Raw genomic sequence first — 115,343 nt, 5'->3', positions numbered from 1 at the left:
AGCATGAAGTAGTTGGAAGTCACGTAAAAATCGAATTTGAAACCTCCAAAGGACTTTGTACCGGTTATTATTTTGTCAATGAGCTTGGTCATGAGGAGTTGAATATGGAGCCGGATTCTGTGATCATTCTCACGAATTTATTCCCGGATTATTTTGGAGCCTACATCAATTCGCTCAACAGAGATTGGGTTGATATTGATCTGTCGGTGAAATATAATGGCTGTCCTGAATATAAAATATATAACCGGCACGTGGTTTTGTAATTCCATCGAAACATTACTTCTTTCTTCTGGAATTTCTGTTATTTTTGGTTTATCCTCAACGTTAAAATTGATAAGCCATGAAACGGATTCTGCTGTTCCTTCTTTTGATTTTAATTATCAGTAATTGTAAAAAAGATAATGAAAAAGAAGTCTTGAACCCTTGTGATTGTCCAAAAGAACGGAATTGTACTTTAGAACTTGATTTTGTCGTAATAAATATTAAAAATCAAAATAGCCAACCAATAAGTCTGGATGAATATTATACAATCCGTATATCAAACGGAGAAAAAATAATTTCAAAGGATTTTGGATTAGATAGCCTAAGGCGTGCCTGGGGAGCCTACCCCGTAATATCAGATCGTGAAAAAGAAACGATTGAAAAATGCGGTACAGATTTTGAGTTTACAGGAATTAAAAATGGCATAGAAATTGTAAAGCAACGGTACACAATCGGCCATGATTGCTGTCATGTCAAGATTTTAAGTGGCAAACCTGATATAATAGTTCAAGATTAGAGTTCGCTGAGATCCTCATTCAAAATTACTGTCTCAGCAAAACGAAAAATACAATGTTTGAAACAGATTTTGAAAAGATACTTCATCAGGTTGAAAACATACAGCCCACAGCATACGGCAGCACCCGCAACTATCAGGATGGTGCGGTAACCCGTTTGTCGCCTTACATTTCACGAGGCGTCATTTCGACAAAACATGTTTTTAAAAGTTTATTAGACCGCGGATTTAATCCATACGAAATTGAACGTTTGATTCAGGAATTGGCATGGCGGGATTATTGGCAGCAGATCTGGATTGAAAAAGGAAATCTTATTGATGAAGATTTTAAATCCACTCAAACCGATGTTGAAAATCATCAAATTCCAAAAGCGATTATTGAAGGAAAAACCGGGATTGAGGTTATTGATAAAGCTATTTCGGATTTTTACGAAACCGGATATTTGCATAATCATCTGCGCTTATACATAGCCAGCATTATTTGTAACGTCGCCAAAAGCCATTGGAAACTTCCGGCAAAATGGCTGTATTATCATTTGCTTGATGCTGACTGGGCAAGTAATGCGTTGAGCTGGCAATGGGTTGCCGGCTCAAACAGCAATAACAAGTATTTTGCGAATCAGGAGAATATGAATAAGTTTTTCTACTCCGATCAAAAAGATACATTTATGGATGTGGAATATAGTAAATTCCCTCTTCCAGAGATTCCTGGAATTTTGCACGAATTGACGACTCCAAATTTATTGACCATTCTGCCTGAAAAACAATCCTTGAAAATAGATTCTAAACAACCAACGCTGATTTATAATTTCTATAATCTCGATCCGCTTTGGAAAAAAGAGGTCGCCGCAAACCGGATTTTACTAATTGAACCATCCCATTTTCAAAAGTATCCGGTTTCAGAAAAGTCCATCGATTTCATTTTAGCACTCGGTCAAAATATTGAAAATTTACAGATTTACACCGGTGCGTTTGATGATTTGGTAAAAGAATATCAGCCTGAAAATATTTACTTTAAAGAACATCCGACTACGGCTCATTACAAAGGAACTGAGGAAAGCCGCGACTGGATGTTTTCTGTCAAAGGCTATCATTCCTCATTTTTCAAGTTTTGGAAACTATGTAAAAAAGAACTTTCTACCCTATATAACGCTCAGTAAATGCACCTTACAAAAGAAGATATTCAAAATACCGAAAGAATCAAACGTCTAAATATCATCAATTCGATCACCGGTATTAAACCTGCAAATTTAATCGGTACGATATCAAATGATGGAAAAACAAATCTGGCCATTTTCAGTTCTGTTATTCATTTGGGAAGTAATCCGGCACTGATCGGTTTTATATTACGACCGGATCGTGAAGCGGGCCAGCACACTTTTGACAACATTAAGGAAAATGGATCCTATACTATTAACCATATTCACGAGTCCTTCATCGAACAGGCGCATTATACGTCGGCGAAGTTTGCGCGGGATGAATCGGAGTTTGAAAAATGTGCTTTAACGGAAGAATTTATTGGTGATCACAAAGCTCCGTTTGTCAAAGAAAGTAAATTGAAGCTGGGAATGAAAATTGTACAAACGATTCCGATCGAACTTAATGGAACGGTGCTGATTATTGGTGAAGTTGAACATTTGATTATTCCGGATGCCGCCGTGGATGATCAGGGACAAATTGACCTGAGCCAACCAAATGACGTTGGAATTTCCGGATTGAATACCTACTACAAACTGGAAAAAATTGCACAGTTCCCTTATGCACGACCGAATGCATTGCCTGACTTTTCAAAATAAAACGTTTAAATGAAAAAAGAGCACTTGCCGGAAAAGATATGCGTCGTTTGCGGCAGGCCTTTTTCCTGGCGGAAGAAGTGGGAAAAAGTTTGGGATGAGGTAAAATACTGCAGCGACAAATGCCGGGGAAATAAAAATAAAGCACATGAAATCAGCTAGTATCATTTTTCCACATCAGCTATTTGAGAAAAATCCGGTTGCAGAAAACGGCTGTCCGGTTTATTTGGTTGAAGAAACGCTGTATTTCAAACAATTCAAATTTCATAAACAGAAGATTGCCTTTCACCGTGCAACGATGAAATGTTATGCTGATTATCTGGCATCGAAAAATGTGGAAGTGCACTATATTGATTCTGTTGATCCGCTTTCTGATGTACGGAAACTGATTGCTGCGCTGGCTTCTCAGGCTATTAAAAAGCTGCATTATATCGATCCGACAGACAACTGGCTTGAACAGCGATTAGCCTCTGCTTCTGCCAAAGCAAACATAGAATTAATTCAATACAGAAATCCTTTATTCTTGAATAGTAGAGAAGAATTAGGTGTCTTTTTTCATGATAAAAAGAAAAAGTTTTTTCAGACTGAGTTTTACATTCAGGAACGCAAAAAACGAGAAATTTTAGTCGATAAAAACAATGAGCCGATTGGCGGTTCGTGGAGTTATGATGTGGATAATCGTAAAAAATATCCACGAAAAAAAGAGCCGCCGCATATCACTTATCCTGAAACCACTTCGTATTATGAAGAAGCGAAGACCTATGTTCAGGAACATTTTAAAGATAATCTTGGGCATTTGACTAAATACCCGTTTTATCCCCAAGACTTCAAATCGACCAAATCCTGGCTCAAACAATTTTTGGATGACCGATTTAAGGAATTCGGGCCTTATGAAGATGCGATTGTGAAAGAAGAAAGTATTTTGCATCACAGTGTGCTTACGCCAATGCTGAATGTCGGCTTGATTACGCCTGACAAGATTATTAAAGCCGCGCTTGATTATTCAGAAGAACACGATATTCCATTAAATACCACCGAAGGTTTTATCCGGCAATTAATTGGCTGGCGTGAGTTTATGCGTGGATATTATGAAATAAAAGGCTCTGTTGCACGGACGAAAAATTATTGGAATTTCACCCGAAAAATACCGAAATCTTTCTATGACGGAAGCACCGGAATTGAACCCATTGACCAAACAATCAGGAAAGTTCTGGATCGCGGTTATTGCCACCACATTGAGCGATTGATGGTGTTAGGCAATTTCATGCTGCTTTGTGAATTTGACCCGGACGATGTTTATCAATGGTTCATGGAACTGTTTATCGACGCTTATGATTGGGTGATGGTGCCGAATGTTTACGCCATGAGCCAGTTTGCAGATGGCGGGATGTTATCAACCAAACCTTACATTGCCGGCAGCAACTACATCATGAAAATGAGCAATTTTGAAAAAGGTCCCTGGCAGGAAATCTGGGACGCACTTTTCTGGCGTTTTATGCACGTACACCGCGACTTCTTTCAGAAAAATCCGCGTCTGGGCATGTTGATCGGCAGTTTTGATAAAATGGAAACTGAGGAGCAGAAAGGCTTGTTAAATACGGCTCATCAATTTTTGAAGTCGCTCGATTAATCTTCTTATTTTAAGATTGTAAACGATGCCGTAACAGCAATACACGAAAAATTCGGTAGTCTCTCTACACCAAAAATAGCACGGGTATGTTTTCCCGCGTCGCCCATAATTTCCAGAAATAGATCAGAAGCGCCATCCGCTGCTTTCGGAGCATCGTTCCAGTCGCCGCTGGCTGTATAATAAATATCAATATGATTTAGTCCTTCGATTTGTTCAAAACCAAGGTGTTTGTCGATTTGCCCCAGCACATTCATCGCTGCAATCCGCGCTGCCTGATAACCTTCGATTGTCGAGACTTCCGCTCCAAGCTTTCCCGCAAAATGTAAGTCTCCCTTATCAATCGGGAATTGAATGGCGACGTAGGCCGTAATTCCTCTAACGTTAACCGCCACATAAGAACCGCCAGGATTTGGCACACTCCGTTGAGAGATTCCACTTGAAAGAAGTTTTGATTTTAATTTCTCTAATGACATCACCGTGTCTTATTTGTAAGTATATTATATCAGCCGACCTTGTCAGAGCCGTTGGTTACACCCGGTGAATTGGGAAATAAATATTTCGTAACCAGAATAAAGAATGCGACAACATTGGCCGTGGTGGTCGTTAATAAAGTGACGATAACAGTATCGGAAAGTTCAAAAGAAAATTCAAAATGGTCAGGCCCTTTAAAAATCCCGCCGTGAAAAGGATTTATTAAATAAAAACTTCCTACGCCGTGCAACCAGATTATCAGGACAACAATAAACAGAAATGTAGCCACCAATTGAAAAATGCGGGCGGCATATTTTTTCCTTTCACTGATATCCTGAATAATACCCTGCAACTGGGCGATCTGCATTTGAAGCGATATATCCTTTTCTTTATCCAAATGCCGAACTTCCTGCAGATTACGAATTTCCTGAAGCAGCATTTCCGTTGTTACCGAATTCGGCTCTTTAACAACATTCTCATTTCCCGCCTCCTGAACCATTTGGATCCCATGCGCAACGATCTGCTCAGGACTGGGCGCGGATGGATTGTCTGATGAGATTTTGCTCAAAATATTCCTTAATAATGTCGTTGGAAATTATTGTGTTTTCCCCTTTGGCATAGGCCTGGGCCCAGGGCGAATTAGCGGCATGCGACCAGTTGGAAAGCGTTACGCCGTCAAGGTTTTTTGTTATCTCCCAGGTATATTCAATAGCCTCGGTCTCTGTTGAAGATAACGTGTAACTTTCAGAAATTCCGGTAGCTTCAGAAGGTTTAAAAGCGGTGGGCGGAGCAATAATCGGGCTGCTTCCCCACTTTTTATAAAGCTGATAGATTGAAGGAATCACAGGGCCGAATTTCCAGGCAAAAAAAGGCTCACTGCATAATGGCGTGTCGTAAAGAGCCAAATGTAATCCATGTGCAAAAAAGACCATTTTCTGCAACTTCATCTGCGTAACCGGACTTTCTGACGAAGAACCCATCCGCACAAATTCCTTTGCTACAATCTCTGCTGATATCATAAAGGACAACGATTAAATGCGGGCTAAAATATTCATTGTATAACGTAAATCAATTTCAGAAATTATTCTGCAATCTAAACACAATAACAAATATTAAAAAGGGAAAGTGCGGGAAATTTATATGATTTCCTAATCGTATTTAGCTTATTTTTAATGATTTAGGATTTCAAAAGAGGCTATCAATCAACTATCACATAATGTTTTTTTTGACGTGGTCAATAACGAAAAAAGCACTTAACGATTTCTCGTTAAGTGCTTCTCATTCAGGGCTCCCGAAGTTGGGCTCGAACCAACGACCCTCTGATTAACAGTCAGATGCTCTAACCGGCTGAGCTATTCAGGAATTTTAAATCCGATTGTTTATCTGAATTATGGTGCAAATATAGCGGTTCGATAAATATGACGCAAGTCTCGGATAAAAATATTTTTCAACTTTGAACCTTTGAAAGTATTAACTCCTTGACTTTCTTGGCATCTGCCTTTGAAAAATTATTTATAATTATTTCCGGCCGCATGCGAGGAATCACCCGAATGGTCGAAAAGAACATACTGTTTTCGATTTCCACACCAGAGATATCAGAATAGAAAACGAAATTATCTGTGCTTCTGAAAAGCTTTTTCACTGTAAAAGTTACACCCTTCTCTCCAAATGATACTTCATCAGGAAACATTGGGTTCATTAGCCCGCTGGCTTTAAAACGATCATTCATATGTATTGTCTTTGGAAAAAGTTTACGCTGTTCAAAATGGTCACAAAGGTACGTATACTACCTTTTTTGTTTCAAAAAATTCTTCAGTAAAATAGTCGGAAAGATCGTACGTGCGGGTTTTCATATTCAACTCCGCCAGCTCCTCCACAAGATCTCCTCCTTTTAGGTATAAAATACCGTTCCTCAGCGAATGAAAGGAATTACGGCTGATATTTTTTCGGACCCACCCCACAAACGGCGTGATACGCGTAACCGCACGACTAACTACAAATTCGTAAGTATCGTCAAGTTTTTCCGCTCTGATTTGTTCTGCTTTCACATTTTTCAAATCAAGCGCACCTGCAATCTCCTGCACCACTCTGATTTTTTTTCCTATACTATCGACCAAATGAAACTGCGTATCCGGAAACATTATAGCAAGAGGAATTCCGGGGAAACCTCCACCCGTTCCCACATCCAGTACCGAAGTCCCGGATTTAAACTGCATCACTTTCGCTATGCCCAAGGAATGCAGAACGTGGCGCTCGTATAAAGTGTCGATATCCTGACGTGAAATTACATTCACTTTTGAATTCCAATCCTTATATAATTCTTCTAACCGGGTAAATTTCTCAATCTGAGTTTCTGTCAGATCAGGAAAATATTTCAATATTAATTCCATGTGTTTCGAGGTTTTCTTCTTGTCATCACAAAAAATCCGAAGAAGACGTAATAAATAAAAAATGCAAAATCCATCAACAGAAAACTAAACCATTCCACCGTCCGGTCAAGTCTTCTGTTAATTATAAAAAACAAAATCCACTGAATAATCCAGCGAACTCCTACTACAACTCCAAGTTCCTGAAGCAGCAAAATATCTTTGTTAATCAAAGCCAACCCCAGCGTCAATAAAGCGAGAACCCAGACAGCCACGTGCGAAGCCGAGAGAAGTCCCAACATCATTTTATTACGCTTTCTATAAAACTGGCTTACTGCCAAATGCCTCCTCTTTTGCCTCAACCAGCCCGACCAGGTGGTTTTTGGTTTGGAATAAACAAACGATTCCGGCTCAATTGAAATCGCAGTATTTGTACTGGTTGACACTTCATTTAAAAAAATATCATCGTCACCGCCCATTATGTGGCGGTGTCTGTAAAATCCTTTATTGGCAAAGAACACCTGCGTTTTGTACATAATATTTCTTCCGACTCCCATGTAAGTAAGCCCGGCGAGAGAGAAAGAAAGATACTGAACTGCCGTGTAAAATGTCTCAGAGCGGATAAACCAGTTCAATAAACCGGGCTCCTTCTCATAAGGGGAAAATCCTATTACGATACTTTTTTCTTCACTGATCTGAGAAGTCATAGCAGTTATCCAGTGCACCGAATTTGGTCGGCAATCGGCGTCAGTCATTAATGCGATCGGATATTTTGCCTGCTTCATACCAACCGTCAATGCATATTTTTTAGGTGTAACGTGACTAAACTCGTCGTTGATTCTGATATAGCGGATGTGCTTCCAGCTGTGAATATTTCCACGCATAAAATCCTCGCTGCCATCATCCGATCTGTCGTCTAAAAGAATTACCTCAAACTCTGGATACTCCTGCGCATCCAGAAGAGGCAGTAATTCCATCAGGTTTTCCTTTTCGTTCAATGCACATACCAATACTGTTACACCAGGTGAATCACTTCCATAGTTCGTACTCTTTCCGTAAAAGGCCAGACGCGTGAAAATAAATAGATAATAAAACAGCTGAATCAGAACAAATGCGCAAAGCGCATAAAGTAGAGAATCCGTCACGATAAAGAGGGGTTGTAAAATTTTTCCATATGTAATTCTACAAATATACAGTCATTGTCAGGATTGTTTGTTCCCTTCCACCTATTTTTGCAGACTCATATTTTACAATACATTAATGAAGTTCACGCTACAAACTCAGGATCCACAATCAAAAGCACGTGCGGGTGTTGTGGAAACAGACCATGGGACAATCCAGACGCCTATTTTTATGCCGGTCGGTACCGCAGGAACTGTAAAGGCCGTTCACCAGCGCGAGCTGAAAGAAGATATAAAAGCACAAATTATATTAGGTAATACTTACCACTTGTACCTTCGTCCGGGACTTGATATTCTACAGAAGGCAGGCGGGTTACATAAATTTAACGGATGGGACAGACCTATCCTGACCGACAGCGGCGGATATCAGGTTTATTCGCTTGCAGGCACGGGGAGAAAAATCAACGAGCAAGGTGTGGTATTTAAGTCACACATTGACGGTGGGATACACACATTCACACCGGAAGGTGTTATGGACATACAACGTACGATCGGCGCCGATATTATTATGGCTTTCGACGAATGTACACCCTATCCGTGCGATTTTACTTATGCGCGGAACTCGATGGAAATGACACACCGTTGGCTGGGCAGATGCTGCACACGGTTTGATGAGACTCAACCATTATATGGACATAGTCAAACATTGTTCCCGATTGTACAAGGGAGTGTGTATAAAGATCTTAGAAAACAATCCGCAGAGGTTATCGCATCCTATGAACGGGAAGGAAACGCAATCGGAGGATTGTCAGTTGGCGAGCCTGCTGAAATAATGTATGAACTTACCGAGGTAGTTTGTGATATTTTACCAAAAGATAAACCAAGGTATCTTATGGGTGTCGGTACACCTGCCAATATCCTCGAATGCATCGCTCTGGGCGTAGATATGTTCGATTGTGTGATGCCTACCCGCAACGCGCGCAATGGCATGATTTTTACTACCGAAGGCATAATAAACATTAAAAATGAAAAGTGGAAAGATGACTTATCAGCGATAGACAAAAATCTCGGAGGTTATGTTAGTACATTCTATTCTAAAGCGTACCTTCGTCATCTGGTGAAATCGGAGGAGATGCTCGGAGCTCAGATTGCGAGTGTCCATAATCTGACTTTTTACTTATGGCTTGTAAATACTGCCAGAGAGAAAATAATCGAAGGTACTTTCACAATTTGGAAGAAAGAAATTGAAAAAAAATTGATGCAACGCCTTTGAAAGTTAGAAAAAGAACATTTCTTTCGGGAAGAATTTGTTTTAATTACAGTTTTATTGCTGTATTTCGAAAATTGAGGTTGGTAAAATGACATTGTTAACCTAATTTTGTGCCCACTAGGCATTTTGATAAGGGAATATCTGGCCACGAAAAAATATTGTTTTTATTATAAATTGATTATTAACGATCAATCCTAGTTAATCTTAATAACGCTAACTTGAATAGTATGAAAAAAGTATCCCAGTTGATTTGTTCGCTTGCCTTGGGGTCATTGATGGCTTTGCCTTCAGTTGCACAGCCCTTAGAGCAACCGAATTCTCCGGATTACAATCCAAAAGCTACCTATGACGGACCCTACAAAATGAACACATGGTCGATTGCGATCCATGGAGGGCCATCAATGTTTTTCGGTGATTTGAGAGAATATGATTTCTGGCCTGTTAACAAAAACAGCGACGACAGCCGCAAAGAATCAGGATCTTTTCAAGGAGGTATTACGATTAACAAACAACTTTCTTACTGGTTCGGAGCTCGTTTAGACGGATCTATCGGTAGCTTGAAAGGTATGAAACGCCGTAACTACAACCGTTACTTCAAAGGTGATTACCAGGATGTCTCTCTTTCTGGAACAATTAACCTTAAAGGTCTTTTAATGGGACCTAATAAAATGAAGCGTTGGAAAGTTGATGCTTATGCTGGGTTTGGTCAAATTTTCTATGATTCGAAAGCATATGATTTGTCAGGAACTCGTCCATTAGTTCGCGAAACGGGCAAGAAAAATGACTGGATTATCCCAACAGGTCTTAACGTAAACTACGAATTGACTTCTCGTTTGGATCTTGGTCTTGACTTCCGTCTTAACTACACAAATTCTGACTATCTTGATGCTACCTGGGGTGGTGACTACGACAGAAATGCCGACTTGAATTCCATCAAAGATGCAAAAACTTCTCGCAGAGGAAACTCTGAACTAGATAGCTACGGATACGGTTCTATTGTTCTTACTTACAAACTTGGTAAAAAACCACTTAAAGTTAAGAAAGAAGATGGAAAATGGGCTTATAAGCCAGAGGATGGATACTACCATCTTCGTTATACAGACCCAAAAGTATTGTTGAAACCTGTTAAGATCCTTACACTTGAAGAAATGGATTCAGTTGCAAAGGCAAACCGTCCAAAAGATATCGATCCAAGATTACTTCTTGATACAGATGGTGACGGTGTTTCTGACTTTTTCGATAAAGAGCCAAATTCACCAGCTGGAAGTATCGTAGATGGTAGCGGTCGTGTTCTTGACTTTGATACATACGTGAAAAATGCATTGGCAACAGGAGCGGCATGTAGCGAAATCTTTGCAAACGTTCAATTCGACACTGATAAAAACGTTCTGAAACCTGAATTCCAGGAAATGTTGAAAAACGTTGCAATGTTAATGAACAAAAACGGATGCCGTCTGCAATTGGCTGGTCACGCTGACCGTCGTGCAACTGACCGTTACAACATGGCACTTTCTCGCCGTCGTGTAGATGCAGTTAAAAACTACCTTGTCAACGAAGCTGGCTTGAAAGATCCTAGCAAAGTAATCGTAGACTACTTCGGTTCATTCAAACCAATCGCTGAAAGCTCAACTCGCGATGGTCTGTTGAAAAACCGTCGTGTAGAATTGAAACTTCTTCCATAAGCAAAAATATAATTCGAAAAATGAGAAAGGCTCCCGGTTGGGAGCCTTTCTCATTTCAAATCACTAGATTTGAAATTCCATATCACACCATTAAATAGTTCACACAAAATTACACATGGCTCAATACGATTATTTAATAGTAGGTGCAGGACTTTGGGGTTCTGTTTTTGCACATGAGGCAACAAAAAGAGGTAAAAAGTGCTTAGTAATCGACCGACGCAAGCATACCGGCGGTAACACTTATTGTGAAAATATGGAAGGCATCAACGTGCATAAATATGGTGCTCATATCTTCCATACCAACGATAAAGATATTTGGGATTATGTAAACTCTTTTGTCGAATTCAACCGCTACACCAATTCTCCTGTAGCCAATTACAACGGAGAACTGTATAATCTTCCTTTCAATATGAATACCTTCTACCAACTTTGGAAGGTGCGTACACCCGAAGAGGCAAAAGCAAAAATTCAGGAGCAGGTTAAAGAAGCGGGAATTACAGACCCAAAAAACCTGGAAGAACAGGCAATTTCACTAGTCGGTATCGACATCTATGAAAAACTGATTAAAGGTTACACCGAAAAACAATGGGGAAGAAAAGCAACCGAGCTTCCGGACTTTATTATCAAAAGACTTCCGGTTCGTTTTACTTACGACAATAACTATTTCAACGACAAATATCAGGGTATCCCGATCGGGGGTTATAATAAATTGACCGAAGGATTACTGGAAGGAATTGAAGTAAGACTGGATACTGACTTTTTTGCCAATCGTGAAGAATTAAGTGCGTTGGCTGAAACAGTTGTGTATACCGGACAGATTGACGAATATTTCAATTTCAGCCACGGCTCATTGGAATACCGTAGTTTACGATTTGATAATCAATTACTGGATCAGGAAAACTATCAGGGAAATGCGGTTATCAACTATACTGATGCAGAAACGCCTTTCACCCGCATCATCGAGCACAAACATTTTGAATTCGGTACTCAGCCGAAAACGGTCATTACGCACGAATATCCGTCCGAATGGACAACAGGCGCAGAACCTTATTATCCGGTAAATGACGATAAGAATACAGCTGTTTTTAGTCAGTACAAAGAGTTGGCAGCAAACGAAAACAACGTAATTTTTGGTGGCCGTCTTGCTGAATACCGTTACTACGATATGCACCAGGTTATCGGTTCCGCTTTGAAAAAAGTACGCGTTCATTTTGGTGAATAAAGCGTAAACACAATACACACACTATACGGCCTTCCGGCTATTATTTATGAAAGTTTTATATATCGCCATCGCAGCTCTGCTGCTGCTGGTAATTGTGTTCGGGTGCAGCTCTAACCGGAATTCTCCACGCATCCTATCCGAAAATTTTACCGATAATCCAGGTTATCAGAATAAAGCTGCTTACCTGATAAAACCTGGTGATATGTTGCGGATAAGCAACCTGAACTGGTTTTCATCATTATTCCCCGACCCTGTAAAAACGCAGCATTCGCAAAGCTCTGAAAGTGGATACCACGCCAGTGTAAATCAGGATGGCACAATTAAATTACCTGAAATCGGATTGCTTCGTGTTGCAGGACTTACGCGTCTGAAGCTGGCAGATTCCTTATCGTTCCGATATCGAGACATTATCCGTGACCCCATTTTCGAAGTGGAAATAACGAATTTACGGGTCAAAGTTCTTGGCGCGTGTAACATTCAGGGGGTTGTGGTTTTGGATAAGGAAACACAATCCCTGGGGGAAGTTTTGGCGAAAGCTGGCGGAATTAAATTTAACGAGGCAGGAGAAAAAATTCAGATAATCCGGGGCGACGGGCAGGAGCAAAAAATAATCGAATACGATTTTCAGCAGCTTGGAGAACCCAGAATCATGAATCTTGTCGTTTATAACAATGATATTATTTATATTCCACCTTCGCGGGAAGGCATACGATCAGTAAAATTATCCCGCAAATTGATACTCATTCAACCCATACTGATAGCACTCAACCTGGCTATTCTGGTTATAAATCTTACAAAATGATGATTCCTGCTATTATTGATTCTGATGGTTCCCAAATCTTGCAGACTCTTGGACTGGATTTGCATATGCATGTCTTGCCTGGAATTGACGATGGAGCCCAAAATCTTAATGATAGCCTTGCGCTGATCGACGCACATTACCGCGCCGGAATCAGGAAAATTATTGCGACGCCTCACATACGCATGGATTTTTTTGTAAACACACGGGATTCTATTTATCAGGCCTGGACCGAATTAACAAAAATAACTAATGAACAGTATCCGGATTTGACGATCCAGTACGCCGCTGAATACTTTGCAGACGATTATTTTTTATCACTTTTAGATAAAGGTGAAATACTCCCTCTGGCAGAAAATTATGTTCTCGTAGAAACATCATTGCGGCATGATCTGGTATACTTTCCCGACATTTTAAAGGAAATGATTTTAAAGGGATATAAACCTGTCGTTGCACATCCTGAAAGGTATCGCGCATGGCATGATAAGCCTGAACGTTACGACGAAATTCACGAGCTGGACATAATTTTTCAGATTAATATTCTTTCTATCGGTGGCGCATATGGGCCAACAGAACAATTTATGGCCGAAAAATTGATTCAACAAGGCTGGATCGGTGCCTTGGGAAGTGACCTTCATCGGATTGGGCAGTATAAGTATATAAAACAGGCCGTGGAAAATCCCTACTTCGAAAGTTTGAAGGATATAAAACTGCTGAACCATACCTTACGAACCGATTAATCCCATGGATAAAGGGAACGACAGTGCTTATTTTGAAAAGTTTCTAAATCACTCTGATTCCCTCGATGTTCAAAAGGTTTTCAAAGTGATTCGTAGCCGCTGGTATTGGTTGGCCGGATCGCTTTTCTTTTTTGGTATGTTATGCTTTTTGTATCTAAGGCTGATTACACCTCGATATGTTGCCAGCATAAATCTTAAATATTTAAATAAACAATCTGAACTTGATGAGATCGCGAGTTCGACACCAACATTGCTACTCAACGATGGCAGCAGTGATTACCTCATTGAAAAATATAATGTAAGATCACAGGAATTTGTTGAAACTGCTCTGACCAAACTTAACAACCCGGTTACATTTTACCGGTTAAAAGACTTGAGAAAAATCGATCTGTACCCCGTAAAACCCCTGTCACTAAAAGTTATCGATTTTGAACCTTCCAAATTCACCAATTGAACATTTCTGCTCGATCAGGAAAATGAACTCTCCTACGAAGGTTCCTTTCACAAAAAGCTGATCGCCGGTATGGTTTATACTATTCCAGGTTTGAGTTTTCAGATCGAAAAAATTAATAATCAAAATGGTTATGAAGTCATCTTTGTATTTAATATTCCATCCAGCCTTGCTCGGAAATTTATCAAACAGATCGATCTGCTTGAAGAAGAAGAAATGCCCGTATTAACACTGGCATTTGAACACCATAACAAGCCGTTCGCAAAAGACTTTTTAGAGAAACTCTTAGAATCATATAAAGAATATGATATAGGTCAAAAGCAACGTTCCTCCGATCTCACACTTCATTTTATACATCAAGAACAATTGCCTTGCTGTGTCCAGAAATTATTATCCGGTAAGTCCCGAAAGTTTGCCAGCATGGATTGGTAAGATGAACCATGCTTCATACGGAAAACGGTTTAGAGTTTACATCTGGCTTCTTTACAAATTAACTAAAAATTCACAGTCCGATCAGCTCATTTATGTATATGGATTTGATCTGGCTGCGGTTGCGTTGATTTTCAAACACTTTTCACGAAGAAAAATCTTTGTCATTTACGAAATTCCGGACATTCGGGAGATATTTTTTTCCAGGGGTATTGGGCCAGCCTTGATACGGTTCTTCGAAAAACTGACAATACCAAAAATCGATTTGCTGATAGCCACTTCACCCGAATTTATTTCCGAGTATTTTACAAAAATTCGAAAAATAGACATCCCGGATTACCAAATAATTGAAAATAAAGTTCATCAAGCTCAATTGTCAGAAACTTCAAACCCTCAGAAGTGCAAGATTCCGGATAAAATAAAAATTGGATATTTTGGCGTTCTAAGATGTGCAGCGTCGCTAAGTTGCCTTATTCTTCTGGCAGATAAAAATCGGTTTGAGATAATTTTACGAGGTATTTTTATGCCTGCAACCAGTCATTTTGAAGCTCAAATTTCAAACTTAGAAAACATCAAATATTTTGGCCCGTACAAAGTGCCGGAAGATTTATCGGGTATCTACAACGAAGTAGATATTGTTTGGGCCGCTTATCCTTTTTCAAATAATAATATTGGAAACCACCTATGGGCAAGAACAAACCGGTTTTATGAAAGCTTGTTTTTCCATAAACCGATTATTCTCTAGAAAGGCAGCGCCTACGCTGAACGAGCCGAGGCACTGGGTAATATTGCTGTCACCATAGATTTAGATAAAATAGATCAGGTTGTTTCACACTTATGTTCAGCCTTGACGTATGCTTATTTGTCTGCCGTCGAACATTCCATGAAAAGAATCCCCGAGCATCAATACCTGATTACCTCAGAATATAAAAACCTCATGATGTGCCTGCAACGAAACAAATTGTCGCCCCAAGAATCCATACCAATGTAGTCTTGCCAATTGTCCTTTTCTTCTTTCTAACGATTGGAAACTATTCATTTTTCAGATATTCAATTCATGGAATTGAGAATGCACCGTTATATTTAAAACTTGCGCCATACATCAGACTCCTTATACCGGTATGGATTATCGGCTATTGCCTGTGGATGAATCATAAACTCACCTGCAGAATTTTTGCCGATCACTTTGACATCTTATTGCTTGGTTTTAGCTGGATGATTTCCGGTCTGATTAGCCTTGATATCGCCAGTTACCTTTTTTACGGAATCTGGTCATTATTTTCGATGCTTTCCATTTTGCTATACATTTCATTCTCATCCATTACTTCCCGGACAAAATCAGAATTTTTGCTTACGACACTTCATGTTTTATGGATTGGAAATTTTGTAATTCTCGTGCTTGACGGTGCGACAATGGTATCTATGAAACCGCACGGTGGCATGTATCAGATGTTTTTCTCTTGTAATACTTTCTGGGCATATCCAACTATGATCATGGGTATACTGGCAATTATCAAAATGCGATTTACGGCACCAAAACTTGGCAAGAAAATATATTATTTCAGCATCTTTCTGATTTGCCTGGCAGCAGTATATTTTTCAGCGCGCCGCAGCCCGCTGTTTTCGCTCACCTTTGCAACGATTTTAATTTTCATTCCCCCAAGAACTCCACACATCCTGGCTATTACTATCCTGATTCTTTTCTTCTGCATATTATTCAATTCCATAACGGGAGAACACATGATAAAATCTCTACCGGAATCTTATATGAAATACAGGATTGAGAGAATGTCGGGGCTGATCAAAGGACGGAAAGAAACCTCATAAACAGAAAGACAAAAGATCTGGAAAATATATCTGGACAGGTTTTACGAAAAACCCGTTTTTGGCGAGGGTCTGGCTGCTGTGAAGTGCATAAAAAGCAATCTTAAAAACAACCCGGAAGGCGTTTCGGCACATAACACTTTTGTAGGGTTATTGGCTGAAACGGGCTTAGCAGGGGCGCTTTTGATGTTGATTGTTTTAGCGAGGAGCTTTAATTTTTTATTTAAATATGCGAATGCAAACTGGATAAAAATCTACTTAATCCTGTTCTTTCCAACACTGGTTATCAATTGGGTGGAATACAATCTGATTCCGGGTCAGATATTTTTTCTTTACACCATGATCATATGGATTATGCCGCGCGGGTTACAATATTTATCCAAGTAATTCAGGAAACCCCAGAAAAAAACAAAGACATGAAAAAATTTTCATGCCCTGTTTCACACTATACACACACTATATTTTTGATATCTTCTATATCAAATTTGATTTGATTGAATTTCTATTTCGAAAACACAAAATAACACATTAAAGTTATCAGAAAAAAACTTTCGATTATGATTTTATATATATCACTCTGAAAACAACTAAATTATTAAAGAAAAGCTTAACGAGAAACAAAAATACTTTATTGCCGCGAAAAAATGTACTTCAACAACTGGTTACATTTCAGAGTCAGGAAGACATCTGATGAATCAATACATAAGAAGACTAATAACCTTTCATTATTTCATCATGTCTGAGTTCCATAACATTACTTTTGATAATATAGTTGCAGGAAAATTTTTCAATCGCGCGACAAATGGAAAATTTTTAAGAAGACATTTATATCGATTTTTTGCTACTTTTAATTCGATTGGTTTCTATCTTAAAATGAACATCTGCCAAAAATAATTAGCTAGCCGATAAAATTTTAGCGCGCTCTTTGTTGTTCATAATTGAGAGATCGCTAGTTACCGACATTTAAGATTAAATTTGACAGCCTGCGAAATTATCTGAGCAGGTTGAATATAAACATTTACCGATACTAAAAAGAATGCGCATCAATCCCGAAACGGTCGAGAGGATCAAACAAACTGCTGACATTGTGGAAGTGGTTGGGGATTTCGTGTCTCTAAAAAAGAAAGGGGCCAATTATTCTGCTTGCTGTCCTTTTCATAATGAAAAATCTCCTTCATTCAACGTAAATCCTGTCCGCCAGATCTTCAAATGTTTTGGCTGCGGCGCTGCTGGTGATGCTATCAAATTCGTAATGGATATTGATGGAATCGGTTATGGAGAAGCGCTTCGGTATCTGGCTAATAAATACCAGATCGAGGTTCAGGAAGAAGAAGTTACGGATGAAGAAGCTTTGCGCCAGAATGCCCGTGAAAGTTTATATTTGGTCCTGAATTTTGCGAAAAATTTTTACCAGCAACAACTTACCCAAACCGATGAAGGGCAGTCGGTCGGTGTCAGCTATTTTCGTGAAAGAGGCTTTACCAGTGACATTCAGAAGAAATTTGAACTCGGTTACAGCACAGATACCTGGGACGCGCTGACAAAAGAGGCGTTAAGCAAAGGCTACACTGCCGATATTCTTTTGAAAGCGGGATTGTTAATTCATAAGGAGGGAAGTCAAACGGCGGGTTACGACCGTTTCCGGGGCCGGGTAATTTTCCCGATTCATAATGTCGCGGGGAAAGTAATTGCCTTTGGCGCAAGAATTCTCAAAACAGATAAGTCGCAACCAAAATATCTGAATTCTCCGGAAACAGAAGTTTACCATAAAAGTGATATTCTTTATGGTATTTTTCAGGCAAAAAATGCCATCAGGCAGCAAGAGGCTTGTTATCTCGTTGAAGGCTATACTGATGTTGTTTCTCTGCATCAGGCAGGAATTGAGAATGTGGTCGCCTCTTCAGGAACATCACTTACCACAGAACAAATCAGACTGATCGGTAGATTTACCCCAAATATTACCATTTTATATGATGGAGATATGGCCGGGATTAAAGCCGCTCTGCGTGGACTGGATCTGGTTCTTGAAGAAGGCCTGAATGTCAGTATTGTTCTTTTTCCCGATGGCGAAGATCCCGATAGCTACGTCCGAAGAGTAGGTGCAGAAGCTTTCAAAGATTATTTAAAGAAGGCATCTCGTGACTTCATCACATTTAAAACGGAAACTTTGCTGCAAGATGCCGGCAATGATCCGTTCAGGCTTGCGGCTGTAATCGGTGAAGTTGTAAACAGCATTATCAAAATTCCGGATGCGATAAAGCGCCAAGTATTTTTTCACCGGACATCAGAAATGATGAAAGTCGATGAGCAAATGCTTATCTCCGAGGGAAACAAATTGCTGAGAAAACTTCATACACAGCCTAAGCCACAAGACCGGGGAAACAGCAGGCCACCAAATTTTACACCACAAGGTCCGCAGGATATTCCATTTGCTGATGATGGACCACCAGCTGATTTTTTTGCCGGAGATTCTCCATTAGAGCCAGCTGAGGTCGAAGAACCATCTCAGCGGACAAAGTTATATTATCAAGAGGAAGCATTTATCCGTCTTTTGGTATTATATGGGGCCAATGAGCTTGAACCGACGATTTCTGTTTGTGCATATGTATTGGGAGAAATCCAAGGGATTGATTTCAAGGATCCGGTTTTTCATCACCTGTTGACTTTGTTCCGTGAAAATTATAGCCGGGAAAAAGTCCTTACAACCGACTATTTTCAAAATCACCATGAGCCTGAAATACGGGACCTGACGATTAGCTGGTTGACGAGCAAGTATGAATTGAGCTCGCTATGGACAGAAAAGTTCGAGATTTATGTTCCTTCTGAGCTTGACGTTCTTGATAAAAGCAGTTTCATTAATATTCTGCGGCTGAAAAAAGCGTTCATCGAAGAGAAAATGAAAATCTGCATGGAAGATTTGAAAAAAGCGACCACAGAGGACCAGGAAAATGCAATCATGAACGAATATATATTTTATAAAGGCATCAGCATGGCCGCTGCAAAAGAACTTGGTAGCGTAATCGGATAAATTTTATTGGTGATTATGCTCGATTTTCGACTAAAAGTTTTTTACACGGTTGCTCAAACTCTGAATTTTAACAGGGCAGCAGCGCAGTTAAATATCAGTCAGCCTGCGGTTACCAAACATATCAAAGAATTAGAGCAACAGTATAATACTACCCTTTTTGACAGAGCGAAGAAGAGGATTATCCTCACACGGTCAGGGGAAATACTGTTGCAGCATGCACATTTAATTTTTGAGCAATATCAAAAACTCGATTTTGATATTAATCTGCTGCAAAATAAAACCGAAGGGGTTTTACACATCGGCGCGAGCACTACGATTGCGCAATATGTCCTTCCCTCCTATCTCGCCCGCTTTCACCAGCGATTTCCGGAAATAAAAATCGAGCTTACAATGGCGAATTCGCTGGTTATCGAGCAAATGCTGGTAGAGAAAAAAATTGAATTAGGCCTGGTTGAAGGAACAGCACATAACTCTGATCTTAAATATTCACCCTTTGTAAAAGACGAGATTGTCCTGGTAAGCAGACCCAAAAACAGTTTGTTAAAAAAAAGAGCTATCTCGCTAAAAGACTTAACAAAACTTCCATTGCTGACGCGTGAAACAGGTTCAGGGACTTCCGAGATCATCGAAGATTATCTGCAAAAGTTCGGAATTAAGATGAGAGATTTGAATATTCATATGCAACTGGGAAGCACAGAAAGCATTAAAAATTACTTGCTCTTTTCGGATACATTCGCTTTTCTCTCAGTTTATAGTGTGAAGCAAGATTTAACTGACGACAGACTCTGCATTATAGACATCGACGAATTGGAGATGACTCGTACATTTTCTTTCGTTACTCGCCAGGGACAGCCTTCGCCTCTTTCCAGGCTTTTCGTTCGTTTTTGCTCGCTCAAACGATAACTATAAGTTATTAAACCACACCTTTTTTGATTTACTTTTGGGAAATTCTCATGGTATTTTTGTCTAAAATCAGACAGGAAATCATGGAAGCTGCTCATAAACATTCTCAGGTAACTGCTCAACATATTCTTTTCATACTTGTTTTCCTGTTGTGCCTTTCCCCGTGGGCAGACGCTCCAATCGCTCTATTATCGGGATTTATTCTGACGCCGGCTATCGGAAATCCCTTTGCGCATTTAACTCATAAAGCGGCACAGATACTTTTGAAGATCTCCGTAGTTGGTTTGGGTTTCGGAATGAATCTGAATCAGGCACTTGAAGCAGGAAGGGAAGGTTTTCTGTTTACGTTATTTTCTATCGCTCTTACCTTATCCGCAGGACTTTGGCTTGGACGAAAACTTGGTATTGAATTTAAAAGCTCATTTTTAATTTCTACCGGTACCGCTATTTGCGGCGGAAGTGCCGTAGCTGCTTTATCTCCGCTGATTAAGGCAAATGAAAAACAGATCAGCTCTGCGCTGGGCGTTGTTTTTGTTCTAAATTCCGCAGCTCTGTTTATTTTTCCAATTTTTGGAAATTGGATTCACATGTCTCAGCATGATTTCGGATTATGGTGTGCGATTGCTATCCATGACACGAGTTCAGTTGTTGGTGCCTCTGCGAAATTTGGTGCCGAAGCATTACAAACGGCAACAACAGTAAAACTGGAAAGAGCTCTTTGGATCATTCCTTTATCTGTTGTTACGATGCTTTTTAATCGTAAACATGGCGGAAAAATCAGTTTCCCATATTTTATCGGGTTTTTTATTTTAGCCGTTTTATTCAGTAACTATTTCAGGGAGTATCAATTTTTTTACATAAACCTGCTCGGCTTATCAAAAAAGTTACTGGTATTGACAATGTTTCTGATTGGCGCGGGCTTAAATCTGGAAACCATAAAATCCGTTGGTATAAGACCCTTTTTGCAAGGAACAATTCTCTGGATTTCTATTTCTGTTACGTCACTTTTGGTTATCCTGTTACTGAATTAAAAAATGGGCTCGTTTTGTTGAAAAAGGCCAGTTTAAATGCTAACTTTTGATAATCTGAAAACTTAGACTTATCAGCTATGAAAACTTCAATTTTAATAATTCTGCTTACCTCCACACTATTTGGCTGCGCCCCATCCCATAAAATTTTGAAACCCGAAAAGGAAGAAAATTTCCGTCTCACAGATTATTCTACCTTTGGTTTCTTCGATGTTGAAGCAAAAGGTGACACTTCGCCCGTAACATTTGAGAAAAATATCGCGATAATTAAAGATGCAATTTCAAAAAATCTGGAAGCAAAAGGATTGAACCAAGCACAGGATCCGGCGTTAAAAGTAAATATTGCAATATCTGTCAAAGAAGAAATTCAAACCAGACAAACTAATTTTCAGAATGACGGACGGCCGCTTTACATGGGACAGCGTAGATATTCCTGGAAAAGTAAGGAAGTGGAAACGGGAAGATATAAGGAAGGTACTCTGCTGATCGATCTTGTAGATGCTTCGTCTAATAAAATGGTATGGAAGGGCGGCGGCGAAGGAATTTTGCCCGGGAAAGAGGAAAATTTTGTGAAGGGAATCAATGAAGTTGTTACCGAAATTTTTAAATCAATAACTCCATAAAACAATAAAAGCCGGTTCTGATCAGAACCGGCCTACTATATTTCAGAAAAAACTATGCGTTGTTTACAACACTTCTAACTTTCTCATTTACGTTATCTGCTACTGATTCAGCTTTCGATTTCGCTGAGTTCACATTTTTAAAAAATCCTTCTTTCAACTTGTCTGCTAATACAGCCAGTTCTTCAAGACTTTTTTCATAGGTATCTTTGGCTGTCCCACCTATATCACCAGCTTTGGTTTTAACAGTACCACCAAAATCATTTGCTTTACTTTTAATCAGCTTACGTGTATCTTTCCCTTTTTTAGGAGCAACTAACAAACCAATGGCAACACCTGTAAGCAAAGCACCTACCGTTCCGATCAGAAATTTTTGATTCTTGTTCATACCAAATTCTTATTTTGTGTGATGTAAAAATAGATAGTCAACCAAATTTAACAAATACCGTGCCAAATCCATTCTTTAACGCCTTTTTTGCTGCTCCCCGTACTTTTTTACTAAATTTTATTACGGTTTTATTATTTTCTTCGACTTCCGCATTCAGTCAATGGGACATTATTGACGCAAAAACAAAAGTCAGTATGCGTGGCGTTCACACAGTTACGCCTACAATTTGTTGGATCGGAGGCTCCTCGGGCACAGTTTTACGCACAAACAATGGTGGTAAAAGCTGGTCTGCATTTAAGATTCCAGGAGCTGATTCGCTTGATTTTCGTGACATACATGCGTTCAGTAAAGAGACAGCCATCGCCATGAGCGCAGGGCCAGCCGAATTAAACAAAGGAAAAATCTATCGTACTGAAAATGGAGGAGATACATGGAATCTTGTGTACCAAACTACACAAACCGGGGTATTTTTGGATGGCATCGACTTCTGGAATAAAAACCAGGGAATCTGCCTTGGAGATCCGATTAACGGTAGATTATTTGTCCTGACGACGGAAGATGGCGGAAAAAGCTGGCAAGAATTACCTATGGAAAACCGCCCTGAAGCACAGGCCGGCGAAGCTTGTTTTGCAGCAAGCGGTACTTCAATTCTGGCTGTTGGAAAAGATAAAGCTTTTATAGGAACAGGCGGAGGGAAAATGGCAAGGGTTTTCCGTTCAGACGATATGGGTCGCCATTGGCAAGTATCAGAAACGCCAATGCCTGCCGGACCGACAAGTGGAATTTTTGGGCTGCACTTTTGGTCTAAAAAACATGGAATCGCTGTAGGCGGTGATTATAAAAATACAAGTGATACCACAAGGAATGTTCTGCTAACCGAAGATGGAGGTGTAACCTGGAAATTTGGCGCAACAACAAAACCATTTGGGTTGAAAGAAGCTGTTGCATTATATCATAAGCGGCACTCGACGTGGAACGGAGATGGGCAGATTCGATCAGATGATTTTGCACTGGTGGCAGTCGGCCCGTCAGGAAGCAGTTCTTCTACCAAACAAGGAAAATCATGGCAATCAGTCGGAAACGAACCCTTCCATGCAGTAAGTTTTGCCGGAAATGTTGGTTATGCTGTTGGCGGCAGCGGCCTCATCGCTAAAATTGAAAAGGTTTCAATGAAGAAGAAGAGGAAGAAACTTGTGTTTGTTCGGGAAGAATGAAATAGTAAAGGATGCAGGAAATTTGATTCTGCATCCTTTAATATTAAATCCGATCAATCAACTCCTTCACTTTCCTTACTTCTCTTCCCATCAGATGATCGGCTATTGCAGCTGCATGCTCCCGACCATTTTCAATAAATATTTTTTCAGTAAATACACCCGCCATAACCGTCCCGCACAAATACAGGCCTGGAATATTGGTCTCGAATGTATCAGGATCAAAAGTTGGTACTTTGGTCAATGGGTCCAGTGTAATTCCGCAACGGAAAAGCAAATGTTCATCGGGAAGATAACCTACGAGCAGGAAGACAAAATCTGCTGGCATCCATTCTGTTTCACCCGTTTCCAGATTCTCGATTTGAATTCTTCCCGGCTCAATAGCCTTCGTAATGCTATTGAAACGTGTGTGAATTTTGCCTTCTTTCACCCGGTTTTTAACATCCGGAACAAGCCAGTATTTTACTTTAGTACGAAAATCCGCTTCCTTATGAACAATCGTTACGTGCGCATCGTGACGATATAGTTCAAGCGCCGCTTCGACCGAAGAATTTGAACCGCCAACCAATACAACATTTGTGTAGGAATACCTGAAAGGTTCATCGTAATAGTGCGAAACATGTGGTAAATCTTCTCCTGGTACATTGAGCATGCGCGGAACATCAAAATAACCTGTGGCAAGCACAACGCTGCGTGACTGGAAAACCTGACCGTCGGTTGCATAGACAAAAAATGTCCCGTCTTCCTGCTTTTCTGTGCGAGCCACGTCGACAAAAAGCTTAAAATTCAGATCGTAATAGCCGGCAACCTTTCTATAATATTGCAAGGCTTCGTTCCGATTAGCCTTCACTTCCGAAATGGCGAAAGGTATCCCTCCGATTTCAATATTTTCGGCCGTTGAAAAGAAACGCATTCTTCTCGGATAACGACGAATTGATTCTGTGATATTTCCTTTTTCTAGAATCAGATGATCAAGACCATTTTTTGTCGCCTCAATAGCCATTGCCAGGCCACAGGGCCCTCCACCGATAATTATAACGTCATGTATATGCATAAATCTTTACGAAATCTTATTGAACGAACGCGCTTGCCCGGATTTTTACAGGTCAAAATTAAGACAGACTTCAGGTAAGCCTATACCTGTCCTCCTGTTGTTGGCTCCATAATATTAACTCTTTATTTAGAACATTGGTTTCTGAACTTTGTAAATTGCGCGACTGTTAGAAATACCTGTTGTAATTATTTCAAAAATCGTTGAAAGACATCGATCACAATTTCGTAAAAAGCCTCAATGACTGTGGAAAACGGAAAATTCCGTTTGTCTTTCTTATTGACTTTTTAGCTCAAAAACCAGTTGTCTGGCGCCTGGAGGAAATTAATCCGATGGAAGTTTTATATGATTTCAACGGTTTCACTAACAGTAAAAAGGCCATCGATCCGGGGTACGGAGAAGATTTTCACTTTCGGAAAAGTCCTGTTTCTTTTGAAGTGTATCAACAGAAATTTGATCATGTTGTAATTAATCTGCGAGCGGGAAATTCTTTTCTAGTCAATCTTTCTGTTCCAACGCCGATAGAGACCAGTCTTTCGTTAAAAGATATTTTTCACTATAGCAAAGCGCCATATCGCTTTTGGCTGAAAGATCAGTTTGTCTGTTTTTCACCAGAGATTTTTATAAAGATTCATGGTAAGCGGATTTCTTCATTTCCTATGAAAGGAACCATCGACGCGTCTTTTCCAAATGCTGAAAACGTGATCCTTTCAGATCCAAAAGAAGCAGCTGAACATGCAACGATTGTCGATCTGATTAGAAATGATATCAGTATTATTGCTGAAAAAGTGTGGGTTGAACGTTATCGGTATATTGAACCGGTTCATACATATCAAAAAACACTTTTACAGGTAAGTTCTGAGATTGCCGGAATTTTACCCGATAATTTTGACGGAGAATTTGGTGATTTACTGATGAAATTACTTCCTGCCGGCTCTATAAGCGGAGCTCCGAAGCCAAGTACTTTGCAAATAATTAAAGATGCAGAAGGATACGACCGCGGATACTATACCGGCGTCATGGGTTACTTTGACGGAGAAAATTTTGAGAGTGCCGTGATGATTCGTTACATAGAAAACCAAAACGGCAAACTTGTTTTCAAAAGCGGTGGAGGAATTACTGCAAAAAGTGATGCCCGAAGCGAATATCAGGAAATAATTGATAAAGTTTATTTACCATTTGCCCATGTCCCATCCGCTGTGCTTTGAAACGATTTGTGTCAAAAATCGCCAATTTCAAAATCTTGATTATCATGAAGCGCGGTTGAATAAAACCAGATCCGAGCTGTTCGGTTTACGCGACCAATGGGAGCTTTCAAAATTAATACGCATTCCAGAGTTTGTTAGTGCAGAACCGCATAAGTGCAGATTGGCATATGCTGGTAAGGTTGATAATATAAAATGGGAGCTTTATATTCCCAGAACCATAAGGAAAATCAAGAAGGTTTACGACGATGCGATCGATTACTCCTATAAATACAATGATAGAAACGATCTGAATTTTCTTTACGAACAACGCGAAGACTCGGACGAAATTCTGATCATAAAAAATGGGAAGGTCTCGGATACTAACTTTTGTAATGTCGCTTTTCTGGAAAATGGAAAATGGTATACGCCAAGTACACCTCTGTTGCCGGGAACACAAAGGGCATATCTCTTAGATTCAGGAGTTATTGAAGAGACGGATATTTCGGAAAATGATATAACTTCATTCAGTCACATAAGATTGTTCAACGCGATGGTCAACTGGGAAAATGCCCCGGAATTGTTGGTTGAAAATATTTTCTAACTTGTTACATATTTCACATTTTGACAGGTAATTTCAGATGTAAAAATATCTAAGGAACGAATTGAAAATGGGGAAGGTATTAGCCATTCCAAAGCCAGAGAAACATTTAAAAAAAGGCCTTGAATACCATCTGGTCTCTGAAAGCGTTGGAAAACTTTCATGAAACAAATCTCAAATCGAAATTCAGTGCGAGATGCAATGATTACAAAACACAACTTTAATAATATAAAATTTACAGAAAACAGATTGTACTGCTTGTAATCTTTGACACTCGTCAACGTCCTAAGAAAAAGCAAAATCGATAATTGTCGCTTTCAAAGCAATTTCTTTGAGACACTTTAAGCCAATAAAATCGTAACTTGCGCCTTCTTAATAATTAATAAAATTTTTGTCTGCACAGCCAATGACCTCCCTTTTTGAGGACGAAATCACCCTTTTTGCCGATTTGATCCTTCCGGTTCCAGTTCCAAGACTCTTTACGTACCGAGTCCCAAGAAATATGTCGGAAATGATTAAGGTTGGTGCGCGGGTAATTGTTCAGTTTGGCAAAAAACGTGTTATTACAGCCGTTGTAGCCAATATCCATTCAAATCCGCCAGCGCAGTATCAGGCAAAATATATTCTCGAATTACTGGACGACGAGCCGATTATCACCACGCATCAGCTTGAACTTTTCAAATGGGTATCAGAATATTATTTGTGCAATATCGGAGAGGTTTTGAATGTTGCTATGCCAGCCGGTCTGAAAATTACCAGCCAGTCGCGCATTCAGCATAATCCTGAATTTGACTACGAAGAATTGTTGACAGATCAGGAAAGATATATTCTTGATGAGATAAAAAAACATACTACCCTTTCTTATGAGGAAGTGGCGCGTCTAGTCAATCAGACCAATATTACTGCCATCATAAAATCTTTGGTTGGAAAACATGCTGTGATCCTTTTTGAAGAAGTGAAGGAAAGATACCAGCCAAAGATTGTAAAAAAAGTACGTCTTACATCGGCTTTTACTTCGGAAAATTCTCTGATGGACCTGACCGCTTCGCTCGACAAAACGCCAAAGCAGCAGGATATTCTGATGCGTTATCTGAGCCATGTCCCTGTGCATAACAATGCAGAATTGAATCAAAAAGGACTTGACAAAACAATATTCTCGAAGGATAACGGCGTCTCTGATTCGGCTCTGAAAACGCTGGTAAAAAAAGGTGTTTTTGAAGAATTTGAAATAGTCGTTTCGCGCTTTTCTGATATTCCGGGAGGAACATCACCTGAAATTAATTTAACGGAAAGTCAAAAAACTGCTTTTGAACAAATTCATGAATCGTTTTCGGAAAAAGAAGTGGTATTACTCCACGGAATCACGGGAAGCGGTAAGACGGAAGTATACATTGAACTCATCAAACAAGCGCTGGAAGGTGGAACTCAGGTTCTTTTTTTACTTCCTGAAATTGCATTAACGACCCAGATCGTTGTTCGGCTAAGGAAAGTTTTTGGTGATCAAATGGGAATTTATCACTCTAAATTCTCAGATAACGAGCGCGTTGAAGTATGGAAGGGCATTCTGGATGGAAAATTCCAGTTTGTTGTGGGCGTTCGGTCTGCCATATTTTTGCCTTTTGATAATTTAGGACTGATCATTGTTGACGAAGAACATGAAACATCCTACAAGCAGCATGACCCGGCGCCGCGATATCACGCGCGTGATGTTGCAGTTATCATGGCTTATATGCACAAAGCAAAAACTTTATTGGGTTCAGCAACACCGTCGCTGGAAAGTTATTTTCATGCAAGAAGCGGGAGATATGGCCTGGTAGAAATGTCTCAAAGGTTTGGAAATGCCGCGTTGCCCACTTTTCTTTTGGTTGATACTAAAAAGGAAAAAAAGCAGCGGACAATGAAAAATGAATTTTCATCCGTTCTGCTTCAGCACCTTGAATCGAATCTGACCAATAAAGAACAAACTATTTTATTCCAGAACCGGCGGGGATATTCGCCTTATATGCAATGCGAGGAATGCAGCTGGATTTCAGAATGCAACAATTGCGATGTAAGCCTTACTTATCACATGAAAGCGCGTGAGCTGCGCTGCCATTATTGCGGTCATAAGGAAGAGGTGCCGAGAACTTGTCCTGCGTGCGGTTCAACCCGTGTAAAAACGATAGGTTACGGAACTGAAAAAATTGAAGATGAACTTCATCTGCTCTTGCCGGCTGCACGTGTGCAACGAATGGATTTGGATACAACGCGTGCAAAAAATGCTTACCAGCAAATTATTCAGGAATTCGAACAAGGCGGGACTGACATCTTAGTAGGTACGCAAATGGTGAGTAAAGGGCTCGATTTCGATAATGTGAGTATGGTAGGTATTTTTGACGCCGACCGAATTATTCATTTTCCCGAATTTCGGGCTTCCGAACGAGCGTTTCAAATGCTTACACAAGTAAGCGGGCGCGCTGGAAGGAGAGCCGACAAACCTGGAAAAGTTTTGATCCAAACAGCAAATCCGGCCCAGAAAATTCTGGAAAGAATTATTCAGAATGATTACGTCGGGATGTATGAGACGGAAATCGTTGAGCGAGAACAGTTTCACTATCCTCCGTTTACCCGGTTAATAAAAATTACAACAAAACATATTGATGAGGCAACTTCGAAACGCGCTTCGACAGTTCTGGCTGAAAAATTGACGGCGAATTTAGGCAAAAGCAGAGTGCTTGGACCAGAGCCTCCGTTGGTTGAAAGAGTAAGAAATCAGTTTTTGTTCGACATTCTCATTAAACTTGAACGAGAAAAGATTAATTTTAAGGCGGCAAAGTCGTTTATACAAGAAAAGGTCATCGATATTCTAACCGATAAAACCATAAAAGGCGTCCAGATCATCATTGATGTGGATTGTGTTTAGTAAATTCATATAATACTGCAATTAACTCTATGTCTTCCAAGAAAACCAAAATTGTTGCTACCGTAGGCCCAACATCAGAAACAAAAGAAATGCTTCACTCATTGGCAACAGCCGGAGTAAATGTATTTCGTCTAAATTTTTCTCATGGTACACATGCAGACCACCTGGCCAGGCTTACTACCATTCGTGAAATCAATGAAGAATTCGGATTGAACCTTGCTATTTTACAAGATTTACAAGGCCCAAAAATCCGTATCGGACTCGTAGCTGAAAAAGATGGTGTATTGATCGAGGCTGGAAATAAACTTATCCTTTCCAATACAGAAGTTCTGGGTACTGCTGAAAAAGTAAGCACACCATATGACGGGATGTATAACGACGTTAAAATCGGCGATCGTATTTTGATGGATGACGGAAAGCTTGAAGTACTTGTAACAGGAATTGAAGGAAGTGACGTAATCACACAGGTGGTTTACGGAGGTTTGCTTAAATCTAAAAAAGGCGTTAACCTTCCAAATACGCGCGTTTCAATGCCTTCTGTAACGACCAAAGATTATGAAGATCTGGATTTCGGTCTTGAACATAATGTGGAATGGGTAGCACTTTCATTCGTACGTACTGCATCAGAAGTAATTAAAGTAAAAGAATATATCGCCAATAAAGGCAAATTTGCCCGTCTGGTTGCGAAAATCGAAAAACCTGAGGCTATTGCGAACATCGACGAAATCATCGAAGCAGCTGATGCTATCATGGTTGCACGTGGTGATTTGGGAGTTGAACTTCCGGCAGAAGAGGTTCCGATGATCCAGAAAATGATCGTTGAAAAATGTAACAAAGCTGGCAAACCGGTTATCGTTGCAACTCAAATGCTTGAAAGTATGATCGAAAGCCCCCGCGCAACACGTGCGGAACTTAACGACGTTGCAAACTCTGTTCTTGATGGTGCTGACGCAGTAATGCTAAGTGCAGAAACTGCTTCCGGAAAATATCCTTTGTTAGCGGTTGAAAGCATGAGCCGTACAATCGAAAAAGTGGAAGAAAATACAAATGACGTATATTTTAAATACCACGCCTTTGTAAACGAAAAGCCAGGCCAGGACAAATTGAATGACAACGTCGTGATGAGTGCCTGTCGTTTAGCTCGTGACACGAATGCTGCTGCTATTATCGGTATCACGCGTTCAGGTTATACTTCCTTCCGTTTGTCTCACCACCGTCCCAAAGCAGGTCTTTTGATCTTCACGTCAAACAAAGTTTTGATGAATACTTTGGCTCTTTACTGGGGAACAAAGGTATTTTATTACGATAAAGACCAGGACGTTTCGACGGATGACTTGATTGAGGACATCAAACTTTTCCTGATCGAGAAAGGTGAATTGAAAAAAGGCGATGTATTTATCAATACATTAAGCATGCCTGTTTCGAAACAACGCAAAACGAACACAGTTAAGTTGAGCGTAGTAGAATAAGCATATATATACCATTTTTTGAGAAGCAGCAGAATATTTTTCTGCTGCTTTTTTTGGTTATTTATTTTAGGAAACAACAATGATATAATACTCAAAAATCGCGTATAAGTCAGGATGTCAGCAAACTAATCGTTCCAATTTTTTATATTGAATAAAGCAAAAGTAACGACCATGATAGCTTCGACAGGTCCCTCCCGATTTTTGACCGCGTTTTCTGAGAAGGATATTCCCAACGTTTTGATCCATGAAATAATTGACGGAAAACCTTTTTACCGAAAAGGTTACCCTGAGGTTGGTTTTTAACTGCTTCCAAGAAAGTCGTCATAGCTACCAAATTTCACAAATGGCAGGTTTTCGACTGGAATAAGGAAATTGAAATACTCGACGGGATTACTTTTTATGTTGGCGGATATCTAAAAGAAAAGGATCAGAATTTGCTTAACCACGATATTTAGAGATTATAAAACGACGAGTCGAATCATTGTCGTTTTATTTTTTTTCTTAATAACTAATAAAATAGTTGTAAAACTATTTTATTAGTATTACCTTTGAACATCATCATTTAAACTCCTATAAATACAACTCTTACAGCTATATGGAAATTCGAACATTAACCCGGGCAGAAGAGGAAATCATGCGAATTCTCTGGCAACTGAAAAAGGCATTCGTAAAAGATATATTAACAGAAATGCCTGAACCAAAGCCTGCATACAATACAGTATCAACAATTATCCGGATCCTGGAAAGAAAGGAAGTTGTTGGTTATACAGCTTATGGAAAAACGCATGAATATTATCCTCTAATTACGGAAGAAGAATATAAGCGTCATGAAATGAAGCAATTAATGACTAATTATTTTGACAATTCTCTTCCAAATCTTGTCTCGTTTTTCGTGAAGGATAATGATTTAAAGACAAAAGATCTGGACGAGATCATGAAGCTGATCAACGATCATAAAGGCGAGTAAATTCGCTTCCTTAGCCATGAAATCTCATGAACAACGTAAATCCTCCTGAATCTGTCTGATTAAATTAAGTGATGATCATAAAACGGTGAAACATTAAAATGAACTAACAGAAAAAATGTAACCTAACCTTCAAACATCCGTTAGCCATGGAACTCCTGATTTATATTGGAAAAGTCAGTTTGTATTGGACACTTTTCTATACTTGTTACCGGTTATTTCTTCGTCAACACACATTCTTTACATGGAGCCGGTTTTACCTCCTCGGTTCACTGATCGTCTCACTAATCCTCCCGTTTTTAATTTATCCCGAAGCGGCACCTAAGATTTCTGTTCTTTATGAAGTAAATGCTACCTCATTTACTATATCAGAAAATAGGGAGGAGCCGCCAGGTCTATTCAAATGGAAGAATATCCTCGGACTTCTATATCTGGCGGGAGCTTCATTCATGATTTTCAAGCTACACCAAAATATCCGTCAGCTCTCCGGTTTCTTGAAGCAGGGTGAAAAAATTGAACTCGACGATTGTACCGTCGTGCTGATCAATTCCAATCACATCGGGTCATTCTCTTTTCTTAAATGGATTGTCGTAAACCGGAACGATTACGAAAATCATTTTGATGCAATTCTTCGTCATGAAATGGTTCATATGCAGCAGCGTCACAGCCTGGACATTTTGTTGGTCGAATTTATGAAAATCGTTTTCTGGTTCAATCCGATACTGATTATTTACAAAAAATCATTGCAGGAAATTCACGAGTTTTTAGCTGACGCTGAGGCTCCTAACAGAGAAAATTATGCTACATTTTTGGTTTCCTATGCACTAAATGCACCTGTAGCGTCGCTTACAAATCATTTTTTCAAACCATCTCAAATTAAAACCCGAATTCAAATGATCTATAAAAATCGCACTTCGAAATGGATGCTTGGCTCCTATGTATTCGCATTCGCCACCATCGGTATGGTTGCACTATTTGTAGCTGGCTGTGAGCAAAAAGAAAATAATGAGCTTTCTGAGACGATGGAAAAACTGACCGAAAGTAAAAAGCATGTCAATCTGGAAGGGAAGAAAATCTATACCGTAGTTGAGCAGCAGCCGATGTTTCCGGGCGGTATCGAAGAGATGTATAAATTTCTTGGTCAAAATATAAGGTATCCGAAAGCAGCTGTTGACGCAGGTGCCACAGGACGTGTTTTTCTTTCATTTGTTGTTACAGAAACAGGCGAAATCGGGGAGATCAAGGTGCTAAAAGGTATTGGATATGGTTGTGACGAGGAAGCAGTCAGAGTACTTTCCTTATTTCCGACATGGGAACCAGCGAAGCAAGATGGCGTACCAGTGAATGTTCGCTACAACTTGCCGATAAATTTTCAAATGGAGGAATCAGAATCGAATGAAAACAAACGAACCTCTCTGATCGACAAGCAGTTTGACAATAAAGACGGCTCTAAAACAACGCTGACCAAATCTGGAAGTGTAGAACAGGAACCCGGAAAAAATAGTACCGAAAAAGTACGTATCACGGAAGCTAAGGTTGTTTACATCGTTGATGGCAAAATTGAAAGAGATGCTGATATTTTAAAGAAAATTGATCCGGCGCAAATCGAGTCGGTAAATATTTTAAAAGATCAAAAGGCATTGGATGCTTATGGCGAAGATGGCCGTCATGGGGTGATTTCTATTATTACTAAAAAGATGTAGAAAATGGAGGCTCTGATTTATCTGGGAAAAGTAAATATTTACTGGATCTTGTTTTACGCCTGTTACTGGTTTCTGTTCCGTAAACATACTTTTTTTGTCTGGAACCGATTCTACCTTATCGGCGCCTTGCTCGTATCCTTTTTATTACCGTTTATTCATTTCCCTGATAACGCACGTGTAATGCCAACCGCGGTTTATGCAGTGGCAGCTATTCCAGTCTATATATCAACACAAGAAACTGAAAAATTTGCACTGCACTGGTCACAGTTTGTCTGGGCAATTCAGATTATCGGCGCCTCTCTGATGTTTATTAAACTGCTTGAAAGTTTTCGCGATCTGTTGCGGCTTATCCGGGAGGGCGAATCAATTCCGATGGAAGAACACACGCTGGTTTTACTGCCACATAATGAAATCGGATCGTTTTCTTTCTTCAAATGGCTCGTCATTAATCACGAAGATTACGACAAACATTTCGACCCGATACTCAGACATGAATCCGTACATATCCGGCAAATGCACACGCTGGACGTTCTTTTAGTTGAGTTTTTAAAAGTCGCCTTCTGGTTTAATCCAGTATTATGGTTTTATAAAAATTCTTTGCAGGAAGTCCATGAATTTCTGGCAGACGAAGAAGCGCCAAATCGTGATCAGTACGCAAGTTTCTTGGTTTCGTATGCATTGTCGGCACCGATTGCTTCCCTGACAAATCATTTTTTCAACACCTCCATGCTTAAAAGTCGAATCATTATGATCTATAAAAACCGGAACTCGCAATGGGTGCTCGGAAAATACTTTCTGATTTTTCCACTTATCGGTATTATTCTGATGTTGACCGCGGCGAGAGAAAGATTGTTGAATGCGGTGGAGCGAAAAGATTACCAGCTCATTTCTTCCAAGAATATCACGGTCGAAGGTACGGTAAAAGATGAAGATGGAAAAGCGATCAAGGCTGCGACTGTCATCGTAAAGGGTACTAACGAAGGCACATCCACTGATCGGAATGGGAGATTCAAACTTGAAAATATTTCAGTCGGTAGTACGCTGGTAGTTTCTCATATCAATTATGAATCTTTCACAATTGATATGAATGGAAGCGATGCGTTGAATGAAATTATTTTACGTAAAAGAGCTAATGTACATTCGGAAGTAACGGTAAAATCAGAAAACACAGGTGATCAAACCAAGCCGTCGCCGAAATCAAATCAGGCTGAAAAGTTTACCGTCGTTGAACAGCAGCCTCAATTTCCAGGAGGTATGGATGCACTCATGCAATATCTGTCCTCCGCAATTGTATATCCGGAAAAGGCTGCCAGGCAGAGGATCGAAGGAAGAGTGATTGTCTCTTTCACTGTGAGTGAAAACGGAGATGTCAGTAATCCAAAAATTTTGAAAGGAATTGGTGCAGGACTGGATGAAGAAGCTGTGCGGATTGTAACAAAAATGCCTCGCTGGGAACCTGGAATTCAAGGTGGTGAAGCTGTCGCCGTTCAGTATAATTTACCCATAACTTTTCAGCTGACTGGAAAGCAACCTTCCAAATTTTACAATTATTCGACTCCCGCAAGTCAGCAAAAGAGTTCGTATAATTTCAGTGATTTTGAATCAGCGCAAAATATAGGTAAAGTAGCGGGAAGCGAAAGTTCAAGTGCCCAAAACATGGCAATCAATTATAATACTCGTAGTATTGCCGGACAATATCCAGGCTCTTACAAGTTGCCCGAAACGGGAACTACGCAATATAACGATTCACCACCCTCTCCGGGTGTTAAAATTACCATAGATAAAAGCCCTTCTCTTGATCCGACCAAAAGACCGCTATATGTACTTGACGGGAAAATAATAGACCTGGAAGAATATAACAAGACAATGACTCCTGATAAAATCGAATCTATTAGTGTCTTGAAGGGCTCTTCTGCGACTTCAATTTATGGTTCCAAAGGTGAAAATGGTGTGATTCTCATCAAGTCCAAAAAATAATTGTTATGGAAACGTTGATCTATTTAGCGAAGGTAAATATTTGCTGGATCTTGTTTTATGCCTGTTACTGGCTGCTGTTTCGCAAAAACACCTTCTTCCGTTGGAACAGGACTTATCTTATTGGCACACTGCTTGTTTCATTTCTGTTACCTCTTATACAATTTCCCGAAACTGACCACTCTGCTCCGGTTGCGATCTTATATTCGGTAAACACGGTGACAAATTTTTCTGCCATTAATTTAGAACCAAAATTGGCTGAGCCAGTATTTGACTGGACCATGTTCTTATGGATTATTCCTGCATTGGGTTCTTCATTTATGGTAAGCCGAATTGGAAAAAATTTCCGGGATTTATTCAGAATAATAAATCAGGGAGAGAAATTCTTTTTGGGAGATTATACATTAATATTATTTCCATCACAAAACATCGGATCATTTTCCTTTTTAAAGTGGCTTGTCATTAATAAGTTCGATTATGAAAATCATCCGGATGAGATTATCAGACACGAACTGGTTCACATCAAGCAATGGCATTCGCTGGATATTTTGCTTATCGAATTTTTAAAAATACTTTTCTGGTTCAATCCCGTTTTATGGTTTTATAAAAATTCTTTACAGGAAATTCACGAATTTCTTGCAGACGAAGACGCGCCAGATCGCGATCATTACGCCAGGTTCCTGGTTTCTTATTCTTTATCAGTTCCTGCCGCTTCCTTGACAAACCACTTTTTTAATTCATCTATCCTTAAAACCAGAATCCAGATGATCTATAAAAATCGAAACTCGCGGTGGTCGCTGGGGCAGTATCTGATGATCGCTCCGGTTATGCTTTTGGCAGTTACTCTCACAGCCGCCCGGCAAGAAGTTTTGGAGCGGGTTGATAAAAAGATCGATCGGGTATCAAAAACAATCAGTGATACAAAGGCAGCTGCAAATTCAATTTTCCAGACGGAAACCGTTTTGCCAAAACAAAATGAAGAAAAAATAACGATTGAGGGCGATGTGATCCGTGAATCAGGATCAGGACTTGCAGGAGCTAATGTATTTATTCATGATTCCAAACTGGCCACCACGACAGATCAACTTGGTCATTTCAAACTTTCGGAAGTGCCTGCCGGAAGCTCTATGACCGTAAGATATGTCGGTTATACTGAACAGTCGTTTGTCATAGAAAAATCGGTAAAAAACTATGTCATAAAACTCAAAAAAGGCATCAACGAGTTAAGCGGACCAACTTTTATTGCTTACCAAAATATTGAAAAACTTAACGAACAAGAAAAACAACGGAGAGAAACTTCGAAAGCTCTTGCTTCAATAACAGAACGTCAGCCAGAATTTCCGGGAGGACACGAAGCAATGCTTGCATACATCCAAAAAAACCTGAAATATCCTGAGGAGGCAATGGGCGTAACGATGGACGGAATTGCTCTGATTTCGTTTGTAGTAAATAAGAACGGAGATGTTCGTCAGCCCAGGTTAGTTAAAGAAATAGGTTACGGCATTGATGAAGAAGCTATTCGCGTCGTACTGAATATGCCTAAATGGGAACCCGCCAGACAAAATGGCAAACCTGTATCGATGGAATATACTTTATCAATACACTTTAAAGTAGAAAAAGAAAGCAAGGAAGATACGCGACAAGGTTTTATGAAATCCGGTCTGGATGAAAGTATTAAACTAGACAAAAAAGCTGCTCTGGCAAGTATGAGGGACGTCGACAAATTCTTTTCAAATAAAACAGACTTTCCTGACGACGATAAACCTATCTTAAAAATACAAGATTCCAGAGTGGGGATGTACCGGTCCAGTTCAGGCAAGAAAAAAACAGTGATTTATCACTTCATAGAAGGAAATTCAAACATGAAAGAATAAGAATCATCTTTTCCTTACTAATTCTAATGTCATTTAAATGCCTTGGAAAATTCTTCCAGGGCATTTTTATTTTACTTTCTCTGCAAATCATTTCATTTCAATATTTTTGTCAACATTCTTAAATTCCTATTCTATGGCACTCCTAAAAGCCGCTATTATTGGCGGTGGTCATATCGCCGATCAAAATCATATCCCGGCATTAAAAAAATTAGCAGATCATGTTCAAATCATAGCCATTTGCGGCCGTGATATTATCAAGGCTAAAGCGTTGGCTGAAAAGTATGATATACCGCAAGCGTTTGACAACACAGAGGATTTATACAAAATCTGTGATCTGGATTTAGTCATTAATTGCACGCCGAATAATCTGCATTACGAATATACCATGCAGGCACTCAAAAATGGATGCCACGTATTTTGCGAGAAACCACCAGCAATGACTGCCGCTGAGGCTCATGAGATGGATGCGCTGGCAAAAGAAAAGAGTAAAGTCTTAGCCTATAATTTTCAGCGCCGGCAAACTTCTGAATATTTGCTACTGAAAAAATATTTCCAGCAGGGAAATCTTGGTGAAGTTTATCATATCAAAGCGAATTATCTCCGTCGGCGAGGCATTCCGGGTTGGGGGAATTTTACAAATAAAACCATTCAGGGTGGCGGTGCATTGATTGATCTTGGTGTACATATTCTCGACCTGGCAATGGGAATTATAGGTTATCAGGCACCGGAAAAAATCGTCGCTAACATTCACGATTTCATTGGCCGAACGGGAGGCAAAGGTTTAAAAGGACAATGGGATCCCGAAAAATTCGATGTTGAAGATGCCTGTTTTGCCCATCTGACTTTTCCCGGAAACAAAAGCATTGCGCTGTCCTGCTCATTTGCTTTAAATCAAAAAGAAGAAGAGATTATTAATCTGGAAGTTTTTGGAAGTAAGGCAGGCGCAAACTTAAAACCATTTTCTATCCAGACAGAAATCGCGGGTGAACTGGCCGACATTACATTTCCGCACCTGGCCGATCTCGATACGCAACTCAAAAATACAGAAGCTTTTATCCACGCGGTTCTTGGGAAAGAAAGCAATATAGCAACTGCGGAAGAAGGGGCGATTTTGCAGGAAATTATTGAGAAAATTTACCTGAGTGCTCAGCAGTAATATTTTAGCGCGCCGTTAAAAAAATAAAGCACTGATATCTGCCCGACATCAGTGCTTTATTTTTTTGTATAAGTGATTATTTGGCCGTTGCCATCACCATTTTTATGTCCTGTTTTGCTCCGAGTTCAAGTACATCCACAAGATCCTGAACAGCCAGATTTTTATCGACACGGAGTACAATCGTCCGGTCTTCAACACCTGAAAAAAGCTCCTGGAGTTTCATTTCCAATTGCTCAAACGCATAAGGTTCTTTATCGATATAATAAACTTTCTTGTCGTCGATCGACAAAGTAATTTGTTTTTTATACATCTGCTGGGTCGCTGATGCTTTTGGCAGCATCAGTTTAATTACGTTCGGATTTGACATCGTGGAGATGATCAAAAAGAACAGCAAAAGAAAAAACATAATATCGTTGAGCGAGCTCGTAAAAACCTCTGGGGCAAACCGACTCTTTCGACGTATTTTCATTGAAAGAAATTTAAAAAGTAAGACTATGAGATACTTGGCGAGACAATTTTTGTTTCACCTGACTTATTACTTCGAAGAAACTGGTTTCTGAAGAACGTCCAGAAAGTCTGAAGCTGCCATCTGAAGTCTCAAAGCAAAACGGTCAATTTTCATATTCAGGATGTGATATCCTGCATAAGCGATCAAACCGATGATCAGACCAGAACCTGACGTGATCATTTTTTCATACATACCACCTGCAATTGTACTGATATTGAAATCATTAGACATCGAGATATCGTAAAAAATCTTGATGATACCTGAAATTGTACCAACGAACCCAAGCATGGGCGCAATACCGGCAATTACTCCCAGGTATGGTAAATTTCCTTCCATGCGCTGAATTTCTATCTGGCTCGCGTTTTCAATGCTCGTCTCGATATCTTTTATCGGATATCCGATACGACCGATTGCGCGTTCAAAAATACGCCCTGCTGCGTTATGCTGATTGCGGCAAAGAGATTCTGCCGACTTCAAATTACCTTGCTGAATAAAATCTTTAACATTATCCACAAACTGGCTTTCAATTTTTCCGTTTGACCCAATTCCCAGCCAACGTTCGATAATCAGGAATAAAGTTGCCAAAAATAATAACCCAAGCGGGAACATTACCCAGCCTCCTTTTGCAAGAAGGTCAATAACAGAGAGCCCTTGAGCAGCGGCGGGTGCGGCCAAAGTAGAGTCAGTAAGTGCTTGTAGAAGCATCATATTAATGGTAAAAAGTGAATGTTTAAGCTTTTGTAACTGAGGTCAGGCCGGTAAAAAACAACCTTGACAATAAACGGAGCAAATTGCACCTTATTGTTTAAAGGGCAAAGATAGAAAAATTACTCTTCGGGAACAGTCCATCCTTCTTTTACATTATCAGTTCCTTCACATAAATCGGATAATTCCAAGTTATCTCGATGATTTGAATGGCCGCTGAGCGATAAAGTTACCAGCATCTTCTGCACGGAGTCAGAGATTATGATTAGGCGTACCTCATGCTTTTATGAAAATTTCGCCCCGGAAATATTCACTTTTGTAATCGGCTTTCACCTTCATTTGAAAATATTCTCCTTCAGTATAAGTAATTTGTGTGACAGCTGACATTCTATAAAATATTGGTTAACTAAACTAACAAATCTGTATGGGATCATAAAATTTTAATATGGGCACAACCATTCCCACGCTATTATTGTCCCTTGAAAAACAAACATTTAACTACTCAACAATGAAAAAATTTTTGCCCCTCCTTTTTATTATTGTGGTCTTATACGGTTGTGTAGATTGCGGTCCTCAACAAGAACTGACAGTAGGAATTAATTTTCACCGAGAAAAAGACTCTCTTCATTTAAATCAGGTTTATGCCTTGGGAGCGCTGGATCAGCAAATATTCAATAAGCAAACTGAAGACTTCAATAACTCCCGGCTGTTTCTCACACTGGCTTTTCCAATATCTCTGTTGGCTGACAGCACAACTTATGTGTTTGAATTTGAAAACAGAACCGACACCTTAACACTTTTCTATCAACGAGACTTTTATTACAAAAAAGACTGCGGTTTTGTGGTGGACACCAAAAGGCCAGCCAGATCAGAGGATAGTAAATCTACTTTCAGTAAGGTGAATGTATCTTATGATTCGTATCTGATGGAAAAAGTGACATTTACGGGTGGAACAGGCGGTAATGGAATTAATGTTGACGTAACTTTATGAAAGCGCTCCTCTCCTTTATGATCGTATGTCTGGTTTGTATAAATGCCAGTGCACAGAAAATTTACTCAACGCCGGTTTATGTTGGCATTGACGTTGTAAAAGGGATTCCTTCTTACGTGTTTCCTGAAAAATATTTTATTAGGAAAACGCTCGTCATAGAACCCTATGTTCGGTTTAACAGACAAAAACCAGGAAAAAGTATCCTGATCAGCGCAGGTTTTGCGAAAGGCCGCTCCAAGATTGATCCCAGTCGACAGGTCAGTTCCCAGCAATTTCAGGGAGTTTATATTAAAATGGCATTTGAAGCAAGTAATCGCAGAATACCAATAAGCGGCGGCGTCGGGCCTATGTTTTCAATTTCTGGCTTTAAGAGTAATTATCAATTTAAAGGTCCGACGTTCGGAGACTATACCGGCAGTTTCCATGAAAAGGAAAGTCTGGCATTTGGTGCAGAAGGATATGCGGCCTACGACCTGAAATTAAACAAAAAATTATCTCTTCGCTTTCTAATCAGAAATGCAATTGCTATTCGTCCAGGGGATATGCCTCCTCCTGATTATTACCCCGGCATTGGCTATACAAAAGATATGTCTCAGCTATTGTTTTCAGGCGGATTTTCAACCCAGTTATTTTTTAGATGTAAGTAGAAAGTCGCTGATTGTAAAGTAATTGTAGCCGGGCAATAAGAGCGACATGTAAAATAAAAGCTATTAATCTGTTAATTAATTTAACCCGCTCATTGATATATATTTTGAGGATAGGAGTGACTTTTCTATAGTGTATTTGTCTAAAAAATAAAATAACAAATCATTATACATTCTCTATCCTCAAAATTATGAATTACGACCTTATCAAGGCTCAGATTATTGCTACGGCTTCCGAGTACGGCGGCAAAATTTTACTCGCAATCCTTGTTCTAATCATCGGACGAATTGTTATCGGAAAAATCACTTCGATGGTCAGTACGTTAATGGACAAAAGACATGTTGATCGTGATGTTCAGCCCTTCCTCAACTCTCTGATCAGTGTCATGCTCAATGTGATGCTTCTTTTAAGTATTGCAGGAATTCTGGGAATTCAGACGACTTCATTTGTTGCCGTGCTGGGTGCAGCCAGTTTGGCCGTAGGTTTTGCATTGCAAGGCAGTCTTGCCAATTTTGCAGGAGGGGTTTTAATTCTGATCTTCAAGCCCTATCGTGTCGGTGATCTGATTAATGCACAGGGTTTTACGGGCGTTGTAGAAGCGATTCAAATTTTTAATACCATTCTGGTTACGGTGGATAATAAAACGATCATTCTTCCAAACGGTGCTTTATCTACAGCGCCGATTACTAATATTTCAGGTAAGGGAAGAATAAGAGTAGATATGGTTTTTGCAGCCGGCAGCCAAAACGGAGTTGACGCGATCAGATCTTCGATCAGAAAAGTTACTAATTCCTGCCCGACGGCTTTGAAAGATGTTGAACATGATATTTTAGTTACCAAACTGACCGAAAATGCAATTTTCTTTGATGTGCGTGTCTGGACGCTCAGTGAAAATTATTGGGATACATATTACTATGTAAACGAAGGAATAAGCAAACAATATTCGGTTGACAACATCGGGGCTCCAAAACCTGCCGAGTTAAGTGTTGCACTAAAACAATAACATTTTAACAAATACTTTATAAAAATTGAATAAAAATAAGGAGTATGGGAAGCAACTTTCCTGTACTCCTTATTTTATTTATACCTTTGTGAATTATTTCAATTCAAGTTCCGATCTCATCCATACCAATTTATGTTTGAAAACTTACAGGATAAGCTAAACAATGCCTTTCGTACTTTAAAAGGGAAGGATCGCATTTCCGATATAAATGTTGCCGCTACTACAAAAGAGGTTCGTAAAGCGTTAGTTGACGCTGATGTAAACTTTAAAGTTGCCAAAGAAATTACAGACCGGATCAGAGAAAAAGCGCTGGACCGTAAAATATTAATATCCGTAGAACCGGGCCAGATGTTTGTCAAAATTGTTCAGGAAGAATTAACTGAACTAATGGGCGGCCAGGCGGAAGGAATCAACATCAAGGGAGATCCTGCTGTTATTTTGATCGCCGGTTTACAAGGTTCTGGTAAGACCACTTTTTCAGGAAAGCTTTCTGCTTTGTTGAAAAAACAAGGAAGACAGGTGCTTTTGGTAGCCTGCGACGTCTACCGTCCTGCTGCGATTGACCAGTTAAAAGTTCTTGGAGAGCAGGTTGGTGTTGAGGTTTATTCAGAGCCTGAAAACAAAAGTGCTGTTGCGATCGCTACGAACGCAGTAGCTCATGCAAGAAAAATTGGTAAAAAGATTGTTATCGTCGATACCGCCGGTCGTTTGGCAGTGGACGAAGTGATGATGCAGGAGGTTGAAGATATTAAATCTGCCGTAAAACCTTCTGAAATCCTCTTCGTTGTGGATTCGATGACGGGTCAGGATGCAGTTAATACTGCCAAAACCTTCAACGAACGTTTGAATTTTGACGGCGTCGTGCTAACCAAATTAGATGGTGATGCGCGAGGTGGAGCTGCTCTTTCGATTCGCCAGATTGTTGACAAGCCAATAAAGTATATCAGTACAGGGGAAAAAATGGAAGCCCTTGACTCCTTCTATCCTGATCGTATGGCGAGCAGGATCCTAGGTATGGGTGACGTTATTTCTTTGGTTGAACGTGCTCAACAGGCGTTTGACGAAGACGAAGCGAAACGCATTAATGCAAAAATGCGTCAAAACAAATTCGACTTTGACGACTTTTTGGGACAGCTTCAGCAGATCAAGAAAATGGGTAATGTGAAAGATCTGATCGGTATGATCCCGGGTATGGGTAGTGCTATGAAAGATGTGAACATTGACAACGAATCGTTCAAACCGATCGAAGCCATCATCCAGTCAATGACGAAAAAAGAGCGTGAAAATCCGGATATTATCGACGGTAGCCGTAAAAAACGCATTGCTACCGGTAGTGGAACGTCAATTTTGCAGGTCAATAATCTTCTGAAACAATTCGACGAAATGCGTAAGATGATGAAGAAAATGAATACAATGCAGGCAGCAGGAAAAATGAGCAAAGCACTTCGTCGCTAAACTCTTTAATTTCTGAGTGCAGTATACTTTTCAACATTACCTTATACATGAAACGATTTTTAGTACTGCCCGTATTTTTTCTGATTTGCGGTATCAACGGATTAAAAGCTCAGGGATCGGCGGGTTATTACCCATGGAGTAATTTACTGACTGTCAGCACAAATCCGAGAAATATATTTTGGGTCGACGGGCGTTTCCAGACTAATTCGCTTTTCAGCAGCCTGAGTGTGGATATCCTCCCGATGATCAATTTAAAAAGAGGTGAGATAACGCAATGGTATGTCGGCGGAGGTGTACGCCTCAACCCGTTATACAGAATTGCTGATTCAAAAGCAGATCTTATCACTGTTGATGGTTATTCCTTAAACGTTGGCGTAAGAATTAAACCTTTACCACAAAACCGGAATATTCAACTGGCGCTCGAACTGAATCCTTATGTTAAAGATAAGTTTGATAGTGGTGTCTTAAAAAGTCATTTCGGCGTGGTTTATGTTTTCACCAAAAAGAAGAAGAAAACTGAGGATGTAGCTCAGTAATCATATACCGGTAACAAGAAGACCCGGAATGGATTGCTCCATTCCGGGTCTTCTTGTTTATTAACGGGTGAATATTAATTTCCTCCTCTGCCTGCTTTGTATGCGTCATATTCGGCAAGAAGTTTAGCTACATCATCCGCGCCGTCGAAATCAAGGTTTTCTTCTTTGATCACATAATTCATTTTATTTTTTTCATCCGATAATACCTTCAAAAAGCTGTTCCGGTCTTTCAACTGGATTGGCGTTAATTTATCACCTTTCAAGATATACAAGCTTTCATCTGGTGTACTGCTTTGTGATTTCTTATAATGTTTCAAAAGTTTAGTATTCCCATCATAAAGAACCTGGTAAAAACTTTGGTCAGTTAAACCGACCGTCGCAGGATAACCACGTTTGAAAGTGTATAACGCTGTGCCGGTCGGGATGTTAAACTCGGTAATTTCCGGCCCAAGTATAAAGGCACTCGAATCGTTTTTATATATAATCTCATCCTTCACAAGATCATAATTTAGAAGAACGCCGTCATATGGTTTTCCTGCTTTATCCCTTACAAGCCCACGGTACCATTCTTTAGTCAAATAGGGCGAGTTCTCACTTGTATATTCAGCTATTTTTAAAGGAGTGCCAGTCAAGCCGGTTGAGTCTTGAGCCACTGCATTCATCCCGAAAAATAAAGAAACGATAAACAGAAGCTGTTGTAAATTTTTCATGATGTGATTTAGTTTATAAAGTAATTTTTGGTTTAATCCTTTTGATGTTATAGATTCCCTACCATCTTTGTGTACTTTTGCCAAAAAAATTGTACCCGCGCTTTTGAACTTAAACGAACAACTCATCCATATACGCCAAAGCTTGGGAGGAATTGCTCCTGAGATTTTCCTGGCAGTGTTTTTTTGTTTTTTTCTATTTTCGGAATTGGTTTTATTTAAACAGTTCGAAAAAAAGAAAGCCTCTTCATGGCTTCAAAATATAGCTTTTGCAGGAAGCCTGATAACACTGGTATTGGTTTTGGGACAATGGAATGAGAAACCCGCGTTTCGGTTTTATCCCATGTTATTTCTTGATCATCAGGCCGTATTTTTCAAATTGTTGATAGTCATCGCCTGGATTTTCGCCCTGATTCACGTCAGAGTTTTAAAATACGATTTCCCTCCTGAATTTTACGCGATACTCATTGCCACAGTAGCTGGTCTGAATCTGCTGACGATGTCTACGCATTTGCTGACTATTTACTTGTCCCTTGAATTAATATCAATCAGCAGCTATCTGTTGGTGGCTATTTCACCTTATAAAAAAGCGGCGGAAGGAGGCTTGAAGTACTTGCTTTTCGGAGCAGCAAGTTCAGCGATTATGCTTTATGGCATTTCCCTGATTTATGGACTTTCAGGTACCATGGATATTACAAATGGAGCTATGAGTGCAGGTTTGATGAATAATTCAAACCTGGTTATCACTGTTTCGATCGTACTGACTCTGGCGGGAGCTCTCTTCAAATTGTCACTCGTTCCGTTTCATGTCTGGACACCCGATGTTTATGAAGCCTCCCCTACCCCACTCGTTTCCTTTCTTTCCGTTGCGCCCAAAGCTGCGGTTATTCTCGTATTGATGCGACTGGCTTCTGTTTTACCGGCACAATATTTCCCGGTGCTGGGTGGAATTTCTCTGATCAGTATTACCATTGGCAATGTCGCAGCTCTCTGGCAGACAAACGCCCGGCGATTACTGGCGTATTCTTCCATTGCCCAGGCAGGTTATCTTGTTGTCGGTGTTGCCGCATACAGCCGTTTTGGATTTGAAACGGCCACTTTTTATACCGCAGCCTATGTCGTAATCAATATGGCATCCTTCTTCCTGATAGATCTTTTACAGCCAAAGGCTACAACAGAGCTGTCAGCTTTTGAAGGACTAGGAAAAAAAAATATCTGGATTTCCGGCGTTCTGACCGTTATTATGGTTGCGCTGGCAGGTCTTCCCCCAACCGTAGGTTTTACCGCAAAATGGTTGGTTTTTTCTGCGCTCTGGGACAGCTACCATGACCAGGGTTTCCCCTGGATGCTTTGGTTGTTAATCGGTGGAATTTTAAATGCTGCGATTGCGCTTGCCTATTATTTGAGACTTCCTTATCTGTTATTTTTCAAAAATACCAATGGGCTAAGCAAAGAGGCAAGTGATAGTATGACCGGAAAAGTTATCGCCGGAGTTTTACTAGCCGCCGTTTTGTTACTTTTCTTTAATCCGGAATGGATCATGGGTTGGATTTCTGCTTTTTAAATCTACTTCACCACAGCCCGAACCTTAAATCCGGCTTTTCTCAATAAAGCGATAACTCCTTTGTCTCCTCCCAAATGCGCCGCTCCGACAGCAATAAACGTTGGCTTTTCGTGAATAATTTTGTCAATACGGCTGATCCAGTTTTGGTTGCGCTGAAATAACATTACCTCATCCTGGCCATCCAATCCAAATTCACTTTTCAATGTAAGATCATATAAACCTTGCAAATCCTCCTGCTTGTACAATCCTACCAGGTCGCGAAATTCTTTTCTTGTTTCCGGCATTTTATCAATCATACTCACCAGCATACCCGCCTGCCGATCATAAGGAATTGTATCAAAAATAGCCATCTGCTCTTCAATACTTTCTAATCCGATTATCTCCGATTTCTGGTTGTTTGCCAATCCCATCAGAGAAATTTCATAAGACTGCGGCTCGCAGCCGAGAATTTTGTTAAACATCGGTCCCATCATCATGAACGGCTTAGCCCGCCCAAATACCGAGATATCCATTTTTAACGAATCCTTGTAAAATTGTTTGAGCTGTTCATAGTCTTGCTCGGGTAAAATATCCGTAAGCTTTTTATCACCTGACATAAACATCGTTTTTGTCATTGCCGCCATCAATCCGGGATCATCCATATCAATCTCCAACGCAAGCTGCCGGGTTTTCACAATCGAATTCTTCAACTGCTGACTCAGATAAAAATCTGTTGGACAAATTAGATGTATCGTTCCAAACAGATATGATGGCTTGGTAAGCCCTTTACCGGAAATTTCCCAAAGCAATGATTTTTCTTTTGGCGCATTCTGAGCGAAAACAACATTTGTCAACGCAAGCAGACCGAGAAGAAATGAAACAATTTTCATGGCAGGTATTATTAACTTTTCAATTATGTTAAAAACAAAAAGACGCAAAGTTTTGGCTATTCCTTGCGTCTCTCTGTGTGACCATATCAATTTTACTCTTTGTGACTGTCCACTTTAATGCGGCCTTCACGGTTGACCAGTTCCCAGGCAGTATAAAAAACCAGTTTAACAATCGGCGCTTGTTTTTCAAAAAGAATCTTTTCAACATCATCGCCAGGACGGTGATAATCTTCATGAACCCCTGTAAAATAAAAAATTACAGGAATATTTTTCTTGGCAAAATTATAATGATCCGAACGGTAGTAAAAACGGTTTGGATCTTTGGGATCGTTAAATGTGTAATCCAATTTATAATTTACATATTTCTTATTGGCCTCTTCACTAATTGCATGTAACTCAGACGACAATTTATCTGCACCGATCACGTAAACATATTTGTGATCATTCTTATGCGCTTCATCCACGCGTCCGATCATATCAATATTTAAGTCTGCAATCGTGTTCGCCAAAGGAAGCAGAGGATTTTCAGAATAATATTCCGAACCAAAAAGTCCTTTTTCTTCACCGGTTACATTCAGGAAGAGAATACTTCTTCTCGGCCCCTTACCTTCTGCTTTTGCCTTACTAAAAGCCTCAGCGATTTCAATTATTGAAACTGTTCCGGAACCATCGTCATCTGCACCATTATTAATTTCACCGTTTGCAGAAATACCAATATGGTCTAAATGCGCGGAAATCACCAAAACTTCGTCCTTCTTATCCAAACCTTCCATAAAGCCGGCAACGTTTTCCGTATCAATAATCTCGCTCACCCGCTCAACACGGAAAGCGATGTACCCCGTAGAACCCTTAGTCAAAGGTTTCCCTGTTTTATCAAGATCTGCCTTTATCTTACTTAATTTCTGCGGTGACGTTTTGAGTAATGACGCCGCCATATCGGGCGTCAAAACAAATGACGCAATACCATTTGGCGATTCCTGAACCGGTTTTAAAGTAGGCGCACTGAAACGTCTCGACATCACTGCACGTTGACGAATCTCTTTATCCAGATCTTCCCCACTTTTCTCCGTGATAATAAATACATATTTAGCACCCTTCGCCAAAGCTAATCTGGCCTTTTGCTGCCAGGAAACCGGACCACTCCATTTTGTCTTTTCTGACGTTCCGCTTAACAGAAACTTTCCGTCTGCAGATTTTGGCTCACCTTCAAAAATCAATACTGACTTATCCTTTACATCAACATTTGCATAGTCATTATAGGAAGATTCCTCAATTCCATAACCAGCCAAAACAACCTGCGTTTCGATTTCGTCAGGAACATTTAATAATCCGTTCAGGTAAAAATCCTTATTGAACTCGTATTTCTTTCCATCAATCTTTACATATACATCGCCAAAACTGCGTTTGTAAAGTTTATATTTCTGGAGATAAGATTTTGTCCCGTCGCCATTATCGGCGATCGGCTGCAAACCGTAAGACTTGAAATATTTCGAAACATATTCCGCAGCTTTCTTTTGTCCGGGAGATCCTGTATCGCGTCCTTCCAAACTGTCGGAGGCAATAATGACCAGATGTTTTTTTAAATCCTCAGGTGTTATGCTCGCTGCATATTTCGTCGCATCATCCTGCGCATAGCTCAAAGTCGTGAGCGTCAGGAACATTCCTGCGAGTATGTTTTTATTCATGGTAATAATTAAAAGAAAAAAAGAATTTCTGCAAAGAAAACAAAGACAGCCGCGAAACCCAAATTCTTGTTATGCGAATGAATTTTAAATTACCGGCCGGTGTTAATATTTAACATCAGCAGTATCATATTGCAAATCAATAACGGTTTGCTTTCAGGATAATTAGTTTACTTCGTCAGATCAACAAAGGGCTGTACAGCCTAACTCTTACGCACACTAAACCGGAAAATGGTGTTGATTGTAATCCTGACAACATCTACAAAATGTTGAAACCAGAAATAGTATCTAATTAATATTTTTATATACTTTTTGCACTTCTCTTAGCCTAAACGGCGTTTTTGAAATGTTAACAATAAAAAAATTGTAAATTACTGTTATTCAGCGAAAAAAGTCCGTATCTTTGCACCTTCTTTGAGAAAGTTCAGCAAGAACACAGCATAGCGGCGAGCCAGGGGGCACCTATTACTGTGCCTGCTGTTAACCGTAAACAATTGACTTATAAAACAATGCAATCCATTCGTAACATCGCAATTATTGCGCACGTTGACCACGGCAAAACAACATTGGTCGACAAAATCATTCATGCTTCGAAGCTTTTTCGTGAAAACCAGGAATTCGGCGATCTGATTCTTGATAACAATGATCTTGAGCGCGAACGTGGAATTACTATCGTTTCGAAAAACGTGTCTGTACGTTACAAAGACTACAAAATCAACGTAATCGATACTCCGGGTCACGCCGACTTTGGCGGTGAAGTGGAACGTGTACTTAAAATGGCTGACGGTGTTTTGTTACTCGTGGATGCATTTGAAGGTCCTATGCCTCAAACGCGTTTCGTTTTATCAAAAGCGATTAGCCTTGGTTTGAAACCAATCGTAGTTGTTAACAAAGTTGACAAAGAAAACTGCCGCCCTGAAGAAGTTCAGGAAAACGTTTTTGATTTGATGTTCAACTTGGGTGCAACTGAAGACCAGCTCGACTTTACAACCGTTTACGGTTCGTCTAAACAAGGATGGATGGGGCCGGACTGGACTAAACCAACCGACAACATTACGTACTTGCTTGATACTATTATCGAACAAATCCCTGCGGCTATCATCCACCCGGGTACTCCACAAATGCAGATTACGTCTCTTGACTACAATGCATTCGTTGGTCGTATCGCGATTGGACGTGTATTGCGCGGAACTTTGAAGGAAGGCGCAACAATGTCTCTTTGTAAAGCAGACGGCGTTATCAAAAAAGTAAAAGTGAAAGAACTTCAGGTTTTTGAAGGTCTTGGAAGAGTGAAAGTAAGTGAAGTTGAAGCAGGTGATATCTGCGCTGTTACAGGTATTGAAGATTTCGAAATCGGAGATACTTTGGCAGATGCTGAAAACCCTGAAGCACTTCCACGTATTTCTGTTGATGAGCCAACATTGAACATGTTGTTCACAATCAACAACTCACCTTTCTACGGTAAAGAAGGTAAATTCGTAACATCTCGTCACTTACGTGATCGTTTGATGAAAGAAACGGAGAAAAACCTTGCACTTCGTGTTGAATCGACAGATACTGAAGATAAATTTCTGGTATTTGGACGTGGTATTCTTCACTTGTCAGTTTTGATCGAAACGATGCGTCGTGAAGGTTATGAACTACAGGTTGGACAACCTCAGGTTCTTTTCAAAACAGACGAAAACGGACAGCGTCTTGAACCAATTGAAACATTGGTCGTTGACGTTCCTGAATCATCTGCTGGTAAGGTAATTGAATTGGCTACACAACGTAAGGGTGAGCTTTTGATTATGGAACCAAAAGGAGATCTGCAGCATTTGGAATTCGAAATTCCTTCTCGCGGTTTGATCGGTCTTCGTTCTAACGTATTGACTGCAACACAGGGAGAAGCTGTAATGACACACCGTTTCAAGAGCTTTGAACCATTCCGCGGACCAATTCCAGGACGTAACAGTGGATCGATCATTTCTAAAAACACTGGTGCTGCAACAGGTTACACAATTGATAAATTGCAGGATCGCGGTCGCTTCTTTGTTGAACCAGGTGAAGAAATTTACACGGGTCAGGTAATTGGAGAACATACTCGTCCAAATGATATCGTTGTAAACTTGCAGGAAGCGAAGAAATTAACAAACATGCGTGCTTCGGGTACGGATGATGGACTTCGTATTGTTCCGAAAATTAATTTCTCTCTGGAGGAATCAATGGAATATATCCAGAAAGACGAATATCTTGAAGTAACTCCGCAAAGCATGCGTATGCGGAAAATATATCTTGAAGAAAACGATCGTAAACGTTTCGGTGCTAAAATCGAAATGGTTTAATACAATCGTTGGATCAAATTTTTAATAAAAAAGGGAGCACAATTTGTGTTCCCTTTTTTTTGTATTTTTTTGATTCTTTTTTTTCCTGAAAACCATATGAAATATTTGGATGAAGGCTGTTATACAGCGGCATCCTTTCAATAAAAAGAAATATTATAAAACAATATTTTTTCCCAAAAATTTTATACAATTTCAAGAAAGAACGGCTATTTAATTTAATATGTTGAAAAGGCGTATGTTTGTATGAGTAAAAAAGATAAATTCATTAACATACTTAATATCAGATATTTAATTAAAATTCAAAATGGCTTATATAGAACCTGCTCCTATCAAGGATAAAGAAAATCCGTTGGAGTCTATGATGCATAGATTTGACAAGGCGGTGGAACTTCTGGGAATTTCTGACGAAATGTACCATATTCTGAAAGTGCCTCGTAAACAAGTTACAGTAGGAATTCCTGTAACGATGGATTCCGGCAAAATAAAAGTCTTTGAAGGGTATCGCGTAATACATTCTACAATTCTTGGCCCAAGTAAAGGCGGGATCCGTTTTGATCCGGATGTGAACATTGATGAAGTGCGTGCACTTGCTGCCTGGATGACCTGGAAATGTGCCGTCGTCGATATTCCTTATGGAGGAGCAAAAGGCGGCGTTGCCTGTAATCCAAGAGAAATGTCTGCCGGCGAGATGGAGCGTCTGATGCGCGGATATACCATGGCGTTGCTTGATGTTTTTGGGCCGGATCAGGATATTCCTGCACCGGATATGGGCACGGGGCAACGTGAAATGGCATGGCTGATGGATGAATATTCCAAAGCAAAAGGAATGACCATCCCGGCCGTGGTGACTGGAAAACCTTTGGTACTTGGTGGTTCCCTGGGCCGTACGGAAGCAACAGGCCGTGGTGTGATGGTTTCAGCTTTGGCAGGAATGGAAAAGTTGAGAATTAATCCTTACCGTGCAACCGCTGTTGTTCAGGGATTTGGAAACGTTGGTTCTCATGCCGCCTCTCTCTTACGGGAACGCGGTGTCAGTATTCACGCAATCAGTGATATTTCGGGTGCTTATTTTAATGATAAAGGAATTGATATAACCGCGGCAATTGCTTACCGTGATCAGAATAACGACTCGCTTGACGGTTTTACGGGAGCGGAATTAATTTCGGGCGATGATCTATTTTCGATCCCGGTAGATGTTCTGGTACCTGCCGCAAAAGAAGACGTAATCACCCGCAGAAATGTTGAAAGCATCCAGGCTAAAATGATTGTGGAGGGCGCAAATGGTCCAACTTCATTCAAGGCTGACGATATCATTAATGACAAAGGAATTATGGTCGTTCCCGATATTCTTGCCAATGCCGGCGGGGTTACGGTTTCTTATTTTGAATGGGTTCAAAACCGTATCGGCTACAAATGGACGCTGGAGCGCGTGAACCGCCGTACCGACAGAATCATGAAAGATGCTTTTGACCACGTATATGAAGTCTCCCTGAAATATAAAGTATCACTTAGGATTGCAGCTTATATCGTTGCTATCGATAAAGTCTCGAGTACCTATAAATTCCGTGGCGGATTTTGAAAAGTTTTTAAAGAAACAAAAACGGAGAAAGCTGCGTCCTTCTCCGTTTTTGTTTTAAATCCATATTAAGTAAATATTAATTCAGCATGATCCCGTCAGCAAATCTGGATTCATTCCTTTGAGAATGTTAACTTTAACTTTTTATTGAAGTACAAAAGTCTATTTTCCTTATGTCGCTGAGTCCCCGTTTCATTGCCCTGATATTAGCATTACTTATCTCCCTTATCACAACAACCTTTTTAGCTTTTGTGGAAGGTGTCGATCGAAGTATGCTTTTCGTCGTCGCGATTGCCTGCTTCGTTTCAAGCTTCTTTCTGGTGCTTTATACCATTGATATCATCGTTTTCCGGGAAGTGAATAAAATGTACCGGACTATTCACAAACTTAAAATGAAGGATTTCAACATGGTTCCACGCAAGCGCCTGATCCGTGAATCGAACCCGCTGAAAACCCTTAATGATGAGATTTTCGTTTATGTGACCAAAAAACAAAAGGAAATAGACGAATTGAAAAAACTGGAATTGTTCAGAAGAGAATTTCTCGCAGACGTTTCCCACGAATTTAAAACACCGATTTTTGCCGCACAAGGTTTTATTCATACACTACTCGACGGTGCGATGGAAGATGAAAATGTCCGTGAGCGGTTTTTGAAAAAAGCGGCGAGAAATCTGGACAGCCTCGATGTTCTCGTAAAAGATCTGCTCGTACTTTCGCAAATGGAAACGGGCGATATTAAAATGAATATTGAAGCAGTAGACATTTTACAATTGAGCCTTAACATTTTTGGCCGGCTTGAAAATATTGCAGAAGACCGGAATGTTACTTTAAAGGTAAAACCGGACGATCTTTCCGAAGTATGGGTGAAGGCTGATCAGGATAGAATGCAGCAGGTTATGCTAAACCTGATTGAAAATGCTATCAAATATGGAAATGACGGAGGAAAAGTCATCGTTCATTTTAATTCAGGAAAAAAATATGTTGAAATTTCGGTCCGTGATAATGGACCGGGCATACCACCGGAACACTTAACGCGTATCTTTGAAAGGTTTTACCGTGTGGATAAAAGCCGTTCAAAAGAACGCGGCGGCACTGGTTTAGGACTTGCGATTGTAAAACATATTATCAATGCGCATGGAACAAAAATCGCAGTAATGTCCAAACCGGATAAGGGCACAACGTTCACGTTTAAATTGGAAAAAGTATTTCAGGGCGCTCATCCTGAAAATGAGGAATCTTTAACTTCTCAGGCAAGTTTATAAATAATTACCAACTATAATTAATAAAACATGTTCGTACACAACGTATTTTTTTGGCTTAAAGATAAAGAAAACGAAGAAGCAAAGGCCGCACTTCTTGCCGGTATAAAGTCGCTGGAAGCTATCGAGTCGATCAAGTCGGTTTATATCGGCCCCCCTGCTTCAACGCGCAGACCCGTGATTGACGCAACTTATGACTTTGCGGAAATTCTTATTTTTGACGATGAAGCCGGTCACGATGTGTATCAGGTTCACCCGCTTCATAAAAAATTCGTTGAAGAGTGCGCACACCTTTGGGAGAAAGTTGTAATCTACGATGTAGAGGCTTAACAAATATTCACAAAAAAGATATCCACAAGTTATCCACATCGATTATGTGGATAACTTGTGGATATCGTCATTAAAAGCCTCTCTGTGCAACTATAAACGGACATTTGATGTTATTAACATGTGTGGATAACTCAAAAACTGTCCGATTAGCTTTTGTCTTCTCCGGACGTTAAGGGTAATAATTTGTCAGACTGTCGTTATATAGATAACAACATAAACAAACGAACCATGAAGAAGATCAGAATTGCAAGTTTATATATTGTGTTGATTATAGCAGCCATGAGTGTGTCGTCTTGTGTGTATCATTCAAGAGCGCCTTATCACGATAATTATGGTTACGGATACAGATACCATCATCCGCCACGTCCTATTATTGTAAGGCCAACACCGCCTCCGAGAGTGATTTATCGTGATAGTCCTCGGAGATATCGAAATGACCGCCGCAGCTATAAATATTACAACAAGCAGAGAAATAACCGGTATGGACATAACGAGCGTTCTCGCGGTCCGCGTTGATCGGAATCAGAATAAAAACAGAAGAGCTGGACGCTTTGTAGTGTCCAGCTCTTCTGTTTTTTAAAACCTAATACAATTTTCAATTACTTGGCACCATCAATTCCTGACTTGGAAGTTTTAACTTCGACAGGCGGTTTAAATCTGGCATTTTCTATTTTCAAAACTACCGTGTTCGGCCACTGGCGGTTGGTATAAAAACGCTGCCCGTTAACAGCACTTACAGCCAGACCTATTGGCGTTGGCGAAACCTTTACAGAAGCGTCAAAGTTGTTCACATACTCTACCAGTTCACTTTTGTAACCCAAAATGCTAACTTTCGTTTTCGTATTTCCTTCAATCATAGGCAATAAAAAATCACGACGTTCGCCATATTTCCAGTCAGACGGCTTATCTCTTGTCACAAAAGCATAAATGAATTTTTCGTCATTAGACTGTGTAAACCAGATATTTTTGTCGCGGATAACCGGTAACGGCTTTACAGCATAGATTGACTCTCGGTTTGCAAAATTCCAAAGCGCGATCTCCCGCAACAAGCTTTCTTGTTCAATCTGAATTTCTCCATTCGGTTTCGGACCAACATTTAAAAGGAAATTTCCACCTTTCGCACGGATTTCTATAAGCATATCAATGATTTCCGTTCCGGATTTATGCGGATCGTTTGTCGGCTTATATTGCCAGTCTGTGCCCATTGTATAACATGCCTCCCAAGGACGCGGAGACGCCTTATCAGGAATATTTTGTTCGGGTGTGTTCATTGCATCACGTGTAATGACCAGATCCGGATTAATGCTCCACGCATATTCACGCAACCCGTCACCCGGACCGTCAAAGAACATGATATCGATTTTTCCATAATTGGTCAATAATTCTTTCACCTGCTGCTTATCATAATCCATTAATTTCGGATTGTTCATTGGAAACTGTTTCTCATTTTGCAGCCTACCAAGTGGGATGTTATTTTGATGAAAAAACAGAAAATCTTCAGGAGAAAAATAAATCCCGATCGCGATGCCCTGTTTACGAAAAGCATCAATAATTTCCTTTGTCACGTCCCGCTTAAATGGCGTATTCATCACGTTAAACGGTGTCGATTTTGTATCGAACATGCAAAATCCTGAATGATGTTTCGTTGTAAAAACCACATATTTCATTCCTGCCAAACGAGCCAGAGTCGCCCACTCGTCCGGATCAAATTTCTTTGGGTTGAAAAAACTCGGAAGTTCTTTAATGTATCTGTCAACATATTCATCGGAAGCGCCGGCCAGCGAATGGCTGATCACAGCACCAAGCGAAACATCCACATTCCAGTGAATAAACATACCAAAACCCAGATCCTGAAACCATTTAATCCGCTCCGGATTGTTGGCGACTTGCTGCTGTGCCTGAGAAAAAAAGGAGAAACTGATAAGAAGAATTGATAAGATAAAACGCCGGATCATAGTAGTAATTAAGTCAATATATAAGTAAACGATGCGAAATCCGATATAAAATACCCTATTTTCGAAATTTTTATTAATAAAAAATTGTAAAATCGGCTGGCTGCATACTTTTGCTTATAAAATTGCCGTAAACTTTCTGATCTTTTCCAACATGCTTGCTGCTGCCATCATCGCTTACCTGCTTTTAAATCTGGGAATAGGTCTCTGGGCATCCCGGCGAATTACCACCACAACGGATTTTGTGTTAGCCGGCAGAAGACTTCCTTTATTTCTCGCGGCGTCCGCCACCTTCGCGACGTGGTTTGGCTCGGAAACGATTATGGGAGCGCCAACTGAATTTATCGAACACGGAGTTTTAGGAATTATTGAAGATCCTTTTGGTGCTGCATTATGTCTTTTTCTGGTGGGAATATTTTTTGCACGCAAGTTTTATAAAATGAAAATCATCACTTTCTGTGATTTTTTCAGGATAAGATACGGCCGCCCTGCGGAATTACTTTCTGCCTTATTAATTATTCCTTCTTATTTCAGCTGGATTGCTGCGCAGCTCCTCGCAATGGGTATTGTACTGAAAGTTGTTCTGGGATGGCCGTTGACGGACTGTATCCTGCTCAGTTCCGTCGTCGTCATACTCTATACGATATGGGGCGGAATGTGGTCTATTTCAATTACCGATTTTGTGCAAACGATCATGATCATTATCGGTCTCTTGATTGTAGCTATTGTGTTATATCTTGAAGTCGGAGGGTTTTCTCCGCTGATTGAAGCGGCTCCAAAAGATTTTTTCAGAGCATATCCGCAGTTTACGTTTAAAGACTCTGTCGAATATTTCGCCGCATGGATAACGATCGGACTTGGCTCTATTCCTCAGCAAGATGTTTTCCAGCGTGTGATGTCAGCCAAGTCAGCGGACGTTTCCGTAAAATCGACGTTGTTATCTTCTTTCATGTATTTAACAATTGCATTGCTGCCATTATTTATCGGACTTTGCGGCCATCATCTTTATCCGGAACTCGGAAAAGATGATCCGCAAATGATTATCCCAAATATGATTTTACTGCATACCGGATTGCCCCTACAGATATTGTTTTTCGGCGCATTGGTATCCGCGATACTTAGCACGACAAGTAGCGCAATCATGGCACCTGCGGCGGTTTTGGGTGAAAATGTTATCAAATTTTTCAGACCTGAGCTTAGCGACAAACAACTGTTAAGCATTATCCGGCTAGGGATCGTTTTCATCACGGCCATCTGCATTTTCATGGCGTCGACTCGCGAAAGCATTTTCGAACTTGTGGCAGAATCCTCGGCGTTCAGTCTTGTCTGTCTGTTTATTCCTCTCGCATGCGGCTTATACTGGAAAAGAGCCAATCAGTTGGGTTGCATTTTGTCGATGGTCGCAGGCCTTGGCGTATGGCTCACATCCGTTTGGATGAAAACCGAATATCCACCGCTGATTTATGGATTAATGGCCAGCAGTCTGGGTATGGTCACGGGTATACTGTCCGATAAAAGTGGAGAAGTGAAATATAATTTTATTTCAAAACCATAAACAAAGAACTTCCAAACGGAGCGGAAGGCAGGAATATCCCTTCCATCGTGGTAATGGTTTTTAGAATTCCATTGATAAAATCTCCCGGATAATTTACATCCGAATGCAGATCCGCTGCATTTATTTTCCCCGATCGCATCTGACGACGCTGCCATTTCCTGACAATCCAAATGGGTATTGAAAGGAAGAATGGCCAGTAGGTATTGTAAGAAATTTTCAGTCCCGCTGTTTTTGCGTAGGCAGTAAAGTCGCTCAATACAAATCTTCTTGAACTTCCTACAGCGACATCGTGCGTGCCGGAAAAAGCTTCATGTGCATGAATATTGATTAAGATTAATCCATTTGGATTAAGACGTGCTTTAAAAATCGTTAAAGCATTAACGATCTGTTGATCGTCAAGAAAATACAACGCATCATTACAGCAGATCACATCATAGCGCTCATTCTTTCTAAAATCGTCAACATTTTTCAAATCACCGAAACTTACGTCAAGATTTCTTTCCTTGGAAAATTCGATCGCATATTGCGAATAATCAAAGCCGCTTAAATTTTGAAAACCTTGTTGCTTCAAGAATGACAAAAGTCCTCCGGTTCCACAGGCAGCATCTAAAATCGAGATTTTCCGATCCTTTCCAAACTGCTTTCTGATTTGATAAATAACACGTTCGTGCAAAATCTGATACCACCAGAGTTTTTGCTCTACCTCAAACATGCTTTTGTATTCTTCCCGGTTATCAATCATAAATCTTTACCGCTGTTGTATTTGATGACATACTGAGGTTGCCCGCTTTGAGCCATGAAACTTTTCCCGATATATTCACCCAGAACACTTAATAAGGTGCACTGAATCCCCCCGATAAAAATCATTGCCGCAGTCACAACCTGCCAACCTTTCGGGTCTGGGCCGATGATCCATTGCACGAAGAAAAACGCAAGAAGTAAGAAACCGAGTCCGAATAGGCTAACCCCGATAGGCATAAAAAGTCTGATCGGCAAGGAAGAATAGCAAAACAAAATGTTAAGAAAAAGTGAAATTAATTTCCGCCAGGTGTAGTTGGATTTACCTTCCTCTCTCTTTTGATGCAGAACCTGAACTGTTCCAATATTTTTGGTGATGCGAAAAATTAAACCGTCGATATAAGGATAAGGGCCCTGGTATTTTATGATCTCTTCGACAACTTCACTACGGATTAATTTAAAACTTGACAGATATAAATCTTTCGGTTTCTTGATCGAATAGGTGGTAATCCAGTTTACAAGCCGACTACCCAAATTTCTGTAAACAGCATGTTCTTTTTTCGAGTAGTACGTGTAAACGACATCAAAATCACCTCGCTCAGCCGTTTCTACCAACTTCAAAATTTCTTCAGGCGGGTTTTGGAAGTCGTCATCTATCATAACACAAAACTCTCCCTTCGTCCAGTTCAAGCCACACATAACGGCATTAAACTCGCCATAATTTCTGCGTAATGAGATAAAACGCACGTTATCAAAATCCTTTGCCAGTTCAGTACAAATCTTTTCGGACCGATCCCTGCTTCCATCATTAACCAACACAATTTCAAAAGAAATCGCATGTAAAGCCACCTGCAACTTATGTATCAGCGAAACAATATTTGCTTCGCTGTTGTAAACCGGAATGACAACTGATAATTTCATTGCTGGTACTGGTTGACTGCCTCAATAATGTACGTCACTTCCTCTTCTGTCAATACCGGATTCAATGGCAAACTGACCACCTGCCGATGTATTTCCTCCGTAATTGGAAAATGATAATGATTTATTTCCGCATAGGCTTTCTGCTTATGAATTGGCAATGGATAATGAACATTGGTCTGAATTCCCATTTTATCCAGAAACTCGATAAAGGTACCCCGATCCGGATGTCTTACCACAAACAAATGCCAGGCATCAAAATTGATCCTATCACCGGGAGGTAAGATCAGATCGTTTAATTTAATTTCTGCCAGATAGCGTCGCGCAATACTTCTGCGTCTTTCATTTTCTGTTTCCAGGAATGGTAACTTAACCTTCAAAATCGCTGCCTGAATCTCGTCCAATCGACTATTGATTCCCTGAAATTCATTTTTATATCTTTCTTTCGAACCGTAATTACGCAGATAAATAATTCGCTCGGCCAAATCCGGATCATTTGTTGTAACTGCTCCGGCATCGCCCAATGCTCCAAGATTCTTGGTTGGATAAAAGCTGAAAGCAGTTGCATCCGCTATGCTTCCTACTTTTTGACCGTCATAAAGTGCTCCGTGCGCCTGGGCAGCATCTGTTATTACTTTCAGATTATATTTCTTAGCCAGAGACAAAATTTCTTTCATCTCACAGCTTCGGCCGTAGAGATCAACACATAGGATCGCTTTTGTATCAGAGGTGATTTTCTCTTCGATTTTTGAAGGATCGATCAGCATAGAACAAAGATCCGGCTCAACAAAAACCGGTCTAAGATTTAAGTAACTTACAGGTAACACTGATGCTATATACGTATTGCCCGGCACGATGATTTCACTGCCTTCCGGAAAATCATAAGCGCGAAGAATAAGCCCTATGGCATCCAGTCCATTGGCTACGCCGATACAATATTTTGCCTGACAATAACGAGCGAAAGCGGTTTCAAATGATTTCAACTCGTTTCCTAAAATATACCAACCAGAACGCAACACGCGTAATGAAGCCTCTTCAATAGCCTGTATATAAGGTTTATTGATTTGATTTAAATCCAGAAACGGAATCATAAAGCTACTTGTTGCGGTTGCATTAAATAAGGTTGATCAATATAGTCTGCCCTGTCATAATACTCATTTGACAATACCAGCAAAATACAGTCGTGTGAAAATGAGTCCATTATATGCCAGTCTTTTGGTTCAAGGATGAGGCATGTTTTTGGATTATCCAGAATAAAATTCTCTTTGAGTAAACCGTCATTATTATAAATGTGGCAGCTCCCGTGGAGGCATATCAGAGCATTCCAGGATTTATGATGCCGATGTCCGCCGCGGCTTGAATCCGTAGCTCCATAGATGTAAAAAACTCTTTTAATAGTACCTGGAATAAGTTTTTCAAATACAGTCAGATTTCCGGCATCAGACTGAAAAGTGTCTAATTGTAATAATTTTGGCATACGGGCGGGTTAAATTTTATAATGTGATACAGTGTGTAATGAATTGAAATCCTTATATGTCAAAGTCATAAATAAAATATAATAATTTTTATGACCCGTCAAGTTAGTTATCAAATGTAATTTATAATTAATTGAACAGATTCCAGTGCTTCCAATGGTCCAGGAGCATAAATATTTTTAACGGAAACGGTTCCAGCCATAACACTCTGTTGTAACCCATATAATAAATCATGGGATGACTAACACAGACTATTGCCGTAAAAAATAAAATTACCCTAATAGACCTTAGCGAAGCTGTCTGAAAAAGTATGTACATAGAAAGAAGCAAAAACGGAAATCCGTATGATAATGCCCGGTCAATATCATGCACATAAATTCCTGACGCAACTAAAATTACGAAGCCAAAAGTTAACGCCAATATTAACAAATAATGTTGTCGAAGTATGAGCGATAAAATCGCCGCCCCCATCAATATCCACATCCCTTCGAACGCTGTCCACATACTACTTCCTAAGCCATGCCTGTGTGCGTCAGCAAATAACACCGGGGTTCCTAAAGTGGAGTAGCTATGGTTCGGAAAATATTCCTTTTGTACATAAAACCTAATCGCAAAGTAAATGACCCAAGCCACCCAAACAATCAAACTTGTGCCGGAAAATGCATTTTTAACCATCGCAGGCAAACCAAAATCATTCTTATCAAATGCGTTTCTTACAATATGAAAAAGCAATAAATAACCTCCTGCGATCACTGCCCGTTCGTCAGTGAAAAAAGCACCCTGCAAAGCGAAAAATGTAACTAATGGATTTCGGCTAAAAAGTGCAGTCAAAAGAAAGAAATAGGCAAAGCCATCACCATAACCATAAATATCTGCGAATGTCCAGACACAAACAAATGTGTTTGCAATGGCAAGAACAAAAAGAAAGGTTGCTATTTTATCTTTCGAAACGGCATAGAGCCATTGACCAATTTTATAGATAAAGAAAACTCCCAGTATCGATTGAAGCAGGACGATAAGCACGATATTATGCCCTGTTATAAACGACAGAGCTGGCAGAACCCAGCGAAAGATCATGTTCTCACGCCGTACATCGTAATCCATGTCCTTGGGATGAAAAAGATCGGCGCTCTGATTTTGTACAAAAACCCAGGCATCCAGTTTCATCCCATGTTCACTGAGATGACCGATTAGCAGTGTGTAAGGAGGAAAAGCAAGGAAAAGAGAAAGAAATACAGAAAGCGCAACTAGTTTCCATAACCAATATCCGGACGCAAGAAAAGATTCGATTCGTCGTTCGAATGAATGGTAAAAATCCTCAAATAGCATGTTGTTAGGGGAAATTATCTTGATAACGTGCTATAAAGATACCAGTTAAGTTTTGACAATTCCTACATCCAGCTCTTCATAATTTTGCTTCCTTCTTCGCTTTCAATAATTCGAAGATACGTCTGGATTTCCTGCTGCAGATCTTCCACATGGCTGATGATTCCAACAATCCGGTTTTCTTTCCGAAGAGATTTCAATGTATCAAAAACAGTTTGTAAAGAATTCTTGTCGAGCGAACCAAAACCTTCGTCCAGGAAAAAGAAGTTATGCTTTGACTCATTGCGCACGTGGATATGATCAGCCAGAGCAAGAGCCAGTGAAAGCGCTGCCTGAAATTTTTGCCCCCCGGAAAGCGTTTTCAATAATCGCATATGCCCGCCGTTCAGCAAATCTCTTACCCAAAAACTATTTCCCTCGCCAAGTTCCAGATGCAGCTGCTGATGTGTCATCTGATGGAAACGCTCGTTCGCGGCATGGATAAGGTTTTGCAGATAAATACTTGACGCATAATCCACAAACCCGCTTGAACGAAATAATTTGGCAAGATCGTCCAAATGTTCTTTCCGCAATTGCAGACGAGTTTTTTCTTTAAGAAGCTGCGCCTTTTTCGCCAGATCCTGTGCCATTTTTAACAATAAGCCGTCCAGACGTCCTTCTTCCTTCCGCTTGTTGTTTAAATCCGACGTAAGTTCATCTTTCTTGATCGTGACAACCGCATGTTTTTCAGGATCATATACTTCTGCCGAATGTTCCTTTTGTAATAATTCGAGATCTCTCAATGCATTATTGAGGGTATTCTTGAAGCTTTCAATTGATTTTCGTTCGACGTCAATAAGTATTGGTTTTTGAAGCATTTCGTTAACCCAATCTTCTGACTCAAACTGATAAAAGCTCAATTGTTTAGCTAGCTCGGCCTGCGCTAACGATAATTCCTGACGACTTCGGTCCAGCGTTTCCTGTAAAATATTCTGGCTTCCGGCAATTGTATCCTTTTCTTTTTCCAGAGTATCCAACTGCTTTTCGGTTTGCTCAAACAGCAGATTTAATTCCCGGTACTGTTTTTCCAGCAACTGTATTTTTCCTGAAATCGATTCGTTAGCCTGATCGTTAAATTCGCGAAGATCTACCTTTTCAAGCTGACCTGATAAAGTTGTAATCGTGTTGTCAATCCGAAGAATCTCGTTTCGCAAATTTTGCAGCGGTAATTCTATCTTTTCAGCCTTTTCCTTGGTTTCAGTTTCAATTTGCTGGGCAATCAGCTTGATTGCCGCCTCTGAATCTTTAATCTCAGCCTGAATCCGGACAACCTCTTCAAAATGTTTATCGAAGGCTTCCCGGTTATTTTTATCAAATTTCGTCCAGACAAAAGCTTTTTCGTGTGCTTCCAAGCGTTCTTTATTTTCAGCCCATCGCAGTTTGATCGTGCTTTTCTGTTTTTCCAGATTATCGATCTGATTAAAAATTCGTTCAACCGGAGATTGAAACTGACGGATTTGCTGCTCTAATTTATTTAAAACACTGCGCTGATCTTCAATTGATCTAATCTCCTGGAAAACCATATCGTCTGAATGAAGCACCGCCGGGTGATGCTCCGACCCGCAAAGCGGACATGGCTCGCCGGGTTCGAGGCTATTGGCATATTGCTGCAAAGCCAGTTTCGTTTTCGCAGAAACTAGTTGTTTATTAAGATTTTCACTTTCCCTTTCGTTGATTAGCAAATATTCGGAAACGATATTTTGAATCATTTCAAGACTTGCCTCCGGTTGAATATTTAATGAAAAAATCTCGTTTGCACCCTTTGTCCTGATATGCAGGGCACCTTGCTGCTTTTCTATTTCAGCCTTTAAATCTTCCGCCTCCTTTTTAATATTTGATCTCGATTCACTTAAATTGGAAAAGTTAGTAAACCAGGCGTTTACCTGACTCAGCTCCTGAATATCAGATTGGCCAGCCTTCTTTTTATCATTCTCTTCTTCCTTTTGCTGTTTTTGCTTTTTTAATAATTCAATCGCATTTTCTTTTTCCTGGAGCCTTGCTTCCCCTCTTAAAAGTGTAGCCTTATTTTTTTCAAGAGACGCTTTGCTTTCAATAATTTGAATTACTTTTTCCAGTTCCTCAGCCGTGTCCAGAAGCTCCTGACGCTTTTCATATTGTGGCTGAATTTTCGTTAAAATTTCCCTTTGCTGAACAAGAAGAGAATCTAAATCCCGGGTTCTTATAGAATTTTTATCAAACGTCAGCTTATCACGCTCAATTCCTATGCTTAACGACTTTTTCTTTTCAAGTAACGCTTTAAAATGCAGGGAACAGATCTCGAAAACCCGAAGCATTTCTTCCCGAAGTTTCATATCCGGTTTCTGCGATTCCAGCAAAGATATCTGATTTGTCAGAAGCTGTAATTTTTCTGCAACCAGTTTTAATTTCTGAAACTGATTGTCTAATTCTGTTTGCATCAAAAGTTCGTCTGCAACAGATTTAATCTGTAACCGGATTTCGTCACGTTTCACTTCCTCGCCGGCAACCATTTCCGGCGTCACTTCGCCCAGGCTCATCAGCTGTCCATCCAGATTAGAAAGTTCCAGATCATTTTGCTTGCTAAGCGTTCCCACTTTCCGGCTCAGATCATACTTTTCGAGTTGGAAAAGTTCTTTCATCATCCGGGTACGCTCAGCATCTTTCAGTTCAATGAATTCCTGGAACCGTCCCTGCGGAATAATAATAGTACGGCGAAAATTATCATAACTTAATCCGATAATTTTCTCTGCATTTTCTTCGTCCGGAAGCGGACTCCAGGCATCATCCACCCATTTATAGGCTTTCCTTTCAAAAGTTTTTACTTCCTTAAAATTCTTGCTGTTTCTCTTGCCTTTTACCGTGAACCGGTAAAGGTCAGCTGTTTTTCCTGCGATACATTCAAAATCAATCAGCAAATCGTCTGAGCGCAGGTTCATCATATTATACGTCCGATCATCACCTGAGCGATTTAATCTTTCCGTATCGCCGTAAAGCGCAAAGGTTATCGCCTCTAAAATTGAAGATTTTCCACTTCCGACAGCTCCAAAAATACCAAACAACGACGCATCAGTTAACGCGTCGAACTGAATTTCCTGTTCAGACTGATAAGAATATAAACCTTTTATTTTGAGATACTTGGGAATCATGATGTAGCTTTCGACCGTCGGCCGGATATCCGCTTTTTATGGAGGATTTATTTTAATATTTTTATAAATGGCTTACGTCAGAAGACGATTGCTGACTGCCGAAAGCCGACTGCCCCAGCAAATCTTCCAAGTAAACGCGATCGTTGCTCAGTCTCGGAACCTTATTTTGCCCACCAAGTTTCTTTCGTTTTGCCATCCAGTTGTAAAAGGTATTGGCCGGCGCAAAATGTACCAAGGGCGACAGCAACGCCATATCCTTATATCTTTTTGCATCGTAATCTGAATTGACTTCGCGCAATGTTTCATCAAGTATCCGGATAAATTCTTCCTGACTCGCCGGTTCTCTTGTAAATTCGATCACCCACTCGTGTCGACCTCGAGAGCCATCGCCCATATACACCGGACCGGCTGTATAATTGGCTACCAACGAATCTGTCTTCTGAGATGCTACTTTTATGGCATGATCGGCATTTTCAACAATAACTTCTTCGCCAAAAGCATTGATAAAATGTTTCGTCCTTCCACTCACCTTCAATCGGAAGGGGTATTTCGAAGTAAATTTAACAGTATCCCCGATCAGATAACGCCACAAACCAGCATTGGTAGAAATCACCAGCGCATAATTTTTACCCACCTCAACTTCATCAAGTAACAGCGCTCGTGGATGTGGTTTCCCTACCTCTTCCACAGGAAGAAATTCGTAAAAAATTCCATAATCCAGCATAAGCAGCATTTCTCCTACTTTGGAAAGATCGTCCTGAATGGCAAAAAAGCCCTCCGAGGCACTGTAAGTTTCAAGGTAAGTTACCTGCTCGGACGGGAAATATTTTTGTGTAAACAAATCACGGTAAGGCTCAAAGGAAACGGCTCCGTGAACAAACACCTCAAAATCCGGCCAGACTTCCAGCATATTACTTTTCCCCGTCAATTCTAAAATCTGATCCAGCAAAACGATTGTCCACGTTGGTACGCCAAGAATGCTGGTCACATTTTCCTGAGAACAGATATTTGCCATCTTTTCCAGCTTGCTTTCCCAATGGTCCATCAGAGCGACTTCCAAAGGCGGAGTGCGCATAAATTCTCCCCAGGCAGGAAGATTTTGCATGATCACCGCCGAAACGTCGCCAACCTGCGTATAATCATCAAACGGATTAGCATGTAAAGTACCCCCAATTGAAAGTCCTTTTCCATCAAAAACGCGCGTTTCGGGACGGTTATGAATCAAAAGCGTCATCATATCCTTTCCTCCCTCGTAATGACATTCTTCCAATGCCTCCGGAGAAACAGGCAAAAATTTACTTCTGGCATTTGTAGTACCCGAAGATTTTGAAAACCATTCGATCTGAGAAGGCCAAAGCACATTTGGCTCCCCTTTCAAAACGCGTTCAATGTAAGGATATAACTCCTCATAAGAAGAAACAGGAACCTGCTCCTGAAATTCCTTGATGGATTTTATTTGACCATAATTATATTTTGATCCCCATTCGGTATATCGCGCCGTTTCGATAAGTTCGGAAAATATACGTTGCTGGGTTTCAATGGGGTTATTCATAAACTGCTCGATCCTTTCAAAGCGCCGCTTTAAAAACCAGACAGTCATATTATTCACCAGCTTCATAGTAGTCAGATTGTTGATATAAATTCTTCCCGGAATTTGTCAAAAATAGCAAATAAAATGGAGAGGAAATAAGATTACGACCTCATTCCCTCTCCATTTTATTAAAACAGATTAAGCTTTTGTACTAAACTTTCTATATAAGAATAATAGAAGCACTGCTCCCAGAATAGCTATAAAGAGACTTCCGATATTGAAACCGTCAACAGTTCCAAATCCCAGAAGCGACGATATCCAGCCTCCAACGACAGCCCCTGCTATTCCTATCAAAATCGTTACAATAAAACCGCCCGGATCTTTACCCGGATGCAACGCCTTAGCGATAGCTCCGGCTACTAGACCTACGATAATCCAAGTTAAAATACCCATAGTGTATTCTGTTTATAGTGTTAGAAAAAGTTACTGTTCTAATATTATAAAAAGTATACCGTATCAGAAAATTTCAACAGAATATATCTCAAAAAGAAAAACTCCTTTCCACCTGACGAAGCGAAAAGGAGCCCAATCACCTGATTATCTGCGATAAACAAATAAGAATATTTATTTATCAAAAAACATATTACTTCCTCCCGCCTTTCTTTCGAAAGTAGTGCTAAAATCGTCGGCATACCCAGCTGTACGAAGCTGGTCAGCTTTTTGACGAACTGTGGCTGATCCTGTGATTTCCAGAATTGCGGCAGCAAGCAGAGGGTCCTTTGGGTTTCCGTACGGGAATAGCCTTAACCCTTCTTTTACTGGTATATCAGGCGTAAAACCTTTGCTGTAATCCGATTGTTTCAGGCTGTTAAAAGACTTGGTCACGATTGGCTGAAGGCCCCACTTCACTTTTTTACTATCATCACTCAGCGTCACCGAACCGACATTTTTCCCAACCGTCTGATCGCCGATAACAGTAACTTTCATGAAAGGCTTCAATCCATTGATCAGCAATTCGCTGGCAGAAGCAGTTCTGTTTGAAGTAAGGATGATTAAATGCTGCAGGCCAGAACCAATGTTCTGACTTTTTGCAGAAAATTTATCCGTGAAATACTCTTTACCATACCGTTTTTCAAGAATTGGTGTAAGTGTCGAATTGTATTCTTTGTAATAGAAAATATCATTCGACGTAATTCCTTTTCCAATCAAACTTGCCAGATTAGTCGCGGAGCTTACATAACCGCCCGGGTTGTAACGCAGATCCAGCACCAGAGAATTTACATTTTTTGATTTGAAAGATGCGAAAACATTGTCGATTTTCTGATCATATTCCTTTTTATCGCTGCCGCTTTTGCTGGCAATAAATTGATGGTAAACCAGATAACCAATTGTATTACTTCCATACTGAAGCGTGGTATCAAAAAACACGGGATCTTCCTGGAAACTAACCGGCGTAACATTTCTAGTTGTCGTCGTTTCTACAATCGCATCCTGCTCATTAAGTGCTCCCAAGGTGTATTTTCTGGCAACATCTGAATAGATCAAATCATAATAATTCGAGGCGGTCAACTGCTTATCGTCTATCCGTGTGATGATATCGCCTCTTTTAAACCCAGCAAGAGCAGCTGGCGAGCCCGGCAAAGCATACCCAACCAGACCTACGATATTTGTACCGCCGGTCGGGTAATAAAACAATCTCAATTGCAGACCCGTAGTTTTTGTCGAACCGCTCAACTCCGCTTTTAATGCGTCAGCATCGCTTTCGATCCATGAAAAACGGTCCCCGTCAGGGCGTGCAGTTGCATCAAATTTGTATAACAACGAATTAAAAAGTGCTTCTGGTGCCAGGGTTAAATCAGGGTTTGCCGGGATCTTGTCATTCCAGTAGTACCAGGTTTTCATCTGATCGACAATCCAGTTACTGGTTTCCAGGTCTGTTGCCGGATCAACATTTTTATCACGGCAAGAACTCAAAACACCTGTAAAAACCAGCACAAGCAGTAACACCTTTCTCATAACGTCGACTTAGTTTGTTGTCAAAAATACTTCTTCAATAATATCACAGGCAGCATTCATCTGATCTTCCGTAATCACCAACGGAGGCGCAAAACGAATTTTATTCCCGTGTGTCGGTTTACATAACAATCCTTTATCCATCATTTTATAACACAGGTTCATCGCCGTAGCACTTTCTTCCGTATCATTTATTACAATTGCATTCAAAAGCCCTTTGCCTCTTACTAACGATATAAGGTCGCATTTCTGCTGTAAATCAGAGATTCTTTTTCGGAAAAGCTTACCCATAACTTCCGCATTATCAGCAAGGTTTTCATCATTTACAACTTGCAAAGCCGCCATAGTCACTGCACAAGCCAAAGGATTTCCACCATACGTTGAGCCGTGTTCACCAGGCGCAATCGTCAGCATAATCTCGTCATCAGCAAAAGCGGCTGAAACCGGCATTGTTCCCCCTGATAGTGCTTTTCCGAGCACCAGAATGTCAGGTTTTACATTTTCCCAGTCACAAGCAAGCCTTTTTCCAGTCCGACCGATTCCGGTCTGCACTTCGTCTGCGATGAACAATACATTATATTTTGTACACAAATCCCGTACACCTTTTAAATATCCTTCTCTCGGAACGACCACACCGGCCTCTCCCTGAATCGGCTCTACCATGAAGCCTGCAATATTCGGATCGCTTTTGAAGATGTTTTCCAAAGCTTCCAGATCATCGTAAGGAATAATTTCAAAACCTGGCAAAAACGGACCGTAATCATCCGTGCTGGATGGATCTGTTGATGAAGAAATTGCCGCCAAAGTACGTCCCCAGAAATTACCTGAAGCATAAACCGTTTTTGCTTTATTCGGTGCGATACCTTTTACCTTATATGCCCATTTTCGTGTCAGCTTCAAAGCCGTCTCGCCGCCTTCAACGCCTGAGTTCATCATTAATACTTTATCATAACCGAAATATTCGCATAGGAACTTTTCACATTCTCCCAATTTATCGCTGTAAAAAGCACGTGAAGTCAGGGTAAGTTTTTGCGCCTGTTCAATCATTGCATCAATGATTCGGGGATGACAATGTCCTTGACTTACAGCACTATAAGCAGATAAAAAATCCAGATATTGTTTTCCTTCAACATCCCATACATATACGCCTGAACCTTTCGCAAGTACAACGGGCATAGGTTTATAATTATGCGCGCCATATTTCCCCTCCAATTCCATTGCATGCTGCGTTGCTTCAAGCATCGTCATTTCCGTATAGTTTGCCATTGTATTTACGTTTAAGCGGATTCATTCGATTTAGATAAGGTAAAAATACGGAAATCCTGCGTGTGGATAATTGTTTGCAGAAAAGTTTAATTTTTAAATCCAGTTCTTAATACGAAGCTTTTGAAGAATTTTTTTTGTATTTCCAAAAGATAAATTCCCTGGCTTCACATTTGCAAAACCCATATATTTAGAAAAATCTGGTATTATCCCTAATCAGAACTCTCCCAGTCAAACCGATGAATTTCAGAACTGCGACAGACAACGATATTCCACAATTACAACAGCTTGGTTTAAATGCTTATGGTCAGTTCGAAACTGTACTGACCGAAGAAAACTGGGAAAAACTGAATTCTATTTTACTAAGTGAAAAAACATATCCGGATCTGCTTTCTAAATCGTTATGTTTTGTTTGTGAAGAACATGAAAAAATCGTCGGCATGGCGTTTTTAATTCCAAATGGCAACCCGACCGATATTTTTAAGGAAGACTGGTCGTATGTCCGAATGGTTGGTGTGCATACAGAATACGCAGGAAAAGGGATTGGCAAAAAACTGATGCAGCTCTGCGTTGATCATGCAAGACAAACGGGTGAAAAATTCATTGCTTTGCATACGTCCGAATTTATGAGCGCGGCGCGGCATATTTATGAGGCGATGGGTTTTAAACAAATAAAAGAACTTGAAATACGACTTGGAAAGATGTATTGGCTTTATGTAAAGGAATTGTAACTTGCTACATTAACTGACTTTAAAACTCTAAGAATCAATCTTGTGAATATAAAAATCAAATTAAAATCTACACTTACTTTCATTTTTTTCAGTTTGCTGTTTTTTAATTTTGGTTGCAGCAAAAAAACAATCACCGTTGATAACACCAGATCAAATTTTCGGGTTATTGGTTATCTGCCTGGTAAGGAAAATTTACTGGCATCAGCCAAAACAATCGATTACAACAAAATCACCCACCTTTATATCGCTTTCATCAATCCCGATTCTCTGGGAAATTTGAAAGGAACAGAAAATCTTAAAGAAGTAGCGGCCATCGCTCATGCAAAAAAGGTTAAAATCATGGCATCGATCGGCGGCGGCGGCGCACCCAAATATTATCCGTCTTTTTTAATTGGAGAAAAAAAGACGAAACTGATAAATGATCTCGCAAACCTGGCTGTTGAAAACAATCTGGACGGTATTGATGTTGACCTGGAAGGCGCCCTAATAGACGGCAATTATGAAAATTTTGTGATCGACCTGGCAGAACAATTACGAGCTAAAAATAAAATGATCACTGCCGCCATCGCTACTGTATACAAAGATCAGTTTACAGATAAAGCTCTCGCGCAGTTTGACTTCGTAAATATCATGTCATATGACAAAACCGGACCTTGGAATCCTTCAAGACCCGGTCCGCATGCACCCTATGAAATGGCCGTTGAGGACCTGGATTATTGGACAAAAACACGCGGTATTGCTAAAGAAAAATTAAGTCTGGGTGTTCCGTTTTATGGCTATGGATTTGGTGGGAGTGCGCCGGAAAGTATTTCCTGGAAGAACCTGATTCTCCAATATCCGGATAAATCCACCGCTGATGAATTCAGTGTGAATGGCGGAAATCTTTATTATAATGGCATTCCAACGATTAGAAAAAAAACTTCACTTGCGCTGGAAAAATCAGGAGGAATTATGATCTGGCAACTGTTGCAGGATACCACCGGGGAGCAGTCACTTTTAGAAAATATTCATGCTGTAATCCATGCGAAATGAATAAATTTTCAATCCTGCTCCTTTTGTTTCTGATTTCAGCAAACTATTCTTTTTCTCAAAAAGTGAAGTTCCAGATCTTTAGTCCGAAAGAATTAAAAGGCCGCAAAGCCGTTCTTTTAACACGGGAAAAAGGATTTGCAGCTATTGTACATTCGATCAAACTCAATTCTGATATCTTCAACCTGGATATTGATAATGATCTTGTTCCTGATTTATATCAGCTCCATGTTTCTCAAATTAAAGGATCGCTGTTTTTCTTTCTGGAACAGGGAACACAAATCCGGCTTGATACCAATGACGTTACAAAGTCCACTGTAACAAATTCACGAAGTACATTGGAGTGGCAGGCGTTTGAGAGAAATATACAGAAGCCATCAGATGATCGCATCAGAAGTTATGCATTGGGTGAAAAACAGGCTAGAAAAGACAGAAATGCGGATAGTCTGAATTTTTGGATTGAGAAGCAGGCGCTTGAAAAAGAAGATTTAGTCAAAAAAACCGGCGCATTTATACTGGAAAATCCCGCTTCCTATGTCAGTCTTTACCTACTAAAAATAAACTGGTATGCCCTTCAGGATAAAGGTTTGTTTGAAAAGCTTGATCAGTCACTTACAGGACACAAAACCTACATTTATTTGAAAGAAAAAAATAAGAAAATAGCGGAAAGGCAGCCAGTTAAAGTTTTGAACAAATTGCAATAAATGATCGCTTAGATACTGATAATCAAAAACATCGGTTTTATTTTGAATAAATTGATGAAATCGCAATCTTGCTTGTCATAAAAAGAAGTGCATTTTAAAGCCAGAACTGCCATGTCTAAAAATAGTCCGGAGGTCGATCAATATATAGCCAGTTTCCCACCAGAAACTCAAAAGTTATTGAAACAAATGCGCAAAACGATCCGTGCGGCCGCGCCGGATGCGGAAGAAAAAATTGGTTATGGTATCCCAACCCTGACGCTGAATGGCAATCTTGTTCACTATGCCGCCTATAAAAATCACATCGGATTTTATCCTGCCCCCCAGGGACTGGAAGAGTTTAAAGAAGAACTGGCAGGATATAAAGGTACAAAAGGCGCCGTTCAATTTCCGTTAGACAAACCACTTCCGCTTGATCTGATAACAAAAATCACGAAATACAGGATTGAAAAAAATCTTGAAAAAGGAGTTACGAAAAAGAAAGCACCGGCAAAGACCACGAAACTTTCAGATTCTGAGCAGGTAAGCAATCATATAAAAAAACTTGATACGGCATTAGGCGACACTGTGGAAGCGATCAGACAAATTATTTTAAATACAGACAAAGAAATCGCCGAGCAGATCAAATGGAATAATCCAAGCTTCTACTATTCCGGAGAGATGAAACCGTCTGATCCCAAAGAATATAAACGCGATATCGTGGTGATGAATCTTCATAAGGGGCGAATTATGCTGGTTTTGCCAAGTGGCGCAAAGGTGAATGACACGTCTGGGTTACTGGAAGGCAACTATGAAGATGGTAGAAGAACGGTTGTTTTTAAAGATTTGGAAGATGTCAAATCGAAAGAGAAGGCTTTGCAGAGTGTTTTAAAATCTTGGTTGAGTCTGGTTGATAAATAAGCCGTTCACTCACAAGTAAGCGTCTCATTCCAACTTTCGCTTAATTATTTGTTTCAAAGCTATTATTAACTAATAATGGCCATGAGAAATACTTTCAATTTTTATTTATACAAGGGAAAAGCATTCCTCCTTTATACCTGTATTTCAGTTTCAATTTTTTCTTGCAGAACTGCCGAACTTGCTGTCAACGAAAATCTCAGAAACGATACTGATGCCTATTCTGTAAAAGGACTGCAAGGTTGGCAAATCGGGCAAGTCATATCCTTTGGCGATTTTAAAACTAACAAAGTCAAACGCGGTTGGACATCCGGTTATTCAATCCCATTTTTTGTGAAATTCCAGGGAGCCAAAGAAAAGGTAAGTTTCAGCTTGTCATCAGCAGATGGAAAATCAGCAGACGTTGCTATGGTAAGTAAATTTAAAGAAACGGAATACGAGCCTGTTAAAGAATACTTCGCGGTCTCTTTAAGGTATAAAAATTATTTTGCCGGCGCTATAAGGCTGGATAATTCGGAAGAATGGGATTTTATTGTTCATGACATTGACGGAGCGAGCCGTAGTTTAAAACAAAATTCAACCATTGGTTTTGTAAGAAAAGGAGCAATCAAAATTGACATAACTGGTATTCGCTCGATTGAAGGCGCGTCTGATTTTATCACACAAAACCAGGTATATGGTTATGAATTCCAACAAAACGGAAAAGTCATCGGTGCTGTTTCGACGATCAGCCAGGGGAAAGTCTGGCTTAAAAAACATTTGGATGACGAGACAAAACTGGTTTTAGCGAGTGTCTCGTCAGGGTTAATGTTACGAAATTCCATAGCAGAAAATACACTAAGTATGAAGTAGTGAAAATAAGAAACCCGCATAGGCTCATTAGCAAAAGCAATCTGGGCGCAATGCGATTTCTCTTGCTTCCCCACGCCAATATCCATATCTTTGCAGCATAATCTCAAAGGGGTGCCCTACCTAACGGGCTGAGATCATACCCATATTACCTGATCCGGATAATGCCGGCGTAGGAAGAGAAAGCTAAACTCAGGACTAGCGAAAATTGTGTCATTACGTATTTTCAAACTTACCTGATAAGCTGAATCGAATAACCATTTTTTATTGAACCAAAAGGATAGGCGGCCCCTTGCCTGTTCGTAACAATTAATGATCGCAATGCGAAAAGTTACGACCTGTCTTTTAACACTCGTTATCAGCACATTACTGAGCACATCTGTTTTTGCTCAAAAAACATTAACCGGTCAGATTACCGATCAGGAAGATGGAAAACCACTTCCCGGCGCAACCGTCAAAGCTGGTGAGATCAGAGGAACTACGACGGACGCCAACGGAAGATTTACGCTCCGGAATATCTCTGATAATATTGCCGCACTGGAAATATCATACATCGGATATCAGTCGGTGAAACTGGATGCTGCCAATACAAGTTCTGAAAAACCGCTTGACATTAAACTTCAAAAAAGCACTTTCCAGGCCGATGAAGTGATCGTAAACGCAACGCGTGTGACCGACAAAACGGGGATGGCCTATACCAATGTAAACGCCGAAGCACTCAATAAACAAAATCTTGGACAAGATCTTCCGGTACTTTTAAATTTTACGCCTTCGCTCGTCAGCACGAGTGACGCAGGCGGCGGCGTGGGTTATACCGGAATCCGGATTCGCGGCACGGACGCAACCCGGATCAACGTGACAGTCAACGGAATTCCTTATAACGATGCAGAAAGTCAGGGTGTTTTTTGGGTTAATATGCCAGATATCGCTTCCTCGGTAAGCAGTATTCAGATTCAGCGTGGCGTTGGGACTTCCACAAACGGCGCCGGAGCGTTCGGCGCGACTGTGAATATCAGTACCAACCAATTCCGCAAAGAGGCTTATGCAGAGCGCAACAATTCATATGGTTCTTTCAACACATTTAAAAATACGATTAAGATTGGAAGTGGTTTGGTGAAAGATAAATTTACGTTTGATGCGCGTTTGTCGCGCGTTTCGTCCGATGGTTATGTTGACCGCGCGTCTTCGGAACTTCATTCCTATTATTTATCCGGTGCTTATTTTGGAGGAAAAAGTTTTGTGAGGGTCAATGTGTTTTCAGGAAAAGAAAAAACTTACCAGTCCTGGAACGGCGTTCCAGAAGCGAAACTTCGTGGAGACCGGGAAGGGATTTTAGCCTATATTGACAGAAACGGACTGGATGAAAAAGATGCCGACAATCTGATCAACGCAGACAATCGCACTTACAATTCATATACGTACAAAAATGAAGTTGATAACTATCGCCAGGATCATTACCAGGTTGTTACTTCTCATACTTTGAATAATAATCTGACTTTAAACCTGAATGGTTTTCTCGTTCGTGGTCTGGGATATTATGAGCAATATCGTAAGAATGACGATTTCAGCAGTTACAATCTGCCTAACATTATTTCCGGAAATGATACGATTTCAAGCACCGACCTTATCCGTCGCAGATGGCTGGATAATTATTTCTACGGATCTACATTTTCTCTGGATTACAACAGCTTCAAAAAATTGACAGCCAGCGTGGGTGGCGGATATAATTATTACGACGGCGATCATTACGGAGAAATTATCTGGGCAAGAAATGCCGGAAATACTGAAAATGAGCAGCGTTATTATTTCAATAAAGGAATTAAGCAGGATTTTAATATTTATGGAAAACTTTACTACCAGTTCACTGAAAAACTGAATGCATTCGGAGATCTTCAATACCGTAGGGTGAGTCACAAAATTGACGGGATGGACAATGATCTGATCACGTTTAATTTTGACCAGTCCTATTCATTCGTCAATCCAAAAGCCGGAATTACGTACCAAATCGCTCCGCAAAGTTCTGTTTACGCGTCATATAGTATGGGTAATAAAGAGCCAAACCGTGATGATTTCACAGCTTCAACAACACGCCTTTTCCCAAAAAGCGAGCGATTGAATAACGTTGAAGCAGGTTTTCGTATGCAAAAAGGAATCTGGGGGATTTCAGCGAATTATTATCTGATGCATTATAAAAATCAACTGGTACTGACCGGGCAGATCAACGATGTTGGTAATTCCATTCGTGTAAATGTGCCGAAAAGTTATCGTACCGGAATTGAACTGGAAGGTGCAATCGCCTTTAACTCCCGTTTGAAATGGAATGCAAATGCAACATTCAGCCAGAATAAAATCGCCGATTTTACGGAATATATCGTCAATTATGACACAGGTGATTATGACCTTATTAATCACGGAAAATCGGACATTTCGTTTTCTCCAAATGTGATCGCTGGGAGTCAATTTACATACAGTCCGCAAAAAAATCTGGAATTCGCATTGCTGACCAAATATGTAGGAAAGCAATATCTGGACAATACCTCTAATGAAACCAGGAAACTAGATGCTTACTTTACAAATGATATCCGTATGACCTGGACGATCAAACCGAGCTGGGCAAAAGAAATTACATTTAATTTCTTACTGAATAATGTTTTCAGCGAACGCTACGAATCGAATGGATATACGTACGGTTATATCGCCGGTGAAACTTTGACACAGGAAAATTTCTATTTCCCACAAGCTGGTCGTAACTTTTTAGTTGGACTTAACTTTCATTTTTAACTTAGAAATGAAAATGCAACAAAAAAGAGAACGTCGGCTGGCGTTCTCTTTTTTGTTTTGACTGGTTATCAGCCACACCTATTGCGGTGCGCTGCACCTTTATTAAAATTCAAACTTTTCGATTTTCTACAAATATTTCGGTGCTCTGCACCTGTATTAGGAGTTAACCTTCTGATTTTCTACAAATATTGCTTGATCGGCACCTATATCGAGAGTTAACCTTCTGATTTTCTACAAATAATGTGATTCGCTGTGTCAGTAAATATGTTAACTCAATTTTGGTGCAGAGCACCAGAATATTTGTAGAAAACCGCTAATCCAGATCAAGTGTAAGGTGCAGTGTACCGTAATCGATACTATTTACTTCACCCAATTATCTCTTTTTCTCTCAACATCCCGACATATTTTTCAGGATTCAATCTGCCGGAGAAAAAGCTCTCAGCCATTTTTTCTTCCGATAATTGCAGTTGTCCTGACAGCGTATCCATCAATTCCGGACTTAGCGGGGCTTTTCCAACATAAGTAAAAATTGCTTGCTTTTTTCCATCCACAACCAGGTAATGCAGCTGATGATGGTCCTTCTCTGTGAAAGATTCAAAACCCTGTTTTTGCAAAGCTTTCTGTATATCCTTACTTTTTCTCGCTTTCATTTAATCGCCTTAACAATAGTCAACAATTTATTTTTCAGCACGATCGCGTTTTCTGCAAGCGCACTGTCGGATTCCAAAGCAAAGTTTTGATACAAAGCATGAAAACTAAAACTGAAAGCAGCTTCCGCTTCTTCCCTGGTTGTTCCCCATACGCAAAGATTCAGTGGCTGAAAAGATATTACATAAGCCTGGTTTTCGAAATTCACTTCACAATCCAGCTTTTCGTGCAGGACGTATAATTTCTCGTCGTACTTAATAATATCGGGATTGAACGGATAGGTCCCGTGCTCCATTTCCTCAATCAAAAGTACTTTTTTGATATCTTTTTTGCTCAAATCGGCAGAAGCATCTTTCCCGCCTATTTTTGCATATATTTTAGCAAAACGATAAACCGTTTTTTCCTTTTTAATCTTTTCCTTTTTTGGGAAATAACGGTCCGTAAAGCTTTTATCGGGTTGTCTCAGATTTAGTTTTTTACCTTTTGGATCTATCAAGAAAAGCTTGAATGGCCTGTCCGAAGCCGATGCGGTGAACAGAGGCTTGTAGATTCTGCTTCTTTCATCCGGCGTATATTTCTCGATAATACGGGTCATATACTGCGGCTCTTCAAAATTTCCGAACAGAATATTTTTCTTGTAATCCGAAAACGCATTTCGTTTCCAATCATCAATATCGGTAGTGAAAAGACTTGGTGGTTCCACGATGTTGGAAGCAACTGCTGCTTCAAAACTGCTGAATTTAAGATCTACAACCAGTAATTCCAGTTCTTTTTTCAACCCTTCGAGCACTTTGGGTGATTTTTCATAAGCTGCCCTGAACTTGTCATTCTTTAAAAATTCTATTTCGATAAAATTTAAAAAAGAGGTATTGATATTATTCAAGACGGTGATAACAGAAGATAGTCTTGCCGTATGTCCGGCAGTTTGTTGAGGGTCAATCTGAAACCTAAAAGCAATTCTCCTTAATTCTTCCAGCATTATAATACATCCATTAATAGATAGGTAACCACAAATATCATCGTATCTCAGAAAAAAATGGCACTGATTCTCAAAATATTTTGATCTTTTGCTCGGACTGCTACAAAAAAAGACGGCTATTCCGCTTGGAGCAGCCGTCGAATAATTTTCAGGTATCTGCTTCAGTGTTAAAAATTAACCGCCGTCGACCATCGTCCACTTCTTTTTTCCTTTGTCATAAGAAAACTGATAGGATGTTTCTTTTTTAACAGTTGCGTCTGCCAATGTAAAATCAAATGCAGAGGCAGACACCAGCAAATTCCCGTTTTCATCAAAACGAATATTTCTGGCGCGATCGCTGCTGGAATTTCCGGTATGCAGAAGTGTTCCCTCTGAACGAGCTTCCCCCTCGAATTTCCCGTCATCGGTAAGTTGAATGGAATAAATATCAGAAGTACGCAAGCCTCCGAAATACAATCTTTTTTCTCCCGTAATTCCCCCGACAAATACAGCTCCTGCATCGTGGCCTTTTAATTGGTCCTCAACTTTTCCGTTGGAAGGATCAATAACATAAATGATACCATTCTCTTTCGTCTTGGTACTTTCCGCAATGCTACTAACGTATAGTTTCTTTCCATGACAGTCAAAATACAAGCCCAAAACGGCAAATGGGACGACTTCCGCTGAGCTATCCGGTTGAGATAATTTAGTCAAGACCTCCATCACCCCCGTTTCTGCATCTATCTTAAAAACCTTGTCCATCTCCTTCAAAGGGGTTCCCGTCTCTCGCCCCTTCGGGAATGGCGCAGTGTAAATGTTGCCATCGATATCAACTGTTGTGTTTCCCATCCAACCATTACGTGTCCAGGACACATCCTGATAAGTCCTTTTGCTAAGCGAGTCCGCCGCCTTTCTCGGATGTTCAACCAGCACAACTCCGACCATACCAGGTTCGGATGTCGACAAATCCGATCGTGTCGGATCAAAACCTAGTTGTTTTACGAAGGGAGCAGAAGATCTGCATGGAGACATGCCGATTTGTGTAATCTCATCTGAAGACATTTCTTTTTTCTCCTTCGTGCAGGAATAAGAAGAAACAATTAAGATCAGTAATGATACAACGCTAACGAATTTCATATGCCGGGTTTATTTATTTTTATTAACACCTTAAAAACCATTCCACAACGCCAGTTTTAACGAACACATTCCAATCAAAATTACAATTAATGAATTAGCGAAACTTCTTTCTCTTACTTCCTCCTTTCAGCATTCACTTTAAATACTTATTCCTACCTTTGCGGCATGGAATTGAAAAATGATCTTTTGCTTCGGGCTGCGCGTGGTGAGAAAGTTGAGCGTACGCCTGTTTGGATGATGCGTCAGGCCGGAAGAATTTTGGCTGAGTACCGTGCGGTTCGTGAGAAAGCCGGAAGTTTTATTCAGCTTGCTACAACGCCTGAACTGGCGGCGGAAGTAACAATACAACCTGTTGATTTATTAGGCGTGGATGCCGCGATTATATTTTCAGACATTCTGGTAGTACCCGAAGGAATGGGTTTACCCTACGAAATGGCTGAGCAAAAAGGTCCGGTTTTCCCTGCCACGGTCAATACGATCGCTGACCTTGACAAACTTCGGGTCGCAGATCCTGAAAATGATCTTGGCTATGTTTTGGAAGCCATTCGTCTTACCAAAAGCGGATTGGCAGGACGTGTTCCCCTGATCGGTTTCGCCGGAGCTCCGTTTACCATTTTCTGTTATATGACAGAAGGAAAAGGCTCGAAAACCTTTTCGGTGGCGAAAAAACATCTTTATGCTGATCCCGAATTCTCTCATTTACTATTACAAAAAATCACGGACAGTACCATTGCCTATTTGAAAGCACAGGTTGTGGCCGGTGCCGATCTTGTCCAGATTTTCGATTCATGGGCAGGAATTCTGTCTCCTGAACAATACAAAATATTCTCGTTACCTTATATCAAACAGATCTGTGACGCAATCACGGAAGTTCCGGTAACGGTTTTTGCAAAAGGTGCTTTTTTTGCAAGAGAAGAAATTGGAAAACTGAATTGTGCAGTTGTAGGATTAGACTGGAACATGGACATTACCGAATCGCGTAAGTTGATCCCTGATAAAACATTACAGGGAAATCTTGACCCTTGCGTGCTTTATTCTTCTTTCGATCAGATCAGAGCGGAGGTAAAGAAAATGGTAAACCAATTCGGTACCCAACGCTATATAGCCAACTTGGGCCACGGTGTCTACCCGGATATGCAGCCAGATAAAGTAAAATGTTTCATCGAAGCGGTAAAAGAATATTCAGCTCTTTAATAGGGACACAGAGGCACACAGAGCGGATGCCGCCCGGTTAAAAAGAGATACAAAGAGGTGTTTTCTCAAATTTCAATTCTGTGGCTCTCTGTTTAACTCTGTGATTCTCTGTGTAACCTAAAAAAATCTCCATGCACCAAACAACAAAGTGCGTTTTCTTGGATCGTGATGGTGTTCTAAATGAGGACCTTAGCGATTATTTACATAAACTGGATGACCTCGTTATTCCTGAGGGAATGCCGGAAGCTTTGAAATTGTTGAAAGAAGCAGGTTTTCTATTGATCGTTATTACCAATCAGGCCGGAATTGCAAAAGGAATGTATGGTGCAGAAGCTGTCTATGCCATCCATGAAAAGATGCAGGAAGTATCGGGAGGTATTCTGGATGATCTTTATTTCGCACCCTCGCATCCTGAATTTACGGGAAAGTCGCTTGCACGAAAGCCGGATTCTTTGATGCTTGAAAAAGCGATTTCAAAATATAACATTGATACTACCCGATCCTGGATGATCGGTGATCGCGCACGGGATATGCAGGCCGGACATAAAGTGGGCCTCAAAACGATTCATATTATTCCGGAAAGCGAAGTTTCAGCAGGAGATTTTACAGCCGTCAGCTTATTCGAAGCGGCCAAAATTATTTTAAACCTGCCAGGTTAAGCGCGTACCTTAACCGCTTGTTTCTCAACCTTCACATTGGAACCATAAGCCGGACACTGGTGCTTTGTGCAGGAAGATGCAAAGCCAATTGTTCCGCAAACAGCCAGAAGAAAGAATACCTTTTTCATAAAAAATTTTTAGAGTAGTATAAGAACGTTAGTTTTTAGACTTCCATTTTTGGAATGAATTCGTAAGATTAACGAATTCATTCCAAGAACGTTATATAATGTATCAATTTTTTGTTTCCACTAATTCTTCTTCCGCTTCAACAGAATCTTCATCCTTATTGATCGGCGCTACGAATGACTCATCTTTGAAGCCAAGAATTCGCAGCATCGAATCGCTGTCCTGCTCCTCTGCAAAAACTCTTGTTACAATTTTGCCTTCTTCATCACGGTCAATCAGTACGTGTTTCGGAGCCGGAATCAGGCAATGCTGAATTCCTCCGTAACCTCCCAAAGATTCCTGGTATGCACCGGTATGGAAGAATCCAATGTATTGTTTTTCAGCCTCTTCCTCAAAAATTGGCATATATAAATCGGCGCTGTGCATCTCACTGTTATAGAAATCCTGCGAATCGCACGTCAGACCGCCAAGGTTCACTTTTTGATAAGGACTATCCCAGTTATTGATCGGAAGCATGATGTATTTCTGGTTCATACCCCACGAATCAGGAAGCTGTGTGATAAATGATCCGTTGATCATATACCAAAGCTCCTTATCATTTTGCAGTTTTTTATCAATGATTTCGTAAATCACCGCACCACTTTCTCCAACCGTGTAACTTCCGAATTCAGTGAAAATATGAGGAACTGGAACGTTGTTTTTATTACAGATCCACTGAATATTTTCAATAATTTCATCAATCATCTGCTGGTAATCGTAGCCCGACTGCAATGAAGTCTGGATTGGCAAACCACCACCGATATCGATCGAATCAAGTTCAGGACAAATTTTCTGCATTTCGCAGTATTTGAACATGAACCGTGTCAATTCACTCCAATAATAAGCGCTGTCCTTAATTCCGGTATTGATAAAGAAGTGGAGCATTTTTAGTTTAAAACGAGGATTTGACTCGATTTTATCCTTATATAGTTGCTGCACATCATTGTAACGAATCCCCAGACGCGAGGTATAAAAAGCAAAGTTCGGCTCTTCATCGGTTGCGATACGCATACCGAAATTCACTGTATCTGCCGTAGCCTGCTGCTCGTAAAACTCGATCTCTTTAAGGTTATCCAGGATCGGAATAACGTTGAAACCCTCGTTGATCAGCTCGCTAAGATATTGTGTGTAAAGCGGACGTTTATATCCGTTTGCAAGAATAAAAGTAGACTTACTGATTTTTCCACGGCGATACAATTCCCGGATAATCGGGATATCGAAAGACGAAGATGTTTCAAGATGTATATTATGCTTAAGCGCCTCTTCCAGCACAAAACTAAAATGCGAAGATTTGGTACAATAGCAGTAAGTATAAGTTCCCTTATAATTATGCCTTTTAAATGCATTTTTGAAAAACATATTAGCATTACCAATATGTTCACCGATTTTGGGCAGATAATTAAGTTTCAAAGGCGTACCATGTTCCTTGATGATGTCCATCAGTGGTACATTGTTGAACAGCAACTCATTTTTGTCAACGTTAAACTCCATCGTAGGGAACTCGAACGTTTGCTGAATCAGGTCAATGTAGCTTTTCATTTATTTTTTTTCGCGGTAGCTATTAGTGAATTTGAATAAATAATTGAATTTTATCTCTACTTCTTTCTGCCTCTTTCCGTCTCCTATTATTTAATTATTCAGCGGCTAAAATCGGGTTAAAGAAAAGACCCGAAATTTGGTCAGAATATGTATTATTTCCAAACATCATTTAAGTTTAAAACATTCCGGCAGATCACTTTATCATCAATATTTTAAAGTTCATACCTCAAAACCTCTATTTGGTACTTTTTCGATAGGTTAATTTATTTTCAAGAACTTACTTTAAATTTCCAAAAACGACATTTATTGTATTTAACAGTGACATAAAGGTAGACTTACGACTTACTTACAATTAACAAAATGTCAATAAAGTACTATTTTTCATTTCTAAAACCGTCCTGTAACATCAAAGTCAGCTCAAAATTTTTTGTTAAAAAAGCAGAGAATCAAATATAAAAACCTCGCCAAACAAAGTAAGGATCAACAAATTAAGAAATCATTAAATTATCAAATCTCAACGGTTGAGAGAACAATTCAGAAAAAGCCGGGAAAACTTTAAACATTATTAAAGTTTTCATAGTTTTTATCATTGGAAAATTTCAACTTTACCCTGTGAAAGAAAGAATTATAAAAGAAGCATTTAACCTCTTTTGGCGCTATGGCATCAAAAGTGTTACGATGGATGACATCGCGAAAGAGCTTGGCATATCCAAACGAACCATTTATCAGCACTATCCTGACAAGGATGCTATTGTTATTCTGGCCGTTCAGCAAGAGCTGGAAGTTCAGAAATGCCAGATGGAGAAGATGGATGAAGACAGACTGAATCCGATCGAGCAAATGATCCAGGCTGCCGATTATATGCGAATTTCTTTGGCTCACATGAATCCGGTGCTTTTTAACGACTTAAAAAAATACCACCCGATGGCGTGGGACCTTTTTCATAAGTATAAGCATCAGTATGTTTTAAAGAGTATCCGCGAAAATCTGAATGAAGGGATCCGTATGGGGCTGTATCGAAAAAGTATCGATATCGATATGCTCTCTCTTCTCAGGATTGAACAGGTGGAAATGGCTTTCGACCCAACCATTTTTCCCGCGGACCGTTTCAATATGATGAACGTTCAGATGGAATTCGTACACCATTTTTTACGTGGCATATTGACCGAACCAGGGTTCGAATACTATACTAAATATTCAGAAGAATCAGCAACACAAGCAAACACCCATGAAAAATGACCAATCCATTCGCAGCGGACTAGTAGCGCTCGCGATGTTTTTAAGCATAATTTCTGTTAAAGCGCAGGAGGGCAGTTTTACGTTAAAGGAAGCTGTCGATTATGCGATAAAACATAACATTAACATCAAAACTTCACAACTCGACGCCGTCTCTGCCGAGGCAAGAATTGGTGAGATCAGAGCTGCCGGTCTGCCCCAGGTGGCCGCCAACCTGAATTTAAGCGACAACGTAATCATTCAGCGCGTATTTCTTCCCGCCAACTTTGCCGACCCGAATGCATCACCGGATGCAGCACCCGTGGCCGTTCAGTTCGGGGTAAAATATTCAGGAAGTGCAGCCGCAACTTTAAACCAGCTAATATTCAGCGGTTCCTATTTTATTGGTTTGCGTGCAGCAACGACCTATCGGGAACTTGCGAGCAAAAACGTAACGCAATCAAAAGTGACAGTTGCTGAAGCGGTTACCAAAGCATATTATTCAGCACAAGTTGCAGTTGAGCGCGCAAAAGTTCTGGATTTTAATATCGGCCGGGTTGACTCATTGAAACGCGAAACTGAGATTATGAACAAAAGCGGTTTTGTAGAACTTTTAGATGTCAACCGTTTAGAAGTTCAGATCAATAATTTAGTTACTGAACGTCAGAAAGTTCAGAACCTGATTGAACTAAGTTATACACTTTTAAAATATCAGATGGGTATGCCGCTTTCCGAAACGATTGTTTTGGAAGATAAAGTGGAAGACCTGAGCGCCGAAACGATGAAGTCTGAATTTTCAGAAACTGCGGTTAATTACAATCACCGGATTGAATATTCTTTGCTCGATACCCAATTGAAACTGGCAGGACTCGATCTGAAAAATATTCGCAGTGGTTATTTGCCCACTGTTTCCGCCTCTTTCGGATATGGACATAATAACGGTAGAAATACACTTCCTGACTTATTCGGGACACAATGGTTCAACAATTCTGTATTGGCACTGAACGTAAATATTCCAATTTTTGACGGTTTCACGAAGAAATACCAGGTTCAGCAAAAGAAAGTTGCACTTGACAAAGTGAAATTAAGTCAGACTCTTCTTGAACAATCAATCGATCTGGAATCCAGACAGGCAGCCATCAATATCAAAAATGCTTTTGCGACTTTGGAAACACAACGCAGAAATGTTGATCTGGCTCAGGAAATCGTGCGCGTTTCCAAAATCAAATACAAAGAGGGCGTTGGATCCAATATCGAAGTAATCAACGCGGAGTCATCTTTTAAAGAAGCGCAAACAAATTATTTCTCGGCACTCTACGATGTTCTTATTGCAAAAGTTGATCTCAGCAAAGCAAAAGGGGAATTATATAATGAATAATGCCGGTGCGCCGGAACACTGCAGTTGGTCATGCTTTGTGACTAACTATTAAAATACACTACAATAAATTTGAAACAGACACTTACCTATATCATGAAAACACATATTTTATCAATCACAATCGCTGCTGCTTTGCTGGCTTCTTGCTCAGGAGAGAAAAAGGACGGATTGGCTGGAAAAAAGGAAGAGCTGACCAAGCTTAAAACAGAACAAAGCGAAACAGACAAAAAAATAAAAGCACTTGAATCAGAAATAGCAAAACTTGACACGACGAAAAGAGCTGAAACCAATATAAAAGTAGTTACCGTAAAACCGCTTGAAGTCGGTACATTAAGTCATTACGTTGAATTGCAAGGCTCAATTGATGCAAAAAACAGTGTAATGGTTACGCCAAAATCCGGCGGGGTGATCACGGCCGTTTATGTGCGTGAAGGCGACCAGGTAAAGGCTGGAACTGCGATGGCGAAAGTGGATGACAGTATTTTGCGTGAAAGTATTGAGGAGGTAAAAACGCAGCTTAATTTGGCAAACACGATTTACACCAAACAGAAAAATCTTTGGGATCAGAAAATTGGTACAGAAGTACAGTTTTTACAAGCTGAAAATAACAAACAAGGTTTGGAAAGGAAACTTTCTACATTAAATACGCAGCTCTCGCAATCCAGAGTTTCTGCTCCTATTTCGGGTATAGTGGATCAGGTGAATGTAAAAGTGGGTGAAACGGCAGCTCCTGGCGTTGGTCTTTTCCGGGTTGTTAACCTGGGAAATCTGAAAGTTACGGCCAAAGTTTCAGATACCTATGCCGCAAGCGTAAAACGCGGCGACGAGATTTTGATCAGTTTTCCTGATTTGAATAAGGATTATAAAGCAAAAGTCTCTTTCGTCGGAACAACAGTTGATCCGCTGAGCCGCACCTTTACAATAGAGGCCGATCTTCCTTCCAGTCCTGCATTGAAACCAAACATGACCGCGAAAGTCCAGATCAATGACGCGACCAAGAAAAATGCGCTGATCGTTGACCAGAACATTATTCAGGGAACTGAAAAAGGACAGGTTGTTTATGTTGCAGTTAATGAAGGTGGAAAGAAAATCGCTAAATCGAAAATTGTGAAAACAGGTTTGATTTACAACGGAAAAATCGAAATAACGGAAGGCTTACAGGCAGGAGACGAAATTATCACGACCGGATATCAGGAGGTTTCGGACGGACAAACGATTTCGTACTAACATTCACTTTCAGCTAGCATACCCATGAAATTTGAAGATCATAAAACCCTAAGTTTTACCAACTGGTGCGTAGAGAATCGGACGACGATTTACATCTTTACGGTTATCATCACGCTGGCGGGCTTCGTGGTATACAACAACCTGCCGAAAGAGCAGTTTCCGGATATCAAAATACCGCAGATTTATATCAACACGGTCTATTTTGGTACCGCTCCCGCCGATGTGGAGAACACGATTAACAAACCCATTGAAAAACAGTTGAAGTCGATCAATGGTGTAAAACATATTAAATCTAACGCTTTGCAGGACGTTTCGGTAATTCTGGTGGAATTTACGCCGGATGTTGAAGTGTCCGATGCCTTGCAGCGTGTCCGTGATGCAATTGATAAGGCCAAACAGGACTTACCGCAGGAACTGGATTCTGGCCCGACGGCACAGGATGTGAACTTTTCGGAATTCCCGATCATGAACATCAACCTGGCCGGTAATTATTCGCTGAAACAATTGAAGGAATATGCGGAAGATATGCAGGATGCGATTGAAGCCATGCCGGAAATCAGCCGCGTGGATATCGTCGGTGCGCTTAACCGGGAAATCCAGATTAACCTGGATCTGCCGCGTATGCAATCAACCGGACTTACTTTTACAGACATTCAAACGGCCGTTCAAAGTGAAAACATCAACGTTTCAGGTGGTGATTTGAAAGTTGGAAATGTGCGTCGTACCCTTCGTGTGAAAGGTGAATTCCTTGACATGACCCAGCTTGCAAATCTGCGTATCCGTACCGGAACTGGCGCAGTTGTTCGTTTGGGAGATATAGCCGAAGTGACCGACAGTTTTGAAGAGCAACTTGATTTTGCGCGTCTGGATAACAAATCTGTAATCACGCTGAACGTGATTAAAAGAGCCGGATCCAACCTGGTAAAGGCGGCTGATGATATTGAAGTGATCATTGATAAAATGAAGGAATCCGAATTGCCGCAAGGACTGGACATCCGGATCACAGCCGATCAGTCGGAACGTACCCGCGCGGATTTGCATGAATTGATCAATACGGTTATCATTGGTTTTATTTTCGTGGTTTTGGTACTGATGTTCTTCATGGGTATCCGTGATGCGATTTTTATCGGACTTTCCGTACCGCTTTCTGCGCTCGTTGCCTTTGTGTTAATGCCGGTATTAGGACCGGTGATTGGTACTTCTTTCACCTTGAATACCATCGTACTTTTTGCTTTCCTGCTCGGGATTGGTCTCGTGGTGGATGATGCGATTGTGGTTATTGAAAATACCCACCGTTTGTTCAACAATCATAAAGACTGGACGATCCAGCAGGCTGTGAAAGCTGCCGCGGGAGAAGTTTTCGTACCCGTACTTTCCGGTACTTTGACAACAATCGCACCGTTTTTCCCGCTTCTTTTCTGGCCGGGAATTGTCGGGGACTTTATGAAATTTCTGCCGCTGACGCTGATTTTAACACTGATGTCATCACTTTTTGTCGCTTATGTGATTAACCCGGTTTTTGCGGTAACATTCATGGGCCGTCATGAAGATGAAAAAGAAAAACACGACACGAGCATCAAAGCGATCATGCGCCCGATGTTGATTTTGGCAGGTATGGCGCTGGTTGGCTATTTTGTCGATCGCGGTGTGGGTAACTTCTTTGTAATTATCCTCGTACTTTTCGTTTTCAATCATTACATCCTGACGCCGAAAATCCTTGTTCCATTCCAGGATAAATTACTTCCGGCGCTTAAAAATAACTACAAAAAGCTGATCACCTGGCTGATCAAAGGATACCGTCCGGTATTCGCGATCATCTCGATGGTCGTGCTTTTGATCGCTACGTTTATCATTGTCGGTATTGCCAAACCGGAAGTGCAATTCTTCCCGAGCGGTGATCCGGATTATATTTATGTGTACAACAAACTGCCTTCGGGAACGGATGCACTTACGACGGATTCGATTACCAAAGTGATTGAAAAACGTGTGTTCTCAGTTTTGAAAACGGAGAAAGCGATGAATATCGTAAATTCGGTAATTTCCAACGTTGGTAAAAATGCCGGTGACCCAAACAACCCGGACCGCGCCGCTACGCCGCATAAGTCCAAAGTGACGGTGGCTTTTGTGAAAAGTGAATCCCGTGACGGCCGCTCGACGCAGGAATTGCTGACCAAAGTACGTGATGCCGTCGCCGGAATTCCCGGAACTGAAATTTCCGTAGAACGTGAAAGTACCGGCCCTCCTACCGGAAAGCCGATTTCGATTGAAATTTCGGGTGACGACTTTGAGGAATTGCAGGTATTGGAAAAAGATCTTTTGAAACGTGTACAAAACTCCGGTATCGCAGGAATTGACCAGCTGAAATCCGATCTGGTAACGAACAAACCGGAAATCACGATTGATATTGACCGTGAAAAAGCACAGCGTGAAGGGATCAGTTCCTCGCAGATCGCGCTGTCGATCCGGACCGCCCTTTTCGGGCTGGAAGTTTCCAAATTCCGTGATGCGAAAGATGAATATCCGATCATGGTCCGTTTGAAAAAAGACGACCGCCAGCAAATTGAAAAACTGTTGAGTTTGAACATTGTATACCGTGATATGAATTCCGGCGGCGCGCTTCGTCAGGTTCCGATTACCTCCGTAGCCAACATTTCTTACTCAACAACATTCAGTCAGATTAACCGTAAGGATCAGCAACGCATTGTAACACTGAGCTCTGACGTTTTACCTGGATATAATGCAAACGAGGTCGTGGCCCAGATTCAGGAACTGGTAAATGATGTGAAAGTGCCAAGCGGCTATACCGTAAAAATGGGCGGAGAACAGGAAGATCAGGCCGAATCCATGAACTTCTTGACCGGCGCATTTGGTGCAGCGATTTTGCTGATTTATCTGATCCTGGCTACACAGTTTAACTCGGTTGTGAAACCGCTGATCATCTTCTTTACCATCGTGCTTTCGCTGATCGGAGTATTGCTTGGCTTTGTGATTTTTGATAAAACATTCTCCGTGATCATGTCCGGTGTGGGTATTATTGCACTGGCCGGTATTGTGGTGAAAAACGGGATTTTGCTCATTGAATTTATTGATGAACTTCGTGAACGCGGTTACCCGCTACGCAATGCGATCATCGAAGGAGGAGCGATTCGTCTGACGCCTGTATTGCTGACGGCCTCGGCGGCGGTACTTGGTCTGATTCCGCTTGCATTCGGTATCACGCTGGATTTCGTGGCGCTGTTCAGAGATTTCGCCCCGAACCTTACAACAGGGGGAGCAAGTTCCGTATTCTGGAATATCCTGGCCTGGACGATCATCATGGGACTTACCTTCTCAACCATCCTGACGCTTCTGCTCGTTCCGTGTATGTATTACGTCAACGAAAAAGTCCGCGACAAATGGTTCCGTAAAGGCAAACAGGAGGTGATCAACCCAAACTGGCAGAACGAGAGTATTTAAACTTCTTTGTTTAAACGCAGAGTTACGGGAGTTGTGCGCAGAGTTTCACAGAGATAATTGTTAAAATAAAAACTCTGTGAAACTCTGCGTTCAACTCTTTTTACTCTGCGTTTTTTTTATTTGTTTTGCAGCCTTGGAAAATCACGGGATGTGGCGCAGCTCGGTAGCGTGCTTGCATGGGGTGCAAGAGGTCGCAGGTTCAAATCCTGTCATCCCGACACTGGTTATCAGACACTTACAAGTAAACCTGTAAGTGTCTTTTTTGTCTAGTCGAACATCAGTCGAACATTTTTATTAGTATTGTTTTAGGTTTTTTAGGTTTTGTCTCATTTAGGGTAGTTTTTTTTCAGTTTTGTTAGCCGCATGACAGTTATCTCTAGCTAGTGACTATAACAAATCCTGTATGACTGGCGGCTACCAAATTCTCATCAGAAATATTGTTTATCGTAGTTCGGCTATCCAACCTCAGGTCATCAAATCTCATAATCAGTAGGTGCCTGGTTCGATGCCAGGTGGGCCCACTTGAAAACTTCCAATGTTTCTTCCAGATCATTTCCATTGGCTGGCCAGGATACAATATCTCAGCAGTAAATCTCAAATGCCTCCCCTCTGTCATCATCCATTTCAGAAAATGCTTCAAAGTATTTGAATATGTCCTGATGTAAACTGGAGCGCGGAACCTAAGAAAATGGTTTCACTCGCCCAATTCAACAAAATCTCTTCTCATTTCTCGTAACTTATCCTGCTTGGAATATTCAATCTCACGCTCCCATTCTTGAATATATCCAAAATAATCAAGTGGATCGGGCAGCCCCTTGACTAGCTCAATAAGTGATTTTAGGAATGCTATATGTGCCTCAATCTTCGGTACTCGACTTCCTGAGTAAACTCCGTTGGTTTCAAGCCAGTACACCTCTAAAAATTTTGGTTCCTTGTTTATCGTTAAAAAATCCTTCACGAAATGAAGTAATTTATCTCTGAATTGATAGGTAATTATGTTGAGGATCAATCGTATATGTTTGCGGGACTTACAATTCTTAGTAATAAATAAGCTAATATATTTCTCAACGCGATCTGTTAAGACTTTGATATTTCTGTCTATTCTGAAAAGAACTCCCGCTTCTCCTTCAAAGTTTGAGGTAAACGGAAACTTTCTCATGATTGACTCAATGGCAGAATCAACAACTTCTATATAATCAGGTTCTTCCCAAACGAAGCTCAAATCTAGGTCACTGAACCAATAGCTATCCTTCAACTCCTTCCGGGGTAGCCTTTCTAGGAGTTTCAATATAAAACGTTTATCTATTGAGGTGATGGCTTGAATCTCTTTTCCGCCATGATCGTAGCGTGGATCCTTCTCTCGTTGATAATAGAAGATTTCTTGTAAGAGATCAGGTCTGTCTGTAAAATATTTGACACTCAATTCGCAAATCTGATCTTCAAATACCAGATTTTTTCTCTCCAATCTCACTAGCAAATGCTCGACTAAGTAAGTCACAATGTTCGGATTCAACTCTAAATTTTTATCCAGAATCAATGATGTCGATCTGTATACATTGTCGAATCTATCTAAATTTTCAAAGTTGTAAAAATATAATCTCTCATTTGTAACAGATAGAAAATCTATATAATTGATTAAAACTAATTCGTCGATGCAAGTTTCGTCAAAAGATTGATAGTATGAAAGTATCATTTGATCCCTACGAAGGTACTTTTTGTCGTCTATCCGCCTAAATATGTCATTACAAGGCAGTAGTTTCTGTCTTAGAGGGTAGGATATTAGTATACCATAATCCATCTCAAATGAAAATTTATCACTCAATATTAAGTGTAATGCTTTATAATATAACTCGGGTTGTGTTTCTGCTAATGAATGAAATAGGTAATAGATTGCGGTGCCTACCCAATGGTTATTTCCGTTAAGTGTGTTTGTTGATTCAAATATTTTGTTAAAATTATTGATGATATCTCTAACTGATTCAAATGTTGCACCATCCGTTCGTTTTTGAATCGCCTTTTTCAATACCTCGTATCGCTCTACTCCTGGCAAATTTGTATCTCTTATTATTGACTTAAATTCATTTGCAAATTTGAGTATCTCAGAATTTTCGAAATTGTCAAAAATATCGTCTACAGGTTTGTTATGTCTTATGAGAACATCTTTGTAAATAATCGCTATTACACAATGAGAATATTCTTCGATTGACAAATTTGAATTTATAAACTCATCCACCAAAGATTTTTCGGCCTCTGCAATATTCTCATCAAAATGCTTTAATGTTCGTAGATATCCATTGAATGTGTTGAGTACCTTAACCGGGTACTCAGAAAATAGTGAGAATAGCCGTGTAAGGATCAGCACACGGAGCTCAATGAGCTTATCTGTTTTAACTGGCTTAAAGGTGTAGATAACAAAATGCCCGCCTGGTCCTCCCTCGTGTTCACGATACTCGGCTTCTAGAAAGGACCACGCAGCTGACAGGAAGATCCCATCACTTACTTCCTTTTGAACTTTTCCAAAAACTGGTTTACTAAAAGACTCAAAAAGCGAAAACTGCCTTACGTACTCTCTTTTATAATCATAGCGCTTGAAGGACGTATGTTCTACTAAGAATTTTAATGTCTGCGGTATCCGCGAAGGTTGGTGGTGCATCAATTTGATTCCCAAATCGATAGCTTGGGATGTATATGGGGTGTCTGTCCGCCAGAACTTCACCAGGAGGCTGACATAGGGGGGCGTTGATACGAAGTCGTTCACTTCATAATCATATTCTATTGCATCAGTCTGAATCGTGTCACCTGGCAAATGATCTATCCAACTCTTTACAAAGTACAGTGTGTCGATCTCTCGATAAAACCAAAAAATGTCAAAGAATTTATGCAGATTCCCGTTTTGAGATTCTACGACATGTTGAATTTCTATCACATCGCTTTCGAGAGCCGGTTTGAGTTCTTCATATCCAAATGTATTAATAAGGTCGAGAATCGATTTTTCAATTTTGTGCGAATACTTGTCTAGAAATTCACATACCCATGTTGAATACTTAATTGAAGATGTACGGCTATCGACGAATGTTTTATACATTGCATAAACAGCTAAAACTTGATCGCTCACTTTCGCTGTTTCTCGATTGAAAATATCGACCATTTCCGATCTTTCAAGATCTAGTAGATTTTCCCACAATTCATTCCAGTTTAGATCAAATTTTGTTTCTAAAATTTGTCGGGTTGACTCGTCATTTTTATCGAGTATTCCTAAGAAAGATAAAATTCCTAGTGTTTGAAGCTTTGTTGACTTTTCGAATGCTGATACGTCAAGTCTGACATTTTTGAAATATTGATCATAAAGAGAAAAAATATCTTTAAGAATATCAATGTCCATCTTTTGAAGTATGGATGTGATAGCCATTATCGCAATTCTGGTGTTTCCTTTCGAAATAGACACGATTCGATCAATAACCTGTTCGCTGACATAAATGCGGTCGGGTATATGTTTGTCTATTATTTTCCGTAGATCAGATTCATTTTGTGTTAAAATAGTGAGTATTCGATGGGGAACGTTCACCAAGCTTTTTTCCAAGAGATGGCTAATGTAATCCCGAACAGTAACTATGACTTTTATTGACCCGACCTGTTTCTCCTTGATGAACTGGACAAGATAATCGAGGTTTGGAAGCGCTTTGTTTGCATCGTCGAAAATCAATACATATTTGCGTCCCGGTAGAAGAAAGGTTTGGAGATCGTCCCAAATGGGAACTGGACTACTATCGATAACCCTAATTTCATAACCCTGCTCTTTTTCCAAATGTTCTGCAAAATGAACTGCGAATTTTGACTTTCCTATGCCTTGCCCTCCCTTTAATACTAGTAAATCACTAGATGACAGCATTGTAAGCGCCTCATGAATCTCCGCCTGTCTTCCAACAAATGGATTAGTCAAGGCAGGTTGAATGCCACGTTCGGAAATTGCCAGAAAATCCGGCAAAGTGTGAAATGATCCTTGGGTAGTCTTTACACCAGGAATGTACTTATCTGCAAGACCTGGATAATACAGCAAGCGAAACGGAATCTCTTGAATCGAGTATATGACTAGTTCCGCATATGGATTATTTTTTTTAACCAAGTTGTGAAGTTCTTGAATTTCATGTGCTTCAATTTTCTGATTGAATGCAAGTATAACTTTTGTTATCTGCTCGTTTGCGATATCAGTCTCCTTTAAATTGAAGCAGTGAAGAATGTCTTTTCGCAATTTCTTTTGGAAAGTCTCGCCTGTGGCGAGTTTCTCTTGTGTAGTCATCTCACAGAAGACAAATAACCCGTCACTTTCGGCGAAGACGCTGTCAGGGCTACCTTTACTTGTTTTATTCTTACCAGCAACTGACCCCGGCGACGAGATAAACTTGTAGCCTTCTAGGAATAAAAGATGATTCATCATCTTTTGAAATGTAGCTTGATCAATGCCTAATAGGTATTTTTCGATAATGCTTGTAATCATCCTTGTCTTCTTCTCAAGTTTAATGTCAATGTAATAAAAAGTGTATAAACTGGTGTTTGCTGTACCCCTTGTTTTTCGGCCGGGGTGAGAAAAGATAAATTTTCCTCTATAACATTCTGAAGAAGATTATGAAAGTCATTTTGTATCTCAGCATGGGCCAATAGTGGATGATGAAAAGCCCGATATTGAGATTCCGTCATCAAGGCGGACACGTTTAACAACAGCTCGAAGGGATCGTTCAGGTCGCTTGGCTGTGTAAATCGGATACATAAATTTCAAAAATATCGATTCGCTCGGGACACACATATTTAAATAGTTTCACACAGTATAGCTTAACATGTTATCAGTAGCCTCATTCATTGGCCTACCGTGATATATTCTTTTGTAAATATAGCAGTTACCAGAAAATTAAAAATTAACCCACTGATAGATGTACATTGCTTCACAACATTGTAAAAATACATCTAACCAGACCCAACCTCTATCAAAGTTCTCCGGCAAGTTTGTACAAACTGAACCCATTTTCACTGAATGCTGGTTATATTTGAAAGAATCCAAACTAGTCAAATTTACTTAGGAGAGTTTACCACAAACCTCGGCGATGAAACACTTCTGCGAGGCTGAGGCAGTTGTTTCGTCCGCCGCTCTAAGGCCATTTTGACGAAACTGCACTTACAAAAAGTAATAAGGTTATGCCAATTTATCTAGGAAAGTTCTGATGGCGGGGAGGAGTGGATTGAGGGTTTGCTACTCGTATTCAGAAGGTTGATCCACACAATATTGGTGTATGGTCTAGTAAGTAGATTCTTGGCACTATGCAGTTTAGATCAGTATGGTGTAAAATACAAAAGCATACCAATTCATCTAGCATAGGCTTAGTCATTGGACCGAATATTGCCTAACTTTGCATAAATTTGAATTTTATGAGACAGGAGTTGTTGACACGCCTATTTAGAGCAATGGAGGGTGAGCGTACCTCACCGCTTTTAAAGGTAGCATACAGCATTATTGAAGAGGAAAAGAAAAAAGGTCATGAAAGGTTAGCAGATCAATTGACTACAATTCTTTCAAGCAAAGAAGCTTCAAAAGACGTGAGAGCAGAGCGGAGTACACCTAGCCTAAGGCTTGTAAAGGACATTGAATATAAAGTTCCTGTTGATAGAAGATATAAATTACCTCTTGCAAAGCATACCGAACGCGATCATCTACGGCATGAAATGGTCTTATCGGACGAGGTAGGCGCAAAAATATCACGGATTGAGAAAGAGTATCTTGGGCGGGAGCGCCTTGCACATCACGGACTAAAACCTCGACGTAAAATCCTTTTTTACGGGTCATCAGGATGCGGGAAGACAATGGCTGCTGAACGCATTGCATGGGATCTTGGGCTTCCTTTTTATAAAGTACGGTTCGACTCCATTATTTCCTCATACCTCGGAGAGTCTGCGTCGAATCTACAAAGCTTGTTTGAGAGCTTAAGTGACTTTCCATGTGTCTTGTTGCTTGATGAATTTGACATTATTGGTAAGCAGAGAAATAGTTCATCCAATGAGGTTGGTGAAATCCACCGGATTGTGAATGTATTGCTCGGTTTATTGGAAGAATACCAAGGCGAGGGAATATTAGTAGCGACTACAAATCTTGAAAGTAGCCTGGATAAGGCGCTTTTTAGACGATTTGATGACATTATTGAATTTCAAAAGCCGACTGAACTTGAAATCGAGAAACTGTTGAAAATATCCTTCTCTGCATTAAAGCTTAATAAAGAAATAGACTTGAAGATGTACGCGAAGAAAATGGTTGGACATTCGTACGCAATCATCGTGAAAATTGCGAATGACGCCGCCAAGAAGTCTATCATTAGCCTAAGGCCAGAAATATCAAACAAGGATATTGAAAGCGCCTTTATGGAAAATGTAGACCTCACAAAATAAATGGAACAATTCGCTCATCTAAGACTAATCGCAAAACAAACTGGCATAGCCGCAATCCCCGGAGGAGGACAAGAAGCAGAAGAAACCAGAGCAAATAAGGCGGACAGGCAAAGTCACTCAGGCAAGCTACAACGTTGGCTTACAGATACAAAGACAAGTTGGGAAAACGAATTCAAGGAGAGAGAAAAGAATAATCTCGCACCCTTGGACAAGGATGTTGTCACAGTTCTTTTTCAAATCAATCCCGATCTGTTACTCCCCACTTTTGACTTGGAATCCTTCGGCATTGAAATCATTTCAGAAGAAGATGATGGCTTTATAATAGGTGCTGCTTTTGATAATTTTCGATCACTTGAAGAGAAAATAGATGACTTTGTGGCTGCAAAACGTGGCAGCGCGAAGATTGGTGACTTGTGGAAAATCATTGATGGCGATAGAAATCTTTGGCGTGCTGAACATATTCTTTCCGAAGACCTTTTTGCAAGATGGGGCGATATTCAAGACGATGATCAATTCAAACTTGAAGTATCCGTCGCCTTTGCGAAACCGCTAGGTGCACGGCCAGATTCAAGCAAAAGAGGCGGAGATTTCAGATTAGAAGAATATTCTAAAAAACTAGAAGAAAGAGACGAAGCGCTAATGCAACGCGAAGCCCACTTCGACAGCTTTATTTCATTTTACGGTTCAAGGCAAAGCGATATTGTTGGATTAGACGATAGTTTCTGTGCTCAGGTTGAAATTTCCGGAAAGGGGTTAAAAGATCTTGTAGAAAACTACCCATTTGTCTTTGAAGTAATAGAGATAGAGGATACATCGATAGGCGATACTGCAGGCCAAGAAGTAGTTCTAAATGATATTGAAATTCTACCTCCGTCTGATAATGCTCCGATTGTTGGAATAATAGATAGCGGAATAATGGAAGGTCATCGCTATCTAGCTTCGGCTATTGATGCAGAACGTTCAATCTCATATCTTGTCAACAATCCCTCTACCGCCGATCACGTTATTGACGGCGGGCATGGAACAAAAGTTGCAGGTGCGGTCTTGTATCCTAAAGGGTTATCAATCCTGACAGTGCCTTACTCACCCCCCTGTTTTGTTCGAAATCTTCGAATTTTGAATGACAATAACAATTTGGAGGAAAAATATCCAGCAGAACTAATGCAGAGAATTGTCGACGACAATGGTGATTGTTCTTTGTATAATTTGTCGGTTAACTCGACTAGGCCATTTCGGCTGAAACACATGTCATCTTGGGCAGCAACCATTGACAAGTTGACGCATCAAAATAACGTCCTTTTCATTCTCTCCGCAGGAAATGTACCGTTTCCTTCTCTTCGCGAATATCTTCGAACTAATCGGAACTATCCTGCCTATTTAGAAAATCCTTTTTGCCGCATCGCCAATCCTGCTCAGAGTAGTTTTTGCATTTCAGTTGGATCAATTGATCACGTAGATTTTGACAATCAGGATTGGGGTTCACTGGGAGGTAATGATAAAGTTTCAGGATATTCGAGAATTGGTAGCGGGATCTGGGGACAGATTAAACCCGATTTGGTCGAGTATGGCGGTGGAATTGTTGTGTCCAAAAATGGTTTAATGCAAGTGGTGTCAAATGTAGATACGGCAACAGAATTAGTTCATTCTACGCTTCATGGAGGATCAGCAATTGGAAAGTCTGCGGTCGGTACTTCTTACAGTGCACCTAAGGTTACTCATATTGCGGCAGTGCTCAAAGGGCTTTATCCTGATGAAGGTATTAATTTAATTCGTGCTCTACTAGTACAAGGGGCACGCCTTCCCAATGAATTATTCCATAGTCCAACTCTCCTAGGAATTCGCCAGCTTGGCTACGGCGTGCCATCTATCGATCGTGTTACTAGGAATACAGATTACAGAGCTACATTTTATAGTACCAATAATATTGCTGCAAATGAAGGTCATCTTTATTCTCTAAAACTTCCTGAATCTCTTCGCGATCCAGGAAATGAATATGATGTATTGATCGAAGTTACGCTTGCATATACAGCCAAAGTGCGACGAACCAGGCAACGGCTGAAATCCTATTTAGCAACTTGGCTGGATTGGACTTCGTCGAAATTAGATGAGCGATTTAATGCTTTTTCGGAACGAGCTTTGAAGCCGGACGATGGGTCTCGGCGCGAACGAGCACAAAATGAAGGGGGACAAGCTATACAATGGAAAATTAGGGAGCGTAGTGATTTAGGCGAAGTTTTGGAAATAAATCGTAATCAAGGTAGTCTTCAAAAGGACTGGGTTATCTTGAAATCGTACCAGCTACGTGAAGAATTGTCATTTGCTATCCGCGGGCATAAGGGTTGGGATAAAGATTTTGAGAAAATACCATATGCATTTACAGTTTCAATTGAGGTGCTTGGTGCTGAAATTCCTATTTATGAAGAAATTAGAATAGAGAATGAAGTTGAAGTTGAAAATGAAATTAGAATTAAATGAAAATTTTAACAGCATTTAGTAATAAATCGCTCGACCGACCCTCGATGTGAGTTCCATTGGCCTAATTAAACTTTATCAAGGGGTATAATTTGCTCAAGAATAGCAAATTACATCCTATACAAACTGCTACGGATTGTAGCAGTTTGTATACTCATCTTAAAGAAAGTCACAGAATGCTTCGGATCCCACCAGTTTCGAATAGATAATCCATATCTGGAAACTATTTTCAGAACAATGGTTATTTTGACAACCCCGTTGCTATAACCTTCCAACTATCCTTTAGAAAACAACGTCCCAAATTCAAATAAACAGACTGCGTAATGCTATTCTGTATTCCGGTAAATCTAAATACTCCGCTGCCGGATTGTAATGCCTTTCGGATCTAATTTTTAACTATCGTAATCGTCCAGTATTCAAGAACTTTCGCGAATTGGCGGAGCAATGTCAGATCTGCATTGCCGACTCAGTATCCGGATACCATCCTTTAAGGTCTGCACCTCTTGCTGCTTTTGATTCAGCCGTTTCTCATTAATCGGATAACCCTTGATCAGATAATTTTTAAGCCAAGTGTTGCCCATTGCCGGAATTGAGTGGTTTTGGCTAAATTGAGCCGGTAACCAACAAGTATGATTACATCCAGGTTATACAAAGTGCATTTTTTTTCCGTTAGCTCCAACCTTTTCCAAATTGGAAAAGGTTGGAGCTAAATTTAACTCACTGAATTAATGTATTTTACTATTATCATGATCTACTTAGTATACCTTGTAGACCGCCGTAGTTATCGCAAAATTTGCGATAACTACGGACTTCTCTAACCCACCTTTATCAATACAGTGTTCGCACTTGCACTCTTACCAATTGTCTTGAAATCTCGGCAAATATGTCTGTCAAGTGACTACGATTAAGCCAAACCGATTCCTTTCCAAGTTTTATTTATTTAAGATGGAGTGTATTATCTCTGTTCGATGTGTTGTTCCTCACTGCATCCAATCAGACACAAAGCTTCTGCAAGCTTAACTGAATGTACAAAAACCGGAAGTGCGTCAATCCATACACCCCATTCATGGGCAGGATGTTTGCTTAATGCGAAATCATTGATTTCGATCAAGGCCTTCTTCCACTCTTTCAGGGATTTGTAGTCAAAAAAGGATGTTAGGACTTTTTCTGGATTCAGTATTTCTTCCTTTGTTAACAAGGAGTGAGACATTTCCTGAGTTACGGGAGGCAATTGCGGATCTTCTAATTTGGACTTTATGTCTATATGCCCCAGGTTTTCTCCATTCATAAGATAGGCCACATTGATAATAGACTCAAGTCTTTCAAGATGATGCGAAACACTGTTTGGGCTTCCTTTCTGATAAAAATAATCCTCCGACGTTACTTTCAATATTTCATATAAATTCGTTTTGAAGCTCATAAGTGAAGAATAGTCAAAGAAACTCTGTATAACCTGACAGGGGTCATTTATCCTTTCCCTGTACCAAACTGAGTGGTACTTTAACTTTTTAAGCTTCTTTTTGAGTTTACTCTTTTCAATTTGATCGGTTAACGGAAAATAGTCGGAAGCGCCCATGACGGAGTTTTTGTCTGATACCGAACTTTCGATATTCTCATGGTAGGCATTGTTTTCGGAACTTACGTCTACAACCTTTTCCGCATCAGTATACTGCAATAAGAAAACTGCCTCTATAAAGGGCATCAGGTTTTCAAAAAAATAAAGCTGTTCTCCGGCAGATGCGTCTGCATCCGTGTTATTAGCCGAAACGGAATTGCTTAACATTTGCCAAAGGAAAAACCTGCAATCAGCGATGCTGTGCATCCTGCAAAATTGACGAATGAATTCGGACGGATCGCTAATTTCCTGTGGCGACATCCAAAGCGGGCGAACGTCTGCGTCATCTTCTGAAATGAATCTCATAATGCTGTCAGTTATGATAAACCATTCCGGAAATTGAGCTAAACCCGATTTCTAAAAAATTCTGAAATTGGGAATTTTAGCCAGAAACGACTATTTTAGAACTTTGATAACAATCTATTAGCATTACATTTACGGCATGAGCTCATCATCTGATATGACCAAAAACATACACCAAGGCAGAAATGTGAAGCGTTTCCGGGAAATGATGTCAATAAAGCAGGAGGCACTTGCTTATGAATTGGGTGGTGACTGGACTCAGAAAAGGGTGTCGTTGCTTGAACAGAAAGAAACTATCGAAAAAGATATTTTAGATCAGATTGCCAACATTCTAAAGGTACCGGCAGATGCGATAAAGAACTTTGATGAAGAAACTGCAATATTTAATATTCAAAATAATTACGAGGGCTCTAATGCAAGCACTGGTACAATTGGAATTTTTCAAAATTGCGACATTAACCCTGTAGAAAAACTTTTTCAGGTCTTAGAAGAGAACAAGCTTCTGTACGAACGTCTTCTGAAAGCTGAACAGGATAAAAATGAGTTACTAACCAGAATAGTGGAAGGGAAATTAAATCAAAAATAAGCTTTCATCGGTATTGCAGAAAAACGGTTTTAAAGCCATATTTCCTTAAAAATTCAAAACTGTTTTTAGAAAGCAATGTAAGTTTAGAAATGATACAAAAACTAAACTAATTGAATCGTTAGTTTAGTTTTCCACCCTAAATCTAAACTAAGAAAGTCGTTAGTTTAGATTTAGGAAAAGAAACGTCACTTCGGCTATCAATTAAAAAATCCCTAGAAGTTATTCTCTCCCTCTATTACTATATAACAGCTTTGTTCTTTGTTTGCGAACAAAGAACAAGATATTCCCTGAAATAGATCAAACCAGTATTGAAAAAGCCAACTCGCCGAGAACAAAAAATGGCAAGCGAATCAGTATTCAACTTTTCCGCAGCAGTGGCTAACTACAGGTCAGATATTGTACATATTAAGATGGAAGAGAGTAGCGAAATCTTTAAGATCCCCCTTACAGCACTCAGATTTCTTTCGCAGATTTTATCATGCATGGCAGAAGGAAAGGCAATTTCCCTGACACCGCCTGACTCTGAATTATGTACTCAGGAGGCGGTGGACATCCTGAATGTATCCAAGCTGCATATAATGGGGCTACTTGAAACAGGTGTAATCCCATTGAAGAAAGTTGAAAGCAGTAGAAAAATTCCATTAGAAGTATTACTATCTTATGAAATGGAGCAAAAGCTAGTGAGAAAAAGCAGCCTGGAGTTAATGGCTCATCAAGCCCAAGAATTAAACTTGGGATATGAGTCCTAAAGTTGATACCATGGGTAAAAAAATACTGGACAAATTGTACGCTTTTGCATATAAATTTAAGCATATTGGAATAATTATATGCTTAAACATATAACCAGTGGAAAAATTAGCAGAATTCGTTAAGCGAAAAAGAAAGCAAGTAAAATTGACTCAGGAAGATTTGGCATCCAGAGCCGGGATCGCACTCACGGTAATCCGGAAAATCGAGCAGGATAAAAGAAATCTGAACCTCGAAAAGGTAAATCAGGTACTTTGAATGTTCGGGCACGAGCTAGCCCCTGTAAATAGTAAAGATCTAAACCCGGCTAATCAGCAGCAATCGCCATAAGACAGGCAAGAATACTTTTCACAGATTTGGTAGCCGGTGAGATAAACGCGGCCAAAGCTTAACTTTTCCTGCCAAACACGAACTTTCATAAACTTTTGCTGCCCAACGCGTCCATTTAGATTAATAAAAGGCATTATCGAGCAGCAAAAGCCAAAATCAATCCTTTTTAAGCTTTTTGAGGAGAATCTGAGCATTTTTAGTCTCCTGCTGCTTCTGTTTCAAAAGTGCTTCCGCATCCTTTACTACCAACTCATGCGCTTCCCGTTTTGCTGTCTCCTGTTCTGCCAGCTCCGGATTGTGGTAATATATACTATCAGTCCAGGCAGCAATTTCCGGATTGACCTGCCGGATCATCCGATATTTAACATCCATTGCATGTAGCCGGCTATTTTCGCCGCTGTTTGTGACGGCAATGCCGACACTAATAGCAGATACAATCAATAGAATTGCGGCTGAAATAATAAAACCCCTGGATTGCAGGTCAAAATGATGGTGGTGGCTGACCTGGGATTGCTGCGAAATGGTTTCAATACTCTTTTGTAAACCATTGATTTGAGCAGTTAACAACTGCCCGGATGGCTGTTTCTTTAATTGGGTATTAATTTCAGTCAGCATACTACTGATTCTATCATCCGGCGTGACTTTCTGATTTTTGTTCTGTTCTTCGGCAGCAGAGATTTTCTTAACCAGCTGCGTGAGCACTTCCTCTATTGCGTCGAGTTGTTCTTCTATCTTTTTCATAGTGATTGTCCTTTATACTTTTTTCTTCTTTTTCGTTGTCTGAGCTCATACGAGTCTGTTTGTGAATGCGATTCGACAGGGCTCATTAGATCTTTGAGCAAATTGTCATTGGAATCCAATCTTTTGACAGGTTCCTGGAAGGCAGGTTGTTGACTGTGTATGTCCGGCTTTACTGAGGTTGGCGAGGCAGCCTGGCCAACAATCAACCGTTTCTGATTCTGCCGGATTTTCTCATCCAGTCTGCCGTGGCTCAGGCTTCGGTCGATTTTAGATCCTTTCATTTTTACATCACCTTTACTGAAGCTGATACCCTGGATCTGCTCAGTTCCGGATTTGTATTTCAGTACCAAACCGATTCCTTGCTTTTTCAGAGCTGCTTCCAGTTCGTTCCAGTTTCGCGCCGTTTGGCTGGCAGCCGTAATGGCGTCATACAGTTCATATTTGATCTTATCCACACCAGTCAACTGCAAACGGTTGACCTGGGATTTGTCTTTACCCAGGTAGTAGCCGTATTTCAAGGTCATCTCTTTACAGATCTTTTGATTTCTTCCTCTTTGAAAACGGTCAGAAATTGTTTTGCCCTCGTTGTTGACGCGGTTATAGATTAGATGTACATGCGGATGGTTTTTATCCTTATGTTCGACGAGCAGGTACTGGGTTGAATTGATCTTCATCTTTTGCATATATTCCTTTGCCCGCTGCATCATGATTTCACTCGTTAATTTGTCGGCGTCATTTTTACTCCAACTCAGGGCAACATGGCCGACTGCCCGGCGTAGGTCTGGGTTTAATTTTCGCTGCATATTAAAATCATCAATTGCGGTCTGAACGTTTTCCATTCTGATACCCTCTGCATAGATAAACCTGGCTTCCGGTTTTTGAATAACATACCGGACAACCCCTGCAAAACTGCTGCCGACTGTTACCTTACCGATCATCGTCTTTTAGTTTTTTAAGTACATCATCAATATCAGAAAGCAGCTCCCGGCATTTTTTCTGAACAGATAGTAACCCGTCCGTATGCGCCAGATGTGTAAGTTGATTTAGGTTGTTTGCCATGCCGGCCAGCATTCTCAACAGTCCTGCGTCCTCGGGTTTTAGCCTGGCAATAACCCTGGCTTTTTTAGCAGCCAGCCGAAACCATGCGCTGGGTTTCATACCTGCTTCTCGGGCTTTCGTCTCGATCAGAAACCGTTCGGTTTCCGTCAGCCTGACCATCAGCTGACTTTCGCGTTTGACTTTCTTGGGCGGTCTGCCGCCTTTTGGATTATAAGATTTCTGGTCTCTCTTTTCTGTCTCTTTCATCACACATACCATTATCTGTTACAAACCTTTTGCGACCAGCGGGAGAAAAAGGCAAGTTGAGTCACGTGGGAGCGGGACGGGTTTTTGCGAAGCGAAAACACAAACTTGCTCCCTAAAGACACTTATATGCCAAGTCCCCTAGACTTTTTCAAATCCTTGCGTTGGCTTTGCTCCTGCTGCCTCGTGTCTTGGTCTAATAAATATTCGTTGAGATCTTTGAACTTCTGATACGTACCTGATGAATCGATGGTGTTCAGACCAGATGCTTCAAATTTTCCCAAAGCCTTTCTGCCTGCGTTATCATGGTCCAAATATAGAAACACATTTTTGTAATCTTTCAAAATCTCCATACTGCGATCCACGAAACTAACAGAGTTCAGGATCAGAAAATCACTACGGATCGGCTCTTCTTTCCTCAGCGTCAGAAGGGATAAAAAATCCATGAACCCCTCTATTACACAAACCGACTGGTTGCCATTTTCGATGTGGCTGATATCCTTGGGAGAAGAGGAGCCTTTGAAGTACTGACTGCGAAGTTCGTACCCACCGGAGTTGTTTTTGAAGCCTGCTGCAAAGTAGCTTTTGCCTCCGATGTGGTAATAAACTTCCTGGCAATATTGTCGGGCAATTTCAGGAGCAATCCCTCTTGACTTGATATAATCCGTGATCGCAGGATTGTTACCCAATGGCTGAACATGCATAATTTTTATTGGCGAAAAGTCCGCATTCTGGGTAACGCTATTCAGTATATGTAATGGTCGCTTAAAAACCGGTTGCTGTTGAAATAAAAAAGAATCGAATTCAAGCTTTGATAATAATTCTTTCACATCACATTTAAACAGCTGGCATCCCAGATCAATAATATCTCCGCCAATGCCACTTCCATGATCATAAAACAGGTTGAGCTCGGAGTTAACTTTAAAAGAGGCTGTATTTTCCTGACGCAATGGAGACAGATACCAATGATCCTTTCCACGAATGTATTCAGGCAGGATATGATTACTTTTCAGGAACTCTACAATAGATATCTCTTTGGCTTGCTGGCAAGTCATAATTAAAGGAGTTAAAATGTTGAAAAACTGATGATTTGATGCGCCAAACGCTTATCTTGTTCTATTTCAATAGCTTAGCTAATCATCAAAGTGTCATCAAAAAGCATCGAATTCTGCATCATGGTTTTAGGCTTGATGCGCTGCTGATGCGATTTTGATGCGCCATAATTTATTGATTATTAATATATTAAATCTCTATCTCATCAATTCATCAAAATATCAGAAGATATCATTGTACTCATTTATTTGCTTTTTCGACAAGGTATAATACCTGCCTTTCCCCGTTTGCTCTGAGACACTGCCATCGGTCAGAAACTTGTATTGTGGGTAGCTCAGTGAGTTTTTGGCCGGAACCAGTTTCCAAACGTTTTGCAGTATCCGTTTTATCTGGATAAGATCTTTGTAGCGGATATGCTTTTTATTAAGCCAGTCCTGGACGTCTGCGGTACAGAACCGGATCTCGTCCAGGTCTTTTTCGTCCACAATGGTCAGAAGGATATGCGCAATCTCGAGTTCCAGTTTATTCCGGTTCTGGTTGAGCAGTTTTTTCAATGCAGGTGTTGCCAGTTGACCTGCGGTAAACCACATGCGTGTCTGCTGCTGATAGGCGAAGTTCCGGTGTATAAGAAAATGAATGAAGTAGGGAATCTCCGACTGAAGCATAGCCAAAAGCTGTTCATTATCGAATTTAAGTGCAGGAATCTTCCGTACCCAGTAGCGTATTTCGCCTGGCTCGGCAATGATAAAATGGTCTTCGTTATTGCTGCATAAAATAAACTTTCCAAAGAACTCAATTTCCTGCCGGTCAAAACCTTTTGCTTCGGCTTTATAAAACCTGGCTGTACTTAGATTCTTGATCCTTTCAGAATCCTCCTTTCTGTCCAGGAATGTTTCGTCTACGCCAATGACTAGCTTTTGGGCCCACTCGATGTTGAAGTTTGAGCGGAAATCCTCATTGCTGTTAATGGTCATATTTTCTCCAAAAATAGATTTGACAAAATGCAGGAATGTCGTTTTCCCCGTATTGCGCTCCTCGCTGACCAGGCACAAGATGGGCAGGATCTGCGTAGGCTTTTCCAAAAGCACTTTGAAATAATCATAGCCCATCTCGATCTGCTCTCCGAAGATATGGTGAAGGAAGCCGGTTATGGTAGCCGGATCACCTTCACGGGGCGTATGCTGAAACGGTTGGTAACGGTTGTAAAAGCCAGCAACCTTCTGTTCATATTGCAGATGACTGGGCACAAAGCAAAAGCCGTCATACAGGCCTACATTATCTTTTAGAAATGTTTTACCATGATCCAATCTAATACAATGCGCAGACCAGGGAATCAGGGTTGTCATGGTATCTCCAGAAGAGAGTGGCTTGCGAACTTCCTTGAAGTAGCTAGTGCCGATACGTAAATACTTGGTTTCTTTCTTCATAGCTTACCCGAGATTTCGTTTTGACCTTTAGCTACCCATTCCAGAAGCTTTTGTCTGGAGAATAGAAGCTTACCCTCAATTTTGCAGAACGGGATCTTTTTTCTTTTCACCAGCCCATAGATAGAGGTCTCCTTATACTTAATGAGCTGGGCTGCTTCCTTTGTATCCAGGAGCGTGTCGGTGTCATCTGGTTTGAGAACCGGTTGCACTTGCAGTGCTTTTCTAACCGAGGATTCGATCAGCTCATGCAGCTGCTGACCTGAGAGTGAGATTAAAACCGTTGTGTCCATCATATCTGTTTGATTTTTGTGATGGGCAAAACAAACTGGAATAAACTGAAAAAAGGAATAAAACGTTGACTACGTCCATAAAGCCTTTTCAGTAATTATGCTTTTTCTTGATTTTTGTCTTTTAGCAGATAATAATAATTGTAATTTTATATCCTTGCTAAGACAGCAAACTATTTGTTAAGGTTACATACACCATAACAGAAATTAATGGATCATATCGATGATAATTATTTCAAGTTGAATATTCAATAGATAAAAGCATATTAATGATAAATTGTTCAAAACAACTTGACAAAGAATAATTTTATGAATATTTTAAATTATATCAGATTTAAAGTTTTTAGTATCGGTCTTTTGTATTCAATATCTTTGCTCTTAATTCTTTTCTCTTGCTCGAAAAAAGAGCCGCAGCCTGTAATTTCATTTTCTATAGAATATGGTAAGGAGGGGATGGTGATTTTTAAGGTGAATAGTTCAAATGCTGAAAATTTCTATTGGGATTTGGGAGACGGGCATTTTAACGAAATTGAATCCCCCACTCATATTTACTCCAAAAATGGAACATATAATGTTTCTGTTACAGCTAAGGGGAAAGGGGGAGAGATTACTGTGACACAGCAAGTCATTGTTAAAAACATCTTAGGATCAGTGATGTTTTGGATGAACAGCAAAGGAGAATCGGATATTGCGGTTTCTATTGATAATTTTGGTTTTATAGGCAATATTGAGGACGTCAATTCCCAGGAGCCAGAATGTGGGAATGGGTTTGCTACGACCTTCAGCCAACTATCTGAAGGCGAACATACGTATAAAGCAAAGGAAATTTATGGTGCTAATCCTAAAGAGTGGGCCGGAACGGTTATTATTACTGGGGGCCTATGTCTAAAGAAGCAACTAACATACTAAATTCGATTAATATATCTTATTTCAACAATAGCTTAACTGCTTAGTTGTTCAGTAAGGTTCGAGAATAAGTAGAGATCAACCTATTAATCCATTTATATTTTGCACATACTGATTATGTCTTCTCTGGTATGATTTCTTAGATTCCCATTTACATAAAAAAAACCGAACCAATTGGAAGCAAGCAGGGGTCTAAGCCCGCAATAATTTTCAAGTAATGGATTATCAATTATTTGTACACTTCCATCTCCTGTTGGAGATGTACCCCGTCTTAAATTTTCTAGACCTGAGAGGCTAATGAGCTTTTTGTTACTATGAATTAATAACGAATACGTTTCCCCTTCAAGCAGCCGCAAACCGTTGAGCCCCTGCAAGTCCGTTAATTTTCCGTTATTAAATATTTCAATAACACGTGCACTTACCATGTTTTGAAGACCATCCAATGATGTTAAACCTGTGTTTCTTAAAATAACGCCATGGATACTTTTGAAAATCTTACCCCCGGCAATAGTCTGAAGTGACGGACAGTCTGAAACCGTCAAAAAATCAATATTTGATATTTTTGAGAGCGATTCCAGACTCTTCAGCATTTTGTGATTTGAAATAGATAATCCAGCTATACTGTCCACATTAATAAGACCATTTAAATCCGATAACAAGGGATTGTCCTCAAGTTGTATGGATTCCACCTTTCGCAATGATTCAAGTCCAATCAGATTTTCCAATGACGGATTGTTTGATATATGTAAATTGTCAGTCACGGTATTCAATTTCCTCAATGCTTTGATATCGGCAAGTTGTGGATTATCAATAAGTACCAGATCACCATTGAGCCAACCTAGCTCTTCCAGTCCATTAAGGTTCTTCAGCTTTTCACACCCTTTAATCATTAAATCTCCAAAATGTATATAAGCTAAGCTATTTAACCCTTCGAGATCAGTTAGTTCGTCATTGTTAATGATATATAACTCACCCTTTGCTGCTACCATTTTATTCAATCCTTGTAAGCTTCTAAGCATTGAATTGTTTTCAATATACATCCCATGGAAAAGACCTAGTGAATTAGCAGCTTCAAAATTATCCAATCCTTTCAGACTGGAAAGTGCAGTAGTATTTCGAATATACAATCCATAGGCAATTGAAGCTATAGTACTTAAAGGTGACAGATCTGTTACAGTACCCGTGATTTTCAATTCACCCACACTTGTATAATGGTTTTTACCAAATTCTATCACCTCCTGTTGGCTCGAAAGAGAAATGCTTCCGGGAAAAGACTTAGATGGTAGACCAGTAAACTTTATCTCGTTGCCGTAAGCAATACCTTTAGAGTTTAAGGCATAGGCTCGAATATAAATTCTATGTTCATCTGTAATGCCGGTTAATGTCACTGACATATGACCATTAGTATCCAATTCACGAACAAATTTGTTCGCATTTTTTTCAACCGTGGGTGTGGGAATGGTATCTAAAAGAAAACCAGACTCAATAATCTTCGAATCCCCCTCCTTAACAATCGCACCACTGATTTTAACAGAATAATTCGTTAGGTCTGAATATGGGTGAGTAATTACGGTTGGAATACCCAAAACAGGAGCGATAATATCTGACTCTTTTTTACAACTAGAAATTAAGAGTAATAAGCCGAGCGTAAGGGAATAAAAATATTTCATTGAATGCTTTTTGTTTATTGTCTGCCGGACAATTTGGTGTCTCGACCATTACAATCAGAAATTCTAAATTTTATACTCATTAACTTTTCCTAAAGTTTTAAAAAAGTCATTAAGCAAATCGCTGTTCGGTAATGATTTTATACTCTGAATAATATTTCCCCTTTCCTTATTGATATTACTCTTTAAACTAGTGACCTTAGTTTTACTGTAACAGGAAAAGGTGCCAATTAGCGCTTCACAATATCTTTCAAGGTTAATATTGTTTCGATCCGTGTTAAGCTTGTATGTAACATGCATCAGCATGTTCAGAATTCTTTCATATTTCCCGGGTGGTAAACTATAAAATTTAAATTCCGATTGTGGAAGCATTCCCTTCTTCTTCGAATCGTCAAACATGCAGCCTAATAATTCCAATACCTCTTCCGGTTCAAAAAACACCTGGATGGAATTAACAGGCCGACATTTCCACACTTCCAATAAAATCATCCAGAGCGAAATAATCTCCTCCACCGGATAGTCCAATGGTATTTTATCAAATGTTGCTTTTTCCACCTCATCAGTGGGTGAGAATAGCGGAAGGTCATGTGTGACATCCGGTTCATTGGCTACTTCTTCATCGGGCTCCTCTTCAGTGAACTCGTCTTCCTGTGTGACTTCTAAAAATATTGATTCTTCTATCTCATCTTCCGATGTCCACTCCTCAACTTTCACGACTGGAATACTATTTTCAAGACTCTGGATCAAATTACGGTATTCTCCAAAAGCTTTAAGTAAATATGCCTGTATAAATCCTAATGCGTAAAGACATTTGGGAGTAGCAAAACCTTCAAAAAATAGATGATAGCCACAAAACTCGATGAAATCCCCAAGCTTCTTTTCCTTGATAACACCATCTACCAGATTTATCATTGAATGGATTTCTCTTGGGAAGTCAGAACACCCAGCCGAATATCCCGCAGAAAAATTATGCTTTATTATATTAAGCTGTTCAGCCGAGATAGGATGACTGTGATCAATAAGCAGATCATCTTTGAAAACCGGATTGTACTGAAAAACTGCAATCAGATTCTTTTCACTAACAAACAATGTTTCTCCGTTGCTAAAAACAAGCTTTTTAAACGGGAAATTCGAATTATAGTAATTGATTTCCTCTCTTTCGAACATACTATTCTTAAAATGGAGATACGGATATTGTCCCTGATCCTCCGTATCGATTCCGCTAACGGGATGAAAGCCTGGCAAATCAAAAAAATACATAACCTAAATAGTTGAGTTAATCAAATCATCCAGAACCGGATCTCCTATGTCTTCGAGATAGATATCCGTAGTTTTCAGGCTATCATGCCCGAGTGATCTACCGATATTTTCTTTGGAAACTCCATTTTTCCGTAGTGCCGTCGCATAGGAATGCCTGGCTACGTAAGTGGTGAGAGGCTTTTCAATTCCCAGAGAAACACCAAATGCCTTCATCTCCTTGTTGGTTCGGGTACGGACCTTCTGTCTGCGATCTCGTATAGACTGGAGAGTTGCATGTCTTTTGTAAATGATTGGGAAAATGTACCCAGCATCACTATTTCCCTCTAGATTCTTATAGTACTCTAAAATATTCGAAGCTGCCGGATGCAGTTTAAACCGAAACTCTTCCTTGGTTTTCGCCCGGATATAATGAAGTTCATCCTCAACGATGTTATTCCATTTCAGGCTGGCCAGGTCAATAAAATTGATTCCGCGGCAATAGTAGCTGAACAAAAAGTAGTTTCTCGCATTGATCAGAATGTCATTCTTGGGATCAATCTGAGCCGCTGCGATCAAATCAATTTGAAGCTTCGATATAGCCCGCTTTTTTGTTCGTGGTTTATTATACTTATTAAACGCAAACTCTTTAAACGGATAATGACTTTCCGGACAGAACTTGTCTCTGATGGCATTTCTCCAAAGGGTTCGAAAGGTTCGAAAATATACGCTGCGGGTTGTAATCGCGCATCCTCGGTCTATAAGGTGAGCTTCGTATTTGATCAAAAAAGCAGTGTTGATAGACAGAAGCTCTTTATCCTTGTCTTTCATGAAGTTTTTCAAACTGCCCAACGTAGATTTAAAAGTATCTGCATAGCCGATCCGGTTCTGAGCTCTCAGAGCCTCGATCTGCTCGTCAAATAATACGAAAAGCTTTCTGCGTTCAGGTTCGGTATGTCCACCGGTCAGCCTGCGGACCAGATCCTTAATTTCTTCGAAACCTGGCCTGTTACCTTTTTTTCCTTCTGATATAATAAAGAAGTCTATTTCAGACGTGATCGTTCGTAAAAGAAGATTAATTTCCTTATGTTTGGGATGACTCCTGGAAACGGATTGTTCCCTGGTTTGCCAGTGTTCCTTGGTGCTGTACTTTTTTGTACTGACGAGTTGGTTCTTCCGATCAATGATTATCTGAACCATTATCGGGAAATTTGAGTCGCTCAAAGTACTCTGGCTTCTCAAAACAAACTTTGTGGATACTGCCATATCAGCCTAAATTTAGTCGAACATACGTCGAACATTAGTCGAACATTTGATGTCTAAGTAAACTTAGGTAAACTTAATAAAAATTAGTTAAATATCTGATAACAAGATAGATATATTAATTTTTGTTAAAATAAATTATTAAAAAAATACCAAAAAATCGGCATGGGGTGCAAGAGGTCGCAGGTTCAAATCCTGTCATCCCGACGGAAGGATTATAAAGTATTTAACTTTATTCATTAGCCTATATCTATGATTTAAACTCTCGTTCAAATCACAGATATAGGATTCTGTTATTGCCAAAACAAACTTAGGATTCATAAAGTCTCTTGGGCTTTTTTATCTTCCCTTTCGTAATTTTGGTGAAAACCGATGATTGATTTTTATGCTACTGCAAGAACTTTGTAATTTAAGTTGACATGCAATTCTTTCTTTTGAGGATTGCACCTGGGCATATGGAAGACACCCGTCATAGCAATTCATATATTTTAAGCGACTCTTGCAAAAAATAAATGTACTTAGCGAATTAGCTGAGTATAAACTCCAGTTTTTAGTCAGTAATACTACCAGTGTTTTAAAAGATACATGCAATGCTCTCTAAACAAAAATATGCTTCGAGTCGCGGCAACCCATAAGAAGATTTAGCAGTATCTATGTCTCTACCAGTAGATATTATTAAGGATGTATTCTCTTTTGATAACCAAGTACACCTGAGGCGGGTTGCTTAACCCACCCTATTACAATCCTAACTATTCTCACTCAAAATGTGCATTAACACAGAAAGCATTATTCCTTTTTAATGCACATTTTTGATCCTCCTATAATCCATAACCGACTAAATATGATTAAGGGACAAGTAGTATGTTATTTATATATTTTTAGTTAGTACGATAGTTTTACTATATAACCCAGCTTGGCATAATTTAAGACTACTCATAGCCTTATTTGTCATTAACCGAAATAAACCATTTTAATTAAAACACTACATTTGGTTAAAGATAGACAATACCAAATCCGATTATTTAATCAAATTTGGATTAATTCCACCACGCCTTGTACAAAGCACGCAAATTATATTACCTTTGAATCAACATGTTCACCCCCCTTCCCGTAAGAACAGGGCGCTTAGGGTGAACTTTTTATTTTTACAGCCTCTATGAATAAGGTTCAATATTCAAAACCTCCTCTTACTTTTCAGCAACAACTTCAACAACTCAAAGACAGAGGAATGGTTTTCGAGGATGAGCCAAAAGCTCTTCATCTCTTAGAAACTGTCAGCTATTATCGTTTAAGTGGATATTGGTATCCATTACTTTTAGATAAACAATAACATTCGTTCAAACCCAATAGCAGCTTTACGGCTGCTTTTCATTTATATTGCTTCGACCGTGATTTACGCTCTTTGATTATTTCAGAATTGGAAAAAATTGAAGTTGGTGTACGTGCTAAAATGATTTACGTTTTATCTCATAGACATGACTGTTTCTGGTTCAAGGATAATACTTTATTTCATGACCTAGTTCAACATGGAAAAACAATTATCAAAATTGGAGAAGAATATAAGCGTAGCGATGAAGAATTTATAAAAGCATTTCGTAATAAATATTCAGACCCACTTCCTCCGGCATGGATGATTATGGAGATTACTTCGTTTGGAACGTTATCCATGCTTTATAAAAATTTAAGCCCAAGTCGGG

At 40.1% G+C, this 115,343-nt stretch carries 101 protein-coding genes, 2 tRNA genes, 1 pseudogene and 1 riboswitch (2 of these 105 only partly in view); of the genes and pseudogenes, 62 read left to right on the top strand and 42 right to left on the bottom strand.

What is annotated here, in order from left to right:
- The 6 genes from BMY70_RS18020 to BMY70_RS17995 form a co-directional block, all read left to right on the top strand.
- On the top strand, window positions 1–263 hold the 3' portion of the coding sequence (locus BMY70_RS18020) for a hypothetical protein (RefSeq protein WP_090337587.1). Its footprint begins 91 nt before the window's first position; the window shows 263 of its 354 coding nt (coding positions 92–354); its start codon lies beyond the left edge, outside the window; the stop codon is at window positions 261–263.
- Window positions 264–340: 77 nt separating this feature from the next.
- Window positions 341–778 carry a hypothetical protein gene (locus tag BMY70_RS18015; RefSeq protein ID WP_090337584.1) on the top strand — a complete coding sequence of 146 codons (438 nt, stop codon included), beginning with the start codon at window positions 341–343 and terminating at the stop codon, window positions 776–778.
- Between the two features lie 53 nt (window positions 779–831).
- Window positions 832–1,935, top strand: a complete 1,104-nt coding sequence (locus BMY70_RS18010) for an FAD-binding domain-containing protein (RefSeq protein WP_090337583.1) — start codon at window positions 832–834, stop codon at window positions 1,933–1,935.
- Complete coding sequence (locus BMY70_RS18005; protein WP_090337581.1) at window positions 1,936–2,571, top strand: flavin reductase family protein; 636 nt, start codon at window positions 1,936–1,938, stop codon at window positions 2,569–2,571. It begins immediately after the preceding gene.
- 9 nt (window positions 2,572–2,580) lie between these two features.
- Window positions 2,581–2,730, top strand: a complete 150-nt coding sequence (locus BMY70_RS18000; protein ID WP_090337579.1) for a DUF2256 domain-containing protein — start codon at window positions 2,581–2,583, stop codon at window positions 2,728–2,730.
- A complete protein-coding gene (locus BMY70_RS17995) occupies window positions 2,717–4,198 on the top strand; it encodes a cryptochrome/photolyase family protein (protein ID WP_090337578.1) in 1,482 nt (493 codons plus the stop codon). Before BMY70_RS18000 ends, BMY70_RS17995 begins: the two co-directional genes overlap by 14 nt.
- A gap of 5 nt (window positions 4,199–4,203) precedes the next feature.
- Here the strand turns inward: BMY70_RS17995 and BMY70_RS17990 are convergent, their stop codons facing one another.
- The 7 genes from BMY70_RS17990 to BMY70_RS17960 all read right to left on the bottom strand — a co-directional run bounded on the left by BMY70_RS17990 (window position 4,204) and on the right by BMY70_RS17960 (window position 8,180).
- The gene (locus BMY70_RS17990) at window positions 4,204–4,671 is read right to left on the bottom strand and encodes a RidA family protein (RefSeq protein ID WP_090337576.1); all 468 of its coding nucleotides are present in this window, start codon (window positions 4,669–4,671) and stop codon (window positions 4,204–4,206) included.
- A 29-nt stretch (window positions 4,672–4,700) separates the two neighbouring features.
- On the bottom strand, window positions 4,701–5,237 hold the full coding sequence (locus BMY70_RS17985) for a hypothetical protein (RefSeq protein ID WP_143072119.1): 537 nt from the start codon (window positions 5,235–5,237) through the stop codon (window positions 4,701–4,703).
- The gene (locus BMY70_RS17980; protein ID WP_090337573.1) at window positions 5,194–5,688 is read right to left on the bottom strand and encodes a Panacea domain-containing protein; all 495 of its coding nucleotides are present in this window, start codon (window positions 5,686–5,688) and stop codon (window positions 5,194–5,196) included. The genes BMY70_RS17985 and BMY70_RS17980 overlap by 44 nt, the downstream gene beginning before the upstream one ends.
- A 269-nt stretch (window positions 5,689–5,957) precedes the next feature.
- Window positions 5,958–6,031, bottom strand: a tRNA-Asn gene (locus tag BMY70_RS17975).
- 85 nt (window positions 6,032–6,116) lie between these two features.
- Window positions 6,117–6,398 (bottom strand): hypothetical protein, encoded by a 282-nt coding sequence (locus tag BMY70_RS17970; protein WP_090337571.1) that lies wholly within the window; start codon window positions 6,396–6,398, stop codon window positions 6,117–6,119.
- A gap of 40 nt (window positions 6,399–6,438) precedes the next feature.
- On the bottom strand, window positions 6,439–7,059 hold the full coding sequence (gene rsmG, locus BMY70_RS17965) for a 16S rRNA (guanine(527)-N(7))-methyltransferase RsmG (RefSeq protein ID WP_090337569.1): 621 nt from the start codon (window positions 7,057–7,059) through the stop codon (window positions 6,439–6,441).
- Window positions 7,050–8,180 carry a glycosyltransferase gene (locus BMY70_RS17960; RefSeq protein ID WP_090337567.1) on the bottom strand — a complete coding sequence of 377 codons (1,131 nt, stop codon included), beginning with the start codon at window positions 8,178–8,180 and terminating at the stop codon, window positions 7,050–7,052. Before BMY70_RS17960 ends, rsmG begins: the two co-directional genes overlap by 10 nt.
- Window positions 8,181–8,295: 115 nt before the next feature.
- Here BMY70_RS17960 and tgt point away from each other — a divergent pair, with 115 nt between their 5' ends.
- From tgt to BMY70_RS17890, 13 genes are all read left to right on the top strand, one after another.
- Window positions 8,296–9,429 carry a tRNA guanosine(34) transglycosylase Tgt gene (gene tgt / locus BMY70_RS17955; RefSeq protein WP_090337565.1) on the top strand — a complete coding sequence of 378 codons (1,134 nt, stop codon included), beginning with the start codon at window positions 8,296–8,298 and terminating at the stop codon, window positions 9,427–9,429.
- A gap of 224 nt (window positions 9,430–9,653) precedes the next feature.
- Complete coding sequence (locus BMY70_RS17950; RefSeq protein ID WP_090337563.1) at window positions 9,654–11,108, top strand: OmpA family protein; 1,455 nt, start codon at window positions 9,654–9,656, stop codon at window positions 11,106–11,108.
- A 115-nt stretch (window positions 11,109–11,223) separates the two neighbouring features.
- Window positions 11,224–12,330 carry a UDP-galactopyranose mutase gene (glf, locus tag BMY70_RS17945; protein ID WP_090337562.1) on the top strand — a complete coding sequence of 369 codons (1,107 nt, stop codon included), beginning with the start codon at window positions 11,224–11,226 and terminating at the stop codon, window positions 12,328–12,330.
- A gap of 46 nt (window positions 12,331–12,376) precedes the next feature.
- A complete protein-coding gene (locus BMY70_RS17940; RefSeq protein WP_090337560.1) occupies window positions 12,377–13,132 on the top strand; it encodes a polysaccharide biosynthesis/export family protein in 756 nt (251 codons plus the stop codon).
- On the top strand, window positions 13,129–13,869 hold the full coding sequence (locus tag BMY70_RS17935; RefSeq protein ID WP_090337559.1) for a tyrosine-protein phosphatase: 741 nt from the start codon (window positions 13,129–13,131) through the stop codon (window positions 13,867–13,869). Before BMY70_RS17940 ends, BMY70_RS17935 begins: the two co-directional genes overlap by 4 nt.
- 4 nt (window positions 13,870–13,873) lie before the next feature.
- The gene (locus BMY70_RS17930) at window positions 13,874–14,323 is read left to right on the top strand and encodes a Wzz/FepE/Etk N-terminal domain-containing protein (RefSeq protein WP_090337557.1); all 450 of its coding nucleotides are present in this window, start codon (window positions 13,874–13,876) and stop codon (window positions 14,321–14,323) included.
- 69 nt (window positions 14,324–14,392) lie between these two features.
- Entirely contained in the window at window positions 14,393–14,752 is a 360-nt protein-coding gene (locus BMY70_RS17925) for a hypothetical protein (protein WP_090337555.1), read from the top strand.
- The gene (locus BMY70_RS17920) at window positions 14,697–15,494 is read left to right on the top strand and encodes a glycosyltransferase family protein (protein ID WP_177197059.1); all 798 of its coding nucleotides are present in this window, start codon (window positions 14,697–14,699) and stop codon (window positions 15,492–15,494) included. The genes BMY70_RS17925 and BMY70_RS17920 overlap by 56 nt, the downstream gene beginning before the upstream one ends.
- A gap of 197 nt (window positions 15,495–15,691) precedes the next feature.
- Window positions 15,692–16,576: a hypothetical protein gene (locus BMY70_RS17915; RefSeq protein ID WP_090337551.1), complete on the top strand. Its 885-nt coding sequence runs from the start codon at window positions 15,692–15,694 to the stop codon at window positions 16,574–16,576.
- A 1,033-nt stretch (window positions 16,577–17,609) separates the two neighbouring features.
- Window positions 17,610–19,601: a DNA primase gene (gene dnaG / locus BMY70_RS17905; RefSeq protein ID WP_090337547.1), complete on the top strand. Its 1,992-nt coding sequence runs from the start codon at window positions 17,610–17,612 to the stop codon at window positions 19,599–19,601.
- 15 nt (window positions 19,602–19,616) lie between these two features.
- Entirely contained in the window at window positions 19,617–20,504 is an 888-nt protein-coding gene (locus BMY70_RS17900; protein ID WP_090337545.1) for a LysR family transcriptional regulator, read from the top strand.
- An 83-nt stretch (window positions 20,505–20,587) separates the two neighbouring features.
- The gene (locus tag BMY70_RS17895; RefSeq protein WP_090337838.1) at window positions 20,588–21,535 is read left to right on the top strand and encodes a YeiH family protein; all 948 of its coding nucleotides are present in this window, start codon (window positions 20,588–20,590) and stop codon (window positions 21,533–21,535) included.
- A gap of 77 nt (window positions 21,536–21,612) precedes the next feature.
- Complete coding sequence (locus BMY70_RS17890) at window positions 21,613–22,155, top strand: DUF4136 domain-containing protein (RefSeq protein ID WP_090337543.1); 543 nt, start codon at window positions 21,613–21,615, stop codon at window positions 22,153–22,155.
- A 52-nt stretch (window positions 22,156–22,207) separates the two neighbouring features.
- On the opposite strand, the gene BMY70_RS17885 is transcribed toward BMY70_RS17890, so the two are convergent.
- Window positions 22,208–22,540 (bottom strand): YtxH domain-containing protein, encoded by a 333-nt coding sequence (locus BMY70_RS17885; RefSeq protein WP_090337541.1) that lies wholly within the window; start codon window positions 22,538–22,540, stop codon window positions 22,208–22,210.
- 59 nt (window positions 22,541–22,599) lie between these two features.
- Between BMY70_RS17885 and BMY70_RS17880 the strand changes: the two genes are divergently transcribed.
- Window positions 22,600–23,754, top strand: a complete 1,155-nt coding sequence (locus tag BMY70_RS17880; RefSeq protein WP_229209663.1) for a WD40/YVTN/BNR-like repeat-containing protein — start codon at window positions 22,600–22,602, stop codon at window positions 23,752–23,754.
- Window positions 23,755–23,797: 43 nt separating this feature from the next.
- On the opposite strand, the gene BMY70_RS17875 is transcribed toward BMY70_RS17880, so the two are convergent.
- Window positions 23,798–24,805, bottom strand: coding sequence for a YpdA family putative bacillithiol disulfide reductase (locus tag BMY70_RS17875; RefSeq protein WP_090337540.1), 1,008 nt, complete (start codon window positions 24,803–24,805; stop codon window positions 23,798–23,800).
- Window positions 24,806–25,005: 200 nt separating this feature from the next.
- On the opposite strand from BMY70_RS17875, the gene BMY70_RS17870 reads away from it, so the two are divergent.
- The 10 genes from BMY70_RS17870 (at window position 25,006) to BMY70_RS17830 (ending at window position 38,629) form a co-directional block, all read left to right on the top strand.
- A complete protein-coding gene (locus tag BMY70_RS17870) occupies window positions 25,006–26,010 on the top strand; it encodes an aminodeoxychorismate synthase component I (protein ID WP_090337539.1) in 1,005 nt (334 codons plus the stop codon).
- Complete coding sequence (locus BMY70_RS17865) at window positions 25,988–26,590, top strand: aminotransferase class IV (RefSeq protein ID WP_090337538.1); 603 nt, start codon at window positions 25,988–25,990, stop codon at window positions 26,588–26,590. Before BMY70_RS17870 ends, BMY70_RS17865 begins: the two co-directional genes overlap by 23 nt.
- A 403-nt stretch (window positions 26,591–26,993) precedes the next feature.
- On the top strand, window positions 26,994–29,489 hold the full coding sequence (gene priA, locus BMY70_RS17860) for a replication restart helicase PriA (RefSeq protein WP_090337536.1): 2,496 nt from the start codon (window positions 26,994–26,996) through the stop codon (window positions 29,487–29,489).
- A gap of 29 nt (window positions 29,490–29,518) precedes the next feature.
- The gene (gene pyk, locus BMY70_RS17855) at window positions 29,519–30,958 is read left to right on the top strand and encodes a pyruvate kinase (protein ID WP_090337534.1); all 1,440 of its coding nucleotides are present in this window, start codon (window positions 29,519–29,521) and stop codon (window positions 30,956–30,958) included.
- Window positions 30,959–31,129: 171 nt separating this feature from the next.
- Window positions 31,130–31,261, top strand: a complete 132-nt coding sequence (locus tag BMY70_RS31485) for a hypothetical protein (protein ID WP_262485751.1) — start codon at window positions 31,130–31,132, stop codon at window positions 31,259–31,261.
- A gap of 292 nt (window positions 31,262–31,553) precedes the next feature.
- Window positions 31,554–31,925, top strand: coding sequence for a BlaI/MecI/CopY family transcriptional regulator (locus tag BMY70_RS17850; RefSeq protein ID WP_090337533.1), 372 nt, complete (start codon window positions 31,554–31,556; stop codon window positions 31,923–31,925).
- A gap of 146 nt (window positions 31,926–32,071) precedes the next feature.
- On the top strand, window positions 32,072–33,625 hold the full coding sequence (locus BMY70_RS17845) for a M56 family metallopeptidase (protein ID WP_090337531.1): 1,554 nt from the start codon (window positions 32,072–32,074) through the stop codon (window positions 33,623–33,625).
- A 3-nt stretch (window positions 33,626–33,628) separates the two neighbouring features.
- Complete coding sequence (locus BMY70_RS17840) at window positions 33,629–35,602, top strand: M56 family metallopeptidase (RefSeq protein WP_090337530.1); 1,974 nt, start codon at window positions 33,629–33,631, stop codon at window positions 35,600–35,602.
- Between the two features lie 5 nt (window positions 35,603–35,607).
- Window positions 35,608–37,473 carry a TonB family protein gene (locus tag BMY70_RS17835; protein WP_090337528.1) on the top strand — a complete coding sequence of 622 codons (1,866 nt, stop codon included), beginning with the start codon at window positions 35,608–35,610 and terminating at the stop codon, window positions 37,471–37,473.
- A gap of 133 nt (window positions 37,474–37,606) precedes the next feature.
- The gene (locus tag BMY70_RS17830; RefSeq protein WP_090337527.1) at window positions 37,607–38,629 is read left to right on the top strand and encodes a Gfo/Idh/MocA family protein; all 1,023 of its coding nucleotides are present in this window, start codon (window positions 37,607–37,609) and stop codon (window positions 38,627–38,629) included.
- A 76-nt stretch (window positions 38,630–38,705) separates the two neighbouring features.
- Here the strand turns inward: BMY70_RS17830 and BMY70_RS17825 are convergent, their stop codons facing one another.
- On the bottom strand, window positions 38,706–39,098 hold the full coding sequence (locus BMY70_RS17825; RefSeq protein ID WP_090337525.1) for an ExbD/TolR family protein: 393 nt from the start codon (window positions 39,096–39,098) through the stop codon (window positions 38,706–38,708).
- Between the two features lie 66 nt (window positions 39,099–39,164).
- Window positions 39,165–39,845, bottom strand: coding sequence for a MotA/TolQ/ExbB proton channel family protein (locus BMY70_RS17820; RefSeq protein WP_090337524.1), 681 nt, complete (start codon window positions 39,843–39,845; stop codon window positions 39,165–39,167).
- A gap of 505 nt (window positions 39,846–40,350) precedes the next feature.
- Between BMY70_RS17820 and BMY70_RS17815 the strand changes: the two genes are divergently transcribed.
- The 5 genes from BMY70_RS17815 (at window position 40,351) to BMY70_RS17795 (ending at window position 44,472) form a co-directional block, all read left to right on the top strand.
- A complete protein-coding gene (locus BMY70_RS17815) occupies window positions 40,351–40,833 on the top strand; it encodes a hypothetical protein (RefSeq protein ID WP_090337521.1) in 483 nt (160 codons plus the stop codon).
- Entirely contained in the window at window positions 40,830–41,480 is a 651-nt protein-coding gene (locus tag BMY70_RS17810) for a hypothetical protein (protein ID WP_143072118.1), read from the top strand. The genes BMY70_RS17815 and BMY70_RS17810 overlap by 4 nt, the downstream gene beginning before the upstream one ends.
- 188 nt (window positions 41,481–41,668) lie before the next feature.
- Window positions 41,669–42,481 (top strand): mechanosensitive ion channel family protein, encoded by an 813-nt coding sequence (locus tag BMY70_RS17805; RefSeq protein WP_090337517.1) that lies wholly within the window; start codon window positions 41,669–41,671, stop codon window positions 42,479–42,481.
- A gap of 132 nt (window positions 42,482–42,613) precedes the next feature.
- The gene (ffh, locus tag BMY70_RS17800) at window positions 42,614–43,936 is read left to right on the top strand and encodes a signal recognition particle protein (protein ID WP_090337516.1); all 1,323 of its coding nucleotides are present in this window, start codon (window positions 42,614–42,616) and stop codon (window positions 43,934–43,936) included.
- A 47-nt stretch (window positions 43,937–43,983) separates the two neighbouring features.
- Window positions 43,984–44,472 carry a hypothetical protein gene (locus tag BMY70_RS17795; protein WP_090337514.1) on the top strand — a complete coding sequence of 163 codons (489 nt, stop codon included), beginning with the start codon at window positions 43,984–43,986 and terminating at the stop codon, window positions 44,470–44,472.
- A gap of 74 nt (window positions 44,473–44,546) precedes the next feature.
- Here BMY70_RS17795 and BMY70_RS17790 read toward each other — a convergent pair whose 3' ends face one another.
- Window positions 44,547–45,182 (bottom strand): hypothetical protein, encoded by a 636-nt coding sequence (locus BMY70_RS17790; protein ID WP_090337512.1) that lies wholly within the window; start codon window positions 45,180–45,182, stop codon window positions 44,547–44,549.
- A gap of 103 nt (window positions 45,183–45,285) precedes the next feature.
- Here BMY70_RS17790 and BMY70_RS17785 point away from each other — a divergent pair, with 103 nt between their 5' ends.
- Complete coding sequence (locus BMY70_RS17785) at window positions 45,286–46,743, top strand: NADH-quinone oxidoreductase subunit N (RefSeq protein ID WP_090337836.1); 1,458 nt, start codon at window positions 45,286–45,288, stop codon at window positions 46,741–46,743.
- Window positions 46,744–46,745: 2 nt separating this feature from the next.
- On the opposite strand, the gene BMY70_RS17780 is transcribed toward BMY70_RS17785, so the two are convergent.
- Both BMY70_RS17780 and BMY70_RS17775 read right to left on the bottom strand, forming a co-directional pair.
- Window positions 46,746–47,612 carry a TraB/GumN family protein gene (locus tag BMY70_RS17780; protein WP_090337510.1) on the bottom strand — a complete coding sequence of 289 codons (867 nt, stop codon included), beginning with the start codon at window positions 47,610–47,612 and terminating at the stop codon, window positions 46,746–46,748.
- A 92-nt stretch (window positions 47,613–47,704) separates the two neighbouring features.
- Window positions 47,705–49,297, bottom strand: coding sequence for a M28 family peptidase (locus BMY70_RS17775; RefSeq protein WP_090337508.1), 1,593 nt, complete (start codon window positions 49,295–49,297; stop codon window positions 47,705–47,707).
- Window positions 49,298–49,803: 506 nt separating this feature from the next.
- Between BMY70_RS17775 and typA the strand changes: the two genes are divergently transcribed.
- From typA to BMY70_RS30695, 5 genes are all read left to right on the top strand, one after another.
- Window positions 49,804–51,618: a translational GTPase TypA gene (typA, locus tag BMY70_RS17770; protein WP_090337506.1), complete on the top strand. Its 1,815-nt coding sequence runs from the start codon at window positions 49,804–49,806 to the stop codon at window positions 51,616–51,618.
- A 304-nt stretch (window positions 51,619–51,922) separates the two neighbouring features.
- A complete protein-coding gene (locus BMY70_RS17760; protein ID WP_090337502.1) occupies window positions 51,923–53,197 on the top strand; it encodes a Glu/Leu/Phe/Val family dehydrogenase in 1,275 nt (424 codons plus the stop codon).
- A gap of 170 nt (window positions 53,198–53,367) precedes the next feature.
- On the top strand, window positions 53,368–54,456 hold the full coding sequence (locus BMY70_RS17755; protein ID WP_090337500.1) for a sensor histidine kinase: 1,089 nt from the start codon (window positions 53,368–53,370) through the stop codon (window positions 54,454–54,456).
- A 27-nt stretch (window positions 54,457–54,483) separates the two neighbouring features.
- Complete coding sequence (locus BMY70_RS17750) at window positions 54,484–54,783, top strand: Dabb family protein (protein WP_090337498.1); 300 nt, start codon at window positions 54,484–54,486, stop codon at window positions 54,781–54,783.
- 228 nt (window positions 54,784–55,011) lie between these two features.
- Window positions 55,012–55,299, top strand: a complete 288-nt coding sequence (locus tag BMY70_RS30695; protein WP_143072117.1) for a hypothetical protein — start codon at window positions 55,012–55,014, stop codon at window positions 55,297–55,299.
- A gap of 83 nt (window positions 55,300–55,382) precedes the next feature.
- Here the strand turns inward: BMY70_RS30695 and BMY70_RS17745 are convergent, their stop codons facing one another.
- Window positions 55,383–56,738: an alpha-L-fucosidase gene (locus BMY70_RS17745; RefSeq protein WP_090337496.1), complete on the bottom strand. Its 1,356-nt coding sequence runs from the start codon at window positions 56,736–56,738 to the stop codon at window positions 55,383–55,385.
- 151 nt (window positions 56,739–56,889) lie between these two features.
- On the opposite strand from BMY70_RS17745, the gene BMY70_RS17740 reads away from it, so the two are divergent.
- Window positions 56,890–58,290, top strand: coding sequence for a high affinity choline transporter 1 (locus tag BMY70_RS17740; protein ID WP_090337495.1), 1,401 nt, complete (start codon window positions 56,890–56,892; stop codon window positions 58,288–58,290).
- Here BMY70_RS17740 and BMY70_RS17735 read toward each other — a convergent pair.
- The 10 genes from BMY70_RS17735 to rocD all read right to left on the bottom strand — a co-directional run bounded on the left by BMY70_RS17735 (window position 58,274) and on the right by rocD (window position 70,721).
- Window positions 58,274–59,032: a class I SAM-dependent methyltransferase gene (locus BMY70_RS17735; RefSeq protein WP_090337493.1), complete on the bottom strand. Its 759-nt coding sequence runs from the start codon at window positions 59,030–59,032 to the stop codon at window positions 58,274–58,276. The genes BMY70_RS17740 and BMY70_RS17735 overlap by 17 nt on opposite strands.
- Window positions 59,029–59,949 (bottom strand): glycosyltransferase family 2 protein, encoded by a 921-nt coding sequence (locus tag BMY70_RS17730; protein ID WP_090337491.1) that lies wholly within the window; start codon window positions 59,947–59,949, stop codon window positions 59,029–59,031. The genes BMY70_RS17735 and BMY70_RS17730 overlap by 4 nt, the downstream gene beginning before the upstream one ends.
- The gene (locus tag BMY70_RS17725) at window positions 59,946–61,037 is read right to left on the bottom strand and encodes a DegT/DnrJ/EryC1/StrS family aminotransferase (protein WP_090337489.1); all 1,092 of its coding nucleotides are present in this window, start codon (window positions 61,035–61,037) and stop codon (window positions 59,946–59,948) included. The genes BMY70_RS17730 and BMY70_RS17725 overlap by 4 nt, the downstream gene beginning before the upstream one ends.
- Window positions 61,034–61,423 carry a sugar 3,4-ketoisomerase gene (locus tag BMY70_RS17720; protein WP_090337487.1) on the bottom strand — a complete coding sequence of 130 codons (390 nt, stop codon included), beginning with the start codon at window positions 61,421–61,423 and terminating at the stop codon, window positions 61,034–61,036. Before BMY70_RS17720 ends, BMY70_RS17725 begins: the two co-directional genes overlap by 4 nt.
- A 127-nt stretch (window positions 61,424–61,550) precedes the next feature.
- A complete protein-coding gene (locus tag BMY70_RS17715; RefSeq protein WP_090337486.1) occupies window positions 61,551–62,750 on the bottom strand; it encodes a hypothetical protein in 1,200 nt (399 codons plus the stop codon).
- Window positions 62,751–62,812: 62 nt separating this feature from the next.
- The gene (locus tag BMY70_RS17710; protein WP_090337484.1) at window positions 62,813–65,911 is read right to left on the bottom strand and encodes an SbcC/MukB-like Walker B domain-containing protein; all 3,099 of its coding nucleotides are present in this window, start codon (window positions 65,909–65,911) and stop codon (window positions 62,813–62,815) included.
- 61 nt (window positions 65,912–65,972) lie between these two features.
- A complete protein-coding gene (locus BMY70_RS17705; RefSeq protein ID WP_090337482.1) occupies window positions 65,973–67,529 on the bottom strand; it encodes a GH3 auxin-responsive promoter family protein in 1,557 nt (518 codons plus the stop codon).
- Window positions 67,530–67,640: 111 nt separating this feature from the next.
- Window positions 67,641–67,895: a GlsB/YeaQ/YmgE family stress response membrane protein gene (locus BMY70_RS17700; RefSeq protein ID WP_090337480.1), complete on the bottom strand. Its 255-nt coding sequence runs from the start codon at window positions 67,893–67,895 to the stop codon at window positions 67,641–67,643.
- Window positions 67,896–68,066: 171 nt separating this feature from the next.
- Complete coding sequence (locus BMY70_RS17695) at window positions 68,067–69,458, bottom strand: S41 family peptidase (protein ID WP_090337479.1); 1,392 nt, start codon at window positions 69,456–69,458, stop codon at window positions 68,067–68,069.
- Window positions 69,459–69,467: 9 nt separating this feature from the next.
- On the bottom strand, window positions 69,468–70,721 hold the full coding sequence (rocD, locus tag BMY70_RS17690) for an ornithine--oxo-acid transaminase (RefSeq protein WP_090337477.1): 1,254 nt from the start codon (window positions 70,719–70,721) through the stop codon (window positions 69,468–69,470).
- Between the two features lie 236 nt (window positions 70,722–70,957).
- On the opposite strand from rocD, the gene BMY70_RS17685 reads away from it, so the two are divergent.
- From BMY70_RS17685 to BMY70_RS17660, 6 genes are all read left to right on the top strand, one after another.
- Window positions 70,958–71,449 carry a GNAT family N-acetyltransferase gene (locus BMY70_RS17685; RefSeq protein WP_090337475.1) on the top strand — a complete coding sequence of 164 codons (492 nt, stop codon included), beginning with the start codon at window positions 70,958–70,960 and terminating at the stop codon, window positions 71,447–71,449.
- A gap of 42 nt (window positions 71,450–71,491) precedes the next feature.
- On the top strand, window positions 71,492–72,481 hold the full coding sequence (locus BMY70_RS17680) for a glycosyl hydrolase family 18 protein (protein WP_177197058.1): 990 nt from the start codon (window positions 71,492–71,494) through the stop codon (window positions 72,479–72,481).
- Window positions 72,478–73,182 (top strand): hypothetical protein, encoded by a 705-nt coding sequence (locus BMY70_RS17675; protein ID WP_090337471.1) that lies wholly within the window; start codon window positions 72,478–72,480, stop codon window positions 73,180–73,182. Before BMY70_RS17680 ends, BMY70_RS17675 begins: the two co-directional genes overlap by 4 nt.
- 111 nt (window positions 73,183–73,293) lie before the next feature.
- Entirely contained in the window at window positions 73,294–74,079 is a 786-nt protein-coding gene (locus BMY70_RS31560) for a DUF1801 domain-containing protein (protein ID WP_090337469.1), read from the top strand.
- An 81-nt stretch (window positions 74,080–74,160) separates the two neighbouring features.
- Window positions 74,161–74,928 (top strand): hypothetical protein, encoded by a 768-nt coding sequence (locus BMY70_RS17665; RefSeq protein WP_143072116.1) that lies wholly within the window; start codon window positions 74,161–74,163, stop codon window positions 74,926–74,928.
- Window positions 74,929–75,025: 97 nt separating this feature from the next.
- Window positions 75,026–75,121, top strand: a riboswitch (TPP riboswitch).
- A 125-nt stretch (window positions 75,122–75,246) separates the two neighbouring features.
- Entirely contained in the window at window positions 75,247–77,706 is a 2,460-nt protein-coding gene (locus BMY70_RS17660) for a TonB-dependent receptor (RefSeq protein WP_090337835.1), read from the top strand.
- A gap of 365 nt (window positions 77,707–78,071) precedes the next feature.
- Here BMY70_RS17660 and BMY70_RS17655 read toward each other — a convergent pair whose 3' ends face one another.
- The 3 genes from BMY70_RS17655 to BMY70_RS17645 form a co-directional block, all read right to left on the bottom strand.
- Entirely contained in the window at window positions 78,072–78,356 is a 285-nt protein-coding gene (locus BMY70_RS17655; protein ID WP_090337466.1) for a hypothetical protein, read from the bottom strand.
- Complete coding sequence (locus tag BMY70_RS17650; protein WP_090337464.1) at window positions 78,353–79,333, bottom strand: hypothetical protein; 981 nt, start codon at window positions 79,331–79,333, stop codon at window positions 78,353–78,355. The genes BMY70_RS17655 and BMY70_RS17650 overlap by 4 nt, the downstream gene beginning before the upstream one ends.
- A gap of 174 nt (window positions 79,334–79,507) precedes the next feature.
- A complete protein-coding gene (locus BMY70_RS17645; RefSeq protein WP_090337462.1) occupies window positions 79,508–80,449 on the bottom strand; it encodes an SMP-30/gluconolactonase/LRE family protein in 942 nt (313 codons plus the stop codon).
- 165 nt (window positions 80,450–80,614) lie between these two features.
- Between BMY70_RS17645 and hemE the strand changes: the two genes are divergently transcribed.
- Together hemE and BMY70_RS17635 are read left to right on the top strand one after the other, a co-directional pair.
- Window positions 80,615–81,643, top strand: a complete 1,029-nt coding sequence (hemE, locus tag BMY70_RS17640) for a uroporphyrinogen decarboxylase (RefSeq protein WP_090337461.1) — start codon at window positions 80,615–80,617, stop codon at window positions 81,641–81,643.
- Between the two features lie 131 nt (window positions 81,644–81,774).
- A complete protein-coding gene (locus BMY70_RS17635; protein WP_090337459.1) occupies window positions 81,775–82,302 on the top strand; it encodes a D-glycero-alpha-D-manno-heptose-1,7-bisphosphate 7-phosphatase in 528 nt (175 codons plus the stop codon).
- On the opposite strand, the gene BMY70_RS31480 is transcribed toward BMY70_RS17635, so the two are convergent.
- Window positions 82,299–82,430: a hypothetical protein gene (locus BMY70_RS31480; RefSeq protein WP_262485750.1), complete on the bottom strand. Its 132-nt coding sequence runs from the start codon at window positions 82,428–82,430 to the stop codon at window positions 82,299–82,301. The genes BMY70_RS17635 and BMY70_RS31480 overlap by 4 nt on opposite strands.
- 103 nt (window positions 82,431–82,533) lie before the next feature.
- A complete protein-coding gene (locus BMY70_RS17630; protein WP_090337457.1) occupies window positions 82,534–84,006 on the bottom strand; it encodes a type III PLP-dependent enzyme domain-containing protein in 1,473 nt (490 codons plus the stop codon).
- A gap of 612 nt (window positions 84,007–84,618) precedes the next feature.
- Between BMY70_RS17630 and BMY70_RS17625 the strand changes: the two genes are divergently transcribed.
- The 5 genes from BMY70_RS17625 (at window position 84,619) to BMY70_RS17605 (ending at window position 91,500) form a co-directional block, all read left to right on the top strand.
- Window positions 84,619–85,245: a TetR/AcrR family transcriptional regulator gene (locus BMY70_RS17625; protein WP_229209662.1), complete on the top strand. Its 627-nt coding sequence runs from the start codon at window positions 84,619–84,621 to the stop codon at window positions 85,243–85,245.
- Window positions 85,235–86,599: a TolC family protein gene (locus tag BMY70_RS17620; RefSeq protein WP_090337453.1), complete on the top strand. Its 1,365-nt coding sequence runs from the start codon at window positions 85,235–85,237 to the stop codon at window positions 86,597–86,599. Before BMY70_RS17625 ends, BMY70_RS17620 begins: the two co-directional genes overlap by 11 nt.
- A 93-nt stretch (window positions 86,600–86,692) precedes the next feature.
- Window positions 86,693–87,826 (top strand): efflux RND transporter periplasmic adaptor subunit, encoded by a 1,134-nt coding sequence (locus BMY70_RS17615; protein ID WP_090337451.1) that lies wholly within the window; start codon window positions 86,693–86,695, stop codon window positions 87,824–87,826.
- 24 nt (window positions 87,827–87,850) lie between these two features.
- Window positions 87,851–91,282: an efflux RND transporter permease subunit gene (locus BMY70_RS17610; RefSeq protein ID WP_090337449.1), complete on the top strand. Its 3,432-nt coding sequence runs from the start codon at window positions 87,851–87,853 to the stop codon at window positions 91,280–91,282.
- A 144-nt stretch (window positions 91,283–91,426) separates the two neighbouring features.
- Window positions 91,427–91,500: transfer RNA gene (locus BMY70_RS17605), tRNA-Pro, on the top strand.
- 476 nt (window positions 91,501–91,976) lie between these two features.
- Here BMY70_RS17605 and BMY70_RS17595 read toward each other — a convergent pair.
- Entirely contained in the window at window positions 91,977–95,777 is a 3,801-nt protein-coding gene (locus BMY70_RS17595; protein WP_090337444.1) for an nSTAND3 domain-containing NTPase, read from the bottom strand.
- A gap of 923 nt (window positions 95,778–96,700) precedes the next feature.
- Here BMY70_RS17595 and BMY70_RS17585 point away from each other — a divergent pair.
- A complete protein-coding gene (locus BMY70_RS17585; RefSeq protein WP_090337439.1) occupies window positions 96,701–97,711 on the top strand; it encodes an AAA family ATPase in 1,011 nt (336 codons plus the stop codon).
- Complete coding sequence (locus tag BMY70_RS17580) at window positions 97,712–100,186, top strand: S8 family peptidase (RefSeq protein ID WP_090337436.1); 2,475 nt, start codon at window positions 97,712–97,714, stop codon at window positions 100,184–100,186.
- Between the two features lie 547 nt (window positions 100,187–100,733).
- On the opposite strand, the gene rhuM is transcribed toward BMY70_RS17580, so the two are convergent.
- Entirely contained in the window at window positions 100,734–100,835 is a 102-nt protein-coding gene (rhuM, locus tag BMY70_RS31330; protein WP_229209661.1) for a RhuM family protein, read from the bottom strand.
- Window positions 100,836–101,138: 303 nt separating this feature from the next.
- On the bottom strand, window positions 101,139–102,104 hold the full coding sequence (locus BMY70_RS17570; protein ID WP_090337433.1) for a hypothetical protein: 966 nt from the start codon (window positions 102,102–102,104) through the stop codon (window positions 101,139–101,141).
- A 154-nt stretch (window positions 102,105–102,258) separates the two neighbouring features.
- On the opposite strand from BMY70_RS17570, the gene BMY70_RS17565 reads away from it, so the two are divergent.
- The 3 genes from BMY70_RS17565 (at window position 102,259) to BMY70_RS17555 (ending at window position 103,692) form a co-directional block, all read left to right on the top strand.
- On the top strand, window positions 102,259–102,687 hold the full coding sequence (locus BMY70_RS17565; RefSeq protein WP_090337834.1) for a helix-turn-helix domain-containing protein: 429 nt from the start codon (window positions 102,259–102,261) through the stop codon (window positions 102,685–102,687).
- Between the two features lie 338 nt (window positions 102,688–103,025).
- Window positions 103,026–103,436 carry a MerR family transcriptional regulator gene (locus BMY70_RS17560; RefSeq protein ID WP_090337431.1) on the top strand — a complete coding sequence of 137 codons (411 nt, stop codon included), beginning with the start codon at window positions 103,026–103,028 and terminating at the stop codon, window positions 103,434–103,436.
- A gap of 97 nt (window positions 103,437–103,533) precedes the next feature.
- Entirely contained in the window at window positions 103,534–103,692 is a 159-nt protein-coding gene (locus BMY70_RS17555) for a helix-turn-helix domain-containing protein (RefSeq protein ID WP_090337428.1), read from the top strand.
- A gap of 228 nt (window positions 103,693–103,920) precedes the next feature.
- Here BMY70_RS17555 and BMY70_RS17550 read toward each other — a convergent pair whose 3' ends face one another.
- The 6 genes from BMY70_RS17550 to BMY70_RS17525 form a co-directional block, all read right to left on the bottom strand.
- Window positions 103,921–104,505 (bottom strand): hypothetical protein, encoded by a 585-nt coding sequence (locus BMY70_RS17550; RefSeq protein ID WP_090337426.1) that lies wholly within the window; start codon window positions 104,503–104,505, stop codon window positions 103,921–103,923.
- A complete protein-coding gene (locus BMY70_RS17545) occupies window positions 104,502–105,443 on the bottom strand; it encodes a relaxase/mobilization nuclease domain-containing protein (RefSeq protein ID WP_090337424.1) in 942 nt (313 codons plus the stop codon). The genes BMY70_RS17550 and BMY70_RS17545 overlap by 4 nt, the downstream gene beginning before the upstream one ends.
- A complete protein-coding gene (locus BMY70_RS17540) occupies window positions 105,433–105,810 on the bottom strand; it encodes a MobC family plasmid mobilization relaxosome protein (RefSeq protein ID WP_177197056.1) in 378 nt (125 codons plus the stop codon). Before BMY70_RS17540 ends, BMY70_RS17545 begins: the two co-directional genes overlap by 11 nt.
- A 122-nt stretch (window positions 105,811–105,932) precedes the next feature.
- Complete coding sequence (locus tag BMY70_RS17535) at window positions 105,933–106,862, bottom strand: DUF8464 domain-containing protein (protein WP_090337419.1); 930 nt, start codon at window positions 106,860–106,862, stop codon at window positions 105,933–105,935.
- A 219-nt stretch (window positions 106,863–107,081) separates the two neighbouring features.
- Complete coding sequence (locus BMY70_RS17530) at window positions 107,082–108,287, bottom strand: primase-helicase family protein (protein ID WP_090337416.1); 1,206 nt, start codon at window positions 108,285–108,287, stop codon at window positions 107,082–107,084.
- On the bottom strand, window positions 108,284–108,580 hold the full coding sequence (locus tag BMY70_RS17525) for a helix-turn-helix domain-containing protein (RefSeq protein ID WP_090337414.1): 297 nt from the start codon (window positions 108,578–108,580) through the stop codon (window positions 108,284–108,286). Before BMY70_RS17525 ends, BMY70_RS17530 begins: the two co-directional genes overlap by 4 nt.
- Window positions 108,581–108,883: 303 nt before the next feature.
- Here BMY70_RS17525 and BMY70_RS17520 point away from each other — a divergent pair, with 303 nt between their 5' ends.
- Window positions 108,884–109,483: a PKD domain-containing protein gene (locus tag BMY70_RS17520; protein ID WP_090337412.1), complete on the top strand. Its 600-nt coding sequence runs from the start codon at window positions 108,884–108,886 to the stop codon at window positions 109,481–109,483.
- 92 nt (window positions 109,484–109,575) lie between these two features.
- On the opposite strand, the gene BMY70_RS17515 is transcribed toward BMY70_RS17520, so the two are convergent.
- The 3 genes from BMY70_RS17515 to BMY70_RS17505 form a co-directional block, all read right to left on the bottom strand.
- Window positions 109,576–111,150, bottom strand: a complete 1,575-nt coding sequence (locus BMY70_RS17515) for a leucine-rich repeat domain-containing protein (RefSeq protein ID WP_090337409.1) — start codon at window positions 111,148–111,150, stop codon at window positions 109,576–109,578.
- 63 nt (window positions 111,151–111,213) lie between these two features.
- Window positions 111,214–112,407, bottom strand: a complete 1,194-nt coding sequence (locus BMY70_RS17510) for a hypothetical protein (RefSeq protein WP_090337407.1) — start codon at window positions 112,405–112,407, stop codon at window positions 111,214–111,216.
- 3 nt (window positions 112,408–112,410) lie between these two features.
- Window positions 112,411–113,649 carry a site-specific integrase gene (locus tag BMY70_RS17505; RefSeq protein ID WP_090337404.1) on the bottom strand — a complete coding sequence of 413 codons (1,239 nt, stop codon included), beginning with the start codon at window positions 113,647–113,649 and terminating at the stop codon, window positions 112,411–112,413.
- A gap of 1,339 nt (window positions 113,650–114,988) precedes the next feature.
- Here BMY70_RS17505 and BMY70_RS17500 point away from each other — a divergent pair.
- Window positions 114,989–115,343, top strand: a pseudogene (locus BMY70_RS17500) (Abi family protein); its annotated part runs 365 nt beyond the window's last position; the annotation flags it as partial.

Origin of the sequence: Dyadobacter koreensis (assembly GCF_900108855.1) — a bacterium.
GTDB classification, from domain to species: domain Bacteria; phylum Bacteroidota; class Bacteroidia; order Cytophagales; family Spirosomataceae; genus Dyadobacter; species Dyadobacter koreensis.
This window is presented reverse-complemented; position numbering and strand designations above follow the sequence as displayed.

Bases quoted from the DNA above. Each gene is read 5' to 3' on its own strand.
- BMY70_RS18015 (WP_090337584.1), top strand. From the start codon at position 341: ATGAAACGGATTCTGCTGTTCCTTCTTTTGATTTTAATTATCAGTAAT.
- BMY70_RS18010 (WP_090337583.1), top strand. From the start codon at position 832: ATGTTTGAAACAGATTTTGAAAAGATACTTCATCAGGTTGAAAACATA.
- BMY70_RS18005 (WP_090337581.1), top strand. From the start codon at position 1,936: ATGCACCTTACAAAAGAAGATATTCAAAATACCGAAAGAATCAAACGT.
- BMY70_RS18000 (WP_090337579.1), top strand. From the start codon at position 2,581: ATGAAAAAAGAGCACTTGCCGGAAAAGATATGCGTCGTTTGCGGCAGG.
- BMY70_RS17995 (WP_090337578.1), top strand. From the start codon at position 2,717: ATGAAATCAGCTAGTATCATTTTTCCACATCAGCTATTTGAGAAAAAT.
- BMY70_RS17990 (WP_090337576.1), bottom strand. From the start codon at position 4,671: ATGTCATTAGAGAAATTAAAATCAAAACTTCTTTCAAGTGGAATCTCT.
- BMY70_RS17980 (WP_090337573.1), bottom strand. From the start codon at position 5,688: ATGATATCAGCAGAGATTGTAGCAAAGGAATTTGTGCGGATGGGTTCT.
- BMY70_RS17970 (WP_090337571.1), bottom strand. From the start codon at position 6,398: ATGAATGATCGTTTTAAAGCCAGCGGGCTAATGAACCCAATGTTTCCT.
- rsmG (WP_090337569.1), bottom strand. From the start codon at position 7,059: ATGGAATTAATATTGAAATATTTTCCTGATCTGACAGAAACTCAGATT.
- tgt (WP_090337565.1), top strand. From the start codon at position 8,296: ATGAAGTTCACGCTACAAACTCAGGATCCACAATCAAAAGCACGTGCG.
- BMY70_RS17950 (WP_090337563.1), top strand. From the start codon at position 9,654: ATGAAAAAAGTATCCCAGTTGATTTGTTCGCTTGCCTTGGGGTCATTG.
- glf (WP_090337562.1), top strand. From the start codon at position 11,224: ATGGCTCAATACGATTATTTAATAGTAGGTGCAGGACTTTGGGGTTCT.
- BMY70_RS17940 (WP_090337560.1), top strand. From the start codon at position 12,377: ATGAAAGTTTTATATATCGCCATCGCAGCTCTGCTGCTGCTGGTAATT.
- BMY70_RS17935 (WP_090337559.1), top strand. From the start codon at position 13,129: ATGATGATTCCTGCTATTATTGATTCTGATGGTTCCCAAATCTTGCAG.
- BMY70_RS17930 (WP_090337557.1), top strand. From the start codon at position 13,874: ATGGATAAAGGGAACGACAGTGCTTATTTTGAAAAGTTTCTAAATCAC.
- BMY70_RS17925 (WP_090337555.1), top strand. From the start codon at position 14,393: ATGGTTTATACTATTCCAGGTTTGAGTTTTCAGATCGAAAAAATTAAT.
- dnaG (WP_090337547.1), top strand. From the start codon at position 17,610: ATGCGCATCAATCCCGAAACGGTCGAGAGGATCAAACAAACTGCTGAC.
- BMY70_RS17900 (WP_090337545.1), top strand. From the start codon at position 19,617: ATGCTCGATTTTCGACTAAAAGTTTTTTACACGGTTGCTCAAACTCTG.
- BMY70_RS17895 (WP_090337838.1), top strand. From the start codon at position 20,588: ATGGAAGCTGCTCATAAACATTCTCAGGTAACTGCTCAACATATTCTT.
- BMY70_RS17890 (WP_090337543.1), top strand. From the start codon at position 21,613: ATGAAAACTTCAATTTTAATAATTCTGCTTACCTCCACACTATTTGGC.
- BMY70_RS17885 (WP_090337541.1), bottom strand. From the start codon at position 22,540: ATGAACAAGAATCAAAAATTTCTGATCGGAACGGTAGGTGCTTTGCTT.
- BMY70_RS17875 (WP_090337540.1), bottom strand. From the start codon at position 24,805: ATGCATATACATGACGTTATAATTATCGGTGGAGGGCCCTGTGGCCTG.
- BMY70_RS17865 (WP_090337538.1), top strand. From the start codon at position 25,988: ATGTCCCATCCGCTGTGCTTTGAAACGATTTGTGTCAAAAATCGCCAA.
- priA (WP_090337536.1), top strand. From the start codon at position 26,994: ATGACCTCCCTTTTTGAGGACGAAATCACCCTTTTTGCCGATTTGATC.
- pyk (WP_090337534.1), top strand. From the start codon at position 29,519: ATGTCTTCCAAGAAAACCAAAATTGTTGCTACCGTAGGCCCAACATCA.
- BMY70_RS31485 (WP_262485751.1), top strand. From the start codon at position 31,130: ATGATAGCTTCGACAGGTCCCTCCCGATTTTTGACCGCGTTTTCTGAG.
- BMY70_RS17850 (WP_090337533.1), top strand. From the start codon at position 31,554: ATGGAAATTCGAACATTAACCCGGGCAGAAGAGGAAATCATGCGAATT.
- BMY70_RS17845 (WP_090337531.1), top strand. From the start codon at position 32,072: ATGGAACTCCTGATTTATATTGGAAAAGTCAGTTTGTATTGGACACTT.
- BMY70_RS17840 (WP_090337530.1), top strand. From the start codon at position 33,629: ATGGAGGCTCTGATTTATCTGGGAAAAGTAAATATTTACTGGATCTTG.
- BMY70_RS17835 (WP_090337528.1), top strand. From the start codon at position 35,608: ATGGAAACGTTGATCTATTTAGCGAAGGTAAATATTTGCTGGATCTTG.
- BMY70_RS17830 (WP_090337527.1), top strand. From the start codon at position 37,607: ATGGCACTCCTAAAAGCCGCTATTATTGGCGGTGGTCATATCGCCGAT.
- BMY70_RS17825 (WP_090337525.1), bottom strand. From the start codon at position 39,098: ATGAAAATACGTCGAAAGAGTCGGTTTGCCCCAGAGGTTTTTACGAGC.
- BMY70_RS17820 (WP_090337524.1), bottom strand. From the start codon at position 39,845: ATGATGCTTCTACAAGCACTTACTGACTCTACTTTGGCCGCACCCGCC.
- BMY70_RS17815 (WP_090337521.1), top strand. From the start codon at position 40,351: ATGAAAAAATTTTTGCCCCTCCTTTTTATTATTGTGGTCTTATACGGT.
- BMY70_RS17810 (WP_143072118.1), top strand. From the start codon at position 40,830: ATGAAAGCGCTCCTCTCCTTTATGATCGTATGTCTGGTTTGTATAAAT.
- BMY70_RS17805 (WP_090337517.1), top strand. From the start codon at position 41,669: ATGAATTACGACCTTATCAAGGCTCAGATTATTGCTACGGCTTCCGAG.
- ffh (WP_090337516.1), top strand. From the start codon at position 42,614: ATGTTTGAAAACTTACAGGATAAGCTAAACAATGCCTTTCGTACTTTA.
- BMY70_RS17795 (WP_090337514.1), top strand. From the start codon at position 43,984: ATGAAACGATTTTTAGTACTGCCCGTATTTTTTCTGATTTGCGGTATC.
- BMY70_RS17790 (WP_090337512.1), bottom strand. From the start codon at position 45,182: ATGAAAAATTTACAACAGCTTCTGTTTATCGTTTCTTTATTTTTCGGG.
- BMY70_RS17780 (WP_090337510.1), bottom strand. From the start codon at position 47,612: ATGAAAATTGTTTCATTTCTTCTCGGTCTGCTTGCGTTGACAAATGTT.
- BMY70_RS17775 (WP_090337508.1), bottom strand. From the start codon at position 49,297: ATGAATAAAAACATACTCGCAGGAATGTTCCTGACGCTCACGACTTTG.
- typA (WP_090337506.1), top strand. From the start codon at position 49,804: ATGCAATCCATTCGTAACATCGCAATTATTGCGCACGTTGACCACGGC.
- BMY70_RS17760 (WP_090337502.1), top strand. From the start codon at position 51,923: ATGGCTTATATAGAACCTGCTCCTATCAAGGATAAAGAAAATCCGTTG.
- BMY70_RS17755 (WP_090337500.1), top strand. From the start codon at position 53,368: ATGTCGCTGAGTCCCCGTTTCATTGCCCTGATATTAGCATTACTTATC.
- BMY70_RS17750 (WP_090337498.1), top strand. From the start codon at position 54,484: ATGTTCGTACACAACGTATTTTTTTGGCTTAAAGATAAAGAAAACGAA.
- BMY70_RS30695 (WP_143072117.1), top strand. From the start codon at position 55,012: ATGAAGAAGATCAGAATTGCAAGTTTATATATTGTGTTGATTATAGCA.
- BMY70_RS17745 (WP_090337496.1), bottom strand. From the start codon at position 56,738: ATGATCCGGCGTTTTATCTTATCAATTCTTCTTATCAGTTTCTCCTTT.
- BMY70_RS17740 (WP_090337495.1), top strand. From the start codon at position 56,890: ATGCTTGCTGCTGCCATCATCGCTTACCTGCTTTTAAATCTGGGAATA.
- BMY70_RS17735 (WP_090337493.1), bottom strand. From the start codon at position 59,032: ATGATTGATAACCGGGAAGAATACAAAAGCATGTTTGAGGTAGAGCAA.
- BMY70_RS17730 (WP_090337491.1), bottom strand. From the start codon at position 59,949: ATGAAATTATCAGTTGTCATTCCGGTTTACAACAGCGAAGCAAATATT.
- BMY70_RS17725 (WP_090337489.1), bottom strand. From the start codon at position 61,037: ATGATTCCGTTTCTGGATTTAAATCAAATCAATAAACCTTATATACAG.
- BMY70_RS17720 (WP_090337487.1), bottom strand. From the start codon at position 61,423: ATGCCAAAATTATTACAATTAGACACTTTTCAGTCTGATGCCGGAAAT.
- BMY70_RS17715 (WP_090337486.1), bottom strand. From the start codon at position 62,750: ATGCTATTTGAGGATTTTTACCATTCATTCGAACGACGAATCGAATCT.
- BMY70_RS17710 (WP_090337484.1), bottom strand. From the start codon at position 65,911: ATGATTCCCAAGTATCTCAAAATAAAAGGTTTATATTCTTATCAGTCT.
- BMY70_RS17705 (WP_090337482.1), bottom strand. From the start codon at position 67,529: ATGAAGCTGGTGAATAATATGACTGTCTGGTTTTTAAAGCGGCGCTTT.
- BMY70_RS17700 (WP_090337480.1), bottom strand. From the start codon at position 67,895: ATGGGTATTTTAACTTGGATTATCGTAGGTCTAGTAGCCGGAGCTATC.
- BMY70_RS17695 (WP_090337479.1), bottom strand. From the start codon at position 69,458: ATGAGAAAGGTGTTACTGCTTGTGCTGGTTTTTACAGGTGTTTTGAGT.
- rocD (WP_090337477.1), bottom strand. From the start codon at position 70,721: ATGGCAAACTATACGGAAATGACGATGCTTGAAGCAACGCAGCATGCA.
- BMY70_RS17685 (WP_090337475.1), top strand. From the start codon at position 70,958: ATGAATTTCAGAACTGCGACAGACAACGATATTCCACAATTACAACAG.
- BMY70_RS17675 (WP_090337471.1), top strand. From the start codon at position 72,478: ATGAATAAATTTTCAATCCTGCTCCTTTTGTTTCTGATTTCAGCAAAC.
- BMY70_RS31560 (WP_090337469.1), top strand. From the start codon at position 73,294: ATGTCTAAAAATAGTCCGGAGGTCGATCAATATATAGCCAGTTTCCCA.
- BMY70_RS17665 (WP_143072116.1), top strand. From the start codon at position 74,161: ATGAGAAATACTTTCAATTTTTATTTATACAAGGGAAAAGCATTCCTC.
- BMY70_RS17660 (WP_090337835.1), top strand. From the start codon at position 75,247: ATGCGAAAAGTTACGACCTGTCTTTTAACACTCGTTATCAGCACATTA.
- BMY70_RS17655 (WP_090337466.1), bottom strand. From the start codon at position 78,356: ATGAAAGCGAGAAAAAGTAAGGATATACAGAAAGCTTTGCAAAAACAG.
- BMY70_RS17650 (WP_090337464.1), bottom strand. From the start codon at position 79,333: ATGCTGGAAGAATTAAGGAGAATTGCTTTTAGGTTTCAGATTGACCCT.
- BMY70_RS17645 (WP_090337462.1), bottom strand. From the start codon at position 80,449: ATGAAATTCGTTAGCGTTGTATCATTACTGATCTTAATTGTTTCTTCT.
- hemE (WP_090337461.1), top strand. From the start codon at position 80,615: ATGGAATTGAAAAATGATCTTTTGCTTCGGGCTGCGCGTGGTGAGAAA.
- BMY70_RS17635 (WP_090337459.1), top strand. From the start codon at position 81,775: ATGCACCAAACAACAAAGTGCGTTTTCTTGGATCGTGATGGTGTTCTA.
- BMY70_RS31480 (WP_262485750.1), bottom strand. From the start codon at position 82,430: ATGAAAAAGGTATTCTTTCTTCTGGCTGTTTGCGGAACAATTGGCTTT.
- BMY70_RS17630 (WP_090337457.1), bottom strand. From the start codon at position 84,006: ATGAAAAGCTACATTGACCTGATTCAGCAAACGTTCGAGTTCCCTACG.
- BMY70_RS17620 (WP_090337453.1), top strand. From the start codon at position 85,235: ATGAAAAATGACCAATCCATTCGCAGCGGACTAGTAGCGCTCGCGATG.
- BMY70_RS17615 (WP_090337451.1), top strand. From the start codon at position 86,693: ATGAAAACACATATTTTATCAATCACAATCGCTGCTGCTTTGCTGGCT.
- BMY70_RS17610 (WP_090337449.1), top strand. From the start codon at position 87,851: ATGAAATTTGAAGATCATAAAACCCTAAGTTTTACCAACTGGTGCGTA.
- BMY70_RS17595 (WP_090337444.1), bottom strand. From the start codon at position 95,777: ATGATTACAAGCATTATCGAAAAATACCTATTAGGCATTGATCAAGCT.
- BMY70_RS17585 (WP_090337439.1), top strand. From the start codon at position 96,701: ATGAGACAGGAGTTGTTGACACGCCTATTTAGAGCAATGGAGGGTGAG.
- BMY70_RS17580 (WP_090337436.1), top strand. From the start codon at position 97,712: ATGGAACAATTCGCTCATCTAAGACTAATCGCAAAACAAACTGGCATA.
- BMY70_RS17570 (WP_090337433.1), bottom strand. From the start codon at position 102,104: ATGAGATTCATTTCAGAAGATGACGCAGACGTTCGCCCGCTTTGGATG.
- BMY70_RS17565 (WP_090337834.1), top strand. From the start codon at position 102,259: ATGACCAAAAACATACACCAAGGCAGAAATGTGAAGCGTTTCCGGGAA.
- BMY70_RS17560 (WP_090337431.1), top strand. From the start codon at position 103,026: ATGGCAAGCGAATCAGTATTCAACTTTTCCGCAGCAGTGGCTAACTAC.
- BMY70_RS17550 (WP_090337426.1), bottom strand. From the start codon at position 104,505: ATGAAAAAGATAGAAGAACAACTCGACGCAATAGAGGAAGTGCTCACG.
- BMY70_RS17545 (WP_090337424.1), bottom strand. From the start codon at position 105,443: ATGATCGGTAAGGTAACAGTCGGCAGCAGTTTTGCAGGGGTTGTCCGG.
- BMY70_RS17540 (WP_177197056.1), bottom strand. From the start codon at position 105,810: ATGAAAGAGACAGAAAAGAGAGACCAGAAATCTTATAATCCAAAAGGC.
- BMY70_RS17535 (WP_090337419.1), bottom strand. From the start codon at position 106,862: ATGACTTGCCAGCAAGCCAAAGAGATATCTATTGTAGAGTTCCTGAAA.
- BMY70_RS17530 (WP_090337416.1), bottom strand. From the start codon at position 108,287: ATGAAGAAAGAAACCAAGTATTTACGTATCGGCACTAGCTACTTCAAG.
- BMY70_RS17525 (WP_090337414.1), bottom strand. From the start codon at position 108,580: ATGATGGACACAACGGTTTTAATCTCACTCTCAGGTCAGCAGCTGCAT.
- BMY70_RS17520 (WP_090337412.1), top strand. From the start codon at position 108,884: ATGAATATTTTAAATTATATCAGATTTAAAGTTTTTAGTATCGGTCTT.
- BMY70_RS17515 (WP_090337409.1), bottom strand. From the start codon at position 111,150: ATGAAATATTTTTATTCCCTTACGCTCGGCTTATTACTCTTAATTTCT.
- BMY70_RS17510 (WP_090337407.1), bottom strand. From the start codon at position 112,407: ATGTATTTTTTTGATTTGCCAGGCTTTCATCCCGTTAGCGGAATCGAT.
- BMY70_RS17505 (WP_090337404.1), bottom strand. From the start codon at position 113,649: ATGGCAGTATCCACAAAGTTTGTTTTGAGAAGCCAGAGTACTTTGAGC.